The 97,429-nt window shown below is 53.8% G+C and carries 91 protein-coding genes and 2 pseudogenes; 37 read left to right on the top strand and 56 right to left on the bottom strand.

The window, feature by feature from the left end; translation table 11 throughout:
- Nucleotides 1-316: 316 nt before the first annotated feature.
- The 5 genes from AC2TEL_RS19655 (at nt 317) to AC2TEL_RS19635 (ending at nt 4,692) form a co-directional block, all read left to right on the top strand.
- Complete coding sequence (locus AC2TEL_RS19655) at nt 317-613, top strand: hypothetical protein (RefSeq protein ID WP_480906369.1); 297 nt, start codon at nt 317-319, stop codon at nt 611-613.
- Between the two features lie 269 nt (nt 614-882).
- A complete protein-coding gene (locus AC2TEL_RS19650) occupies nt 883-1,923 on the top strand; it encodes a polyamine ABC transporter substrate-binding protein (protein ID WP_480906366.1) in 1,041 nt (346 codons plus the stop codon).
- Nucleotides 1,924-2,024: 101 nt separating this feature from the next.
- The gene (locus AC2TEL_RS19645; protein ID WP_480906364.1) at nt 2,025-2,852 is read left to right on the top strand and encodes an ABC transporter permease; all 828 of its coding nucleotides are present in this window, start codon (nt 2,025-2,027) and stop codon (nt 2,850-2,852) included.
- Complete coding sequence (locus AC2TEL_RS19640; RefSeq protein ID WP_480906361.1) at nt 2,849-3,646, top strand: ABC transporter permease; 798 nt, start codon at nt 2,849-2,851, stop codon at nt 3,644-3,646. The genes AC2TEL_RS19645 and AC2TEL_RS19640 overlap by 4 nt, the downstream gene beginning before the upstream one ends.
- A complete protein-coding gene (locus tag AC2TEL_RS19635) occupies nt 3,643-4,692 on the top strand; it encodes an ABC transporter ATP-binding protein (protein ID WP_480862882.1) in 1,050 nt (349 codons plus the stop codon). Before AC2TEL_RS19640 ends, AC2TEL_RS19635 begins: the two co-directional genes overlap by 4 nt.
- Nucleotides 4,693-5,040: 348 nt before the next feature.
- On the opposite strand, the gene AC2TEL_RS19630 is transcribed toward AC2TEL_RS19635, so the two are convergent.
- The 7 genes from AC2TEL_RS19630 to AC2TEL_RS19600 form a co-directional block, all read right to left on the bottom strand.
- Entirely contained in the window at nt 5,041-6,465 is a 1,425-nt protein-coding gene (locus AC2TEL_RS19630; RefSeq protein WP_480862884.1) for a gamma-aminobutyraldehyde dehydrogenase, read from the bottom strand.
- 13 nt (nt 6,466-6,478) lie between these two features.
- Nucleotides 6,479-7,087, bottom strand: coding sequence for an ABC transporter permease (locus AC2TEL_RS19625; protein ID WP_480906358.1), 609 nt, complete (start codon nt 7,085-7,087; stop codon nt 6,479-6,481).
- A 187-nt stretch (nt 7,088-7,274) separates the two neighbouring features.
- Nucleotides 7,275-8,228 carry an ABC transporter permease gene (locus AC2TEL_RS19620; protein ID WP_480906356.1) on the bottom strand — a complete coding sequence of 318 codons (954 nt, stop codon included), beginning with the start codon at nt 8,226-8,228 and terminating at the stop codon, nt 7,275-7,277.
- Complete coding sequence (locus AC2TEL_RS19615) at nt 8,221-9,210, bottom strand: ABC transporter ATP-binding protein (RefSeq protein ID WP_480862888.1); 990 nt, start codon at nt 9,208-9,210, stop codon at nt 8,221-8,223. Before AC2TEL_RS19615 ends, AC2TEL_RS19620 begins: the two co-directional genes overlap by 8 nt.
- A 57-nt stretch (nt 9,211-9,267) precedes the next feature.
- Nucleotides 9,268-10,431 (bottom strand): ABC transporter substrate-binding protein, encoded by a 1,164-nt coding sequence (locus AC2TEL_RS19610; RefSeq protein ID WP_480862890.1) that lies wholly within the window; start codon nt 10,429-10,431, stop codon nt 9,268-9,270.
- 119 nt (nt 10,432-10,550) lie between these two features.
- Nucleotides 10,551-11,459: a LysR family transcriptional regulator gene (locus AC2TEL_RS19605; protein ID WP_480862892.1), complete on the bottom strand. Its 909-nt coding sequence runs from the start codon at nt 11,457-11,459 to the stop codon at nt 10,551-10,553.
- 277 nt (nt 11,460-11,736) lie between these two features.
- Nucleotides 11,737-12,309 (bottom strand): cupin domain-containing protein, encoded by a 573-nt coding sequence (locus AC2TEL_RS19600; protein ID WP_480862894.1) that lies wholly within the window; start codon nt 12,307-12,309, stop codon nt 11,737-11,739.
- A 131-nt stretch (nt 12,310-12,440) separates the two neighbouring features.
- Between AC2TEL_RS19600 and AC2TEL_RS19595 the strand changes: the two genes are divergently transcribed.
- Both AC2TEL_RS19595 and AC2TEL_RS19590 read left to right on the top strand, forming a co-directional pair.
- The gene (locus tag AC2TEL_RS19595) at nt 12,441-13,724 is read left to right on the top strand and encodes a 4-aminobutyrate--2-oxoglutarate transaminase (protein ID WP_480844606.1); all 1,284 of its coding nucleotides are present in this window, start codon (nt 12,441-12,443) and stop codon (nt 13,722-13,724) included.
- Complete coding sequence (locus AC2TEL_RS19590; RefSeq protein ID WP_480906354.1) at nt 13,725-15,203, top strand: NAD-dependent succinate-semialdehyde dehydrogenase; 1,479 nt, start codon at nt 13,725-13,727, stop codon at nt 15,201-15,203. It begins immediately after the preceding gene.
- Between the two features lie 124 nt (nt 15,204-15,327).
- Here the strand turns inward: AC2TEL_RS19590 and AC2TEL_RS19585 are convergent, their stop codons facing one another.
- From AC2TEL_RS19585 to AC2TEL_RS19575, 3 genes are all read right to left on the bottom strand, one after another.
- Nucleotides 15,328-16,221 carry an MBL fold metallo-hydrolase gene (locus AC2TEL_RS19585; RefSeq protein ID WP_480862898.1) on the bottom strand — a complete coding sequence of 298 codons (894 nt, stop codon included), beginning with the start codon at nt 16,219-16,221 and terminating at the stop codon, nt 15,328-15,330.
- A gap of 492 nt (nt 16,222-16,713) precedes the next feature.
- A complete protein-coding gene (locus tag AC2TEL_RS19580) occupies nt 16,714-18,567 on the bottom strand; it encodes an NAD(P)-binding protein (RefSeq protein WP_480906351.1) in 1,854 nt (617 codons plus the stop codon).
- Nucleotides 18,568-18,829: 262 nt separating this feature from the next.
- The gene (locus AC2TEL_RS19575; RefSeq protein ID WP_480906349.1) at nt 18,830-18,994 is read right to left on the bottom strand and encodes a hypothetical protein; all 165 of its coding nucleotides are present in this window, start codon (nt 18,992-18,994) and stop codon (nt 18,830-18,832) included.
- Between the two features lie 21 nt (nt 18,995-19,015).
- Here AC2TEL_RS19575 and AC2TEL_RS19570 point away from each other — a divergent pair, with 21 nt between their 5' ends.
- Nucleotides 19,016-19,696: an IS6 family transposase gene (locus AC2TEL_RS19570; RefSeq protein ID WP_480906346.1), complete on the top strand. Its 681-nt coding sequence runs from the start codon at nt 19,016-19,018 to the stop codon at nt 19,694-19,696.
- 687 nt (nt 19,697-20,383) lie between these two features.
- Here AC2TEL_RS19570 and AC2TEL_RS19565 read toward each other — a convergent pair.
- Both AC2TEL_RS19565 and AC2TEL_RS19560 read right to left on the bottom strand, forming a co-directional pair.
- A complete protein-coding gene (locus AC2TEL_RS19565) occupies nt 20,384-20,650 on the bottom strand; it encodes a Txe/YoeB family addiction module toxin (protein WP_480906343.1) in 267 nt (88 codons plus the stop codon).
- Nucleotides 20,647-20,898 carry a type II toxin-antitoxin system Phd/YefM family antitoxin gene (locus AC2TEL_RS19560; protein ID WP_480906340.1) on the bottom strand — a complete coding sequence of 84 codons (252 nt, stop codon included), beginning with the start codon at nt 20,896-20,898 and terminating at the stop codon, nt 20,647-20,649. Before AC2TEL_RS19560 ends, AC2TEL_RS19565 begins: the two co-directional genes overlap by 4 nt.
- A gap of 342 nt (nt 20,899-21,240) precedes the next feature.
- Here AC2TEL_RS19560 and AC2TEL_RS19555 point away from each other — a divergent pair, with 342 nt between their 5' ends.
- The 3 genes from AC2TEL_RS19555 to AC2TEL_RS19545 all read left to right on the top strand — a co-directional run bounded on the left by AC2TEL_RS19555 (nt 21,241) and on the right by AC2TEL_RS19545 (nt 23,872).
- Nucleotides 21,241-21,915, top strand: coding sequence for a ParA family protein (locus AC2TEL_RS19555; RefSeq protein WP_170378666.1), 675 nt, complete (start codon nt 21,241-21,243; stop codon nt 21,913-21,915).
- Complete coding sequence (locus AC2TEL_RS19550) at nt 21,912-22,298, top strand: hypothetical protein (protein WP_480906337.1); 387 nt, start codon at nt 21,912-21,914, stop codon at nt 22,296-22,298. Before AC2TEL_RS19555 ends, AC2TEL_RS19550 begins: the two co-directional genes overlap by 4 nt.
- 707 nt (nt 22,299-23,005) lie before the next feature.
- Nucleotides 23,006-23,872, top strand: a complete 867-nt coding sequence (locus AC2TEL_RS19545; RefSeq protein WP_170378670.1) for a replication initiation protein — start codon at nt 23,006-23,008, stop codon at nt 23,870-23,872.
- Nucleotides 23,873-24,283: 411 nt separating this feature from the next.
- Here the strand turns inward: AC2TEL_RS19545 and AC2TEL_RS19540 are convergent, their stop codons facing one another.
- Nucleotides 24,284-24,559: a hypothetical protein gene (locus tag AC2TEL_RS19540; protein WP_480906334.1), complete on the bottom strand. Its 276-nt coding sequence runs from the start codon at nt 24,557-24,559 to the stop codon at nt 24,284-24,286.
- A 71-nt stretch (nt 24,560-24,630) separates the two neighbouring features.
- Between AC2TEL_RS19540 and AC2TEL_RS19535 the strand changes: the two genes are divergently transcribed.
- Nucleotides 24,631-24,861, top strand: a complete 231-nt coding sequence (locus AC2TEL_RS19535) for a hypothetical protein (protein ID WP_480906332.1) — start codon at nt 24,631-24,633, stop codon at nt 24,859-24,861.
- Between the two features lie 169 nt (nt 24,862-25,030).
- On the opposite strand, the gene AC2TEL_RS19530 is transcribed toward AC2TEL_RS19535, so the two are convergent.
- The 3 genes from AC2TEL_RS19530 to AC2TEL_RS19520 all read right to left on the bottom strand — a co-directional run bounded on the left by AC2TEL_RS19530 (nt 25,031) and on the right by AC2TEL_RS19520 (nt 27,998).
- Complete coding sequence (locus AC2TEL_RS19530) at nt 25,031-25,807, bottom strand: hypothetical protein (protein WP_480906329.1); 777 nt, start codon at nt 25,805-25,807, stop codon at nt 25,031-25,033.
- Between the two features lie 172 nt (nt 25,808-25,979).
- A complete protein-coding gene (locus AC2TEL_RS19525) occupies nt 25,980-27,092 on the bottom strand; it encodes a hypothetical protein (RefSeq protein ID WP_480906326.1) in 1,113 nt (370 codons plus the stop codon).
- A gap of 165 nt (nt 27,093-27,257) precedes the next feature.
- Nucleotides 27,258-27,998 carry a hypothetical protein gene (locus AC2TEL_RS19520; protein ID WP_480906324.1) on the bottom strand — a complete coding sequence of 247 codons (741 nt, stop codon included), beginning with the start codon at nt 27,996-27,998 and terminating at the stop codon, nt 27,258-27,260.
- A 6-nt stretch (nt 27,999-28,004) separates the two neighbouring features.
- On the opposite strand from AC2TEL_RS19520, the gene AC2TEL_RS19515 reads away from it, so the two are divergent.
- The gene (locus tag AC2TEL_RS19515; protein WP_480906322.1) at nt 28,005-28,820 is read left to right on the top strand and encodes a hypothetical protein; all 816 of its coding nucleotides are present in this window, start codon (nt 28,005-28,007) and stop codon (nt 28,818-28,820) included.
- 538 nt (nt 28,821-29,358) lie between these two features.
- Here the strand turns inward: AC2TEL_RS19515 and AC2TEL_RS19510 are convergent.
- The 5 genes from AC2TEL_RS19510 to AC2TEL_RS19490 all read right to left on the bottom strand — a co-directional run bounded on the left by AC2TEL_RS19510 (nt 29,359) and on the right by AC2TEL_RS19490 (nt 34,090).
- Nucleotides 29,359-29,682 carry a DUF5983 family protein gene (locus AC2TEL_RS19510; protein ID WP_480906320.1) on the bottom strand — a complete coding sequence of 108 codons (324 nt, stop codon included), beginning with the start codon at nt 29,680-29,682 and terminating at the stop codon, nt 29,359-29,361.
- On the bottom strand, nt 29,669-30,349 hold the full coding sequence (locus AC2TEL_RS19505; RefSeq protein ID WP_480906318.1) for a hypothetical protein: 681 nt from the start codon (nt 30,347-30,349) through the stop codon (nt 29,669-29,671). Before AC2TEL_RS19505 ends, AC2TEL_RS19510 begins: the two co-directional genes overlap by 14 nt.
- Nucleotides 30,350-30,510: 161 nt before the next feature.
- Complete coding sequence (locus AC2TEL_RS19500; RefSeq protein ID WP_480906316.1) at nt 30,511-31,176, bottom strand: hypothetical protein; 666 nt, start codon at nt 31,174-31,176, stop codon at nt 30,511-30,513.
- 515 nt (nt 31,177-31,691) lie between these two features.
- Nucleotides 31,692-32,525 (bottom strand): hypothetical protein, encoded by an 834-nt coding sequence (locus tag AC2TEL_RS19495; RefSeq protein WP_480906314.1) that lies wholly within the window; start codon nt 32,523-32,525, stop codon nt 31,692-31,694.
- Between the two features lie 752 nt (nt 32,526-33,277).
- Nucleotides 33,278-34,090, bottom strand: coding sequence for a TetR family transcriptional regulator C-terminal domain-containing protein (locus AC2TEL_RS19490; protein ID WP_480906311.1), 813 nt, complete (start codon nt 34,088-34,090; stop codon nt 33,278-33,280).
- Here AC2TEL_RS19490 and AC2TEL_RS19485 point away from each other — a divergent pair.
- The 5 genes from AC2TEL_RS19485 to AC2TEL_RS19465 are packed head-to-tail and all read left to right on the top strand — an operon-like array spanning nt 34,089 to nt 40,376.
- A complete protein-coding gene (locus AC2TEL_RS19485) occupies nt 34,089-35,726 on the top strand; it encodes a phytoene desaturase family protein (protein ID WP_480862973.1) in 1,638 nt (545 codons plus the stop codon). The two genes, AC2TEL_RS19490 and AC2TEL_RS19485, sit on opposite strands and share 2 nt — an antisense overlap.
- A 10-nt stretch (nt 35,727-35,736) precedes the next feature.
- Nucleotides 35,737-37,308, top strand: coding sequence for a phytoene desaturase family protein (locus tag AC2TEL_RS19480; RefSeq protein ID WP_480862975.1), 1,572 nt, complete (start codon nt 35,737-35,739; stop codon nt 37,306-37,308).
- On the top strand, nt 37,308-38,486 hold the full coding sequence (locus tag AC2TEL_RS19475) for an aminomethyl transferase family protein (RefSeq protein ID WP_480862976.1): 1,179 nt from the start codon (nt 37,308-37,310) through the stop codon (nt 38,484-38,486). Before AC2TEL_RS19480 ends, AC2TEL_RS19475 begins: the two co-directional genes overlap by 1 nt.
- A 28-nt stretch (nt 38,487-38,514) precedes the next feature.
- The gene (locus tag AC2TEL_RS19470; protein ID WP_480906371.1) at nt 38,515-39,915 is read left to right on the top strand and encodes an aminotransferase; all 1,401 of its coding nucleotides are present in this window, start codon (nt 38,515-38,517) and stop codon (nt 39,913-39,915) included.
- Complete coding sequence (locus tag AC2TEL_RS19465; protein WP_480709931.1) at nt 39,912-40,376, top strand: N-acetyltransferase family protein; 465 nt, start codon at nt 39,912-39,914, stop codon at nt 40,374-40,376. The genes AC2TEL_RS19470 and AC2TEL_RS19465 overlap by 4 nt, the downstream gene beginning before the upstream one ends.
- Nucleotides 40,377-40,423: 47 nt before the next feature.
- Here the strand turns inward: AC2TEL_RS19465 and AC2TEL_RS19460 are convergent, their stop codons facing one another.
- Nucleotides 40,424-42,463, bottom strand: a complete 2,040-nt coding sequence (locus AC2TEL_RS19460; protein ID WP_480906309.1) for an oxidoreductase — start codon at nt 42,461-42,463, stop codon at nt 40,424-40,426.
- Between the two features lie 168 nt (nt 42,464-42,631).
- Between AC2TEL_RS19460 and AC2TEL_RS19455 the strand changes: the two genes are divergently transcribed.
- Complete coding sequence (locus AC2TEL_RS19455) at nt 42,632-43,693, top strand: extracellular solute-binding protein (RefSeq protein WP_480862980.1); 1,062 nt, start codon at nt 42,632-42,634, stop codon at nt 43,691-43,693.
- Nucleotides 43,694-43,800: 107 nt separating this feature from the next.
- On the opposite strand, the gene AC2TEL_RS19450 is transcribed toward AC2TEL_RS19455, so the two are convergent.
- From AC2TEL_RS19450 to AC2TEL_RS19435, 4 genes are read right to left on the bottom strand one after another with little or no spacing between them, the layout of a single operon-like run.
- Complete coding sequence (locus tag AC2TEL_RS19450) at nt 43,801-44,904, bottom strand: ABC transporter ATP-binding protein (RefSeq protein WP_480863070.1); 1,104 nt, start codon at nt 44,902-44,904, stop codon at nt 43,801-43,803.
- 1 nt (nt 44,905) lies between these two features.
- Nucleotides 44,906-45,739, bottom strand: a complete 834-nt coding sequence (locus tag AC2TEL_RS19445) for an ABC transporter permease (RefSeq protein WP_170591680.1) — start codon at nt 45,737-45,739, stop codon at nt 44,906-44,908.
- Complete coding sequence (locus tag AC2TEL_RS19440) at nt 45,736-46,593, bottom strand: ABC transporter permease (protein ID WP_480862983.1); 858 nt, start codon at nt 46,591-46,593, stop codon at nt 45,736-45,738. Before AC2TEL_RS19440 ends, AC2TEL_RS19445 begins: the two co-directional genes overlap by 4 nt.
- Before the next feature lie 58 nt (nt 46,594-46,651).
- On the bottom strand, nt 46,652-47,857 hold the full coding sequence (locus tag AC2TEL_RS19435; RefSeq protein ID WP_480862985.1) for an aromatic ring-hydroxylating oxygenase subunit alpha: 1,206 nt from the start codon (nt 47,855-47,857) through the stop codon (nt 46,652-46,654).
- A gap of 150 nt (nt 47,858-48,007) precedes the next feature.
- On the opposite strand from AC2TEL_RS19435, the gene AC2TEL_RS19430 reads away from it, so the two are divergent.
- From AC2TEL_RS19430 to AC2TEL_RS19420, 3 genes and pseudogenes are all read left to right on the top strand, one after another.
- Nucleotides 48,008-49,510, top strand: a complete 1,503-nt coding sequence (locus AC2TEL_RS19430; protein ID WP_480862987.1) for a trimethylamine methyltransferase family protein — start codon at nt 48,008-48,010, stop codon at nt 49,508-49,510.
- A gap of 1,043 nt (nt 49,511-50,553) precedes the next feature.
- A pseudogene (locus AC2TEL_RS19425) lies at nt 50,554-51,582 on the top strand (IS30 family transposase).
- 111 nt (nt 51,583-51,693) lie between these two features.
- Complete coding sequence (locus AC2TEL_RS19420) at nt 51,694-52,989, top strand: ISNCY family transposase (RefSeq protein ID WP_480906307.1); 1,296 nt, start codon at nt 51,694-51,696, stop codon at nt 52,987-52,989.
- Between the two features lie 200 nt (nt 52,990-53,189).
- Here the strand turns inward: AC2TEL_RS19420 and AC2TEL_RS19415 are convergent, their stop codons facing one another.
- Nucleotides 53,190-53,681: a helix-turn-helix transcriptional regulator gene (locus tag AC2TEL_RS19415; RefSeq protein WP_480862797.1), complete on the bottom strand. Its 492-nt coding sequence runs from the start codon at nt 53,679-53,681 to the stop codon at nt 53,190-53,192.
- Between the two features lie 250 nt (nt 53,682-53,931).
- On the opposite strand from AC2TEL_RS19415, the gene AC2TEL_RS19410 reads away from it, so the two are divergent.
- The gene (locus AC2TEL_RS19410; RefSeq protein ID WP_480862799.1) at nt 53,932-55,149 is read left to right on the top strand and encodes a flavin monoamine oxidase family protein; all 1,218 of its coding nucleotides are present in this window, start codon (nt 53,932-53,934) and stop codon (nt 55,147-55,149) included.
- 765 nt (nt 55,150-55,914) lie between these two features.
- Here the strand turns inward: AC2TEL_RS19410 and AC2TEL_RS19405 are convergent.
- From AC2TEL_RS19405 to AC2TEL_RS19370, 8 genes and pseudogenes are all read right to left on the bottom strand, one after another.
- Nucleotides 55,915-57,388: pseudogene (locus tag AC2TEL_RS19405) on the bottom strand (NAD-dependent succinate-semialdehyde dehydrogenase).
- Between the two features lie 344 nt (nt 57,389-57,732).
- A complete protein-coding gene (locus tag AC2TEL_RS19400) occupies nt 57,733-58,542 on the bottom strand; it encodes an ABC transporter permease subunit (protein WP_480842144.1) in 810 nt (269 codons plus the stop codon).
- 1 nt (nt 58,543) lies between these two features.
- Nucleotides 58,544-59,464 carry an ABC transporter permease subunit gene (locus tag AC2TEL_RS19395; protein WP_480862803.1) on the bottom strand — a complete coding sequence of 307 codons (921 nt, stop codon included), beginning with the start codon at nt 59,462-59,464 and terminating at the stop codon, nt 58,544-58,546.
- Nucleotides 59,461-60,621 (bottom strand): ABC transporter ATP-binding protein, encoded by a 1,161-nt coding sequence (locus tag AC2TEL_RS19390; protein ID WP_480906304.1) that lies wholly within the window; start codon nt 60,619-60,621, stop codon nt 59,461-59,463. Before AC2TEL_RS19390 ends, AC2TEL_RS19395 begins: the two co-directional genes overlap by 4 nt.
- Nucleotides 60,615-62,060, bottom strand: coding sequence for an aldehyde dehydrogenase family protein (locus tag AC2TEL_RS19385; protein ID WP_480862902.1), 1,446 nt, complete (start codon nt 62,058-62,060; stop codon nt 60,615-60,617). The genes AC2TEL_RS19390 and AC2TEL_RS19385 overlap by 7 nt, the downstream gene beginning before the upstream one ends.
- Before the next feature lie 85 nt (nt 62,061-62,145).
- On the bottom strand, nt 62,146-63,240 hold the full coding sequence (locus tag AC2TEL_RS19380; protein ID WP_480842138.1) for a polyamine ABC transporter substrate-binding protein: 1,095 nt from the start codon (nt 63,238-63,240) through the stop codon (nt 62,146-62,148).
- Nucleotides 63,237-64,697 carry an NAD(P)/FAD-dependent oxidoreductase gene (locus AC2TEL_RS19375; RefSeq protein ID WP_480906303.1) on the bottom strand — a complete coding sequence of 487 codons (1,461 nt, stop codon included), beginning with the start codon at nt 64,695-64,697 and terminating at the stop codon, nt 63,237-63,239. Before AC2TEL_RS19375 ends, AC2TEL_RS19380 begins: the two co-directional genes overlap by 4 nt.
- A gap of 8 nt (nt 64,698-64,705) precedes the next feature.
- Entirely contained in the window at nt 64,706-66,073 is a 1,368-nt protein-coding gene (locus AC2TEL_RS19370) for a glutamine synthetase family protein (protein WP_480906300.1), read from the bottom strand.
- Between the two features lie 120 nt (nt 66,074-66,193).
- Here AC2TEL_RS19370 and AC2TEL_RS19365 point away from each other — a divergent pair, with 120 nt between their 5' ends.
- On the top strand, nt 66,194-67,063 hold the full coding sequence (locus AC2TEL_RS19365; RefSeq protein WP_480862811.1) for a LysR substrate-binding domain-containing protein: 870 nt from the start codon (nt 66,194-66,196) through the stop codon (nt 67,061-67,063).
- A 122-nt stretch (nt 67,064-67,185) separates the two neighbouring features.
- Nucleotides 67,186-68,544 carry a flavin monoamine oxidase family protein gene (locus AC2TEL_RS19360; RefSeq protein ID WP_480906297.1) on the top strand — a complete coding sequence of 453 codons (1,359 nt, stop codon included), beginning with the start codon at nt 67,186-67,188 and terminating at the stop codon, nt 68,542-68,544.
- Between the two features lie 113 nt (nt 68,545-68,657).
- Here AC2TEL_RS19360 and AC2TEL_RS19355 read toward each other — a convergent pair whose 3' ends face one another.
- The 9 genes from AC2TEL_RS19355 to AC2TEL_RS19315 are packed head-to-tail and all read right to left on the bottom strand — an operon-like array spanning nt 68,658 to nt 77,393.
- Nucleotides 68,658-69,041, bottom strand: coding sequence for a nuclear transport factor 2 family protein (locus AC2TEL_RS19355; RefSeq protein WP_480862815.1), 384 nt, complete (start codon nt 69,039-69,041; stop codon nt 68,658-68,660).
- A gap of 10 nt (nt 69,042-69,051) precedes the next feature.
- Nucleotides 69,052-70,497 (bottom strand): aldehyde dehydrogenase, encoded by a 1,446-nt coding sequence (locus AC2TEL_RS19350; RefSeq protein ID WP_480906294.1) that lies wholly within the window; start codon nt 70,495-70,497, stop codon nt 69,052-69,054.
- 19 nt (nt 70,498-70,516) lie between these two features.
- Nucleotides 70,517-71,296 carry a coniferyl-alcohol dehydrogenase gene (locus tag AC2TEL_RS19345; protein ID WP_480906292.1) on the bottom strand — a complete coding sequence of 260 codons (780 nt, stop codon included), beginning with the start codon at nt 71,294-71,296 and terminating at the stop codon, nt 70,517-70,519.
- 14 nt (nt 71,297-71,310) lie between these two features.
- Nucleotides 71,311-72,306 (bottom strand): branched-chain amino acid ABC transporter permease, encoded by a 996-nt coding sequence (locus AC2TEL_RS19340; protein ID WP_480842122.1) that lies wholly within the window; start codon nt 72,304-72,306, stop codon nt 71,311-71,313.
- Nucleotides 72,303-73,202: a branched-chain amino acid ABC transporter permease gene (locus AC2TEL_RS19335; protein ID WP_480906289.1), complete on the bottom strand. Its 900-nt coding sequence runs from the start codon at nt 73,200-73,202 to the stop codon at nt 72,303-72,305. Before AC2TEL_RS19335 ends, AC2TEL_RS19340 begins: the two co-directional genes overlap by 4 nt.
- Entirely contained in the window at nt 73,199-73,915 is a 717-nt protein-coding gene (locus tag AC2TEL_RS19330) for an ABC transporter ATP-binding protein (RefSeq protein ID WP_480842118.1), read from the bottom strand. The genes AC2TEL_RS19335 and AC2TEL_RS19330 overlap by 4 nt, the downstream gene beginning before the upstream one ends.
- Nucleotides 73,912-74,643 (bottom strand): ABC transporter ATP-binding protein, encoded by a 732-nt coding sequence (locus tag AC2TEL_RS19325; RefSeq protein WP_480842116.1) that lies wholly within the window; start codon nt 74,641-74,643, stop codon nt 73,912-73,914. Before AC2TEL_RS19325 ends, AC2TEL_RS19330 begins: the two co-directional genes overlap by 4 nt.
- 8 nt (nt 74,644-74,651) lie before the next feature.
- The gene (locus AC2TEL_RS19320; protein ID WP_480906286.1) at nt 74,652-75,938 is read right to left on the bottom strand and encodes an ABC transporter substrate-binding protein; all 1,287 of its coding nucleotides are present in this window, start codon (nt 75,936-75,938) and stop codon (nt 74,652-74,654) included.
- 33 nt (nt 75,939-75,971) lie between these two features.
- Nucleotides 75,972-77,393 (bottom strand): aldehyde dehydrogenase family protein, encoded by a 1,422-nt coding sequence (locus AC2TEL_RS19315; RefSeq protein WP_480906283.1) that lies wholly within the window; start codon nt 77,391-77,393, stop codon nt 75,972-75,974.
- A gap of 111 nt (nt 77,394-77,504) precedes the next feature.
- Here AC2TEL_RS19315 and AC2TEL_RS19310 point away from each other — a divergent pair, with 111 nt between their 5' ends.
- Complete coding sequence (locus AC2TEL_RS19310) at nt 77,505-78,368, top strand: helix-turn-helix transcriptional regulator (RefSeq protein ID WP_480906280.1); 864 nt, start codon at nt 77,505-77,507, stop codon at nt 78,366-78,368.
- Between the two features lie 15 nt (nt 78,369-78,383).
- Here the strand turns inward: AC2TEL_RS19310 and pcaQ are convergent, their stop codons facing one another.
- Nucleotides 78,384-79,304 (bottom strand): pca operon transcription factor PcaQ, encoded by a 921-nt coding sequence (gene pcaQ / locus AC2TEL_RS19305; RefSeq protein ID WP_480906277.1) that lies wholly within the window; start codon nt 79,302-79,304, stop codon nt 78,384-78,386.
- Nucleotides 79,305-79,402: 98 nt separating this feature from the next.
- Between pcaQ and pobA the strand changes: the two genes are divergently transcribed.
- From pobA to AC2TEL_RS19260, 9 genes are all read left to right on the top strand, one after another.
- Entirely contained in the window at nt 79,403-80,572 is a 1,170-nt protein-coding gene (gene pobA, locus AC2TEL_RS19300; RefSeq protein WP_480862832.1) for a 4-hydroxybenzoate 3-monooxygenase, read from the top strand.
- Nucleotides 80,572-81,360, top strand: a complete 789-nt coding sequence (gene pcaD, locus AC2TEL_RS19295) for a 3-oxoadipate enol-lactonase (RefSeq protein WP_480862834.1) — start codon at nt 80,572-80,574, stop codon at nt 81,358-81,360. The genes pobA and pcaD overlap by 1 nt, the downstream gene beginning before the upstream one ends.
- Nucleotides 81,353-81,730 carry a 4-carboxymuconolactone decarboxylase gene (pcaC, locus tag AC2TEL_RS19290; protein WP_480862836.1) on the top strand — a complete coding sequence of 126 codons (378 nt, stop codon included), beginning with the start codon at nt 81,353-81,355 and terminating at the stop codon, nt 81,728-81,730. Before pcaD ends, pcaC begins: the two co-directional genes overlap by 8 nt.
- 47 nt (nt 81,731-81,777) lie before the next feature.
- Nucleotides 81,778-82,506 (top strand): protocatechuate 3,4-dioxygenase subunit beta, encoded by a 729-nt coding sequence (gene pcaH / locus AC2TEL_RS19285; protein ID WP_480906274.1) that lies wholly within the window; start codon nt 81,778-81,780, stop codon nt 82,504-82,506.
- 3 nt (nt 82,507-82,509) lie between these two features.
- On the top strand, nt 82,510-83,130 hold the full coding sequence (gene pcaG, locus AC2TEL_RS19280) for a protocatechuate 3,4-dioxygenase subunit alpha (protein WP_480862840.1): 621 nt from the start codon (nt 82,510-82,512) through the stop codon (nt 83,128-83,130).
- Between the two features lie 64 nt (nt 83,131-83,194).
- Nucleotides 83,195-84,031 carry a 3-oxoadipate:acetyl-CoA acetyltransferase gene (locus AC2TEL_RS19275; RefSeq protein WP_480862842.1) on the top strand — a complete coding sequence of 279 codons (837 nt, stop codon included), beginning with the start codon at nt 83,195-83,197 and terminating at the stop codon, nt 84,029-84,031.
- 4 nt (nt 84,032-84,035) lie between these two features.
- A complete protein-coding gene (locus AC2TEL_RS19270; RefSeq protein WP_480906272.1) occupies nt 84,036-84,854 on the top strand; it encodes a universal stress protein in 819 nt (272 codons plus the stop codon).
- A 6-nt stretch (nt 84,855-84,860) separates the two neighbouring features.
- The gene (locus tag AC2TEL_RS19265) at nt 84,861-85,922 is read left to right on the top strand and encodes a 3-carboxy-cis,cis-muconate cycloisomerase (protein WP_480862846.1); all 1,062 of its coding nucleotides are present in this window, start codon (nt 84,861-84,863) and stop codon (nt 85,920-85,922) included.
- Between the two features lie 168 nt (nt 85,923-86,090).
- Nucleotides 86,091-86,819 (top strand): gamma-glutamylcyclotransferase, encoded by a 729-nt coding sequence (locus tag AC2TEL_RS19260; protein ID WP_480862848.1) that lies wholly within the window; start codon nt 86,091-86,093, stop codon nt 86,817-86,819.
- A 138-nt stretch (nt 86,820-86,957) separates the two neighbouring features.
- Here the strand turns inward: AC2TEL_RS19260 and AC2TEL_RS19255 are convergent, their stop codons facing one another.
- The 6 genes from AC2TEL_RS19255 to AC2TEL_RS19230 form a co-directional block, all read right to left on the bottom strand.
- A complete protein-coding gene (locus tag AC2TEL_RS19255) occupies nt 86,958-88,313 on the bottom strand; it encodes a TRAP transporter large permease (RefSeq protein ID WP_480906269.1) in 1,356 nt (451 codons plus the stop codon).
- Between the two features lie 3 nt (nt 88,314-88,316).
- Nucleotides 88,317-88,799 (bottom strand): TRAP transporter small permease, encoded by a 483-nt coding sequence (locus tag AC2TEL_RS19250; protein ID WP_480906266.1) that lies wholly within the window; start codon nt 88,797-88,799, stop codon nt 88,317-88,319.
- Between the two features lie 39 nt (nt 88,800-88,838).
- Nucleotides 88,839-89,885, bottom strand: a complete 1,047-nt coding sequence (locus AC2TEL_RS19245) for a TRAP transporter substrate-binding protein (protein WP_480906263.1) — start codon at nt 89,883-89,885, stop codon at nt 88,839-88,841.
- Between the two features lie 188 nt (nt 89,886-90,073).
- On the bottom strand, nt 90,074-90,916 hold the full coding sequence (locus AC2TEL_RS19240; protein WP_480906260.1) for an SIR2 family NAD-dependent protein deacylase: 843 nt from the start codon (nt 90,914-90,916) through the stop codon (nt 90,074-90,076).
- Nucleotides 90,901-91,785: a protein-ADP-ribose hydrolase gene (locus AC2TEL_RS19235; RefSeq protein ID WP_480906257.1), complete on the bottom strand. Its 885-nt coding sequence runs from the start codon at nt 91,783-91,785 to the stop codon at nt 90,901-90,903. Before AC2TEL_RS19235 ends, AC2TEL_RS19240 begins: the two co-directional genes overlap by 16 nt.
- Nucleotides 91,786-91,855: 70 nt before the next feature.
- The gene (locus AC2TEL_RS19230; protein WP_480906255.1) at nt 91,856-92,626 is read right to left on the bottom strand and encodes a nuclear transport factor 2 family protein; all 771 of its coding nucleotides are present in this window, start codon (nt 92,624-92,626) and stop codon (nt 91,856-91,858) included.
- Nucleotides 92,627-92,717: 91 nt separating this feature from the next.
- Here AC2TEL_RS19230 and AC2TEL_RS19225 point away from each other — a divergent pair, with 91 nt between their 5' ends.
- Nucleotides 92,718-93,083, top strand: coding sequence for a winged helix-turn-helix transcriptional regulator (locus AC2TEL_RS19225; RefSeq protein WP_480862862.1), 366 nt, complete (start codon nt 92,718-92,720; stop codon nt 93,081-93,083).
- A gap of 11 nt (nt 93,084-93,094) precedes the next feature.
- Here AC2TEL_RS19225 and ygiD read toward each other — a convergent pair whose 3' ends face one another.
- The 4 genes from ygiD to AC2TEL_RS19205 all read right to left on the bottom strand — a co-directional run bounded on the left by ygiD (nt 93,095) and on the right by AC2TEL_RS19205 (nt 95,937).
- The gene (gene ygiD / locus AC2TEL_RS19220) at nt 93,095-93,913 is read right to left on the bottom strand and encodes a 4,5-DOPA-extradiol-dioxygenase (protein WP_480842075.1); all 819 of its coding nucleotides are present in this window, start codon (nt 93,911-93,913) and stop codon (nt 93,095-93,097) included.
- A 78-nt stretch (nt 93,914-93,991) separates the two neighbouring features.
- On the bottom strand, nt 93,992-94,402 hold the full coding sequence (locus tag AC2TEL_RS19215) for an antibiotic biosynthesis monooxygenase family protein (protein WP_480862864.1): 411 nt from the start codon (nt 94,400-94,402) through the stop codon (nt 93,992-93,994).
- Between the two features lie 90 nt (nt 94,403-94,492).
- The gene (locus AC2TEL_RS19210) at nt 94,493-95,470 is read right to left on the bottom strand and encodes a glutathione S-transferase family protein (protein WP_480906252.1); all 978 of its coding nucleotides are present in this window, start codon (nt 95,468-95,470) and stop codon (nt 94,493-94,495) included.
- A 56-nt stretch (nt 95,471-95,526) separates the two neighbouring features.
- A complete protein-coding gene (locus AC2TEL_RS19205) occupies nt 95,527-95,937 on the bottom strand; it encodes a DoxX family protein (RefSeq protein WP_480862868.1) in 411 nt (136 codons plus the stop codon).
- Nucleotides 95,938-96,106: 169 nt separating this feature from the next.
- Here AC2TEL_RS19205 and AC2TEL_RS19200 point away from each other — a divergent pair, with 169 nt between their 5' ends.
- Nucleotides 96,107-97,009, top strand: a complete 903-nt coding sequence (locus AC2TEL_RS19200) for a LysR family transcriptional regulator (RefSeq protein WP_480862870.1) — start codon at nt 96,107-96,109, stop codon at nt 97,007-97,009.
- Between the two features lie 42 nt (nt 97,010-97,051).
- On the opposite strand, the gene AC2TEL_RS19195 is transcribed toward AC2TEL_RS19200, so the two are convergent.
- Nucleotides 97,052-97,303, bottom strand: coding sequence for a helix-turn-helix domain-containing protein (locus AC2TEL_RS19195; protein WP_480906249.1), 252 nt, complete (start codon nt 97,301-97,303; stop codon nt 97,052-97,054).
- Between the last annotated feature and the right edge of the window lie 126 nt (nt 97,304-97,429).

Raw genomic sequence — 97,429 nt, 5'->3', positions numbered from 1 at the left:
CCGGCGCCAGAAGGCCAGATCGCAGGCGGCGCGTGTCATCGCGTGACCCGCGTCCGGCCGCTCATGATGCGCCCGAAACCCCGCGCCAAGCGCGCCCACCGGCCGGCCCGCCTCCGGGTCGGGGTCCTGTGCATCCGCAACCGCGGTCCGCCCCAAGAAGGGGTTGTGAAGGTGTAGACGCCCCAGCTGGCCTCAATGTGGGGAGCTTGATCCTCTCATTGGAGTCAAAAAGTACCCAAATTGGTAGGCTAACTTAAGTTGTTGAAATCGTGTCGGTCAGTACCGTGAGGAATGCGACAACGCCTCGGAGGCGCAAATGTTGAAGAAACCCGAGAACATGAGCGAGTTGGACAGCTTCCTGAATACGCATCCAGATGTGCAGTTTGTGGATGCAATCCTATTCGATATTGCTGGAGAACCCATTGGCAAGCGTCACCCGATTAAAGACCTTCGAAGTCTCGATGAAAACGTCGAACAGTACTGTGCTCGTGCAACTATGCTGGGTGTTTTCGGTGAACACCATGATGTCTTCCGCATAGGTTTTTCCGACGGTGATCCGAGTATCGATCACGCGCTGGGGAGCCATGGTAGTGGGCTTAACAACACCACTTGAATGGGCATCGAACAAGCGCGTACCACGGCGTCGCAATATCCTGCAAAAAGTGCACAGCGCCTCCCAGAGACTGTCCGAAGACTTCCCCCAGTATCTACTGTCCAAGACGCTCCATCATCGACGCGACCTTGCTAACCTAATCAGCCATAGATGCTTGGAGCAACCGTCCGCTCCAAACAAGCCTCAAGGATTCAAGACAACGACAGCGTTCTAAAGCGTTCGTTGCAACCAACTTTAAACAAGTCAACAAACCAAGCAGGGAGTCAAAAATGAAACGACCCGCCTACTACTTAAGCGCCGCCGCTTTTTCTTTATTGGGTGCCGCTGCTCAGGCCAGCGATTTGGTTGTGTCCAATTGGGATGGATACATGCCACCAGACGCGGTTGATGCATTCAATAGCGCCACGGGGAACACCGCCGAACTGGTGCTGCATGCCACGAATGAGGAGATCATCGGCAAATTGATCGCATCTGGTGGCAAGGGCTACGATGTTGTTTTTGTATCATCTCCCTTTGCCGAGGTGCTAAACAACCTTGGGCTGGTAGAAACGCTGGATGCGTCGAAGCTTCCGAACATGGCGAACCTATACCCGGCAGCGTTGGAGCTTCCACATGATCCGGGCAACACGTTCTCGGTCCCTTACGCCTGGGGCACGACGGGCCTGTGCTACCGCGCGGATATGGTATCAGAGGCACCCGACAGTTGGATGGACCTGCTGCAACCCGCCGAAGATGTCAACGGTAAAACCACCATGCTGGCCACCGACCGTTGGCTTTTGGCCGCCGGGCAGTTGGCCAAAGGTTATTCCGTGAACGAAACGGACGAAAGCAAAATGACAGAGGTGCGCGATCTGTTGATCGACGCCAAGGGTACACTTCTGGCCTATGACGACACTACTTTCTTTGCCAAGTTGGTGTCGGGCGAAGCGTCGTTAGTGCATGCCTGGGACGGTTGGTGCAACTACGGCATCGCCGAGAATGCAGAGATAAAATACACTATCCCAACAGAGGGCAGCGACCTTTGGGTCGACACAATGGTGATTATGGCGGCGTCCAAAAATAAGGATGGGGCTTATGAGTTCATCAACTACATCCTTGACGCGGAAACCCATCGCTGGGCCGCTGAAAACATCCTTTACAAGGTGCCCAACCAGGCCGCGATGGAAGGCGTCGACCCCAGCCTTTTCGAGACTTACCCGAACATGGGTATGGCTCCGGAGGACATGTTGAAATTCGAGCAGCTTCGCGATGTAGGCGAAGCACAGCGCGCCTATGCGCGTCTGGTATCGGAAATCCGCGCCGCGAACTGATCCTGCCCTGCGCGATGATCCCGGCGATCATATCGTCGCCGGGACATTGGTGCGCATACTGGACGTAATTCAATATGATTGACCGCAAGTCTACGTATTTCATGGCCCCGGCATTCGCGTGGTTGACTTGTTTCATGGTCGTGCCGTGCCTGCTGATCCTTGCGCTCGCCTTCTTTAGGCGCGGTATCTATGGCGGGGTCGAGTACACATTTACCCTTGAAAACGTGGCCCTTGTTTTCGATCCGCTTTATGCGGGAATTTTCCTGAAATCCGCCTGGATTGCGGGGCTTGCGGCAACAGTAGCTGTCATCATCGGATATGCCGCGGCCTATGCCATCGCCTCGATGCACCGGCGGTATCAGCCGCTCCTTCTGTTCTTTGCCGTTATGCCTTTCTGGTCGAACTACCTTGTGCGCACATATGCCTGGATCGTACTGCTGAACCGCGAAGGGTTGATAACGGGTCTCGCGGGCTGGTTGGGGTACGAGGGCGAGATGCCGCGCTTGCTCTATACCGAAGGGGCCGTGGTGGTCGGGTTAGTCTACAATTACCTGCCCTTTGTCATCCTCGCCTGCTATGCGCCGCTGTCCCGGCTGAACCCTGAAGTCTCCGAAGCCTCTCGTGATCTGGGTGCGACGGGCTGGACGACATTCCGGCGCGTGACGCTGCCCATGACAGCGGCCGGCATCGCAACCGGCTTCGTCTTTGTCTTTGTTTTGTCCATCGGCAATTTTGTGACGCCGGCCCTACTGGGCGGCGGCCAATTCCAGATGATCGGCAATCTTATATACGATCAGTTCTTGAAATCGAATGACTGGCCATTCGGTGCCGCGCTGTCGATGGTTTTAATTGCTATTATGATGGGGCTGTTGACGTTGCAGACTTTTGCGAGCGAGCAAGCGTCGGGCGGTAGGGTTAAGCCGACATGACGGATCAAAGCCACGCCAAAAACCGTCTTATGCTGCTGATCCTCGGGCTGGTCTTTGCCTTTCTCTACATCCCGATATCCGTTCTTTTCGCGCTTTCCTTCAACGAAAAGGGCCTGCCCACAGCCTGGACTGGCTTTTCTACCAAATGGTTTGGCACGCTATTGGAAAACGAGGACATCCTGGGAGCGGCACTTAACACGCTAGTCGTGGCGTTGGTATCAACGGTGATGGCAACGATTTTTGGCACGCTTTTGGCCATCGGCGTCGAAATCCGTCGTCGCAAGGGCCGGGTTTTGGAAACCATTATCTTCGCGCCCATGATCATCCCGGATATCGTGTTGGCCATCGCGCTCTTGTCTTTCTTTTCCATGCTCAATGTTACCATGGGTCTGCATACGATCATCTTCGCCCATGTTGTCTTCAACTTGGCTTTTGTCTGTTCGGTCGTGCGAGCGCGCCTGAAAACCTTCGACTGGTCCATTGTCGAAGCATCGGCGGATTTGGGCGCGCCAGTCGCAACCACGATCTGGCGTGTGGTTTTGCCGGTTTTGACACCAGCGGTTACGGCTGGTGCACTTCTGGCCTTCACCCTGTCGGTTGATGAATTCATCATCGCGTTTTTTACTGCCGGAGCTGGCCGCGACTCCATCACTCTCCCGATGCAGATATTCGCGATGATCCGGTTCGGTGTCACGCCGGAAATCAACGCGCTGTCTACCATCGTCATGTGTGTCTCTGTCCTCGCTTTGACACTCGCGCAGCGCCTTAACCGAGGAGGTGTACCGGGACAATGAATGTTCTTTCCATCCAGCACGTCAATAAATCTTTTGGTACAGTGCCCGCCATCGACGGGGTCTCGCTCGAAATCGCTGAAAACGAGTTCTTCGCCCTGCTCGGCCCCTCGGGCAGCGGCAAGACTACCCTCCTGCGTATGATCGCAGGATTCGAAGACCTTTCGGGTGGGCGAATGCTGCTTGACGGGCAGGATATTTCAACCTTGCCAGCCAATAAGCGCCCCGTGAACCTGATGTTTCAGTCATACGCGCTATTCCCGCATATGAGTGTTGCGCAAAACATCGCCTATGGGCTCGAGATGGAGAAACTGCCTCGCAGCGAGATCGCAGCGCGCGTGGACGACATCCTGCGGGTTATCCAGTTGACTGAATTAGCGCGCCGCAAACCCGATCAACTCTCTGGTGGTCAGCGCCAACGCGTGGCGCTGGCGCGTGCGCTGGTAAAACGCCCGCGCATTCTTCTTTTGGACGAACCCCTGGGTGCACTTGACAAGAAACTGCGCGGTGAGATGCAGTTGGAGCTGAAACGAATTCAGACGGAGTTCGGCATTACCTTCATCATAGTCACGCATGATCAGGAAGAGGCGTTGGTCATGGCCGACCGTATCGCCATCCTGAAAGACGGCGCGCTCGTGCAATGCGGCAGCCCGCGCGCTGTTTATGAACATCCCGCCAACCGTTTTGCAGCCGAATTCATCGGAGTGATGAACTTTTTGCCGGTCCGGGCCGATGACGGCGCGCTGACTGACCGCACCGGCGCCTCGATTACTGCCGAGACTGCCGGGCGCAAGGGGGCGTTGATTGCAGCGTTCCGTCCTGAACGCCTGCGGCTTGACCCCAAGCCCGGTGACAATCAGTTGACCGGCAAGATTTTTGAACTCGCGTATCACGGACTGGATTTGCAGGTCCATCTGATCAGCCCTGCCTGCGAACGGCCGATTATCATACGTTTGACCGCAGATGCAGCCGAAGGCCGCTTGCTCAATCGTGGCGAGACACTCACTCTCGGTTGGGCACCAGAGGACACCCGGGTATTCGACACCTGACACCACCTAGAAGGGTTCTGAAGGTGTAGACGCCCCGAAGTTCAGCCTTAGCGTTGGAGAGTGGCTGTTCCCCGATAGGATGAAAGTGCGGGTTCACGACTGCACACCGGGCCCAAGCATCATAGGAGAACAGCCATGAAAGAGTATATCGGTCTCGATGTGTCGCTGAAAGAGACCGCAGTTTCAATCCGACGCGACGGCGAACGTGTCTGGCGCGGGAAACACGCCGAATAGAGAAGACAACACCTTCAAAGCCTCACGCGGCCCCACCGAGAGGGCAATGGGTAGAAGGGAATTGGGTCTGGCAAGTGGGAGAACATCCTGCCAGACCCCGGCAATCTCGCCAAATCAGTGGGCAACCATGATGTGGCGAACTGCCGTGTAGTCTTCGAGAGCGTACATCGACATATCTTTGCCATAGCCGGATTGCTTGAGTCCGCCGTGAGGCATTTCGTTTGTCAGCATAAAGTGTGTATTGATCCACGTGCAGCCATATTGAAGTTGTGCTGAGGCCTCCATCGCCCTTCCCACGTCTCTTGTCCAAACGGAGGACGCAAGTCCGTATTGGCTGTCATTGGCCCAATCGATAACCGGGTCAGATTCTGTGAATCGTGTCACCGAAACCACGGGACCAAAAACTTCGCGTTGCACGATCTCGTCGGTCTGTACCGCACCTGCAATTACCGTCGGCGCATAGTAGAACCCCGGCCCATTGTGAGCCTCACCTCCCGTGGTGATTTCAATGTGCTTGTTTTCAGAGGCCCGCTGAACAAAGCTGGCAACCCGATCCCGCTGACGAGGAGAAATCAATGGCGGTATTTCATTCAACGTGTCGTCCGCATCGTCATAGACAATGCTGGCTGCCGCATCGGTTAATTCAGTGACAAGCTTTTCGTAGATACCATCGCCAGCATAAACGCGACAGGCCGCAGTGCAATCTTGACCGGCATTGTAAAAACTAAACGCCTTTAGTCCTTCAATCACGCGATTGAGGTCGGCATCGTCGAAGACTATAACAGGAGCCTTGCCGCCAAGTTCCAAATGCGTGCGTTTGACGCTCTTTGCTGCGGCCATCAAAACCTTTTTACCCGTTGCGACGTCGCCTGTGATCGAGATCATATCGACGTCTTCGTGATTGATCAGTGCATTGCCAACTGATCCCCCTTGCCCCACGATCACGTTGACGACACCCTCCGGTAAAATGTTGGACAAAATGCGTGCAAAGGCCAACGCAGTGAGCGGAGTCTGTTCAGATGGCTTGATTACAACGGTGTTTCCACCCGCCAATGCAGGAGCAAGTTTCCAGGCCATCATCATAATTGGATAGTTCCAGGGAGCAATTGAGGCGACCACTCCGATTGGATCGCGACGGATCATGCTGGTATGCCCCTCAATGTAATTTCCGGATATTGGACCATGCATGTTCCGTACCGCGCCCGCGAAATAGCGGAAGCAGTCAGCAACGGCCGGAATCTCCTCATTCCTAACTTCGTTAATGGGTTTGCCGCAGTTTAGCGCCTCCAACTGAGCAAGAGTTTCAAGTTCTTTCTCTACAGCATCGGCAATTGCCAAGAGCTTCGCAGATCGCTCACTCGGGGTTGTGCGCGACCAGGCGGGAAAAGCCCGCCGCGCGGCCTTAACCGCTCTGTCAATCTGGCCTGGATCTGCCTCCGGCAGTTTGACGACAATCTCACCCGTTCGCGGATTTAGGACGCTTTCTTCCGTTTCCGTGCCGGCTTCAAATTCGCCCCCAATCAACATATCTGTGTACATTTTTTGCTCCCTACTATTTGCCTTGTCCAGCAACCGTGTCAGTGCCGCGGGTGAGATAAAACGCGCCGAGGATCGGCAGGAACGTAACCAAGACGACAACCATGGCGACGACATTTGTCACCGGACGCTGTCGAGGGCGTACGAGTTCTTCAAGCATCCAGATTGGTAAAGTCTGCTGTTGCCCGGCAGTGAACGTCGTTACGATCACCTCGTCAAAACTGAGAGCAAATGCCAACATGCCTCCCGCCAAAAGCGCTGTAGAGATATTCGGCAGGATTACAAACCTGAAGGTTTGGAAGGCGTTTGCACCAAGGTCCATGGACGCCTCGACAAGGCTGCCACTGGTACGACGAAAACGGGCCACGGCGTTATTGTATACAACTACTACGCAGAAAGTGGCGTGCCCAAGGACAATAGTCCAGAAACTGAACGGAATGTCCGCAAGGTTGAAGGCAGAACGTAGCGAAATACCAGTGATGATCCCGGGCAGAGCGATGGGCAAAATCACGAGCAAAGATATTGTCTCGCGACCAAAGAACTTTGAACGAGCCACGGCCGCAGCGCACAGGGTTCCAAGGATCAGCGCAATTATCGTCGAGACTGAAGCAACGCGAAGGGACAAGCTCAAGGCCTCCCAAACGTCTGGGCGGTTCCAAGTGACGCCGAACCACTTAAGCGTCAAACCCGGGGGGGGCCATTGGTAGCTCTTGTCTTCCGTCGTGAACGCGTAGACGAATATCAAAACTATCGGAAGATGCATAAATAGGAGCCCGAAAGCTGCGGCGAGCTTCAGCGATAGTGTGGCGCGGTCAGAGTGCATCGAAAGCCCCCATTCTGCGTGCTCCGTAGAGGTAGACACCCATAATCACAATCGGAACGACGGCGAATGCAGCCGCAAGCGGAATGTTTCCAGCCGTTCCTTGGAACTGATAGACAGCTTGTCCAATCATCCGGGCTGAAGTGCCAACAATCTGAGGAATGATGTAGTCACCCAGCGTCAAAGAAAATGTAAAGATCGATCCCGCAATGATGCCTGGCAAAGCCAAAGGCAAAAGCACATTACGGAAAGTCTGTGCTGGGTTTGCTCCAAGATCCCCCGACGCCTCAAGTAGGGAAGCTGGCACGCGCTCAAGCGAAGCCTGTATCGGCAAGATCATGAAAGGCAACCAAACGTAGAGGAACACAAGGAAGGTTCCCGTCCAACTGACGGAAAGAGAGTTGCCCCCTACGACGGGAAGCGAGAGATAGGCTTCCAGCAACCATGTCAGGTGCATACTCTCGAAGATCCAACTTAGGATACCTTCCTTGGCCAGGATCAGTTTCCAAGAATAGACTTTGACCAGATAGCTCGACCAGAGTGGGAGCATAACCCCCAAATAGAAGAACGCTTTCCACCAGCCTTTTGCATAGCGCGCGGCATAATAGGCAACCGGGAAGCCAATGATTGCTGCTGCAAACGTTACACTTGCAGCCATAGCAATTGTGCGCAGTATTATGTCTAAATTCGCTGGCCGGAAAAGCTCGGCATAAGTGCGAAGAGTAAATTCATAGTTGATGAGCCCAGAAAACTCGTCAATCGAAAAGAAGCTCTGCGCCAACAACGCGAAAAGCGATCCTAGATAAATGATGCCCAGCCACAGAGCAGGGGGCAAAATCAGTGCAAGCAGCAGGATATTTGGCTTTCGCCAAAGCAAGTCTGAGACGTGACTTGCGGCGCCAATTTGTGGCCGCTTGCCTGCGGGTTGAACCGACGTTTCAGCCATTTTGGGACTCCATCAAGTGCAGCGCATCAACATTCCAATTGATACGGACTGTTTCGCCAACCTTCGGTGCCGGCACAGTTTTCGGTAAGGCTGCATTGATGATTTGCCCTTGCAAGTTGAGGGACACTCGGGTTGTTGCTCCTAGATATGCATGAGAAATAACCTGAGCCGCGTACCCTTCTTTCCGCAGTTCGACAGCTTCTGGTCGGAGGCTGGCCGGCCGTTTTTCCCCGGTGACGCTCTCGACAAACTCCTCCGATAGCACGTTGGATGAGCCCACAAAATCCGCCACGAATGCGGTACGCGGTGCATCGTAGATTTCTTGAGGTAATCCTATTTGTTGTATCTGACCCTCACTAAATACAGCGACACGATCGGCCATAGACAGGGCCTCGCCTTGATCATGGGTCACAAAAACAAACGTTATTCCGAGCTGACGTTGCAGGCCTTTGAGCTCCTCCTGCATCTGTTCACGCAATTTGAGATCAAGCGCACCGAGGGGCTCGTCCAACAAAAGCACTTTGGGCTTGTTAACCAGTGCTCGTGCCAACGCTACGCGCTGCCGCTGCCCACCTGATAATTCAGACGGCTTTCGCAAGCCGTAGCCAGGCAGCGCCACCATCTCCAGCGCTTCATCAGCAGCACGATGCTGTTGGGCCTTTGAATAACCAGAGATTTTTAGACCATAGGAGACATTGTCGCGCACATTTAAGTGCGGGAAGAGCGCGTAGTCTTGGAAAACGGTATTTACTGGACGGCGATAGGGAGGAGTTGCTCCGGAGTTTTCTCCGAATATCTCGATCTTTCCTGCTGTTGGTTGTTCAAATCCAGCGATTAATCGCAGGCATGTCGTTTTACCGGAGCCGGAAGGACCAAGCATCGCAAAAAACTCCCCTTCTGCGATATCTAGGTCAACGGTATTCACGGCGCGTACAGCACCATAGTGGCGAGAAACCGCGCGGAGGCGAACGGCAGACAGCATGACAGTGTTTCCTTTAGGAGGGCTCACCGCTCAGCTAAGCGGTGAGCCGAAGCTGGTTTATCGACCGCCAATTACACCGATGTAATCAGAGACCCAGCGATAGTACGGCACACATTCGTCATGGCTCTCACATTTGGAAACCGGTGTTTGCCAAAAGCGAATTCGCTCGAAATCATCAAAGCCGTTTTTGGTGCAGCCGTCTGCGGTCTGTTTGCCTCGGCCATCGGTGCAAGCCGCCGGAACGGCGGGATTAGCACCGAACCAAACTGACAGGTCGGACATCAAATTGGAGCTCAGTGTGTGCTCGAACCACATGTAAGCGCAATTTGGGTTTTCCGCATCCACATGCATCATCGTTGTATCAGCCCACCCAGTTGCTCCTTCTTTCGGGATCACACTTGCGATTGGCGCGTCATCACCTTGAAGTAAGTTCACCATAAATGGCCAAGACCCGGATGCCGCCATCCCCTCGTTTTTAAAGTCATCGATTTGGATGAATGCGTCGTGCCAATAGCGACCGACAAGCTTGCGTTGTTGACGCAAGAGCTCAAGAGCGGCGTCGTACTGTTCCTGATTCAGTTCATAGGGCGACGCGATACCCAGCTCAGGCTGATGTGTCATCAGATAAAGTGCTGCATCGGCAATGTGAATTGGCCCATCGTAAGCCTGAACGCGCCCCTCATTCGGTTTACCATCTGGCAAGTCCTGAGGTTCGAACACGATACTCCAAGAGTCGGGTGACTGATCACCGAATACTTCGGTGTTGTACATCAGCACGTTTGGGCCCCACATGTATGGAACTCCGTAGTGCACGCCATCGATAAAGTGCCAAGGAGCTTCCTTGAGGCGCTCGTCAATTGTATTCCAACTTGGGATCAAGTCAGTGTTGACTTCCTGAACACGTTTTCCAGCGATCATGCGTAACGACGCATCGCCAGAGGCGGTCACGAGGTCGAAACCGCCTTCGTTCATTAGCGCAACCATTTCATCTGATGTATTCGCGGTCTTCACATTAACCGCACAACCAGTCGCTTTCTCAAAGCCTGTGACCCAATCGAACTCGGGTGACGTTTCTCCTCTTTCGATGTAACCCGGCCAAGCGACAATATTCAACTGGCCTTCACCGGCCCCCAGTGTTGCCACCTTTGCATTCGCTACTGGTACCGCCGCAGTAAGAGCAGCCAAAGCAATCGCTGTGCAAGGTTTGAGATTGTATCTCATGATTGTCTCCCTGTTTTTTTCAAACACGATTCTTGGGAAGACAATGGAGGGAATTTTTTGATATCTCCAATTCAATTATTAGATGCTGTTGTATCGGAAATTCAGATACCTGGATTTTCTTAACGATTCCGAGCGTTTTTCATTGCTTGAGCGACGGCAATAAACTCGTCTGTGGCATCAGAAGTGGTCAATCCGCGACGCCAAACGAGGCCCACCTGAACGACGGGGAGAGTGCTATCGACATCTCTGCTCTGTATTCGGTCGCCCTCAAGCGACCAGGGCCGATAAACCAGGTCTGGGAGCAACGCAACGCCTGCACCAGTTGCTACAAGGGATCGAACCGCTTCCACGGACCGAGTCCGAAACGCCACCCTTGGGCGTTCGCCAAATGCGGATACGACCGTGACAGCTTCGCGTTCCATTTCGTCAACATCCAAAACGATCAATGGCTCCTTTGCGACATCAGACAGCGCGATGCTGCGCTGTCGTCCTAACTCGTGGTCATTCGGAAGCCAAAGTCTGAACGATGAAACATCGAGGATTTCGGACTGAAGTGCATACCTGTCTCGCAAGTGAGTGGTCACCATCACTGCAATGTCCAACTCACCCCCTATGATCAAGTGTTCTAGGTATTCAGCATTGTCTTCGACTGCGCTCACCTCTACGTCAGGAAAAAGCCGTCGATAGCGCGACAGTACTTCCGACAAAACATAACCTGCAGTGAGAGAGGTTACTCCGAGATTCAGAGTCCCTTTAATCTGACGCGAACCAGTCGTTACGGCACGCGTTGCGCTAGAGACTTCAGCGAGAATTGAAATTGTGTGCCTTAAGAAAACTTGCCCGTCCGGAGTTATGGAGATTCCACGGGGGTGTCGCTCAAAGAGCTTGACACCCAAGTTGGCTTCGAGTTCCTTGATCGCCTCCGTGACCGCACTTTGAGAAATCGACAGGGCGTGAGCGGCCTTACTGACGGATCCCTCCTCAGCTGCTGCCGAAAAGTACCTGAGTTGTTTCAACGTAACTGACATGATCGGGATAACTACCAACGAGTGGGCGATCGGATCAACAGGCCGGCCAAGGGCAAAAGAGGCAATATTGATGCAATGTCACAGAAAAACCAGCACTGATAGGAAGTAATATAGCCTCATACTGGTGTCGTACTTGCCCGGTAGGCATTACCCCACACGATAGAGTGACTACATGACGCAAACGTCCTGAGGCATGATCTGAAACAGTTCGAGATGGTTTGAATCTGCGCAAAGAGCGTGAACGCAGTAGGCCTAAATCTACGTCGACCATCTCACCTTAGAATGTGGGCGGCGTACAAGCACTGAAGACTACCGCCTCTTCCGGACCGACCTGTCGAAATCGATGCGGTAGTCTGCTTTCGAAATAATAGGCATCACCGGAGCCAAGAATCTTGCGATGCTCTCCTACCGTAATCTCGACCCTGCCCGAAATTACGATCCCAGCCTCCTCACCCTCGTGAGAATACATGACACGACCGGTGTCCGCACCCACGCTGTAAGTCTCCTTCAATACCATCAGTGAACGACGGAACAGATTTGCCCCCACTTGCTTGAGCGACAGCTGCCCTTTGCCGATCTCCACTAGGTCTTCTGCCGCGTAAAAGACCGTTCGTTCGGGTTCGGGCTCGAAGGCGAAAAACTCCGACAATCCAATCGGAATCCCATCAAGTATCTTTCTCAAGGCTCCAACGGATGGGTTCATCTGTCCGGATTCTATCAATGAGATAGTACTATTAGGTACGCTGACCTTTTTTGCCAAAGCGCGTTGCGACAGGCCGGCTCTGGTCCGAACTGTCCGCAGGCGCCAGCCCAGCTCAACGTCGCCATTCTTCGTGTTTGTTCTGTTCATTATTACCTAATACCTCTCACCTGAGGTTAATAAATACAACATGTTGCAAGCAGAAAGAAACAGACTTTTTTTGTATAATGAGCCACTCTACGGTGATCGACGAGTTTCAAAATAGACAATGGAAAACGACTATGCTGAACGCTGAGATATCGGAGAGAAAGAGCAACTCAATTGCCCGAGGCGTTGGTATGATGACCCAAGTCTACGCAGAGCGTGCCGAAAACTCTGAAATCTGGGACGTTGAAGGAAACCGATATATTGACTTTGCCGCAGGTATCGCCGTTGTCAATACCGGCCACCGGCATCCGAAGGTCATAGAAGCGGTCAAAGCTCAGCTCGAGAGCTTCACTCACACGTGCCATCAGGTGGTTCCCTACGAAAACTACGTCAGGCTGGCAGAACGTCTGAATGTACTTGTGCCCGGTGATTTTGACAAAAAGACCATCTTTGTCACTACTGGCGCTGAAGCAGCCGAAAACGCGGTCAAGATCGCGCGCGCAGCTACCGGTCGTTCGGCGGTCATCGCGTTCTCCGGTGGGTTTCACGGTCGGACCTTTATGGGTATGGCGTTGACCGGAAAGGTAGTTCCCTACAAGAAGGGTTTTGGCGCGATGCCAGGCGACGTGTTCCATGTTCCCTTCCCAGTCGATCTTCACGGCGTGAGCGTTTCAGACAGCGTTGCTGCACTGGACAAGCTGTTCAAAGCAGATGTCGATCCAGCGCGCGTTGCTGCAATCGCCTTAGAGCCCGTGCAAGGTGAGGGCGGTTTCTATGAAGCCCCGAAAGAGCTGATGCAACATCTACGCAAGGTTTGTGATGAGCACGGCATTCTGCTGATCGCTGATGAGGTGCAAACAGGCTTTGCACGCACGGGCAAACTCTTCGCCATGGAACACCATGGTGTGGTCCCAGATCTGACATGCATGGCCAAAGGTCTTGGCGGCGGATTCCCAATTGCTGCTGTCACTGGCCGCGCCGAAATTATGGACGGAGCGGATCCGGGCGGCCTAGGTGGGACCTACGGCGGCAACCCAATCGGTGTAGCGGCGGCACATGCTGTGCTGGACGTGATCGAAGAAGAGGACCTCTGTGCCCGCGCTGATCAACTTGGCAACCGTTTAAAACAGCGGCTCTCCTCAATGCGCGATACGATTCCTGAAATTGCAGATATTCGCGGTCCCGGTTTTATGAATGCGGTCGAGTTCAATCTAGCAGATGGCTCAGCGCCCAACCCTAACTTTGCAACTGCGGTCAAATCCGAGGCGATGAAGCGTGGCCTTATACTCTTGACGTGTGGTGTCTACGGCAACGTCATTCGTTTCCTCGCTCCCGTCACGATCCAAGACGATGTGTTCAACGAAGCACTTGACACTCTCGAAACATCCGTGAAAGCGGCCAAAGGGGGAAACGTTTAAATGGCACTCTCCAATGTGTTGCAACGGCTCGCGAGGTCGGACTTGCTTATCAACGCCGCCTTCGTCGGAGGTGAGTGGAAGGAAACTGCTTCCGATGGCGCGACATTTGAGGTAAAAAACCCCTCGACCGGAGAGGTCATTGCCACCTTGCCGGATCTCGGTGTTGGTGAAACCAGCATTGCGATTGATGCGGCGTACATCGTGCAAAAGGACTGGGCTGCAAAAACCGGCAAGGAACGCGCGGCCGTCCTTCGCCGTTGGTATGACCTGATGGTCGACAATGCCGACGATCTGGGAATGATCTTGACGGCGGAAATGGGCAAACCTTTTGCAGAGGCGAAAGGTGAAATCCTCTACGGCGCCAGCTTCATCGAATGGTTCGCTGAAGAAGCGAAACGGATCTATGGCGATATCATTCCGGGGCATCAGCCTGACAAGCGTATCATGGTGCTTAAGCAACCCGTGGGCGTTGTCGCATCGATTACGCCGTGGAACTTTCCCAATGCCATGATTGCTCGTAAAGTTGGCCCGGCTCTTGCGGTCGGATGTTCCTTTGTCGCAAAGCCGGCCGCTGAGACGCCGCTCTCGGCCCTCGCCATGGCCAAGCTCGCTGAAGAGGCCGGCCTACCAGCAGGCCTGTTTTCGGTCATCACGTCGAAACGGTCTTCTGACGTCGGCAAGATGTTTTGCGCAAATGAGAAAGTGCGCAAGCTGACCTTCACAGGTTCAACCGAAGTTGGACGTATCTTGATGGAGCAGTCCGCACGCCAGGTCATGAAAACGTCCATGGAACTCGGCGGCAACGCACCGTTCATCGTATTCGACGACGCGGACCTCGATGCTGCGGTCGAAGGAGCTATGATTTCCAAATACCGCAACAACGGCCAAACATGCGTCTGCGCAAATCGCATCTACGTGCAAGCCGGCGTCTATGATGCATTTGCTGAGAAGCTTGTCGCAGCCGTAGAGGCGATAAAGGTTGGCGACGGTTTTTCCGACGACGTTGCGGCTGGCCCGCTGATCAGCGAAGCGGCTGTCGATAAAGTGGAAGAACATATCGCTGATGCGACGAGCAAGGGTGCCACGCTTGTCACAGGCGGAAAGCGCCACGGGCTCGGTGGTACTTTCTTTGAGCCAACGGTCATGACTGGCGTAACGCGCGACATGCTTATTGCGAGCGATGAGACTTTCGGTCCGGTCGCACCGCTCTTCAAGTTCGACACCGTTGAAGATGTCATCGAACAAGCCAATGACACCATCTTTGGCCTTGCGTCTTATTTCTACGCCAAGGATCTCGCCAATGTCTGTCGCGTCGCTGAAGCACTAGAATACGGCATGGTGGGGGTCAATACAGGACTAATCTCAACAGAAGTCGCTCCGTTTGGCGGCGTAAAACAGTCTGGAACGGGACGAGAAGGCTCGAAGTACGGTTGTGATGACTACCTTGAAATCAAGTACGTCTGCGTGGGCGGCGTATGATCAGACCGGGCTTTAGGATCTCAGAAATTCTCCCTGTCACGAGGCTGACTCCTCCCTAGCACTCGCGGCGACCTGGCCGGTGAACACTTTATGGCCTTTTCCCCGTTCACCGGCGTGGTGCTGGTCAATCTGTAAAGAGCACAAGCTTCATTTTCTTGTAAGTGTATGTCAGCGCTGGAAAACCGTAAACATGCCCAGCTTTCACCTGACACTTCTTGGCCAGAACGCAGTCTAGAAGTCCAGGCAGTTTCTGTAAATTGCTGTAGGGGACTTCAGGTCGCCCGTGCCCCCCGAACAAGCGGGCTTCCGTGGGAAAAACCCTTATGGCCCGCTTCGCGCTCTTAGCGTAGGGCTCAATATCGCTTGCCGCCATCACAAAAACCGGCCCGCTATAAAGGAAATCACCTAAAAAAACCAATTTCCTCTCGTCATCAATAATCACGATAGTCTCTTTAGAATGACCAGGAAGGTGAACCAACTTGATTTCGCGTTCGCCCAAATCAATCGATTGGTCAAGTGGGAACCATTCGCCAACTCTCGTTTGTTCAGGTCGCGTACTGTCCAAAAGCTCTTCTTGCGAGAAACGATATGAGCCGTCCTCGGAGATATTGACACGCAGGAACGGCAAATCCGGAAACGCCACGTGTTCAAACTCTTCAATATTAGCGATGTGGTCGAAGTGGAAATGGCTTGGAAGTAACGTGACGGGCAGATCGGTCAGTTGCTCTATGATATGTGTCATCTTACTGCCACCAACAGATCTGTTCTCGCCCGTACCAGTGTCGATCATGATAGCTCTCTTTGTACCAAGTACCAGATAACTAACGTTGCCCTGACTACTCCGACGTTCTTCAATGACATAAGTGTCCGGATCGATCTGCCCGACAGAATACCAATTTGAGGCGACGTCAACTGGTGTAATCGGTTGGGGATTTTCAGCGACAGCCAAGCTCACAGTCATTAATACTACTCCAAAAGTCATAATTAGATGGGTTAACAACACACTAAATCGGCTCATTTGTATCCTCCAAAGTTCAGTCAACTCTTGCTTACGATTTTCGCCGAATATCGAGTCGAAGAAGTCTATCGCTTGCTACTGCTGCAACCGCTTTCACTGCATCAATCTTGGTGTAGCCAAATCCGCGTTAGAAGCGGATACCTACCCTTGGCACACCCTCCACCATTCGATCATGCAGCAGGTTGCAGACGTCACATTCCGGACGTTCAAAACTAGGTGTCGTATGATAGGTGAGCGGGGCACATCCACCTTTTGCTCACGCCGTTTTTGCTGACGCAGAAACCCCTCGCAAATGCGGCATGAGGTTTGTGGTGTTGGAGCGGAACCCACCGAACCAGACATTCATCTGCGTTTTTGTCACTGAACTTCAGGTCGTCCTCCTTAGTTGGCTGTGCGCTGCGTGCTGATAGGTAAGAAATCCTCGGCGCGGGTTATTGAAATTCTTTCTTGGCAACTGGGTGAGCTTGCCAGAGGGCAGCCGGGAAACAGGCGTTACGAAAGTTCATCCACCGCCCGATACGCCATTGATATCGCGGCTTCGGCCATTGCCTGGCCGGAGGCATCAGAGTTTGCAATTGCCACATTGCCGATTGTCTGCCGCGCTACCCCGTGATGTTGTCCGCCTGCATAGCCATGGGGCCAGCGGTTCACCGTGATCGCAGCAATATCGCTGGCCGCATCAAACCCGTAGGGACCAAATATGCGGTTCAATTGCTCGCGAGTGCGTCTTTCGATTTCTTCGAAGGTCAGTTCCAGCAGCTCATAACGACCCATCCGAAACCGATCGACCATATCCAGATCCTCACCGTATAGGGCGGGACAGAACTCCATATGCAGGACTATGGGCTCATCTGGATTGCGTGAAAACTCGTAACCTCCCATCGAGACCGGAAAATCCAGCATGAGCTCAGCATGAAACCCATCCGGACAATAGAGCGCGCTTGCGCCCAGCTTGTGAAAGGCGCGCCAATTGGTCAGGGCAACATTGGTGTAGACCAGCGGCGCTTTGACATAGGAGGCGAGCGCTTCAGCCTGCGCCTCTTCCATTTCTGGGATCAGATAGGGGATTGCCATATTGTAGCAGGCCATAATGCAATGGTGCGCCTCTACCGCATAGGTTTCACCGCCATGCACGTAAGTTACCTTTGCCGGTTTGTCCCCGTCTCCCGGCCGTACATTCACCACAGTGCTATCCAGACGCAGTCGCACATTGTTTTCGGGCAAATCCAACTTGTCATAGTCAAACCGCGCCAACACGATGTCATCCATTGTGTTACCCGAGGCACATCCAGGGATCATCTTGCGCACCAGAAGTCGCGCAATCGATGCATTCCCATCCGGGAAATGGTGGATATATGTCTCGGGTTCATCTTCGGAATCCTCGGGACGGTCGATGAACCAACCGGCCATGCCCAGTTTCAGCCCGGCAAAGCCTGGCAGCCCGCTATAGAGCCAGGCTGCGCCCGCTGGCACCAGATCAGGCGCAACGGCGAACCCTCCGTTGGTGGACTGGCGAAAGAGGCTGATCAGGGTTTCTGACATGCCACAATAGTTGCGCAGGTAATCGGTGTAGGAGGTGCCTTCGAGAATCTCCTGCTTGTCAGAAACACCCTTCAAGTAGTCCGGCGGTGACAGCATGAGTTCTTTGAGTTTCGCCCGATCTTCAGCTGTCAACGGCAGGTCGTCGATTTGCTCGGGGGTTGGTTTCTGGCCACGTCCGCCTCCGTAGGCCACGGTAAAGGGAAAATGAACGTCTTTTTCAGCACCTAACTGTTCGGCGAACATTCGGGTTTGCATACCCAGCCGTTCATAGAACCCCCGATCATAGGCTGTTTCAAACCGGTCAATATCAATTCCTATATCCCTGAGGCAATCCATCACCTCGATGTCAAACTCCTGCGGGTTTTCGAGGGTCTGGCTACCGCCATAGCCAATCAGGAAGTGACCGTTGACTGTAAACTCATTCCGCTTGGCATGACCGCCAAAATCATCGTGGTTATCCAGAATCAGGATGCGCGCCTGTGGATGGTCGCGCTGGTACTTGCGCGCCGCCGCAAGACCGCTCAGACCTGCACCCACCACGACCAGATCATAGCTGCCGCTGATCTTGTCCGATTGTGGTGCATCTTCGCCGTCGCGGCCAATTCGGTGCATAACCTCGAACGAACCCGGATGTGAACCGCGCATCCCTGTTAGCGCGGGCGGATTGGGCGCATTCCCGCTTGCCGCCATACCGGGTTTTGCCAACCATGGCATGCTGGCTGCAGCACCAATAGATACCGCCACTCCATTGATGAATTGGCGGCGGCTGATCGGTGCGGTCATGCCAAGTCTGTCCTGGGTCATCTCAATGCTCCTTCTGCCCGTAAACCACATTTGCGAAGCGCAGAGGAATCCAGTGCACATTCCATACGTTGCTCTGCACCTTGGTACTATTCAAGGTGACGCCTGTGTCAAATCTGGTCTCGATATCGGTCAAAGCCGCACGAAACTCGGGTAATATTTTGATAATTAGTGATATTATTGAATCGAGCTTCGGAGCAGTTCGGTGATATGTGGGCAGACTTCCACTTTGGTTTATACAGAACATGACCTTGGTTTATGTCCCCTATGAAGAAAACCAGCCTTGCAAGTGCGCCACCGCTTCATCCTTGCCGCCACTTATCTCGCGCTTTATGCGCTTCTTGAACTGCTTGGTGAACTTGCCTGGGTTGTGTTGCAAACTTTTGACCATTGACCTTTGTGGCGTCAGCGCCTGTGTGGCGAACGGCATTATCCAATTGAAGGTTGGTCCATGATTTCTTTCAAAGGCGCTCAGTATCCGAAAGACGTGATCTTGTTCGCGGTCTTCTTTTATGTCCGCTACGGTGTTTCCTATCGGGATCTAGAAGAAATCATGGCCGAGCGCGGTGTTTCGGTGGACCACACCACACTGAACCGATGGGTAACACGGTATTCCGGCGCGATCGCTGAAGCAGCGCGTCGCCGAAAAGGGTCATGTGATCGTTCCTGGAGAATGGACGAGACTTATATCAAAGTGAAAGGTGCGTGGGTTTACCTCTACCGGGCCGTCGACAAACACGGCAAAACCCTTGATTTCATGCTTTCTCGACGTCGTAACAAACCTGCAGCCACAAACTTCTTTGCTGGGATGTTGGAGATCAACGGCCTTCCGCGAAAGATTGTCATCGACAAAAGCGGCGCAAACACAGCAGGTATCAAAGCCATCAACAAAATGCTGAAGGGCTTTGGATGTCCGATTCCAATCGAGATGGTGAGGCAGAAGTTCCGAAACAACATCGTCGAACAGGATCATCGGTTCATCAAGAGACGCACTCGACCAATGCTGGGGTTCAAAGCTTTCGATTCTGCTGCAGCAACCCTCGCTGGAATCGAAGTCGCGAACATGATCCGCAAGGGCCAATTCACGCCCGGATTCTGTCCCTTTCAACAATTCGCTGAACTGGCCGCTTAACTTGAAGACACGCCGTAATTTCGTTGGCCAGCAAGATTCTTTGCAACACAACCATGGCGCTTCGCAGCCAAAGGAGGGCACCAACACCTTCCCGGTCCATAATCCTCAAGCATCGCAACTCCCTGCCCTCATTACGCGCAAAAATTGACGATTTTGCTCGTTACTTTTGTCATATCGTCAAATCACTATTACATCCGATAAGTATCCCTTATCAGGTGTAATTTAGACTGGTCAGAAAACGGACGTCAGGCCCCTGCCCCGCGCCCGGATTGTGCCTCTTCCTTCCTGAAACAATGCGCCGGACTTTTCTTACCTTTCAACGGATTTTTCTTACTTCACGGTGCCACAAATTGATTACCTCCCCGAGGAAATTGTTTTCTTTTGGAAGAAGTAATGGGGAGAGGAGAGTTTTTCAGTTTTCTTCCAAATGTTTCCAAATGGGTGCCCGCGCGTTCCAACCTGTCGATCGCTGAAAGCGTGCTACAAAGGCATGCCAGGACTTGGTTTTCCAGTGAAGGAATTGTCCATAGAGCTTCCTTCTGATGGTCATAAATTGGAAACAGCAGCTTTTCACAATCTTGCAGCATCAAGAACAGAAGCGGCGACCTTGCTACGTGCCATGGATAGAGGACATACCCCATCATGTAAGGAATGAGCTTACAAAGGGGGTAATACCCCCCTGCCCTCTCAATAATGGAACCGCAACTGTGCGAGTTCGAGTGCCTGGGCATCTCCCTTGCCGCTTACGCGATAAACCATGCGATCTTCTTTGGTGATCCTGCGTGACCACCAGCCGCTGAGGTCACCCTTTAGCGGCTCAGGCTTACCAACGCCTTGGAATGGCGTTCGCATCGTCTGCTTGATCATGTCGTTAATGCGCTGATGAATCTTAGGATCAGCCACCTGCCAATGCAGATAGTCTTCCCAGGCCTGGTCCGAGAAAATTAACTTCACTCGATGAGATCTCGTTCTTCACCCTTGCCGGCATCCAACTGAGTGATAGATGCACGCAGGCGCGTCGCGTTGTTCGGCGTCGACAGAAGATGCATTGTCTCCTGGATCGAGTTCCAGGTCTCTAAAGATACCATTACGACGGACTCACGGTTTTTGCGTGTCACCACAATTTCTTCAGCGTCATTGATTACGCGATCCATGACACCTTTGAGCTCTTTTCGAGCGTCGGTGTACGTCATGACATCCATGTTTTAAGCTCCTCTTCTGTTGTACAGTATATTGTACGGGTTTCGCTGAATGTCAAGTTTTGTGCTTCTATCAAAAATTCTGGCCTCTTCGCTTTAGTCTAGACCTAGCTAGATGTAGCTAAGGATAACTAGATAAATATTTATGTAGACTTGTTGACATTTGTTTTTTATCGGCAATTTTGTGCTTATGTGGTGAAGTCTAGACCTAGCTAGACTTAGCTAGATGTATGGTTGTCTAGCAACAGAATGGTAGATCATTATTTATCTATCTATCTTCATCTAGCTAGAGCGAGACTTCTCTGCATAGATTGATCCAAAGGCAGGTAAAAGCAGGAGCAAAAAATGTCCGTAATCTCTTTCGCCACTTCAAAAGGTGGTGCTGGCAAGACCACGGCTTGCATCGTTTTGGGGACGACGTTCGCAGACCAACTAAAAGTCAGCATCATCGACGCAGATCCCGCACACAGGGTGAACAGATGGGCCGAAAAGGGTCCGTATCCCAAAAGTATTACAGTGATCAAATGCGCCGACGAAAATAGGATCATGGATGTGATCGAAGCTGAGCAGGAAAAATCGGACGTCGTTCTGGTCGACCTAGAAGGCGTGGCATCTAAACTAAACAGCTACGTGTTTTCTATGTCTGACCTTGTGATAGTACCGACTGGTGACGAGCAGCAGGATGTAGAGGACGCAATCCTAACACTGAAGCAGATCAAACTGGATAGCCGGGCATCGCGTCGCGATATTCCAGCCAAAGTACTGTTCGCACGCACAAAAGCAGCCGTTAAATCGCGGCTGGAGAAGAAGCTGAATAAGCAAATGCGGGACAATGTCGATTGCTTCGAGGCTGAGCTTAAGACACGAACAGCATTTTCCAGCATTCACAATAGCGGCGGCAACCTGGATAGTCTGCCAAGTGATGTGAGTGGCGTAGACAAGGCAAAGGAAAACGCCCGGGAGATCGCCAAAGAAATCATCGCGACCTTCCAGCAGGCGAAGCAGGAGGCCGTGGCATGAACGAGCGCAATGATCTCGATTTCGGAGCTCTGAAGGGCCCTGTCAAACCAAAACCAAAACGAAAACCGGTCGAACCGGAAGGGCAGGAGGGTGCCGTAGTTGAACAATGGCCGTCAAGAAGCCCGGCATCGGCGCCTGTGGCCCCTGTGGAGCGTCAAAGTAAGCCAAAGGTGTCTCTCGAAGCTCAGGTCTCCATTCGCGGCCCTCACGAGATCATTGAGCGGTTCAAAGGCAGCTGTCAGGTGGGTCGCGCTCGACTTTCATACTACGACAAGATCGCGGGCCTTCTAGACCTGGAAGACAAGTTGCTCGAGCTAGAAATCGGTGGGCGCAACGCGGAGCCGATGGATATCCTTCTGGAGCTAATCCAGCGGAGCAGGTGATGTATAAATACTCGGCTCAGTAGGGCAGGGCCTTACATTTTTCACAGTAAGACGCCTAGGTTGAGATTTTCTGGGCGTTTTCATTTTTAAGCCCGTTTATGCCATGAGGGAATTTCAAGTTCTGTTGGCAGCTGTTCAGGCGTTTGGACAGAGCGCTTCTCCAGCCATCCTTTGAATACAGCTCAACGATCTTGGCCAAATTCAGAATAGTGACGTTTTGCGAGCTCTCGAGTTTCATTTTTTGATCGTGAGGGTTTCTGGCTGGCCACTTGGTCATGAGATGATACCCTCTCAATGTTCCAAGCATGTCAATGCAGAATGCAAAAGTGAAGAATTTAGGAGTCTATAGGGCGGCCCCACTGTCGTCTTAGTTCCAAGCTCTCCCTTCTATCTTATTCTAAGATTCAAGATTCAGGAGCGAGTACATAAATATTTTCAAAGGCTTATCGATTTAAATGTGAAGGATTTAGGTGGTTGAGTGAAGGATTTAGGAGAATCCGGCGTTTTCTGTGAGGCTTTTAGGAGCTTTCTGTGAAGTTTTCAGGAGTACCTCCAAGAGTTATCCATAGGCTGTATGCCAACTATGAAGAAATTAGGAGCCACTTTCTGTGAAGGATTTAGGACTCCTAACTATGAGGTTTTTAGGACTACTGTGAAAATGGAATATTGTGTTTTCATTTTTATGCGACTCACTCTAAGCTGCGGGTATGAGCAGTAACGATAAGCAACTTGTCATCAATTTGACGCCAACTCCAGACCAAGCCATGAAGCCGGCGGAGTTGATTAAAATGAAAGCAGATCAACAGCTTAGTCTTGTTGAAAGGCGAGCTGTGACAGTGCTTTGGCACAATGCACATCAGCAGAAGATCAAGAAGGGTAAGGTCTATACGATTCCCGTCAGTGATCTTGCAGCTCAGGGCTATAACGCATCTTCATCTGAAATGAAGCAGGTCCTGGAGCGCCTCCAGAAGACGTTGGTTGTAATGTATAATCCAGCGACCGATACGCGTGTTTCCACACAACTGCTGAGCTCAACGATAGAGAAGGGGGTCTCCAAGCGGAACGGTGTGCTGGAGTACCGGTTCACAGATGAGATGTTTGAGTTCATCAAAGACTCGGAAATCTGGGGCAGCATCGAGATTCCGGTGCTGATGCACCTGTCGTCTAAGTACGCAATCTCACTCTACGAGCAGGCGTCCCAATGGGTGAAACTTCGGTATAAACACAACGAAGAAATGCCCATCGACGAGTTCCGTCGCATCATCGCCATAGAAGAAAAGAAGTATCCGGCTTTTGGATCTCTGAACAAGCACGTCATCAAGAAAGCGGTTAGTGAAATCAACGCTTTGGCGGACTTCAACATTCAGATCATGCCGATCAAAACAGGGAAGAAGGTGACTCATGTCAACATCTTCTGGCACGAGAAATCTATCGATGAAAAGAAGTCTGCTTATCAGGAGTTGAGCCGCCATAAATCAGGTCGGAAGGCTAGGATCGCAGGCGCCGTTGAGACGGTTGAACCTGTTGCCGAGTTGAGCAAATCGCAAATGCCTATCCTTGAGGACTACTCCTAAATTCTTCACAGTTGACTCGAACTATCCTTGCCAACTCGCGGGATTCCAAGAATTAACAAGGATAGTCCTAAATTCTTCACAGTTGACGTAAGTCCTAATTCTTTCACATTTATCAAGAATAGGGCAGGGCGCTACTCGCTTCGCTCAAGGAATAGGCCCATTGCAACTACGCCGCTGAGGAAGGCTATAGCACCCATCGCGTACGCACTAGTTTTCTACACTCAGTTTAGTTGTGGTAAGATGCGCGCATGGATCCTGATCATTTCGTCATAATCTTCACAGTCGTCATTGGTGTCGGTGGATTAGTAGTTTGCTGGTTGACGTGGCGAAATCTGCCCAAGGAACCAACTCCGGCTACAGACGAAGAAATTGAAAGAGTATTCAAAGATGACACTAAGGTCCGAGCAATGCTCATTGATGACTACCAGCATCAGAAAACGGGTCGAAAGGGATCGTCCGAAGAAGACGGCTCATGACATCTTCATCTTGCCTGGAGTGCAGGATCCTCAAGCCATCCAAGCCAGATGAAGCGTGCTCAGCCTCGGGGGCAGGGGGATGAGTTGCCAGTTCAGCCTCAACCCATTGCCTGACCTCAACCCTGGTTAGTTCTGCATTCTCATCGACCGCACTAAGAACGCGTTCTTCAAATGCTTTCCACTTAGTTTTCAGATCGTCCGTGTCATTCAACTTCTGTCAACCACGGCCAGCTCTGGTATTATATGAGTAATATCAGCGCGAGTAACCGTTTGGAGCCTAGAATGAGTGAGAATACGCCGACCTGGGATGAAATGGCAGAGGCGATAAAAACTATGGCAGCAGCGGTTGGTGCTCACGCATCGGTTAAAAACAAGTATGGCGCCCTCCGAGTGGAGTTTCCGATGCTGCCGGACAATCTTGATCACGTGCGAGCTCTGTACACTTTTGCAGAGCTGATCGAAACTGAATCCGAACGCACGCTAAGCGCCTGTAAGAGTTCTCACGAAAAATAAGGCTGCAACAGACCGGTTCTTCGGCGTCGATCTACCTCTGCAAACAGCTCAGCTTCGGTGGCTGTCTCAATGCAGTCTCCTCTTAGCGCCTCCAGTTCCTCTGCTGACCAGCCGTCAAACCTGGTCGAATACAAGCCCAGAGCCAGCGGCTCGTGGTAGTCTTATTCGGTCATGTTTTAGCTCTCGTCGTGCAACATGCACATAGCGTGTCAGATTTATCTCGCCCGCGGACGATATCACCTCGATGGCCGCATCTCGCGCATGTTTGCGTGCTCTCATAAATCAACCGTTGCTCGACGGGCTCAAGACATTCATGAAAACGATGAAAACTGATCGAGATTTTCCCTTCCCTGTCAGTCTTCACATCTGAGATCTGAACCGATCCTGGATCCAGGCCAGCTTCCTCAATAGCGCTCTCCATGTCGTTTAGATGCCGTGAAATCATAACGAGCCAGCCCTGGCCAATAGCTGGCCGGAGCTCTGCTATTTCCGGGCCTACAAGGTCCGGGTATCGATCCGCGATGTCCATTTCTAGGTCATCTGGCCATTTCGCCGCGGAGTCCTCAAATCTTCGCTCAATCACAGCGTTGTAACACCAGCAACATAACGTCGTTGCGTAACCCAGAATGCGCTGGGTCTCGGCAGCATTGCCGCAATACTCACACGTCTGGCTAATCCGATCAGTTGCTAACTGGATATCTTTCCAGATGGCCTTGGGATGGCCGGTCGTGTACACGACCAACGCACCCCATTTCTGCTTCACCTGGACAATTTCCGGCAGACGATTGGGCTCGTCTGAGGAGGGTATATACAAACCCTGCTCATAATCACGTCGGATATCCTCTAACGCAATTGTCAGCTGATCGATCCAACCACGGCGATTGATTCCTAAGGTCCTCTCGATGCCAGGACCTGGGTTATCCCAGTCGACTACTGCTTGAGACATGTGCGGTACAAACCCTTTGTAGCGAAGATCCCTTTTGTCGGCCGGTCGCCGCCCGATCCGCAGCACTTGCAGAATTGGACAGAGCGATCACAGTATCGGTTGATGATCGCCTCGACCTCTGGAGTGCATCAGCTGGTTAGAACATCCAGCAGAACCGTTGAGACTCCGTAGATCAGACGAGTTCAGCCATGCCTGGCAGGACCCAGCCCTGGCGCTCCCCTTCAGTGATTGCAGCGACTTCCTTCATCACCGGCGAGGGCACACGGTCAACGATCCAGGGGGCTTCTTCGTAGATGTATCGCGGCCCTGAATATCTGGAATGAAAAACCGCTTCCCGCAGACGGCAGAAATCCTCTCCGCGGATCGGGATCTGAACAGGATTTCCGTTTTTGTCTTCGCGAAGGGCAGGCGAGGGTGATATGCCTGAGACGATACCGTTCCAGGCTACTAGCGACAGTTTGGCAATCGAAAAGAGACCCCTGTCATTGAGGCTAAGGACATCCACACTGGTCTCGTCATGGCGAAGTGTGGGTTCGGTCAGATAGGCTGCCAAAAACCCTGGGACGCCATCCAGTGGCCCTTGCATGAAGAGGCAGGTTACAGTTTTGCATCTGTCGAGATCTGCACATTGCAGTTCGAGAGCGGCGCGTTCGTCGACCACAAGTGTTTCCGAAATGTCCTTACTGCGTTGTCTCATGTCGCGGGCCAATCCAACCAGGCACGCTGCACGTTCGATGTCACAATCAGATTGAAGCTGTTCTGCCTCAGCTTCGGTCAACACAACATAGCAATCGTCATGGTCTCCAACATGGATGGTGACGGGGTAATCCCCTGGTCCACGCCGCTCGATGGTTGGCAAGATACTCAACGTATCCTGGTTTAGATCCCCGTCATGTTCGGCATCCAAAAAAGGAACTGTTTCGGAGTCAGGTTGGCTCAAGGCCCAGGTGATGACCACTGGCGGTATACAGGTAGCCTGACCACGGTCTATTTGTTGCGGGTTTGAGCGTAGCTCCCGCGCTTCCGTATCCAGTGTCCAACACTCACTCATGAGCAATTCCCAGCAACCATTGGGTTGGACATATGCCACCGGTGCGTCCTTTCCCGCCCCCTCCTTGCGCGTGACGTGGTCGGTCAACAGAATCCTGTCGACCTGTTTGAGCTCCTCGAAAGCGACCTGATCAAGGCATGACTTGATCGGAAGCGAATGTTCCTTGCTCATTTGTTTTGCGGTGCGTTTCAGATCATGAACGCGTTTGGCAGTGGGCGTGAACAAAACTGACATTTTTATGTCTCCTCAGAGGTCCAGGGTCGGGCACCTAACCTCAAAGAAGCAGATGCGGTTACAAAGTTTATCTTTTTACGTTTCAGCCTAGCCTTCGACATGCCCGACAAGGGGTCAGGGCAGAAACGACGCCCCACAATCACGGTACCATATATGGTACTGGAGTCAATCGCGAATCGATATATGGTACCCTTCTGACTCCCGGCAGGACTGTGAGCAGGCTGGCCAATTGTTTGCCATTGGTGGATCCAGCGGTTTTTCCTGATTGATCATAGGAGGCCGCCGATCCCTGTTGATCCTGGGCCGGGTTTGTCTTGGGAGGTGTCGATCTGGCCTATACCGTGACCAATCCTCGGCCACGTCTCGATCCTGAGGGTAGGATGATCTGCGCTTCTTCAGTGTCTGCCTCTTTGTAGGGCCCTGAGGCAGATCCACGGGGGGATACTCTGATACACCATCGTGGCACAGTTCTATTAGGGATGTCGTATCGTCAGTGGGGCAGACCATTGCGGCCAATCTTTCTTTGATATCCCGGGAGACCGTGCCAGCTTTGGACGCAAGCTTGACGCCCTCCTCGACGATCTTGCGATACTTCTGGGCCGTTGTTGCTGACACCTCGGCCGCAGCTGCCAGGACGCGTACGGAGATTTTCTTTCCCTCGGCCAGCAGCGTGTCATAAGCGTCCTTGATTTTCCGGATCACCTTCTGCGCGCGCTTGTCATGGCTGTAAGCGGCACCGATACGTTGCCGATCTTCTAGATCCATCCCGTCGATCAGGAGGTCCGCACAAGCGCCTCGGTCACGCTCACAGTATCCGCTGCCCTCGTATTTCTCCCAGGTCCATTTGGAAATCGACTTCGCGATCTGGGCCAGTTCCTTGGAGCTGAGGCCTGCCGCGTATCCCATGTCGTCATGCGCTTCCCGCACAATCTCGGAAACGATGCTGTGGAACTGCTCGTAACTCGCGCAACGGAATTTGGCGGCGTAGCATTTGTGTCGGGCCATCTCAAAGACGTCCAGGTTTCGCTCACCGGTTATGCCGGCCTTTCTGGCCGCACGGCGGGCGCGCTTCCTGTTGCGCCGCGCGATATTGATTACTTTTTGCTCACTTTTCTCCAGATCGGATATGCCGAACAGTTCCGCCCAATCGCGCAAGCTGTGACGGTTGTCGGCGAAGTGAAACACATCCCATTCACGGGAGGCGGGGTTCTTGAAGGTGACACCCTGGTTCCGATCAACTGGAATCCGATGGCTTTCCAGCACGTCGTAGAAATGCTCGAGCACCGCGTTCATGAAAAACTTCTGACGGACGTCCCCTTCGTTGACCGGGAACTGGAGCGGGAAGACGAAATGCGCCCGGACCCGCCGTGGTTGGTTTTTCTTCGTGGCCCAGCGGAAGCTGGCAAAGGCGGGTTTTGGAATCTCACCCTCTCGTATGAGATCAGTGATCTTCAACCAGGCATCATCTTCCCACCGATCATCGATATCGATCACGATGACGCGCCGTTTGCGGTGTTCTGCAAAATCGAGGTTCAGGCTGATGTATTTCTGGTGTTCACAGCGCCAGTGCGCTTCGCGGCGAACCGAAACGCGCGAAATGGTGTCCTTATTGACACCGATATACATGTTCTTTGGGGTGCCAAAGGCTTCGATGGTCTCAATAGCTTTTTGACGGGCGGGTTTGCCCGCAAACCGATGCGGCGCAGGCAAGGCTTGCGCATCACCTGACTGTTCGACATGGAAAGTGCCTGGAGAAAGGATTTCTGTGCTTAGGGCTGCCACACCTGCCTTGCCATTTCCCGGCCAGCCCAGTCATCAGGATGCCTGACAACAGTGAAGGATTGAGCCGGAACTGGCGCAAAAACGGAGGCGTTTCGGTCGCACGTATCTTGTGTTTGGTTTTGCATTCTACTGCTCGCTCGTTTTTGTTTTCTCCCTGTTCACAGCGCGGCCGAGCGTCTGAGCAGAGAAGAGTGAGCCCCGCAATTGGAGGCCTCTTTAGATTGGAAGTAGATAGGTGAAAACCCCACTTCAAGTTTATAAGAGGTGAACGTTTGTGAGTTTTTAACACTGTTTAACAAGTGGTTAACGTTCCTCTTGTTCGACCGGGCAGGCTATTGAAGAGGGCAGGGGTCCAACCATATTGGAAGGGCATGAACGGTGTTTTCCCAACACTCATAGTCAGGCGCTCATCCGAACTCGCTCGGGCTTGAGCGCCAATGCGCGGCCCTTGATACGCCCCGGATCTTTCGATCCGGGGCTTTTTTCAGCACTCGTATATGGGTAGTTCCTCGACATCATAGTGAGGCTCGGCGTCCTGATCATACATGATGAAACGCAGTTTGAATTTCCACGCGATCTTGAGTGCCGCGCGAAACGCGGGGCAGGGGCATTCCCTGAGTTCTCGTTCCCGATCTTTCGGATCTAAATACTCGGGAATATGAAACACGAACCCGCAGTCGCTGCGCAAATAGACCTGGCGGTAGAACTCACCGCGGTTAATCTGTTCAATGGTTTCGCGCGGCAGATGATCAGTGGAAAGATCCAGCATGAAATACGCCCGGATCATGTTCATATCAAGAATGGCCATAGCTGCCTCCAACTTTGCTGTTGTCCTGCTCAAGGTTGAAGAGCGGAAGGATGGTGTCGGTGCGCGAGCGATACTCGTCGAACAGTGCCGTCTCGGAAATTCGTACCCTGGTATCCGGCAAACCATCCCGCAGCACCTCGGCGACGGAGTTGACACATCCCCAACGACCATCCTCAGTGGCCCAGGCACCGGTGACCTCGATCTCATCTACCATGAGATACTGGCACAGGAACTCCGCGGCTGCTTCCTGGCACGAGAACACACGGGGCAGGCATTCGCTGCCAAAACTCTCCCATTCGTCAAAAGGCTCTTCGCCGGCGTCGCATCCCCACAGGCGCATTGCAGACACAGGTTCCAATTTCCCAGCGCGATGCGCGGCAACGAGTGCATTGTTCAGACCGATTTGAATGGCCTCTTCAAAGTCTTCGTTGATCTCATCGGACAAAAATCCGTCGATTATGATCAATTGCCCTTCATGGGCCAGTAATTGATCACGGATTTGATCCCTGCACCTTCCGGCGGCCATGGGCCCGACATTGAAGTCACCGCTTCCGAACATACTGCCGGGATGCACCAGAACCAGCGTCTTCAGTTGGGGTGTGTTGATCCCGCCTGTTTCCTGCATCGGGTTTTGGATTGTAGGGAGGTTTGGTGATTGAGTCGTCATGATATCTCTTTCATTTTGGCACAGCTGTCCCGTCACCATCCGTTGGGACGATGTGCCTGGTGTGTATTGAGGGTTAGGAAGTCAGGCCCTGTCTGGCTGTGCCCAAGTCGCGCAATCGATCAGTCGGTGGCCTGATTCAGGCGGCAGACAGAGCAGGAGCGTCAGGTTTCAGGCGCGCCGCACAGTACCGTGATGCCGTCCGTTGCGGTTCGAAGAATGTCAGCATGCGCGGCGGGTCGAATGCGGATCTGCCTGAACTCGGGCTGGTTCACGAAACACCGATCCCGGGCCGCTTCAACCAGTCGCCAGCCGTCATTGACCCGGCGCAGTTTCACCCGCGTCGTGATATTTGCACTTGCCATTCTCGCATACCGGTTGGAGGCCTGTTTCCCACCGGGGCGGAATTCAATCTCGGTGCCTGCCCGGTTTTTCTGTTTCACACCTTTTTGGTTGAGAACATCCTCTGCCTCTTCTGCGAGCAGTATTATGTCTACCGCCCTCAGCGTGTAGGTTGCGGCCTTTCCATTAACGCGATCCAGGCATTCGGCCAGTGGCTGAAGGAGTGTGTTTTCCAGACTGGCCTGTTCTGAACGGTATTGTTTTAGGCTGGCTTCGATGTCCAGGAGCTCTGCCCGAACACCGCCAATCTTGTCTTGAATGGCATCTGGTTGATCCGTGTTGCATTGGTCAAAGGTTCGCCGTTGTTCCTCCAAACGGCTGATCTCTGCCATGGTTTTTGACCGTCTCTGCAACAATTGTTCTATGCTTGCCGTCAAGCCTGCCAGCTGCGCGTCTGTTGCTTTCGTTGTTATTTTCAACTGCCTCATGGGCTGCTCCTTTTCTTGGCACCATCGGGTGGCGCGGGTTGGTTTTGAGGGTGCCATTCTTCTCGATGAGCACCGCTCAAGGACCGAATACCCGGGCATGATTCATCGGATCAAGAAAAAAATCGTTCTACAACAATAGGTTGACTAGTGCTTTGTCTGTCTGGGGGTCAAACGTAAATTAATACCCCTGGAAGCCGTTTGTGAGCCTCTGGAGCAGCAATCTCATCCTTCGGGGTGCAATCTGTCATCGGACCCCGGAAATTGGCTCAATTTGCTTCTATGGCCCTTCAGAGGCCTGTCACTTTTTTTGAAAATTTTTACTTAACCAGTCATCCGAAGCGCCCCACTCCATCCAAAACACCCCGTGCCGTGGGAGAGATAGCCCTCTGAGGCACAGAAAATCGAATCGGATCGAAGTATTTTTGCTGGGGTTTAACTCGGGACTACGCAGTCGTCTTTGCTTCGCTTGGGACACCTTGTGCAATACGGTTCGGTCACCGACCTCCGTCGATTGGTTAGAAGGGCAGGGGGCTGGCCATGGCGTCTTCGATAAGCTGTAGGATCTCGCTTTTGGAGACGGATCGGATGCCCGCCGTGTTATCCCCCATCCGCTTGAGCTCTGGGTTGTTTCGCAGAAGCTTCAAAACACTGGCGTGCCGGGTTCGAAAGAAGAGCGTCGTGGAGGGGCTATGGTTCAGGCCATCAAGCAATTGCCCCGCGTTCCGACCAACACGGCGGATCGCATATTCGGCGTCTTCTGGACGCGTGAACTCGATCCATCGGGAAGACTTGACGGTTTGCGATGCGCGCAAAGACATTGATTTTCTCCAGATCTGAAAAACGCACGGCACATCATGTTCATGGCCATTGCTCAGAAAGGCGTTCCTTGGCAGGTCCAGTTCGAGTTCCAGATGAAACCGTCGGTCCAGCCGATCCTGTACGCTGACTTTCCGAAATGTTTTCGGCAAAATGAATGCGATCAGTTCAGCGGCATTGCTGGCCGCATGGTTGAAGAAGCGGACCGCCAGGTGCGATGCGTTGCCGAAGGGAGGATTGCCAACAAAGGCAGCCGGCTCGGAGTTGGCGAATTCGAAGAAGTCGGTTTGATCAACAGCCAGATGTGCAGGCGCGATGTCCAGCGCAATTAACGGCAGCCCGAGCGATCTTAATGGATCGAGGAAGGCACCAGATCCAGCCGACGGCTCAATGACCCGGTCAAAACTGCCCTCCAGGCTCTGCTCTTTGATATATGCGGCCAGCGCACCAACCAGGTCTTCTGCTATCTTGGCTTTGGTATAGTAGCAATCCAGACCACCCCGCCTGAAACGCTCGAAACTCACTGCATTCATTCAAGTCGACTTTCATTAATACAGTAGCCGTTATGCAGGAATGAGGTTTCGGAGAAATTTAGGGGGGGTGAAGAGCTTAACCGTTACGAAACTTTAAGAACCCGGGGGCGCGCACTTGGGCAGGCATATGTTGTGATCTGCGAATGACCGAGGATCCTCACGCAACAACCGCCAGCACTCGATATCCAGATGATTTTGAGCAGCTCCAGCCGAAACCATGTAGGACAGCTTGTTCAGCCTGGAAGGGCAGGGTAGTGGGAGCGCCTTCAGCTTAGTGGCAGATACACCGCAGCTGCCGGACAGGCATCTGATCAACTCGTCTGCTGCAGAGCTGTTGAGAAACGCTACAAGCACGTCCATTGGAACCCTTGGGGCGCCACCCTTTGAACGCAGCATGTTCAGGTGATTTTCAACGGCGACCGCACCACGTTCTTCTAGAAACCACGCCGGCATTTCAGCAGCTTTGGGCATTTCATGTAACTACGATTTCCTACAATGAGGGCGGAAAGCTGTCGTTCGCCGCGGTAGCAGCATGATTTGTCGCAGGTCCGACAAGAGGACATTTAGGATAGAAATTGCAGCTGGCTCGAACCGGCGATAACGCTGTGGCCTTTCATAAGAAAATGCTAATGGTCAAGTTTGAATACACACTCCGAAGAGAGGCTGACCGAATGATCAGATTAAGGTAGAAGTCGCTTATTCTTCGGCTGCCCTTAGAGTGATCTAAGTCGTTTGCAAGGCTGCTGTTTGCTCTACTTCCCAACCTTTGCTTGGAATGCCTCCGCATGGCTGGGGAATAGCGTTTGAAGGAAATTTAGTGTCTGTGTCAGCGCCCCTTCACGTGAGTAGATGTGTGGGAACAGATGCAGTTTCTGCCAATAACCGTCAGTCAGCGTATCGATCCAGCCGCCAGCTAAACTGGCCTTGTCAGGGTCTTCCGGCACCAGCTGATGGCAGATCTCGCTGAGCATCTTGGACCGTTTGTCCTCAAATTCGCGGTTAATTTCGGCATATTGTGGAACAAAATTCTGTTCCCCGAAGAAGGCAAACCAGATGGCGAGCGCATTGGAATTGCAGATCTTGGGGCTAAAATCCGCCTCGATGATTGTGCGCAACCGGGTCGCGGGGTCTTCTGGTGCCTTGCCCAAGGCCGCCACCCAGTGGGCCTCGTAGGTTTGGTACTGATCCCGCAGGGCTTCAGTTAAGATTCCGGTTTTTGACTTGAAATAGAAGACTGCCACACCCTGGGACAGCCCGGCTTCATTGGCGACGGTCGCCAGCGTAGTCTTGGCAAGCCCGTTAGTCACAATCGACTTAAGAGTCGCATCGAGAATCTGACGCCGTCGCATGTCGGCGTTTTCCTTGCGTTCCTTGCGCGGCTTCCTGCCGCTGCCCTTAGATGCCACCATGAGAAATCCAAACCAATCTTCAACTTTTTCCCTTGTTCCACAATTCGCTGTTCCTGTCAGCCCACTTATTTTTATTTGAGCGCTCAAAAAAACTTTACGAAAAATATCTTCTCCTCTACGCTCCGCCTGACAATGGTCGAGCCAGGAGAGATTCATGGGGCAGCACGACAGATATGATGCGATCGTCGCAGGGGCAGGGCACAATGGCCTGACTACAGCCTGCTACTTGGCTAAGGCAGGGCTGAGGGTTCTGGTTGTGGAAAAGAACGATTGGATCGGTGGCGCAGCTGTGAGCCGGTCGCTGCATGAAGGTTGGACCTACTCCAACTGCTCCTATGTCTGTTCGTTGCTTCGTCGCGAAATCGTTCGCGACCTGGAACTCCCAAAATATGGGTTGCAGGTAATCCCCTATGAAGGTGGTGCAAGCTTTAGCAGCGATGGCGGTTATTTCGCCTATATGTCGGACCATGACGCTCTGCGCCGGGAAATAAGTCGCCACAGTGCGCATGATGCAGATGCCTATGACCGGTTCAGCCAGACAGTGATCCGGCAATGCCGCTTCATTCGGCCTTTCCTGTTGCGAAACGCACCGGACCCCACATCGTTAAAGCCGCGCGACATCGGCGAGCTGCTGTTCCTGATCAAACAGGCGCATGGGCTAGGCAAGAAGGAGTTGGGCGAGACCCTGCGCTTTTGGTCGATGTCAATCGGCGACTTCCTAGACGAACATTTCGAGAATGACCTGATCAAGGCGCACATAGCCGGGGCAGGGATCATCGGTACTGGACTGGGCGTCTATTCGCCCGGCACAGCCTATGTTTTGCTACATCACTACATGGGCGACGTGGACGGCGCGATTGGGGCTTGGGGCTTTGCCCGTGGCGGCATGGGTGCAATCTCCAACGCGCTTGGAGCCTGTTTTGAGGAAGCAGGCGGCACTATCGTAACCGGCTCTGGCGTCGACCGCTTTTTGGTTTCCAATGGCAGGGTCACAGGGGTCGCGTTGGAAAACGGCGATGAATATCGCGCGCCCTTAGTAGCCTCCAATATGGATGTGAAGCGTACTTTTCTGGAACATACCGAGCAGCAGCACCTGCCCACCGATTTCCTGAAAGCAGTCAAAAGGTTCAAGATTCGTGGCTCCTCAGGCAAATTGAACATTGCACTGGACGCCTTGCCCGAGTTTCCTGCCGCGCCCAAGCGTGCGCCTTTCTTGCGCGGCGATTTGCATTGCGCCGAAAGTCTGAACGAACTGGAACGTGCCTATGACGATTGGAAAGAGGGGCGCTGGTCGCAAAACCCTTATTTCGACATGCTGATCCCAAGCCAGATCGACCCGACCATGGCCCCACCGGGCAAACACATGATGACCGTCTTTGTGCAATACGCGCCCTATGATCTTGAAGTGGGCGGCGTGCGCGCCGGAACCAACTGGAATGGCCAGACCCGCGGCGCCTTTGCCGATTGTGTCTTCGACAAACTGGAACAGGCCTGCCCCGACATCCGCAGCAAGACTCTACATGCTGAAATCCGCACCCCTTGGGATATCGAGCAAGAAGTCGGCCTTACCGAAGGCAACATTTTTCAGGGCGAGCTCACCTTTGATCAGCTGCTCTTTAACCGTCCGGTCCCCGGCTACGCGCAATACGATACGCCGATTGATGGCATGTATATCGTCGGTTCCTCAGCCCATCCGGGCGGTGGGGTGATGGCGGCGCCGGGTGCGAACGCGGCCAAAGAAATCCTGCGCAACATTGGCAAAAGCAACGCAATGACCGGCTACGCAGCCTGAGGAGTAAATGATGACGACACCTACCTATGATGCGATTGTCATTGGCGCGGGTCATAACGGGCTGGCTGCGGCCACGACGCTGGCCCGTAAGGGTAAATCGGTCTGCGTGATCGAAAAGAACGAGACTGCAGGCGGTATGGCGCGCAACACCACGCTTGCAGGAGGGATTCAGGTGCCGGAGATCGCGCATCTGCTTTACAACCTTCACCCTAAAGTGACTAAAGAGTTGGGCCTTGGGTCAGCACGTGCTCCCTTGGAATTGCGCAAGCTGGCTTCAGTGTCGCTATCAGAAGACGGTAACCATGCGATCATCCGTGATGGTAAGGCAGAAATGGTAGACGGCCGACCTCATCCCGAAGCTGCGCCTTTTGCCGAATTGATGCGCCGTTTGACTCTGTTTGCGGGTTTGCTGGGCCAGCATTCTACGAAATCCCCTCCGTCGTTTGAAGGCGGCTTGACCAGCCTGAATGCGCTCACCGAACTTGGCGGGTTGGCAAAGCTGGGGCTGGATCTAAAGCGGATAGGCAAAAAAGACATGCGCGAGTTTCTCCGCGTGCTCCTGTCCAACGCCTATGACTTGATATTGGACGATCTTGAGGACAGCCCGCTGGCCGGAGCGTTGGCAGCGGATGCGGTGCGCGGCGCTTATGCAGGTCCGCGCTCGCCAGGGACTGTTTTTACCTTGATGTACCGCATGGGGCAGGGCGGCGGTGCGCAGCTGCCAATGGGCGGGATGGGCGCAGTTTCTGCTGCGTTTGAGACTGCGGCTCGCGCCGCCGGGGCTGAAATCCTTACTGGCTACGGCGTGGCCCGGGTGTTGGTTGAAAACGATCATGCAGCAGGCGTGGTGCTCGAGGACGGTACCCGAATCTCTGCCCGGGCAGTATTGAGCAATACAGGCCCGATGCCCGCAATGATGCTGGCAGGCGCAAAACACTACGACGTCGAAGCCGTCCGGCGAATGCGCAACCAGCGCTGCAAAGGCTCGGCTGCAAAGGTCAATCTGGTGCTGAACGGCACGCCAGAGTTCACCGGCCACAATACCGACCTTGCGGCAAGCCGACTATTGATCGCCCCCAGTGCAACTTATGTGGAACGCGCCTTCAACCCGGCAAAATACGGAGAGATGCCGGAAAACCCAGTTATTGAGGCGATCATTCCTAGCCTGACAGACCCAACGCTGGTCAAAGACGGGCGGCATGTGATCTCCGCTGTGGTCACTTCTGTTCCCTACGGGCTGGAGGGCGGCTGGAATGATGCCGCGCGTGAAAGGCTTGCGGCGATCACAATTGCTACGCTGGAAAAGTACGCACCCGGCATTGGGGCATTGGTCATTGAGAAGCAGGTGCTTAGTCCCGCCTGTATCGAGGCGCGAACAGGCGCGCCCGGCGGGCATTGGCATCATGCTGAGATGGGCATCGACCAGATTCTAACGGTGCGGCCCGCCAACGGTATGGCGCATTACCGGTTTGGACCCGAAGGCTACTACCTCTGTGGTGCGGGCGCCCATCCGGGCGGAGACGTGACCGGTTTGGCCGGTCGTAACAGCGCAATGCAGCTATTGAAGGACGGGGTTCTCTGATGACCAAACATGTTCCCATTGGCCTGATTGAAACTCCGTTCCAGCCGCGGCTGGAGGCGCTTAGTACGGCCAAGAGCTGGACCAATTGGGCGGGTTATGTCTCGCCCGCCACATTGGACACGGTGGAATTCGAATATTTCGCCATCCGCAATCAGACAACCCTGTTCGACATTTCACCGATGCACAAATATCGCATTTCCGGGCCGGACGCATTGGAGGTCGTGAACCGGCTGGTGACCCGCGACGCCGCCAAGCTGCGCGACGGACGGGTCGGCTATGTTCTATGGTGCGACGAAGAGGGCATGGTGATCGACGATGGCACCATGTTCCGCTACTCCGAAACCGATTTCCGCCTTTGCTGCCAGGAGCCGATGTATACATGGCTTCTCGACACCGCCTGGGGATTTGACGCCGAAATCGCTGATGAGAGCCAGGACATCGCGGCGCTGTCTTTGCAGGGGCCGACCTCGTTCTCGCTGTTGCAGGATGCAGGGCTGGACGATGTCGCAGAGATGAAGCCCTTCGACTGGCGCGAGATCGAGCCCGATCTCTGGGTATCGCGCACTGGGTTCACTGGTGATCTCGGTTATGAGCTGTGGGTTCCGAACGGCAACGCGTTGGACTTGTGGGACCGGTTGTGGGCGTCAGGTAGTCACTGGGGATTGAAGGCGATCGGCTTCGAGGCGCTCAATATCTGCCGGATCGAAGCGGGGTTCGTCGCGGCTGGTTTCGACTTCCAACCTGTTCACACCGCCATGCGCCTGCGGCGCGGCCGCAGCCCGCTGGAGCTGGGCTTCGCTAAAATGGTGGATTTCACCAAGGGCCATTTCAACGGGCGCCGCGCATTACTGAAGCAACGGCAAACCGGCCTGCGGTATCACCTGCGTAAGATCGATATTGGCGGTTTCAAACCCGCTGATGGCGCTCTGATCTATCACAAGAAGAAGAACGAGGTGGGGCATGTGACCTCTGGCGTATGGTCCCCCACGACCAAGCGCAACATCGCGCTGGCCGAGTTCAAAGCTCCTTTCGGCGAGGGCATCACGGATGATCTCTGGGCAGAAGTTTATGTCAACGAAGAGGGTCAATGGGACAAGCGCCTTGTGCCGGTAACCATCGAAGACAAACCCTTTTTCATCAATAGCCGCGCGCGGGCAACTCCGCCACGCCCGTTCTAAATCGGATCAGGTACTCCTAATGACCAAAATGAAACCGAATACGTTTTCCAACGAACCGAGCCCGGATACCCTGCACGAGTGGGATCGCACCCATCAATTGCACCCCTGGATGGCAATGGACGACTGGCGCGGTTACGACAACATGCTGATGGAAACCGCCGAGGGGATTCACCTTTGGGACGCCTCCGGCAAGCGCTACATCGACGGACCCGGCGGTATGTGGTGCACCCAGATCGGCTATGGGCGTCACGAGATGGCCGATGCTATCGCCGCGCAGGTCATGAAACTGCCCTATACTTCTCCCTTTACCAACACCACTGAACCATCGGCGATGCTCGCCAAGAAGATTGCCGATATGGCACCCGGCGATTTGAACAACGTCTTCTTTACTACCGGTGGCTCGACGGCCGTGGATACGGCGTTGCGTACGATGCAGTACATGAACAACCGTCGTGGCAAACCGCAGAAGAAGAAGATCATCGCCCGAGAAAAGGGCTATCACGGCTCGACCTATCTGGCCCATTCGGTAACCGGCAAAGAGCGCGACCAAAGCCACTTCGACTTTGAGACGCGCCTGGTGCATTTCCTGCCCGACGTGAACCCCTATCACCGTCCTGCGGGCATGAGCGTCGAGGATTGGTGCGATAACAAAGTCGCCGACCTAGCTGCCGCCATTGCAGAGATTGGCGCGGAAAGCATTGGCGCTTTCATTGCCGAGCCGATCCTTTCCTCCGGAGGCGTCATTGTGCCTGCTCCCGGCTACCAGAAACGGACTTGGGAGCTCTGCCGCGCCAACGATATCTTGTACATCTCTGACGAGGTGGTGACCGGTTTCGGTCGGCTGGGTCATTGGTTTGCTTCCGAGGAAGTATTCGGTATTCAGCCCGACATGATCACCTGCGCAAAGGGTCTGACCTCTGGTTATTTGCCTTTGGGCGCATGCATCATTTCAGACCGGGTTATGGAACAGATGAGTCACTTGGGTACACCGTCTTCCTACACAAATGGGTACACCTATTCAGGTCATCCGGTCTCTTGCATCGCAGCGCTGAAGAATATCGAGATCATCGAGCGAGAAGGTATCCTGGAGCATGTCCGCACCGTCACCCCGCATTTTCAAGCACGCCTGTGCGAACTTATGAAGTTTGAAATCGTCGGCGATGCCCGCGGTGAAGGACTTTTGGGATGTATCGAATGCCGGGCGGAGGATCTGGAAGCCGAGCGCAAGCTTGGCGTGATGATCGATGCCGCCTGCGAAGAGATGGGCCTGATCGTGCGGCCGCTGATCAACATGGCTGTGTTCTCGCCGCCGCTGATCATCACTTTGGAGCAGATCGACGAAATGTTCGACATTCTTGAACGCGCCATTCAGCAGGTGGAATCTGCGTTAGCTAAGGGAGAGTGTCGCACTGCGCTCAATCAGAAATGACCTCAATTAAGCGTGACGCCCTCACAATTCGACCACTAACCGCCGCAGATGAAGTCGAATGGCGACGCCTTTGGACTAGCTATCTGGAGTTTTACGAAACAACTTTGCCAGAGGCGGTCTATGAGACAGCCTGGGCGCGGCTTCTGAAAGAGAGTGATCGTGAGTTCCAAGGGGTGGTAGCTGAATTGGATGGCCGTTTGGTCGGGTTGGCGCACTACCTGTTTCACCGAACGCTTTGGTCAACCAAGGACACGTGCTATCTTATGGATCTTTTTGCTGACCCGTTGGTACGGGGGCAAGGGGTGGGCGGCGCCTTGATCGAGGCGGTACGTCAGCGTGCGCTATTGGCTGGCATCCCTAGCCTTTACTGGATGACACAGGAGTTCAACTACACAGGAAGAATCCTCTATGACAAAGTAGCTGAGAAAACCCCCTTTATTGTCTATGAGATCAACAGCTGATCCGCTGATGGCGAGGTAACTCGCCCGATAGAGACCGGTTTGCCGGTTCACACCGTGTGTTCGCGGCGCCCGTATTTTCGGGCAAGATCAACTTCCTCTCCAAGGTCCATCGCGGCGCGGTAGCCGCTTTGCACGGCGGCGGCAATGATATGGGGGGCTTCGGCGTCGCCAATGCGGATTACTGATTTGATGCCGGACTCGTGCAATCCATCTCCCATACCCTTTAGACCATCATAGAGATCCAGCACCGGCAGGCGGCGGGTAAGCGGTATAATTGCATCGCAGGCATGAGTACTGCGGTTCTCTGAGAACATGCAGGATAGGACTGCCTCTCCCTTGTGGGCTGCCACCAACATCCGGTTGGGTACGACTGCAACGCCCGCCTCAATCAAGGCGGCATTGGATTGGTAGACCTCGGTCGTCCATTGGCCCCAATCGCAAGGGCGACCAGCGGGTGTCACCAGCGTGACCCGGTGCCCATCCTTGCGCAGCTTCAGGGCCAGAACTGAGCCGAGGTAGTAGTGATCGTCATCGTAGATCATCACATGATCCGCGTTGAGGGGTTCCCCAGTTAGCACAGTTTCCGCCGACACGACCATGCCGGGCGCTTCCTCCTCCAAGCCGGTATCCGAATGCCGCCCGATGGTATCCGTCGCCCAGACCGCCCCCGTGGCGGCGATCACATGGGAGGCGCCAAGATCCAGCACATCGGATGCTGTCAGAGGGCTTTCTGGGTAGATTTCCACGTTGGGCAGTTTTTCGATCTGCCCAACACGCCAGTCGCGTACGCGGGCCCACTCAATCATCCCTGGCAAACGGGACTCACGGGTGACGCGGCCTCCTAGTACGCGACTTGCTTCGGCCAGCATTACCGAATGGCCGCGCTCGCCCAGAACTCGGGCAGCTTCCAGCCCGGCGGGTCCTGCTCCGACAACCAGCACTTTTTCAGGTTTCTCGCTGCGCCCGGCTTTCTCGGGATGCCAGCCTTGGCGCCATTCCTCGCCCATGGTCGGGTTCTGGGTGCAGCGCAGTGGCACACCAAGCGAGTCATGTGCGTAGCAGATGTTGCAACCGATGCACTCGCGTATGTCTTCGCTGCGGCCTTCTTCAATTTTCTTTGGCAGGAACGGGTCAGCGATTGACGGGCGTGCAGCACCGATTAGATCCTGCCCGCCCTGGCGGATCACCTGCGCCATGGTGTCAGGTGAGGTGTAACGCCCCACCGCCACAACGGGTTTGGTGGTCAGTGATTTTGCCCGCGCGATACAATCCGTAAAAGACGCTTCTTTGACGAAACGGCTCGCCCCCATCTCAACCAGGTAGTCGGGCACCACCAGGTCCCACAAGTCTGGCAGGTCCGCCAGCATGGCGAAGGCATCATAGCTTTCGGCATCGTCCAGCCCAACACTGAAACGGGTGGCCACGGCGCATTTGTGACCAACGGCCTCTTTGGTTTCCTCGATGAGTTCGCGCACCAGCCGAACCCGGTTTCTCAGGCTGCCGCCGTATTCATCGGTGCGTGTGTTGTTCACCGGGTCGAGGAATTCCGAAAGCAGATAGCCGTGGGTGGCATAGACATAAACGATGTCAAATCCAGCTTCGACTGCACGCATGGCGGCGTCGCGATGCCATTTGCGGATGTTGCGGATGTCCTCGCGATCAATTTTGCGCGCCTGTCCCGGATGCAGCACGGTGGAATCTGTTTGAGGACGATTGCGCATTCCCAGTGGGGCAAGCCGGGTGCCGAAATTCGTAACCATACCGCCGCCTATCCACAGCTCCACCCCGGCCAGCGCGCCATGTTCATGTACGGCGTCGGTCATCAACTGGTTGGCCCGAATATCATCCTCGTCCCACAGCGCGGCATAGGGGTAGTAGTCGTTATCCGAAGTTGGGTGAATCGAGCAGAATTCAGTGTTCACAACCCCCCAGCCGCCTTCCGCCTTCATCCCCCGCATTGCCGCGACAGTGCGCGGGCGACGCCACCCCATGCCCGCGCAATGTGGCACTTGGTAAAAACGGTTCTTCGTCTCCACGGGGCCGATTTTCAGTGGCTGGAAGAGGATGTCATGGCGAGAATCGCGCATCAGTAGTTACCCTTCGATAGGCAGGTTTTGCGTCATAATTTGATTGAGCGCTCAAATAATTCTTGTGTCAAGTCAGATTCCCTTTTAACCTTTTTCTTACTACGCCCCTACCTGCGCCGGAGGAGGCAAAAGGCAGGAAATCAGGGCCGCAGCAACAGGGAGACTTTCATGAAAATTCTGAAAACAGCTACTGCGCTTGGCATGGCCTTGTCACTTCAGGCAGGTACTGGATTGGCCGACGATGCGGAACTGACCGTTTTTGACTGGGCCGGTTACGAAGACCCTGAGTTCTTCTCTGCTTACATCGAAAAACATGGGGACGGGCCGACCTTCGCTTTCTTCGGTGACGAGGAGGAAGCGTTCCAGAAATTGCGTTCCGGTTTCCACGCAGACGTCGCCCATCCCTGTTCACAGTCGGTTCCAAAGTGGATTGAGGCCGGGTTGCTTGCCCCACTGGATACTGCGCGCATTGAGCGCTGGGACGAGTTAGAGCCGAGTTTCCGCGACATTGAAGCCTACACCAAGGACGGCCAGAGCTATTTCGTTCCAGCGGATTGGGGTAACACTGCCGTCACCTATCACACTGAACATCTGAACGATGCGGATGTGACAACCCTACAGGCCTTTGCAGATCCCAAGCATCAGGGGCGGATCTCGATAGGCGACAATGTAGATGACGCCTATGCATTGGGTTTCCTCGCCACTGGAGTCACAGACTGGACCAATGCCACGGACGAACAGTTTCAGGCAGCATCTGATTTCCTGCGCGCGGTGCACCAGAATGTTCGCACCTACTGGTCCGATGGCGCATCGCTGGCACAGCTGATGCAAAGCGGTGAGGTCTATCTGGCCTGGGCCTGGAACGAGACTTATTCGACGATGACCTATGAAGGTCACCCAATCGCAATCAAGCGCGACACAGAAGAGGGTGCGTCCAGCTGGGTCTGTGGTTATGCGAAGCTAGCCAATGCGCCCGGCTCTGAAGACAAGTTCTATGACTTCATCAACGCTTGGTTGGAACCTAAAACCGCTAATTATCTTGTGTCCAGCTGGGGCTATGGCCACGGCAACGCAAAGGCCATGGCGGAAATGAACGCGGACGACCTCGCCGCAATGGGGCTGGAAAGCAGTGAAAGTCTGCGGGCCAAGACGTTGTGGCAAGCGCCGGTGCCTTCGGGCCTGCGCGAGAAGATGATCGCTGAATTCGAACTGATTAAAGCTGGTTTCTGAAGCCGCCTTGTATTTACGAAAGAAGAAACGCCCCACAAAATTGGTGGGGCGTTTCTTGTTTTCCACAACTTGATGCTATTCCGGGCGACCAACTAAGGCAGACAGGGTCACTGGAACAATACGATGGAGTCAGCGCCCCAGCCCACCGGAACCTCGCTGCCGGGAGGAACAATGGAACGGCCTGCGGTGTTACGCATAGAGATTGTCACGTCCGCGGTATGGCCGGGCAGGCGCACGCTGTAATAGGTCATGTCGCCATAATAGGCGGTTCCAGTTACCTGCCCCCTGGCCACCTGCTCGGTCGGTTCGCTGCCATCAAAGAGGATAGTCAGCATCTCCGGTCGGATGCCAATCGAATCCAGGTTCTGAGTGTCCATTCCTTCGGGGATCTGCGCCGTTGGTAACTCGATACTGCCAAGCGCCGGAATATCGAGCGCCAGATGGCCGTTCATACGCCCCGAGGCTTTGGCGTCGAGGAAATTCATTACTCCGATAAACGAAGCAACACGCTTGTCCACCGGGCGGCGGTACAACTCTTCCGGGCTGGCGAGCTGTGCAATCCTGCCTTCGAACATAACGGCGATCCGGTCGGACATGGTCAGTGCCTCTTCCTGGTCATGGGTCACCAGAATAAAAGTAATACCAAGCTTTTGCTGGAGTTGGCGCAGTTCCACCTGCATTTGGTCGCGCAGCTTTTTGTCGAGCGCGGACAAAGGCTCGTCCAACAACACAACCTTCGGCTTCATCACCAGTGCCCGGGCCAGAGCAACCCGTTGACGCTGACCGCCGGATAACTCGTGGGCAGCGCGATCGCCCAACCCGCCAAGATCCACCATTTTCAGCGCCTGCTCTACTTCGTGGGCGATTTCAGCCTTGGGCATCTTGCGGGTCTTCAAGCCATAACCGACGTTTTCTGCCACGCTGAGATGTGGGAAGATTGCATAGGATTGGAACACCATATTGGTGGGGCGGCGGTTGGCGGGAACGCCCTCCATATCTTGGCCTGCGATAACGATAGAGCCGCCCGTTGGCGTCTCAAACCCGGCGATCATGCGTAGCAGGGTGGTCTTGCCGCAGCCCGAAGGGCCCAGAAGAGAAAAGAACTCGCCCTCGTAGATGGTCGCATCAATGCCTTTTAGGGCTTGAAAGCTACCAAAATTTTTGGTGACGCCGGTGAGGTCGATGATGGGTTTTGGGGATGGGGTGGCCATATCAGGCAAATCCTCCGGTAGCTGAAGCTTCGATACCTTGTTTCCGGGCTGAACGGCGGCGGAACCACTCGGCAAGGATCAGGAGTAGGACGGACAGAGTCAGCAAGATAGTCCCGAGCGCCATCACAGACGGCAGCTTGGCAGGAAAACGCAGCTGGCTCCAGATATAGACGGGCAGGGTGACTTCTGTGCCGGTCAGGAAAAAGGCGATGATGAATTCATCCAGCGAAATGGTAAAAGTGATCAGCAGGCTGGACACGATGCCAGGCATGACCAATGGCAGAACCACGCGACGGAAGGTGCCCCAGCGGCTTTCACCCAAGTCGTACGAGGCTTCCTCCAAGCTTTGATCCAGCCCTTGAAATGCAGAGTTCAGAATGGCGATGGCGAAGGGCGTGCAGATCAGCACATGGCCCAGTACCACGGTTGCCAGCGACAACGGCATGCCCAGCTGAATCAGAAGAACCAACAGGGCCACTGCAACGATGATCTCCGGCAGCACAAGCGGCAGCATTATGAAGCTCATGATGCCGCGTTTGGCTGGGAACCGGTAGCGAGCTGCCGCCCGCGCTGCGCAGGCGCCGAGGATGGTGCTCAGCACCGCTGACGTGACGCCGACGACCAGCGAATTTCGTACTGCACCGTGCAGGGCATCAGTCTTCCACAGCACGTCGAACCACTGGGTGGTAAAGCCGGTCAGTGGAAATGAAATGATTGTGGCGTCGTTAAAAGCGAACATCGGCAACAGGATGACCGGTGCGTAGAGAAAAACCATGTAGGCAACGGCGTAGAAAACCAGCCATTTGGGGGAAAGCCCTTTACGTACCGAGTTCATTTCACTTTGCCTCCAAAACGTTTGCCAGCAAAGAAGATCACCGCGCTGATGCTAGCCACGATCAGCATCGAAGAGATTGCCAGAGCCGCTCCCAGCGGCGCGTTATTTGCCTTGCCGAATTGAATTTGGATCATGTTCGCGATCATCAACCCGTCGGTACCGCCAACCAATTTCGGAGTGATGAAATCTCCGATGGTTGGGATCAGTACGATTAGGGTAGAGGCTACCACCCCGGGCATTGCCAACGGCAGTGTGATCCGAAAGAACCTGCGCACCGGCCCGTCGCCCAAATCCTCGGCAGCTTCCAGCAGCGAGCGATCGATCTTCTCCAGCGCTACGAATATTGGCAGAATCGCGAAGGGTGCCCAGGCATGAGCCAGGGTCAGCACCACCGCATTGGCGTTGTACAACAGGAAAGTCAGCGGCTGGTCTATGATGCCCATCCCGGTGAGCGCGGTATTTAAAACGCCGTTGTATCCGAGGATCACTTTCCACAGAAACACCCGCAGCAGATAGCTGGTCCAGAAGGGTACGGTGATCAGAAACAACCACAGCGCCTTGCGGTGCTTGACGTGGAAGGACAGGTAGTACGCGATCGGAAACGCAAGGGTCACGGTTACCACTGTGACAATCAGCGAAATCTTTAGTGAGCGGAGCAGCAAGGTGCGGTAGATTGGTTTGCTCCAAGCTTCGCGGTAATTGTCCAGTGTTAAAGTCGTATCGAGCTCGAGGTAATTCTGAGTCCAGAAGCTGAAAGTCACGACCATCACCAGCGGAGCGGCCAGCAACAGTAGTGAATAGAGTATAGTCGGGCTTATCAATGCGAGGCCCTGACGCCTCTCTCCGGTTAACATTCCTGGCTCCTCCCGGCCGGTATTAAGAGCGCCGCCCTGTTCGTGGCGGCGCCCGTACTCATGTCTCGCCCAGCTGTGCAAGAAGCTCTGCATTCCGGGTCTTTAATTGTCCCGAGTCGGGTTCAGCATGTTCCAGAATCGGAAACAGCTTGCGCAACTCATCGTGGTAGCTGCGAACGCCGTGCTCCAGATCTGATAGGATCACGCCGTCATAACCACTGGAGAAGGCCGCCTCCCAGCACCATTCGATAAGCTGCTCATCTTCTTTCGAGGTGATCCTGTCAATTCGCCCACTGAGATAGCGCGCAGCGCGCAGTTTCCGATCCTCTGCCGGTCGTTTGTAACATGCGGCTCGCTGGATGGTGCGCCCGTTCTCCACCGGAAACTCGTGGTAGAAGATTACTGAGTCTGGGTAGATGCCAAACACCAGATTTGGGAAAAGCCCCAGATAGAGCCAAGCCGCCTGGTGTTCGTCATCTAACGCCTCCGCTCTCGGCAGCAACTTCTTGTAATTGCGCACGCTCCACATACGCCCGGAACCGGGGCGGAATCCACCAAAGGACCTGGCAGCGCCATTGCTGAACGGTTGATCTTCGTAGTTGGTCCCAAAGAGATCGTGCAAACCAGGGTGCGCTAGCGGCACATGATAGCCTTCGTTGTCGACATCACGGACGCATTTCCAGTTTGCAGCGATTTCCGTTACGCTGATCCCATTCCCGTCCGGTAGAAGCTCTGCCAGGCTGTAAGGAGCCAACTCTTCTGCAAACTGAGCCATCACCTCTGAAACCTTGGGTTGCGGGCCCGCCTTGAAGCGGACAAAGACAAAGCCGTGCCAAATGTCCATCTCGACCGGCTTCAATCCCCACTCCACCGGATCCAGATTCGGTAGTGTCTCGGGGCGTGCTGCGCCGCGCAGCGTTCCGTCCAGATTGAAGGCCCAGCCATGAAACGGGCAGATGATGGCGTTCTTGCAATGACCCTTGTTTTCAGCCACGACGCGGCTTCCGCGGTGGCGGCAAAGATTATGGAAGGCGCGAACTTCACCGTCCGCCCCCCGGACCACCAAGGCCCTTTCGCCAGTGAAATCCGCGGCCATGAAATCGCCGGGTTCGGGAACGTCATTCACGTGGCAAACAAGCTGCCAGTGTCGTCGGAACAGAAGCTCCTTTTCTTCTTCCAGAAGCTCTGGGTTGGTGTAGCTCCAGGCGGGCAGCCCGGTGCGTCCGGCTCTGGGATCAGAGTAAATCAGCACTTCGTCCTTCATAAGGATCTCCTTTCCTCTGAAGGGAATCACTATCAGTTTTTAATTGAGCGCTCAAATAAAAAAATTACAGCAGATGTGTTTTGATGACTAGACAAGACGATTGCAGTGCGCCAAGTTTGAGCAACTGCTCAAACTTTGAGGACGTGAGAAATGCGCCGAAACAGAAGCCGCAGAAGATCTCCATTGCCCACTGATGTCGTCGCCAACAAAGGTCCGCATTCCCTGACTACTCCAGCCTACACGCCGCTTACACAAGCCCAGGTTGATGAAATCGTTAACACAGCCATCGAGCTGCTTGCCACCTCAGGCGTAGTCTTTGAGGCAGGAGGTGAAGCTGACGGTCTGTTGCGGGGTGCCGGTTGTAATTTCTTAGATAATGGGATCGTGACTATCCCGGAATCCGTGACCCGCAGGGCGCTGGAAACCGCTGCCCGCATGACCACTTTATGGGACCGCAACGGAGAAAATCCCATTTCGATTGATTGCGATCACACTTGGTTCATGCCTGGCATGACCTGTATTGCAGTCTATGATGAGAATACCGGCGAGCCTCGACCTTCGACACGCGAGGACCTTGCCCTCATCACAAGAGTTGCGGACAAGCTTCCGCATGTTGATGCGGTCTGCATCGCTGTGAAGAACGTCGAAGAGTCGAACCAGTTCGGCGAAATCGACGAATTTGCATGCATGATGGAAAACACCATCAAACCGTTGGAATACCTTTGCGAACATCCTTCATCTCTGGAAGCGGTAATCGACATGGCCGCGGCCTTGCGCGGATCGCATGATGCACTTAAAGCCAAGCCGTATTTTTTGCATCTGATCACACCGCTGCCAGTCAATCTCGCGCGGATCCACTCGGACCAGATCATTACCGCTGCTCGGGCAGGTATTCCGGTTGGCGTCGGCACTCTGCCGATTGGCGGTGCCTCTTCACCAATCACCTTGGCCGGATGCATTACCCATGCTCTGATGACCGATTTCGCAGCCATCGTGCTTGGTCAGTTGGCTGCTAAAGGTAGTTTCTGCGTTGGGTGTTCGGATGTGAACTTCATGGAACCTGCTACAGGTGCCATTGGTAGTTTCTCTCAGACCTCGGTTGCCGACATGGCGATGTGCCAAGTGCGCCGCGCGCTGGGGTTCCCCTCGCTGACCGGCATCGGCGGCTGTTCGGTTGCCCGCCGTTTCAATCAGGATGCGGTCTGGGAAATTTCGTCAAACATGACACAGATGTTCTACAACCGTCCCGCTACAATCGACTACATGGGTTCGCTCGATCAGGGGCTGACCTATTCGCTGCACGCGCTTTTGTTGTGCGACGATTTGGCAGGGCTGCTGCGAAAGATGTGGCAGGGGTTGGAAATATCTTCCGACCAGATGGCCGTTGATCTCATTCGAGAAGTTGGCCCCACTGGAAACTTCCTCGCTCATCAGCACACGGTCGACAATTGCCGGACCCAGGTTTGGAATTCCCGGTATTTTGGCCCGAACATTCCGCTCAGCAATTCTGGGTTAGCAGATCAAGACTTGTTTGCGCGACTTGACGACGACCTCCGAGAGAAATTGGCGGAACTGCAGCGGCCTGAATTGCCTCTGGAAACCAAGGCAGCAGTGACCGCAATTTCGGAAAAATATCGCAACCTTTTAGTCTAGTCGGGTCGCAGTGCTGATCGCGTTGTAGCACGGGCGAATTTCCCGGAACACCAGAGGCAGCTGGCACCGGAAAATGCTGCAAGTGCACAAATGGCTGCTATTCGGAACGAAAATGGCATGGCAGGAATGTCTGCAACGGGCCGGCCGCGGCTGCTCACAATTCCAGCACGAATGCGTGCTTTGTCCGCTCTTCGGACCTCCGTCCTTTTTTCGGCTTCGCTCGCGTAGCGAATGTCTCCTTTGACGGGCCGCACCGCAGCGACGGTGATCAAGCTCGAGCGACCGCTATGGGCCGTCAGCGATTGTGTTTGAGAGGCTTCGAAACATGAATGCCGCGCCGCCTCTGAGGTCCGCTGAGAGCCCATATTGCCCAGTGTCTGGCATAAGCTTACATTTGCCCCAGTTCTTTTATTGGTGGCACATCATGTTCGAGCAAGCTCCTGCTTTTCACCTTGAAAGTTCATGGTAGACTGATGGAATTAGAGCAATACACCTATGTAAGGAAGTCTTCTTTGAAACGAATGGTTTCTGTGTTGAAAGAATTCTATGCATTCAACTCAGGCCCCTTGAGAGTGCTGCTCTGCGTGAGTCCAGCAATAGCGTGGAAGTTTATGTATCCAGATGCCTACTATTCGACCGGCTGGTCCGGGTATTCTGACTTCTGTATATTTGTATTAATCCCGGTGGCGCTGGTTTTGATGATCTGGGAGTTCCTCAAGCATAAGCGCAAGCAATCCCAATAGTGTTGAACGGCCTTTGAACCTGTCGTCTGGGCGAAAAACACGAATGACCGCATAGTCCGCTGAGCCGTCATTTATCCCCTCGGAATGCTGCACTTAATATCAACGTCCGCTTCCGGGATGCTGCGCTGCAGCGAGTTTATACCACTTGAACGGCGGCTTTGGGCCGAAATCTAACCCAAAAGAATCCAGTGACCAAATTACGGGGAAATTTGTGCGTCAAACTGAAAGTATTTTTAACATAATTTAGCTTATGGGGTTTGGACTTGAAGCCGGGGCACATTCTAAACTGGCTTGCGACAAATGCCCTATCTTGCTGAAAAGCAAGGAGAACGGAAATTGGCACATACGGAACTGGATCTGCGCGAGCGTCGCGCGATTGAAGACATGTTGAATGCGAAGTTACCTGTCAGCAAGATAGCTTCGAAGATCGGCCGGCATCGCTCAAGCGTGTATCGCGAGATCAAGCGCAACAAGTTTTCTGACCAAGAGCTGCCGCACTTGAACGGATACTATGGTGTGAATGCTCACCGCTGTGCAGTTCTCCGTCGTGCCCGCCGTCGCAAACTGATCCGATTGCCCGAATTGAGAGATGCCGTGATTGACCGGCTCAAGGAAGGCTGGTCCCCGGAACAGATTGCCGGGCGCCTACGCTTCGAAGGCCAATCTGTGACGGTGAGCCACGAGACGATCTATGCATATGTCTACAGCAAAGAAGGTCAATCCGAGGCGCTGGCCCGGCATCTGCCGGATCGGCGGAAGCAGAGAAAACCACGCTATGCCAGACGGCCAAGAGGCCTTGTTTTCCCGCCGGATCGCTCAATTCATGAACGGCCTGACTAAGTGAAAGATCGCGCCACATTCGGCGAATGGGAAGGCGATCTGATGATCTTTCGCAAGGAACACGGCAAGGCCAACGTGGCCTCGCTGATTGAACGCAAGACCCGATACGCCGTTCTGTTCCGCAACAATGACCGCAGTTCTCCGCACCTAATGAACCGTTTGATGAATGTGTTGGAACCCCTGCCCCGGCCAGCGCGCCGCTCAATCACTTTCGATCGTGGCATCGAGTTTTCCGGTTGGCGCAGATTGGAAACAGAGATCGGCACGGCGGCCTGGTTCTGTGATCCGCAAGCGCCCTGGCAGAAAGGATCGGTCGAAAACCTGAACAAACGCGCTCGGAGATACCTGCCACGGGACACGCCCGTGGCGGCGCTCTCAAATCGCAATATGAAAGCGATTTGCGACCGCCTGAACGGAACCCCAAGAAAGTGCCTCGGATGGCGAACTCCAACCGAAGCATTCAGAGAAGAGATAATGAAACTGAGATAGCGGACCCCGTCGCAACGACCCTTGAGATAACACGCAAAGTTAAAATGTCCCACATTATCAAAGTAGAAGTGTCACACTTCCCTGTCGAGCAGGCAGGATTGGAGTGTGACGGTGGGATTGGTTGTCATGAGCGAGCGCGAGCTTAATCGTATAGAAGTGCTGAGCCAGGTTTCCCAAGGCCGCATGACGGTGGTTTCCGCCGCAAATGTTCTGAACTTGAGCCGCAGACAAGTTCACCGTTTGCTCAGGGTTTTCCAGACTGATGGTCCAGCTGCGCTGCGTCACAAGGCGCGCGACCGTAGATCCAACAATCGTATTGATCCGGCCGTTAGAGAATTTGCCCTGGCACTCGTCCAAGAGCGATACGCTGATTTTGGCCCGACACTGGCAGCTGAGATGTTGTTGGAACATCATGATCTGAAAGTTTCGCGCGAGACGCTGCGCAAATGGATGCAGGCAGATGGAATCTGGTTGTCTCGCAAACAACGCAGGACGTTCCACCAGCCGCGCTTGCGCCGGGAATGCTTCGGCGAGCTCATCCAGATCGACGGATCTGACCACCGCTGGTTCGAAGATCGCGGCCCGCCCTGCACGCTGCTGGTCTTCATCGACGATGCGACCAGCACATTGATGCAGCTGCGGTTCGTGAAGTCGGAAAGCACCTTCAGCTATTTCGAAGCGCTTGAAGGCTACCTAGCTGATCACGGTCGCCCTGTTGCCTTCTATTCCGACAAGCACACCGTGTTTCGGGTAGTGCAGCAAGGCGCGAAGTCGGGCCATGGCATGACCCAGTTTGGCCGGGCTTTGAATGAGTTGAACATCGAGATCCTCTGCGCCAACAGCAGCCAGACCAAGGGCCGTGTTGAGCGTGCCAACCGCACGCTACAAGATCGGCTGGTGAAGGAATTGCGGCTCGCCGGGATCTCGGACATGGAAGCCGCAAACGCTTTCCTGCCGGGATTCATGCAACGTTACAACGCCAGGTTTGCCAAATCGCCGCGACGACCGGACAATCTGCACCGGGCCCTGAATGTCGAGCCCGACCGTCTGCGGGACATCCTGTGCTGGCGCGACGAGCGCTACGTCGACCGGAACCTCGTGCTGCGCTACGACCGCAAGCGGATAACGCTTGAAGAGAACGACCTCACCCGTGGCCTCGTTGGCAAATATGTGGACAGCTATGAATACCAGGACGGTACGCTGGAATTCCGGTCAAAGGGCGTTCCACTGCCCTACTCTGCTTACGACAAAGATCAACGTGTGAACCACGCGGCGATCATCGAGAACAACGCACGCATATCCTTGACAGCCAGAGCGTGGCGCACAGGCCCAAGCGCATCAACGAGCGCGCGGAGTTCGGCCATAATCTCTTCCAGACCCCGATACGACACTCTGTACCGCAGGTAGAAGTACACAGCGTACGAAATTGTATCCTTGGGGAAATGGCAGCCTTTCAATGAGATCATGTTGGAACCTATTCGAAAACTATTCGACGGGAACAAACGCCAAACTCCACTCGCCAGTCAATCGGGCTCCTGAGTTTGCGACGCGTCCCTAAAGACCTCGTCGCCACATCGAGCAAAGCAAGTACATTTTGCCAGTGCAAGTCACAACCTGTTCGAGATCGTGTGCCCTCCGGAAAGGTCTTCAATTAAAGCACTCAGAAGTTCGTTTTTGTTCGCAAATCCAGACTTTTGATAGATGCGTGCTGCTTGAGCCTTAACGGTTCCCTCCGCTGTTTCTCTCATACCGGCGATCTGCGCGTGCGTGCACCCCTTGAGGATCAGCATCAGCACATCTTGTTCCGCGGCGGACAGTTTCCAGTTCGTGGCGAAGGAGGCCACAGTAGACTTGAAGGCTGCTTGCGAGGACTCTAACTGCGCACCCATTGTGGAAATGGAATGACGCATCCTCCAGATTTCGCATCCCAGGATAACCGCTACTACAGCATTCAGATAACCCCAGGGAAGATACCAGAAATCCCAGGCAAAACCTTCCCAGATGCCGCCAATTTCGACCATGATCTCCGCCGAAAGCTCCGCCAATACATACAGTGCGAGATAGCTCGCCGAATACACAAAGCGTTTGCTGGTTTGCATCGATGCCAATCCCGTTCATTTTGCTGTCAGCTTACTAGCGACAAGCATAAACCATGGTCATAGGTGGCGTACACTTTGGTCGAATCACTTTCACTAGCGGGGATATAAAAAGCAACGTGAAGGCAATTAAAATACAATGCTTTCAATTTGTTAATTAGATTTGGACGGATTTAGTCACACAGGCATCTCGGTTTTGACAGGCGCTCACCACTTATGTTCTTCAGGTCTCATCATATCAAAGAGGCCTAATATGAATCGCCGTCAGTTTCTGTCCACCTCCGTCGCTGCGCTTGGTTGCGGGTTCAACGTGTCACCGTTGAACGCCAAGAGCTCCCGGGCGCCCGTGGGCTACATCCGGTCCAATTGGAGCCGTGATCCGTTCAGCTACGGGTCCTATTCATTCTTTGCAAAGGGTTCTGCGCGACGAGACGTCCATGCACTCGCGCAACCCATCGACAAACGTGTCTACTTCGCGGGAGAAGCAACACACCCGTTGTACAACAGCACCGTGCACGCGGCATATGAATCTGGCCTACTTGCAGCGGAAGACATCTCTAACACTGATGCCCGGAGCATTGCGGTGATCGGCGCTGGGATGAGTGGCTTGACTGCGGCCCACACGCTGGCTGGCGACGGTCACGATGTCGTTGTTCTGGAGGCTCGCCACCGGATCGGTGGGCGCATTTGGACGGATGATCAGCTTGGGCTACCACTCGATATCGGCGCAAGCTGGATCCATGGGAACGAGGGCAATCCTCTCATTGAAGAAGCCTCTCGTCTCGGTGTTGAAACAAAGCTGACTATCGACACGTACGTAGCCCGGGGAGGTAACGGCCGCGTTCTGGCAGAACACGAAGCCCCTAAGTGGTTGGACGAGGTTCTCAACATCCAGCACAGCGCGGGCGCCGGATCCGACGAGATCAACATGACTGCCTATTGGCGCGACAATGATTACGATGGCGGCGATTTTCTTTTTCCTGCCGGTTATGTTGAACTCTTGGAGGATAAGACCAACGGAATTGATCTGCGCCTGGGATGGCAGGCAACTCGTGCCGAAACTGGAGATCAAGGCGTGGTTATCCAAAGCGCAGCGGGTGAAAGCCTGAATTTTGATGCCGTCTTGATCACGGTTCCCCTTGGAGTCCTCAAAAGCGGACGCCTGATCTTTGATCCTCCGCTACCAGAAAAGAAGCAATCCGCCATCGACCGGCTGGGAATGGGCGTTCTGGACAAAGTCTACCTAAAATACCGAGAAGTTTTTTGGGACTCAGAAGCGACCTGGATCGCGACACCCGAAAACGGACTACCGCAAGGACAGTTCAACCAATGGCTGAACCTCTATCCCTACACTAGGCAACCGGTCATCATGGCATTCAACGGCGGTCAACCCGCCCGTGACCTGGCCGGACTCTCTGACCGCGTTATCATTGAACGCGCGGTTTCCACACTTGATCAAGCCTATCCTTGATACAAAGAGAGTAGACCCAACGTGGGATGCATGCGCAATCGAACTAATGAAGAGCAGGAAGCTCGGAATGAGTTGTCTGATCGCTCGGCCTAGATCCAGTTTTTTTGCACTTTGAAGATCGGTTGCCGATTGCATCGTTGTCTTTGCGGACGACATCGACCGCTGCATGATGGAGATTCGCGCGTGGAGCCTTTTAAGAGTAGAGGACGCTCTCAACTTATTCAGCGGCGCAACACCCTCAACGAGAAGCCTCTGCTCCTGGGTTCTGTTGCAAGATCCTCCGGCGGTACATTGTTACCGCCGGTATCATTTGTTGGACTAAGTCCTACGCGACATGCTGGCTGTCTGGCTGCCATTGCCTTGGAAATGTAGGCAGTACTGACGCGCCGTCAAGGCGGGAGGGGCGGTGATGTGAAGTTTTTAGGTCTCATATCCGAGCTAAGCGGGCCTGCCGACAAGATGCTGCTCAGCATCCAAAACGACTTCGAGCCCAAAGTAACCTACGCTGAGAGCTACGTCAGCAGCTGCTACGCACACTTAAGGGCCGGTTAGTTGGGCGGTCCGAAAGCTCGCAGAGCTCGAGAATTTGCACTCGCGGCGAATGCCTGGATCGACGGGCGCGTTGCAGTATTGCGAACGACTGATGGATGACGGCTTTCGGTCGACAAGAACCATAATGAAGTACCCTCCAATTTAACTGGAATATAAAGTACCCCACACCCGGCATTTGGTGTCTTCAAGAATCGAGCATTCGTTTAACGCAACTTACTTTGCGGTTGTTGCAGAACGATATATCCCGCCAAGACACAGGTATTTTATTTCAAGATAGTCCTCGACACCGTATTTGGACCCTTCGCGTCCTGTACCGGATTGTTTTTTGCCGCCGAACGGGGCGACCTCCGTAGAGATTAGGCCAGTGTTCACTCCGACCATTCCAGTCTCCAATGCCTCGGCAACGCGCCAGACGCGGTTTATGTCATTGGGAAAAAGTATGCGGCCAAACCGAACTCGCTGTCATTGGACATGGCAATGACTTCGGTCTCGGTGTCGAGCCGAAAGAGTGGCGCAACTGGGCCAAAAGTCTCTTCGACTGCGAAATGCATTTCAGATGTCACACCTATCACGACAGTCGGCTCGAAGAACGTGCCGTCTCGCCGATCCGTTGGCCGCCGGTGATGATTTTTGCGCCTCGCGCGCATGCGTCATCAAGATGGCGACGAACCTTAGTCATAGGTTCTGTGTTGATGAGAGGGCCGGTGGTAATGCTATTTCCAAAACCGTCACCCACCCGCAACTGCTTTGTGGCTTCAGCCAGTCTCGCTGCGAAGGCGTCGTAAATCCCGCTTTGCACGTAGATGCGGTTGGCGCAGACGCATGTCTGGCCGTTGTTGCGGAATTTTGCGATCATGGCACCTTCGACAGCGGCGTCGAGGTCTGCATCGTCAAAGACAATAAAAGGCGCATTTCCTCCAAGTTCCAGTGATAATTTTTTGACGGTATCAGCGCCCTGACGCATGAGAATTTTCCCAACGCGGGTTGAGCCCGTGAAGGTGATCTTGGCTACTTTGGGACTGCCACAAAGTGTGCGACCCGTTGAAGCGGCATCTTTAGTTGGGACCACATTGAAAACGCCTGCTGGAATACCAGCGCGTTCGCCCAAGACTGCCATCGCAAGGGCGGAAAGTGGTGTCAACTCTGACGGGTGTGCTAGAAAAGTGCATCCTACGGCCAAAGCAGGCGCGGCCTTTCGCGCGAGCATTGCGCTTGGAAAGTTCCAAGGCGTCATAGCACCGACCACGCCAACCGGCTGCTTTAAAATTAGTATTCGCTTATCGCGCTGATGACCTGGGATGATATCGCCGTAGACCCGTTTGGCTTCCTCGGCAAACCACTCAATAAAGGATGCGGCGTAGAGGATTTCACCTCGCGCCTCGCCCCAAGGTTTACCCATATCAACGGTCAGAATCGTCGCCAAATCGTCTGCGTTTTCGATCATCAAATCGAACCATGCGCGCAAAACCTGGGCGCGCTCCTTTCCAGTTTTGGCAGCCCATTCCGCCTTGGCAGCGTATGCCATGTCAATTGCACGGCATAGATCTTCATCAGTTAGGTTTGTTACATCGGCGATCCGTTCACCCGTCGACGGATTGAAAACAGGAAACGAATGTTTGGATGAAACCCACTCGCCGCCTATGTAGCCCTGTATTTGAAAAAGGCTGGAATCGTTTAACTGCAACATCTGCATGTCCTCTGTAAGCCGCGTTAGCAAGGGCTCCGAAATGATAAAGTGGGCTGGCAAGTACGCTGTTTGGGCGAGTTCAACCCCGGTCAGCATCAACAGTCGAAGTTGATTGCCAAACCTCGCCGACCAAATCTGTCGATCTTAACTCAAGCCGGGTTTTATTCTGTTTGATCAAGAGTTCTTGAGTAACGTGTTCGTCCGCAGCCGAGCCCATTAGCTCTAGTGCTTTGGACAGCTCATTTATTTGAACAGCCCTAGAGTTCTTTGCCATCCAATTAATAACCTTAATGCCCTCAGAAATGCCTGTTCGAAGTTGAAACTGATCGTGCATTGTTTGCGCATCAATGAACGTTGGCTTTGTTTTTTTGAGTGCGCATCATTATCGCGCCAGCGATCGCCACGCCCAAACCTACGATCAAGATCATTATTGTGGCCAGCGCGTTCACGTCGGGGCTGACGCCCAGGCGAACTTTCGAAAAGATGATCATGGGGAGCGTGGAACTGCCCGGACCTGAGACAAAGCTCGCAATTACCAAATCGTCCAACGATAGTGTGAATGCCAGAAGCCAACCCGATAGAATTGCTGGCGCTAGCGAGGGGAGCGTTACATCAAAAAAGACGCGGACAGGACGTGCACCAAGGTCGCGCGCTGCCTCCTCAATGGATTGGTCCATGTCAACCAGTCGCGATTCAACAACGACGGCGACAAAAGCAAGACAGAAGGTGGAGTGCGCAATCACAATAGTTGTTACGCCGCGTTCACCGGGCCAGCCCATTGAAGCTTCCATACTGATAAACAGTAAAAGTAGGGACAAACCGGTGATGACTTCGGGCATAACGAGCGGAGCCAACATCATGCCACTTAACAAGGACCGAAGCCGGAACCTTCCAAAGCGCACCATGACATAGGCGGCCAGCGTACCCAACGTCGTACCAATCAACGCCGAGTAAAGGGCAATCTTTAGGCTGATCCACGCGGCACCCAACACTTGTTTGTCGGACAATAGGACACCGTACCATTTGGTGGACCACCCGCCCCACACAGTGACCAGACGAGATTCATTGAAGCTGTAGATTACGAGTGACACGATCGGCGAGTACAGGAAAACGAAGCCGAAAACCGTGATGCAGATGAATACTGTTCGGACCATGCTACACGCTTTCGTTTTGAACAACTTGTTGACTGCGCAGCCACATGATCGGCGCGACAACAAAGACAAGCATGACGACTGCGACGGCTGACGCGACAGGCCAATCTCTGTTGCTGAAGAATTCGTTCCAGATTACCCGCCCAATCATCAGAGTATCTGATCCGCCGAGAAGAGTTGGGATAACATACTCGCCAACAGCCGGGATAAAGACCAGCATAGAGCCCGCCACAACGCCAGGCACAGACAGCGGAAGGGTGACGTTCACGAAGGTATGAAAGGGCTTAGCACCCAAATCTGCGGATGCTTCCAGCAGATCATTTTCAAGTTTCGTCAGCGTCGCATAAATGGGGAGAATCATGAAAGGAAGGTAGGAATAGACGATACCCACATAGACAGCGGCATCAGTTCGAAAAATCTCCAGTGGCTCGGTGATAATCCCGAGCGACAAAAGCACGTTGTTGATTACGCCATTGGTATTCAAAAAACCGATCCATGCGTACACACGTAATAGAAACGAAGTCCAGAAAGGCAGGATTATCAAGAGAAGCAGAACGTTTCTGCGGGAAGGATGTGCCCGCGCAATTACATAGGCCATCGGGTAGCCCAGAAGCAGTGCCAGACATGTTGAGATGGTTGCTATCTTCAGGGAAGACACAAAGGAATCGAAGTACAGACGGTCTTCCAATATCCACAGGTAGTTTGCGAAGTTCAATTTGGCCAACAAAGAGCCATCTCCAAAACTGAAAATCGGTAGATATGGTGGCTGCGCGATCACGGCTTCCGAGAAAGAAATTTTGAAAACAACTAAGAATGGCACTAGGAAAAACAGAAGCAGCCAAAAAATAGGGATAGCCCCCGCCAACCACCGGCCCAAAAACGAACGGCGTGGTGCGTACTGCATGTGATGTCCAACAATGCTCATTGTTGAAGCACCACGCCAGCGTTGTCGTCCCAACTCACGAAGACTTTGTCGCCGCTTGATAGCCCTTGGTTCACGCTGCGCACTGTATTGACCTGCATGACCTGCACTGTTTTGCCGTGCGAAAGGCTGACAATGATCTTGGATTGTCCGCCTACATATCCAATCTCTTGGACGGTTCCTGCGAACGAGTTGTTTGGTTGATCTGGCCTAGTTTGCGTCAATCGAAGTTTTTCTGGTCTAATGGCAAACCAAAGCCGCTGATTGGGCGTGCAACTGACGCCATGGTGAATGTGAATCGCTTCGTTGATTTCAGGTACATTCAGGGTGATATGATCCGGCCGGTCTTCGACTACGAAGCCTTCGAACAAATTCACTGAGCCAACGAATTCTGCGCTGAAACGGCTATTTGGAAACTCATAAACCTCTTGGGGATCGCCGAGCTGCACTATGTCTCCTTCGCGCATAATCCCGATGCGATCCGACAGTGTCATCGCTTCGTCTTGATCATGGGTCACCACTACGAACGTGATACCCAGTGTTTCCTGAACTTTGATGAGCTCAAATTGTGTTTCTTCGCGCAGTTTCTTGTCTAACGCTGCGAGTGGCTCATCCAAGAGAAGAAGTTTAGGGCGCTTGATCAGTGAGCGTGCCAGCGCGACGCGCTGTCTTTGTCCTCCGGACAATTGATGTGGTTTGCGGTGTCCCAAACCCGCCAGCTGGACAAGGTCAAGCATTTCGTCGACCCGCGAACGGATTTCTGATCGCATTACTCCTTCGCGGTGAAGTCCATAGGCGATGTTCTTGGCGACATTCATATGTGGGAAAAGCGCGTAGGATTGGAACATCATATTGGTAGGACGGGCAAATGTCGGAACATCCGTCATATCGACGCCATCAATTTCGACTGTACCGGATGTTGGAGTTTCTAAACCCGCCAGCATCCTCAAAAGGGTGCTCTTTCCGCTGCCGGACGCGCCCAGAAGGCTGAAGAGCTCGCCTTTATAAATATCCAAAGAGACTCCGTTCACAGCGACCACCGAACCGAATTGCTTTCGTACATCGCGGATGCGCACGTACGGTTCGGATACTACGTTTTGGAGATTGGTCGGTGCGGCAGATAGGATGAGGTTTCCATCATGCTTATTTGTGTTCAACATGACCAACCTTTCGGCGCAGAAATGGCCTTGGTTTCCAAGAAATCCTCGATGCCAAAAAGTCCGCCTTCTCGGCCATTGCCTGAAGTTTTGTATCCGCCGAATGGACTTCCGTAATCCAAATCAGTACCGTTTATATGCACCATGCCCGATTTAAGTTTTTGGGTTACACGGGCTGCGCGGTTCGGGCTGCCTGTTTGAACATAGGCCGCCAGTCCATACGGAGTATCATTCGCAATATCGATAGCGTCTTGCTCGGCGTCAAAGGGCAGTATGCAAAGAACGGGTCCAAAAACCTCTTCACGTGAAATCGCCATTTTGTTGTCGACGTCCGCAAAAACCGTCGGACGAACGAAATGCCCAGCATTCATGTGTTTTGGTCTGCCAACGCCTCCTACCAAAAGCCTTGCGCCTTCGTTGATACCCGTGTCGATTAACCTTTGAACGTGCTCAAATTGAGTTCTAGAGACCAACGGCCCAAGGTGATCTCCTGGTTCCTCTGGATTTCCCACTGAATGCGCTGAAGCGGCTTCCTTGGCGACGGCAATGGCTTGATCGTAGACGCTGCTTTGCACCAACAAGCGCGTCGGGGCGTTGCAGGATTGACCAGAATTCATAAAACACAGGTCTACGCACTCTTTGACCGCTTGGGGGACGTCTGAATCTTCGAAGACTATGTTTGGCGATTTGCCACCTAACTCTAAAGTGACGCGTTTGACGGTTGTAGATGCGCTTTTGGTTACTGCAACACCAGCGCGTGTCGAACCAGTAAATGATATCATCGCGATATCACGATGACGAGACAGAGCTTCCCCTACTTGAGGCCCTTCGCCATTGACCAGATTAAACACACCAGGTGGCACACCGGCCTCGTCAAGAATGTCGGCATAAAGCATTGCGCTAAGCGGTGTGATTTCACTGGGCTTAAGAACCATTGTACATCCCGCAGCTAGCGCTGCGAGAACCTTTAATGCGATCTGGTTGACCGGCCAGTTCCAAGGCGTGATAAGTCCGCACGGACCAATCGGCTCACGCAGTATCTGGTCTCCGTTAGGAAGGTCCTCTTTGAATTTGAGATGTTCCAAAGCTGCCAGAATTCCGTCCAAATGACCTAGCCCGACAGGAACTTGTGCACTCTTAGAAAGATCGATGGGCGCCCCGAGTTCTGCGGTAATCACACGCGCCATGTCTGGAGCACGTTTTTCGAATACGACTCTGATCTTCCTTAGAAGCGAAATCCGTTCCTGCACGGTCCAGTTCGAAAATTCTTCGAAAGCGGTGTTTGCAGATTCCACCGCATTATCAACGTCTTCCTCTGCTCCAAGCGAGATAGAGGTAATAGCGTCTTCGGTAGCAGGGTTTTCGACGACGAGACATTTTTTTCCATGGGGATCTACCCATTCGCCGCCAATGAAAAACTTGAGATCTCTATTTGTACGCATCACGCCATATCTCCGAAGACAAGATTTCTGGTTGTGGACCGATCGACTGACGCCCTTTTTCAAGTGAGCGCCAGCCAGCTTCAGACTACTTATTGGTTTTGATTTCAGTCCAAAGACGTGTCAGCAATCGATCGGTCTTCTTGTCTTTCACTTGGTTCGCCCAAAGCTTGGATTTGGCTTCTACGCTTGGGAAAATCCCGGTGTTTGAGAGGATATCCTTGTCAATAAGTGGGATCGCGGCCTCGTTGGCGTTCGCATACCAGATAGTGTTCGTGAAATCGGCTCCAACTTTCGGCTCTAGAACAAAATTGATGAAGGCATGTGCCGCTTCGGGATTGGGGGCGTCAGCCGGAATGGCCATCATATCCATCCATTGATAGGCACCCTCATTCGGAATAACATAGGAGATGTTCACGTCACTCCCGGCCTCTTCGGCGCGCGCTTGGGCAATGAATACGTCGCCGTTCCACCCGATTGCCGCGCAAATCTCACCAGATGCCAGATCGTTCAAGTACTGCGCGGAGTCGAACGCTCTTACGTGAGGTCGCACAGAACTCAAAAGATCGGCGGCGGCTTCCAAGTCCTCTTTGCTGGTGGAGTTGGGATTTAATCCCAGGTAATTGAGTGCAGTTGGCATCACATTGGTCGGAGAATCCAAGAACATGACGCCGCAATCAGCCAACTTTGCGATGATCTCCGGCTTGAAAACGAGATCCCACGAGTTCACGACATAGTCATCGCCCAGCCGCTCGCGCACCATATCAACATTGTAGCCAATGCCAGTTGTACCCCAAGCCCAAACAATCGCATGAGTGTTGCCTGGGTCATAGACAGCTGCAGAGTTCATAATGGTTTGATCTAGGTTTTCCCAATTTGGGATTTTGCTTTTGTCCAGTGGTTGAAAGATGCCGATAGCTGCCTGCCGCTGCAAGAAATCACCTGATGGAACAACGACGTCATATCCGGAACTTCCCGCCAACAACTTGGCTTCCAAGACCTCGTTGCTTTCATAGAAATCGTAGACTACGTCGATTCCGGTTTGATCAGTGAATTCTTGAACAGTAGTTTCGCCAATGTAATCCGACCAATTATAAACATGTAGCACTTGGCCTTCTGCGCTTGCCGATGCAGTGCTCAGGCAAAATGCGATGGCGCTCAGGTGGTAGACGGTTCGTTTCATTTTTTACTCCCTGCTTGGTTTGTTGACCTGTTTGTATTGGTCGCAACGCAAGCATTCGGTCGCTGTCGTTGCCTTGAATCCTTGCCGCCCGCCCAAAGCGGACGGTTGCTCCAAGCATCTATTGCCGAATAGGCCAGCAAAGCCGCGTTGATGGTGGAACGTCTTGGTCCATAGATACGAGGGGGCAGTTTTCGAACGATTTCTGGCAGGCGTAGTGCATCTTTTTCGGGATCGTCCGATGCCATGATACGGGCTTGTTCGATGCCCATCCAAGTAGCGTTGTTAAGCCCGCTTCCATGGCAACCTAGCGCGTAACCGATGCTTGGATCACTCGGAAGGCAACCCAGCGCCGGAACGCCGCGCCGCGTCACACAAACCAATCCATCCCATTGATATGACACATCGACATGTTTCCAGCAGGGGAACATCTTTCGAAACTGCGTGTTCAGCCAATCCGCCTTGCGCGCCCTTGCTGCCCGGCTACCGATTGTATCGCCACGCCCACCGATCAGAAAACGATTGTCTGGCAACAGTCGGTAGTAAAACAATTTGTTGTTGGACGTATAGACCGGCGTTGTAGATTTGAAACCTGCGCGCTCAAGCTCCGAGTGTTCCAGTGGTCTGGTAACAAGAATGCTTGATATCAACGGCAAGACTCGGCGGTTTAGCTCTGAGTTTAGGTGATCCGAAGTATACGCGTTTGTCGCGACAATTACGCGGTTCGCACTGATCGAACCTTCAGCGGTTCTTAGGACATGCTGTTTCCCAACCTTGCACCAATCCAGCACGCGCGAGTTGCAATACAGCTGTGCGCCATTGCGGGCTGCAGCTCTGGCCAAACCTACGGTGTACTTTAGCGGGTGAATGCCACCACCACCGTGAATATGGAGCCCCCCACAAACGAAATCGCCGCTGTGAATCCGAGATTTGAATTCAGCTTCGCTGAGATACTCGACCTCTTTTCCTGCAATTGCCTCATGGACCTTAGGTTGCATCTGAAGATCCAAAGCGGCGCGTTTGGAGGTCGCAGCAACGACAACGCCTTCACCAGTGGCTTCAATATCGATGCCTTCGTCGCGGGCGAGTTCGTAGATCAGTTCAGTCGCACGATATTGTTGATCAGCAAAATTTCTAGCGGCATCAATCCCATATTTTGTGCACATTCCCTCAAGCGACAGCTTGCTTGCCATGCCGGAATTGAAGCCTCCGGCGCGCCCCGATGCGCCCCATCCAACGCGGCCTGCCTCAAGTACGGCAACTTTCTTGCCATATTGCTTTGCGAGTTTGAGCGCAGAAACCAAGCCGGTTATTCCGCCGCCGATAATGGCTACGTCGGCCTCCAAATCTTCCTGGAGGTTGGGGAAATCTGGGATATGCGCCGTTGACCCCCAATAGCTGTCTGGTAGCTCCCCAAACTGGTAGGTATCTCTGTGATAGACGTCTTTGAGCTTATTCATTTCAAACCTCAAAGATACCAGTCGTATTCGCGTGCCGTAATTTCTGAGAAATAGGAGTCGAGTTCCGCCGATTTGATATCGGCATAAGCAGCCGGATAGTTCGCGCCAAAATACTCTTTCAAGAATTCTGAGCCGCGCATCCTTTCGAGTGCTGTCCACAGTCGTGTGGGCATCTGCGGGTCGACCTCCGCACCAGCATTTCCTGTTTGTTTGTCGGTCACGGACAGCTTCTGAGTGAGTCCTTGGTGAATGCCTGCTAGGATCGCCGCAACAACGAGGTAGGGGTTGGCATCAGCACCAGCGACGCGGTGTTCGATCCGACGCGCTGTATCCATTGAGTGGGGTACGCGGAAGGCAACAGATCTGTTATTGTGGTCCCAAGAATTATTGACGGGTACGAAATTGTCGGGCGTAAAGCGCCGATAGGCATTCACATTCGGAGCAAAAAACGCGAAGCACTCGTACATCGCCTGTTGGAGGCCGGCGATCGCGTGACCAAGGCTGTTTTGCCCTACTTCCTCAACACCGCCAAAAATGTTTCGACCAGACCCGTCCAGCACGCTGAGATGGATATGCATTCCATTGCCGGATTGGCCGATAAATGGGTAAGACATGAATGTCGCATCGTATCCATGTTGCTGTGCAACGCCGCGGACTGCTCTCCGCAGCAGTAGAGCCTGATCACAGGCAGATACAACGTCGTTTGTATGGGCTAAGTTGACTTCATATTGCCCGCGTCCATACTCGCTACTGGCGGCGCCAGCGGGAATGCCCTGAGCCTCGCAAACCGCGTCGACGTCCTGCAAAAAACTGCCAAATTCATCAAGTTTTTCAAAGCTCAGGACCCTGGGTGATTCGTTAACTCGCCCTGTTAATGGAGAACAGGGAGACTGAATTAATCCAGCGTCGTCACGTGAAGGAGCAATGAGATAAAACTCCAATTCACAGGCGATCACTGGCGTCAGATCAAGCTCGGCAAACCGCGCCAAGACCCGCTTGAGAATGGACCTTGGATCGAACCACCATCCCAAAGGATCCGCATCGTTCTTCATTTCGATGAGGCACTGGGCCAGGGCGTTGTCAGACCATGGTACTGGCTTGAGCGACCCAACGATCGGCATACAAACCGCATCTGGATCACCATCGGAAAACCCTATGCCGAAGACATCATGGCATTCACCTACTACATCCAGCATGGTTGCGCCCGCGCAGAACTGTGTGCCGCTTTTATAGAGGCTTTGAAGGTCTTTGATCGGATAGCGCTTGCCAATAGGTTTTCCAGCAAGATCGAACAGAATAGCGTCCACGAACTGCACATCTGGATGCGCGTTCCGGAAGCTGTCTAACTCGCTGTTGTTCTCAGGTTTCGTTAACAATTGCGCCCCCTAGGTTGGCCGTTTTTTTCACGTTACGTGCCAACGTGAATTCAACAACTTGAGTTATTCTTCCGTTTTGGATACTTTTTGACTCCAATGAGAGAACCGAAACTTCCCCCTTTGAACGCCATCAAGGCCTTTGATGCAGCAGCGCGCCATGGTGGTTTTCGTGCAGCAGGAGAGGCGATGAACGTCTCTCATGGCGTTGTTGGACGGCATGTACGGCTACTTGAGCAGCGTATCGGCGTGGAGCTATTCGCAACCAAGAGTAGGGGTGTGGAGTTGACCGAAGAAGGTCGCTACTACCACGCTACGATTTCCAAAGCTCTCCGGATGATTAGCCGTGCTACTGCCGAGCTTGAGGCGGAAGGGCAGGCACGATTCGTCCGAATTGTTGCGGTACCGGGCCTTGCTTCGAAATGGCTAGGACCTCGGCTGCGAGAGCTCACAAGTGATCTGCCCAATGCGCGGATCGTGATTACTGCCGATGACAGTTTTGACGCCGTGTTGTCGGGGGAGGCAGATTTTGGAATAGGATATGGCTCGCGGGCCGAGTTCGCAGGCAGGCTTGAGCCTCTCGCTCATCCAAAGGTCTTTCCGGTCGCGTCACCAAAGTACATTCAAGAACACGGGCCGTTTGATGGTATCGAAGACCTCTATGGCGCGGACTGCTTGGATGAAGATTTTGGTGGCTGGTGGGATATGTTCTTTGAAGATCACGGGTTAGTCAGTCAGCGCGCGACACAGCTCGTTTTTTCGTCAGCGTCTCAGGTCGTGGATGCTGCCCTTGCCGATCAGGGGATAGCTTTGGTGAACCCGTTCCTGGTTGAACCTTATTTGAAGTCCTCTGCTCTTTTGCGCGTGACGGACCTGGAATACGATGGCGGAACCTATTGGATTATTCGCCCAAAAGGTAAGGTCACTAGCCATATCGCCGAAACCTGTATCGAGCGGATTGTGGACCAAGCAAAGAAAACTAACCTGTCGTAAGACATCCAAATTCCCAAAGCCTTCGACGATGTCATTCAACAAAGCGCACAGAACGTATAGGTGCCAAAAAGCTCCCGGTGTGGAGAGGTATTTGACATCGTTCTTTGGCCGAAGTGGCAGTAATGCTCAGAGATAAAGCTTATTGGGAGAGCATCGTGGTTCAGCTAGACCGAAGACAATTTCTTGCGGCTGCATCAGCTTTCGCGGCGACAGGTGCGACTGCAAATGCGGCATCAAACAATCCTGAGGTTGTGGTCATTGGTGCGGGTGCAGCTGGTATCGCAGCAGCACGAAAACTGATCGCAGGCGGGGTCGACGTCGTTGTTTTGGAAGCCAACCGTCGCATCGGAGGCAGGATTTACACCGATACGTCGTCATTCAACACACCTTACGATACCGGCGCACATTGGCTTCATAATGGGGCAAACAACCCATTTGTGCGCTACGGGAAGAAAAATGGCTTCTCGCTCTACAAGGCTCCAGACAATGAGGTCCTGTTTGTTGGAAACAGGCCGGCCAAACCTGAGGAACAGTCAGCATACGAAACAGCGTCAACCGCTCTTGTCTCCGCAATCGAAGCAGCGGGCGAGGCAGGCAAAGATGTCAGCGCAGCATCCGTTGCGCCAAAGACGGGCGAATGGGATCGCACGGCGCAGTTTCAGGCCGGTCCTTATGAGATGGGAAAGGACCTAAGAGAATTCTCGTGCTCGGACTGGTACACCGGTGAGGGCGGCGTCGACTGGTTTTGCAAAGAAGGCTTCGGCAGGCTCTGGCAGCACAGCGCGCGAGGAGTCCCTGTTCAGTTGCAAACGATGGCAAAGACCATTCGATGGGGAGGGAAGGGCGTCACAATCGATACGAACAGGGGTAGTATTCGTGCGAAGGCATGCATTGTAACAGTATCCACCGGCGTATTGGCAGCCAATGGAATCCGTTTCTTGCCCGCGCTCCCGGTGATCAAACAAGAAGCATTCGACGGAATCTCAATGGGTCTCTACAACCATGTAGCACTTGAGTTTAAGTCAAACATCTTTGGCGCCCAACCGGATACCTTTTTGACATATCAGATCGGAGCGGACGACCCTGGCGGGGTCGGTTTTTTGACCAACGTTTCAGGGTCAACGCTGACGCTAGCTGATTTCGGCGGGGACTTTGCTTGGGAAATTGAAAAACAAGGGGACCAAGCAGCCATTGACTTTGCCGTTTCTCGTTTGCGCGCAATGTATGGCTCAAAGGTCGGAAATGCGCTACAAAAGGCCAAGGCGACCAATTGGGGTAAAGACCCACTGACCCGTGGGTCCTACGCCTCTGCCAAGCCGGGCGCGCAGCATCTTCGGCGTGTTCTAAGGCAACCAGTCGGAGGCCGTATTTGGTTTGCTGGTGAGGCCTGCAGTCCAAGCGAATGGGCAACGGTCGCAGGAGCCCACAAAAGCGGTCAGAAAGAGGCTAAGAACGTCATTCACGCTCTTAAGAAGATTTAAAGATAACGGGATGTCCGATCCTTAGCCATCGGCGTCTCGGGTTTTTCGGCGTTTCCGCGGGTCTATCGGTCATGAAACGGCCATTTCAGGGAGTTTTTGAAACCTGCCGGCACTCAGAACATGCCATTGTCATGTTTACTGATCTTGGGAATGACTTGCAGCACATCCCAGTGCTCGACAATCTTGCCATTGTCATCCAACCGGAAAATATCGATCCCGGCATATTCAAGGGCATCAGGCCAGACTTGGTGACAGTGTAGTACTACCTTGTCACCCTCGGCCAGCGCGCATTTGATTTCAACGCGCTTGCCAGGATAATCACGCGCCATTTCCTCGAAATAGGAAATGAACCCCTCTTTCCCCGACACGACTTCTGGATTGTGCTGGATGTAGTCGTCACCCACATAAGTTTCGATTGCTTCACGTGGCTTGCAGTCATTGAACATCATTTCGTAGAATGCGGAGACGTTACGCTTGTTTTCTTCGAGATTTGCCATGGTAACTTCCTCAGAATGGGTAGTGCTGGTGCGGATCCTCAATGGTCACCCAGCGAATTGAGGTAAATGCGTCGATGGCAGCTTTGCCGCCAAACCGACCATAGCCGGAGTCCTTGACGCCCCCAAATGGCATCTGGGCCTCATCGCCCACGGTGGGACCATTGATGTGGCAGATACCACTTTCGATCCGATCCGCCACAGACATCGCGCGCTGGATGTTCGAGCTATATACTGAAGCCGACAAACCATAGGCGGTATCATTTGCCACCCGGATTGCTTCCTCGTCATCCTTCACGCGAATTATCGGCTTGACCGGACCAAAACTCTCTTCTGCATAAATGGTCATCTCGGGCGACACACCATCAATCAGCGTCGCCTCGACAATCGAACCATTCCGGCCGCCACCGGCGATGACTTTCCCGCCCTTGGCGGTTGCATCTGCAATGATCTCTTCCATTTTTTTGGCAGACTCAGGGGTGACAAGAGATCCCAAGACAACCTTTTCGCGCGGATCGCCGGCAGGCAGTGAATTTGCCTTTGCCGCGAACGCCTCAATGAACTTGTCCGCGATACCTTCGTGCACGATAACGCGCTCGGTCGACATGCAGATCTGGCCCTGGTTCATGAAGGCTCCGAAGGCTGCGCCGTTAACCGCACCTTCGATATTCGCGTCGTCCAACACAACCATTGGGGCCTTTCCACCCAGTTCCAGCAAAACCGGTTTCAGATTCTCGGCGGCCTTCTTAGCGATGATGCGGCCGACACCTGTCGATCCGGTGAAGTTGATGTGGCGAACTTCTGGTGTGGCGATCAACGCCGATACGACGTCCGCAGCATCTTCTGGAGCGTTTGTGATGACATTCAGCACACCATCCGGGAAACCCGCCTGCCGAAACACTTCACCGATTGCGAGATGAGTTGCCGGGCACATTTCGGATGCTTTCAAAATCGCCGTGTTGCCACAGGCTATTGCCATCGCGACCGAACGGGTCCCCAGAATAATCGGCGCATTCCAGGGGGCAATACCAAGGCACACACCCAAGGGTTTGCGTTGCGCCATCGAAAGGGTCCCGGGTTTATTGGCCGGAATGATCTCTCCGGTGATCTGTGTCGTCATCGAAGCCGCCTCGCGCAAAATGCTCGCCGCCAGCATGCAGTTGAACCCGGTCCAGGGCGCGGTTGCGCCGGTTTCCTTTGTCGCTGTGGCGACTATTTCAGATGTCAATCCTTCAAGAACATCCGCAGCCTTCAGCAATAATCCGCGACGCTCTGCCGGACTGGTTTTTGACCAGGTGGGAAAGGCTTCGCCTGCGGCCATAGCCGCAGCCTTCGCATCCGCAACTGACGCTGCCGGAGCAGTAGTTGCGATGTCACCTGTTACCGGATCAAGACGCTCGAAGACACGCCCATCCTGCGCGGCGGCGTCAACGCCGCCGATCAACATTGAAATTGCCATTTTGAATACTCCTGAAGTCTTACGAAATTCCGTTTGATGTCGCTTCGATATGGGCTCGCATGCCACCGTCAGATGCAATATTGATACCCCGCAGCCACACCGATCCGTCAGACAGCAAGAATGCGACGACGGGAGCGATGTCCTGAGGTGTCCCCGGGCGATCCATGATCTTCATATCTTCCTCGGCCCGTTCACCCAGAGTTTCGAGAAAGTCGCCAAGAATTGGAGTCTCGACAGGCCCTGGGCTGACCGAGTTCATGCGGATACCACGGTCGCGCCACGTCCAACGATTTTCATGTGTCCAGGCCACCAGAGCCTGTTTGCTGAAAAAATAGCTGTTCTCGGCAGTGATGCCATTGTTAGCGCAGAAATCGGCAACGCCTGCATGATCCAGATTGGCCACCGCCTGAATTTTTGCGATCTCGCCTTCCCAGCCAATTCCCGCCAGCGAGGCAAGATTCACGATCGAGGCGTTGTCAGCAAGGCTGTCAACCAAACCAAGCGTCAACCGTTTCAGAGCCACCAGATTGACGGCAATCACCACTTCAACCGGCGCGGTCGGTGGAACACCTGCGATGTTCGCCAACCCGTCCGCCTTCACACCCTTCAGCTCTTCGATCAGTGCATCGAGTGCTGCCTCATCAGTTAAATCTACCTGTTGAAACACGTCCACCTCAACACTTGGAGTGTTGCGGTCTACACCGATGACCATTGCCCCCTGGGCTTTTAGAACGCGGGCGGTTTCTTCACCAATGCCGGACGATACGCCTGTTACAATGATCTTTTTTCCTGCCAACATCAGGTTTTCTCCCGTTAGAATTTGCGATTGACAATATAGCCGGTGGGGATGGCCTCCCCCGGCAGACGAGGGCCAATCCAGCCCCAAAGTCCTTTGGGCAAGAATAGAGCGAACAACACCGCAATGGCCCCCAATCCGACAAGGTACCAGGCACCATAGGCTCCGAACCAAGTCTCGATCACGAAGAACAACACCGCGCCAATAAGGGCGCCTTCGATCCGACCCAATCCGCCGACGAGCACCATGAAGAGCATGTAAGCAGTCCAGTGCACGCCAAAGAACGCGCGCGGTTGAAAATTCGAGGCAGATGCCAGCCACAGCGCCCCAGCTGCTGCCGTGCCAGTGGCTGCCAGAACAAACACGATCCTTTTGGTACGCATCACGTTCACGCCAATGGAACGTGCGCCAAGCTCGTCATCCCGAATGGCGGTGATTGCAGCCCCCATGCGTGATCTCAGCAGCACTATCAGCGCGACAAATATGGCAATCGTCACGGCCAACGCCAGCCATAGCGTGATCGCTGATCGGGTCTGGATATCATAGACATTCATCTGGATCAGTGAGATCCCGGTTTCGCCCTGAATAAGCGGATCGAGGTTCACGCAAAGATGCGCCAGCGATGACAGAACCCACATACCGATTGCGAACTCGCCATCTTTTAGAGTGAGCATGAACAGCGATGTTACCCAGCCCAACCCAGCGCCAATCGCAATTGATGCCAGAATCGCCAGATACGGGTCCAAGCCTGCGTCCGACAGGCGAATGGTCGTATAAGCGGCAAGGCCGAAAAACAAGGTCTGCCCGATAGACACCAACCCGGCAAAACCAGCGAGCGCATTCCACATGACAGCAAGTAGAATGTAGACCAAAAGTGCCACGGCACGACCTGCGCCTCCGACGCCTAGTACGAAGGGGACGACAGCTATCACAATTGCCACGATAACGAGCAGTGCCATAGTCATGCGCGCCGTTGGGCCGCCGCGCGAAACAGTCAGACGCGCAGAAGTCATACCATTACTCCTTTTCGGTTCAGGCCCAACAGAGTTTTGAGGTTGAATGATCCTCCACGAAGTCGGATAAACACGGCCGCAAGAAACGCGAGGTGTCCGCCGATCAGGAAACCCTGCGGGTGGATCATGGCCGCCAGAGATTGCGCAAAGGCCAGTATCATGGCACCCGCCATGACGCGCCACAGCGACCCCAGGCCACCGATTACAACGGCTTCAAAGGCAAACAGCAATTGAGCTGACCCTCCATAGGGGCCCCAGGCACTGCGCAATCCCATTGCGGCGGCAGCTATCACACCTGTGGCGAGAGCGATGCCAGTCGCGATGGCAGCAGTCCGAGAAGTATCGATGCCCAGCAAGGATGCGGTCGCCCGATCCTGACTGACGGCCTGTATGCGATGGCCAAGCGTGGTGTGGCGCAGCATCCATTCCAGCCCGGCAACGACCACAAAGGCAGTAATCAGGATGTAGACGCTGAGTTTACCGATGAAGATAGAACCGGGAAGTTCAAAAGACGCCCAGCTCAGGTCTCCGACCAGCGGTGCCAGCGAAAGGCTGTCTGCACCGAACGTCTGAAACATCAGGTTTTCGAGAATGATAGACAATCCAAACGTTGCGAGGATCGGTAGAAGTTCGCCACCTCCCGAAGCGCGCGACAGCACACCACGGTGCATGATGATTCCGACACCGAACATGACTACCGCCATGACGACGATTCCGACAGGCAACGGCAGCCCAAAGCTATCGCCAAGAAGCCATAAACCGTAAGCCGCGAGTACGATCAACGCGCCATGGGCAAGGTTGATTATATTCATAACCGAGTACATAAAAGCCAACCCGGTGGCCAGAACGGCATAGTAACCACCCAGCAGGATGGCAGTGATCAATTGCGCAGTCATTGGCGCTCACCTTCTTCATGGCCAAAGCTGGCAGACGCGAGCTGTTCCAGATTGGTGTCCTTGGGTTTTGTTTTTAGGGTGACATGGCCCTCGCACACCACGACCAGTTCGTCGGCCAAAGACAGTGCCCTGTTCAGGTCCTGCTCGACAATCAGCAGGGCCAGCCCCATCTCGCGCAGCCTCAGCAATGTTTCATAGGCGAATTCAACGGCTGCTGGCGAAAGGCCCAACGACACTTCGTCCAGCATGATTGCAACCGGGTCTCCCAAGAGGGCGCGCCCTATGGCCACCGCTTGTTGCTCACCACCCGACAGTTTACCGGCCGGGGATCGGTCGAGCTTGGCAAGGTTGGGGAACGCTTCGTATATGGCCTCGATATTCCACGGCCCTTCCCGCGATGTGGAGGTGCCCAGCATCAGGTTTTCACGGACACTCATTTTCGGGAACAATCTACGTCCCTCGGGCACTAGCGAAAGGCCCGAACGGGCGCGATGATGGGCGGACAGATTCGACACATCCACTCCGGACAGGACCACACGGCCCGACGTTGCCTTGTGATCACCCGCGACCGAACGCAGAAACGTGGTCTTTCCAGCGCCATTGGCGCCAAGCAGGAACATCATTTCGCTGGGGCGCACTGAAAGCGACACGCCATGCACCGCTTTCAACTGTCCATGATGTGCGTGAATATCTTGTATTTCAAGGGTACTCATGCAGCGGCTCCGAAATAAGCAATCTGAACTTCCGGTGCGTTGACCACATCCTGCGGGTTGCCGTCGGCCAGCACCCGGCCTTCGGCCATGCAGACCAGCCGCGTGCAGGTTTCCAGAAGGAGACGCATGATGTGTTCGATCCACACGATGGTAACGCCACGCGCATGAATGGATTTGACCAAAGCGACCAATGCGTCTCCTTCAGTGTCGGTCAAACCCCCACCGATCTCATCCAGCAACAACACTTTGGGATCCGTCGCCAGAGCTCGGCTCAGCTCCAACCTTTTGCGATCCAGTAAACCAAGCGTTTCAGCGGGCCGATTGGCGACGTGAGCCAGCCCAGTTTCCTCAAGAACAGCCCAGGCTTCGTCAATCGGATCTTCGGCATGGGTTGTGCGGCCGTGGTTCACTGCCACCAGCACGTTTTCAAACACCGTCATATGACTGAAGGGCTTTGGAACCTGATGGGTTCGCGCCAGTCCGCGACGACAGCGTTCGGCGGTGTCAAGTTGGGTGACGTCCTCTCCCATCAAGTGCACACAACCACCCGTCGGCAGGAGAGCGCCCGTGAGCAGGTTCATGTACGTTGTCTTGCCCGCACCGTTCGGACCGAGAATTCCAACGATTTCACCTCCCGCCAGATCGAGTGAAATGTCCTGGAGCACTTTGTATTCGCCAAAGGACATAGCGATGCCCTCCGAGCGCAGAATCGAGGAAGAGGACGTCATACTGGGCCTCATGCGTTATAGGGACGCAGTTCGCCCGTTACCGGAACATTGGTGTCGGTGGCATTTTCGGTGATCACATAGTCAAAGCTGTGCTTCCCAATGTCAGAGGCCTGCCATTGTGTTCCGATGATCGGACCATTGGCGACGTTCTTCACCGGGCCAGAGTTGAAATCGACCACGCCACCAATGCTGTCGGCTTTGAGTGTCGGCAGCGCTTCTGCGACCGCCTCTTTGTCTTTAGGATTACCTGCGGCTGTCAGGGCTGCCATGGCCACGTCGATTGCCGACAGTGAGGCACCCAGTTGCTGGGTCCATTGCTTTCCTGTGGCAGCTTCATAGCCATCGCACAAATCCGCACCAGTCAGGCCAGTCGTCGGCGAGGTGTAGGGGAAATCTCGGTGCCAGTAACACGCCGAAGACATGTTGTTGCCCAATCCGCCAAGTGCTTCGATGTCCGAGGGAAACAGACCCGTCTTGGCGAGTTGCACAATCTTGACCTGACGGTGAAGGCCCTGCTGGGCAGCCTGCCTCCAGAATGCGGCAAAGTCCGGTGGGATCGGGAAGGTGTTAAAGATTTCTACGCCTTCTTCACGGAACAAACGGATTTGCTGCGAATAGTCCGTTGTACCCGTTTCATATGCACCCGGATCGATGATGGTGTAGCCCGCTTCGGCCAGTTTCGGGGCTAGAACCGCGCGAATGGCGTTACCGTCGGCATCGTTGGGATACATCACACCGACTTTTTTATTAGTTTCCACCAGATCCCATTGGGAAATATAGGCCTGATAAAACTCATCCACGCCGAAGCCGAAATGGTAGGAATACTTGAATGGCGAAGGCTCTCCTGGCTTCGCGCCGCGACCAAAATACCAGGCCTCCCAGGGCATCACGGTCGAGATGCAAGGCACGCCGGCTGCTTCGCAGGCATCTGAGACAGGGTTGATTGTCTCTGGTGTCGACACGGCGATCATGATGTCGACGCCATCGTTATTGATCAGGTCACGCGCCAGCTGACCGGCGCGGGCAGGGTCTGACTGAGTGTCGCGATCGAGGATTTCGACAGCGTAGCCTTGACCATTGATCGTTACGCCGCTGGTCAGAGCCTCGCGCGCCTGTTGCAAAACGTATCCGTCGGTCTGGCCAAAGCCTGCAAGAGGTCCGGAAATCGGGCTGATAAAGCCGACCTTCAGAGGTGTCGATGATTGCGCCAGTGCCTGGCCCCTGCCCAATGCAAAACTGCCCAAGGCGGCTCCTGCTCCCATAAGCAGGTTGCGACGTGATAGGTCAAAGGTCATTGTGTTATCTCCCGTTTCCATAGAGATTTTGTTTCAAGGTGAACTCTTGCTCGTGATCCAGCGGAGTTCGGTGAATTCATCCAGCGCCCAGCGACCACCAAAGCGGCCATAGCCGCTGGACTTTACGCCACCGAATGGAGCGTGGGGGTTGTCATCGATCGTGGGGCTGTTGATGTGGCAAATACCAGTATGAAGACGCCTGGCGATGCTTTCCGTGCGATTGATGTCGGTGCCAAATACTGCCGAAGACAGGCCATATTCACTGTCATTGGCGACGGTAACCGCCTCCAGATCGTTGCGGACACGCGTCACTGAAAGGATCGGGCCAAAAACCTCTTCCTGATAAAGCCGCATCTCGGGTTCGACATGATCTACAAGCGCAGGTTCGAAAAAGGCGCCACGCGCTTGCCCGCCGCCGATCAATGTTGCGCCTTTTCCGACTGCATCGCCTATCAGCCCCGAAAGCCGCTCGGCCGCTGCGATGCTGATCACCGGACCAACCTGAGTGGTCTCATCTGTCGGATTTCCCAGTTTGAGCGCCCGGCGCCCTTGCTCAATCATCTGAACCAACTCGTCCGCTACAGCCTCGTCAACGACAAGTCGTTCAGTGGACATGCAGACCTGCCCCTGATTGACATATGCACCCCAAAGCGCTGCCTCTGCTGCAGCATCCAGATCGGCATCGTCCAGAACGATCATCGCCGCCTGTCCGCCCAGTTCCAGTAAGGACCGCTTGAGGTGTTTTGCGCAGAGTTCGGCAACCCGCCGTCCAACCCGCGTCGAGCCCGTGAAGTTCACTCGCCGAACTACCGGTGACGCAATCAGTGCCTCGACAATCTCTTCACTGTCATCAGGGTGGGTCAGCACTACGCGCGCAACCTCCTGCGGAATACCGCCGTCCCGCAACGTGTCACCGAGCAGTCGAAACGTTCTTGGCGCAAACTCGCTGCCTTTCAGCAGAACTGTGTTGCCGCACAGCAAAGGAGCTGCGATTGCTCTGACACCAAGGATCAAGGGTGCATTCCAGGGCGCGATCCCCAGACACACGCCGCACGGCACTCTTTCAGCGCGGCTGGAATAACCTCTGTGGTCCGGAATAGGTTCCTGCTGGTTAAACCTGTCCTGATACGATGCAACTTCGCGCAGGATTTCGGCGGCGAATGCCACGTTATGGTGCGCCCATTCCGCCGGCATTCCCAGCTCCTCAGCCATCGCAACGCGAAAGAGCTCAACTTTTTCTTCGATTGCGCCGGCAACTGCTTTCAGCAATTGCGCGCGCGCCTGGATGGGCTGTGCCGACCAGGCCGGAAAGGCAGAGGCAGCCTGCCCTGCAAACCTGCGGCAATCGCTTGCGGTGACAGCCTGCTCGGCACTCAACGTCTGTCCCGTTGCCGGGTTGATGTGTTCAATTACCGGTCCGTCTTCGAGGTTGATTGTGGTTGTGTCTGTGGTCATTCAAGCGTTACCGGGCATGTCCCGGCCTCCCTTGCTATTCATTATGAACGAAGTATAATCTCATTAAATGTAAAATTCTGGGCATTTATTGTCCATTTCTGGCGAAAACTGATGAACGAACGATACGCTACCGTGCAGGAAGAGCCTGAGGCCCTTCATGACCGCATGATTCGCCGCCGATTCCCGGATAGCTGTAGTGCCCTGCTGTTTCTCGAGCGCGGACGGCTGAGTTTTGAAGAGACTGGCACCGAGGTTTCAGCACCCGCTCTTTGTTTCTGGCCGCAAAACGATCACACGGCGATCAATCTCGGCGCGGGTTCCCATGCATGGATTTTCGGGCTGAGTGACACCATCATTCTGGACGCAATCGGGGCAAGGTCGGAATCGGTTCACCTCAGAATGCTGATTGAAAAACCATTTCAGGCGGAACTGTCCGATGCACACATTTTGGGGCAGATTGTGGCGCTTTGCGAGTGGTTGGTGAGCGAAATCAACAACACCAAAAATCAGTCCCCGATGTCCATGGCCGCCTTTCTGAGGTTGATGCTCATCGGAGCCTTGCGGGTCCACAGCCCGCAATCACAAACCAACAAGGCTGAGCAAACCGATCTCTTGCGTCGGTTTCGGCATTTAGTCGAATTGCACTATCGCGATCATTGGCAGGTTGCGACTTATGCCGATGATCTCGGCATCGCATACGACCGGTTGCATCGTATCTGTAAACGCGAGACGGGCCGCAGTCCGGCTGAATTGGTGCATGAACGCCTGACCGCCGAAGCAAAGGCCCGACTGGAAAATTCAGGCTTTCCGCTGAAGAAGATTGCAGAGGATCTGGGTTTCCCGGATGCCAGTCGCTTTAGCCACTTTTTCAAGCGCCGCACGGATATGTCTCCTGGCGCCTACCGTGCGATTGTTTCTCGCCCTGATGGGGAAGATCTGGGTGAACTGCGCAGGGGCTTTGCGGATTGGCCCTGAAAGTGCCATTTCGGTTCAGGTTTCCAGCCCCATTCTGTCCAGGGCGCTATTGACCGCAATTCCGAAAACCTGCGCCTGAGGGGAAAGCACCTCGTCAGGCCGGTGCATCAACCCCACCGGGCCGCGTGTGATGGCCGTGTTAAAGGGCAATGCGACAAGTTTGCCATCGGCGATTTCATTGGCAACAACCCCAGCCGATATGATCCAGATAGCGTCAGAGCGACGGGTATAAACCCGGCCAAAAGCGCCCGACACCGTTTCGATGCGATTGTCGATGTTTCCAACACCGTGCGCTATCAGATACCTCTCTACTAAAGGTCGAATGGCCGATCCTTCGGAGGGGAAAATCACCTGCCATTCGCCAATTCGTTTTATGTCCGGAACGTCAAGCAGGGGATGTCCTGCGCGCACTACAAATTGCACGCGTTCTTCATAGAGTTGTGTAAACGATACGCCTTGCATTGTTTCCGGACGCCCCAATCGCCCAATCACCAAATCCAAGTCTCCAATACGAAGACGCTCCATCAAATACCCGTGCGGGCCATCCATAATACGCAGGGTCGTATTGGACGCCAACTCCGCGAAATCGGCGGCCACTACCGGCATCAGACGAGCGGCGACGGATGGTAAGGCACCCACCGAAAGCCGGGTCTTGCCTTGCACTCCGACCTGCTCAACTCCGGTCAAACCCTGTTGTAGCGCCGCGAGCGACATTTCTGCAAAATGCAGGAACACCTCACCCTGACGCGTCAGTCCGACGCCTGCACGATTGCGCGTTAACAGAGTCGTTCCCATGATGTCTTCAAGCTCCTTTAGCGTCTTGGATATGGCTGGTTGAGTCAGAAATAGCTTCTCAGCCGCAATCTTGAAGCTTCTCTCCCGGCAGATTTCGATGAAACACTGAATGTGACGGAACTTGATACGGCGGTCGATCATTTACTTTCCTTTTTTGGTAATTAAATTCGATTTTTCTTCATTTTACTTTGCAAATTCAATCATTCAATATGTTGCTAAGGAATTTCTCGGGGGAAACAATGCGTACTCAGGTCGCCATTATCGGCGGTGGCCCGTCCGGGCTTCTTCTTAGTCAGCTGCTACATCGCAAGGGTATCGATACGGTCGTTTTGGAGCGAAAAACCAAGGACTACGTTCTGGGTCGTATCCGTGCCGGTATTTTGGAAGTCGGCTTTGTTGATTTGATGCGCGAGGCCGACGTGGCAGAGCGTATGGACAAAGAGTGCTTTGTTCACGACGGCACTGTTATTTCTTATGGCGAGTCTCAGTTCAGCATTAACTTCAAGGAATTGACCGGCAGCCATGTCGTTGTTTATGGCCAAACCGAAGTCACGCGTGATCTGTACGAAGCGCGAGAGGCGATGGATGGAAAGATTGTTTTCGACACTGAGGACGTCCAGATTCATCAAGCCGACAGTGATGCACCCTATGTAACCTATGTGGTGGACGGAACCGAACACCGCGTCGACTGTGACTTTGTTGCCGGGTGCGACGGCTTCCACGGTGTGAGCCGTCAAGCCATTCCTCTGACCGTCCGAAAGGAGTACGAAAAACTCTACCCGTTCGGCTGGCTGGGCGTTCTGTCGGAAACACCTCCGGTTAATCATGAACTGATTTATTCCGGTTCGAACCGTGGCTTCGCACTGTGCTCAATGCGCAACGACAACCTCAGCAGGTATTACATCCAGTGCTCGCTGTCCGACGCGCCCGAGGATTGGACCGACGCCGCCTTTTGGGAGGAGCTCAAACGGCGAATACCAAATGAGTATGCGGAACAGCTCGTCACAGGTCCGTCGATCGAAAAATCCATCGCACCACTGCGCTCATTCGTGACCGAGCCGATGCGGTGGGGACGCCTGTTCCTTTGTGGTGACGCTGCCCATATCGTTCCGCCGACCGGGGCCAAAGGGTTGAATACCGCGGCAAGTGACATCCATTATCTCTACAATGGGCTTCTTCAGCATTACGAGGAAGGCGACAGCGAAGGCATTAATCGCTACTCGGAAAAGGCATTGGCGCGCATCTGGAAAGCCGAGCGTTTCAGTTGGTCGACCACCAACCTGCTGCACCGCTTCCCGAAGCAGAACGATTTTGACTTAAAAATGCAACAGGCTGACATCGACTTCCTGCGAGAAAACCGCGAGGCCCAATCGGTATTTGCCCAGAACTATGTCGGGCTGCCCTACTGATGCAGGTTGCGACGCTGGAAAAGGTGCGTCTGCACTGGCGTGAAGATGGTGATCCAGACGGGTTTCCTGTCGTGTTCGCCAACTCGCTCGGCACGGATCTTCGCCTTTGGGACAAAGTGATCCCGATGTTGCCTGCTGGTCATCGGCTCATAAGGTTTGACAAGCGCGGACACGGGCTCTCGTCATGTCCGCAAGCCCCTTATGCGATAGACAACCTGACCCAGGATTTAGAAGAACTGCTGGACAGCCTAGGCATCACATCCTGCATCTTTGTCGGTGTTTCTATCGGTGGCATGATTGGGCAATCTCTTGCCGCACGTCGACCCGACCTTGTCCGCGCAATGGTTCTGTCAAACACAGCGGTCCGGATGGGTGAGGCTGAGGTGTGGAAGGACCGAATTGCGGCTGTAATATCTGGTGGAGTCGCGTCGACGGCCGAATCCATCTTGGAACGCTGGTTTAGTGGAGCGTTTCGGGAAACTGAGGAGTTGGAGGCCTGGCGGAACATGCTGATCCGAACTCCTCTTGAGGGCTATGTCGGGTGTTGCTCGGCGATTGCGGGCACCGACCTGAGCAAAACATCGGCTGATCTTTCGATGCCAGTTTTGGTGATTGGCGGTTCAGAGGATCTTGCCAGCCCCCCCGCTCTTGTCAGTGAGACTGCCTCGCTCATCCCAGGAGCACGATACGAAGAGATTGTCGGCGCGGGACACCTGCCTTGCGTCGAGGCGCCGGTACAATTCGTCGCTCTGATCGGCAAGTTCATTGAGGAGATACTGAATGGTTGATCGCTTTCAACAAGGAATGAAAGTGCGGCGGTCGGTTCTGGGGGACGCTCACGTGGACCAGGCCGAAACTGCCAAGACCGCATTTGATGAACCCTTTCAAACGCTGATCACTGAAAGCGCTTGGGGAACTGTGTGGGCCTCGGATGGTCTAACAGATCGAGAACGTTCCATGCTGACGCTGGCCTTGCTGGCGGCTTTGGGAAACTTCGAGGAAATCCCCATGCACATCCGAGCCACGGCAAACACCGGTGCAAGCAAACAGGACGTTCTGGAAGCCTTTCAGCATGTGGCTATCTACGCGGGCGTTCCACGCGCCAACCAAGCGCTGAAACTGGCCAAGAAAACTTACGATGAAATGGAACAAGATTAACGAGGAAGCGCGCAGCATCCCAACGACTTAAAAGGAGTGATCCGACTATGTTGAACCCTGGTGAATTCTACCAACGCGACCGCGAGTGGCAGCCGCCCGCTTTGACGCCAGATTACAAAACTTCCGTTGCGCGTTCGCCGCAATATTCGTTGATCAGCCTGCAGAATTCAGCAAGCGAGATTACCGGCCCGGTGTTTGGCCACAATGATGTCGATCCGATCGACAATGATCTTATCCTGAATTACGCCAAGCCCGGTGAAGGCCCGATCGGCGAGCGGATCATCGTGCATGGCCGTGTGCTTGATGAAAACGGCCGCCCCGTCCCGAACACGCTCGTTGAGGCATGGCAAGCAAATGCCGGCGGGAGGTATCGTCACAAGAAAGATACCTACCTTGCTCCGATAGACCCGAATTTCGGAGGCTGCGGACGAACACTGACTGACGAAGACGGGTACTACTTTTTCAGAACAGTCAAACCCGGCGCCTATCCGTGGCGCAATTGGGTCAACAACTGGCGGCCCGCACATATCCACATGTCCATCTTCGGCACCGGATTTGCACAGCGACTGATCACACAATGTTATTTCGAAGGCGATCCGCTGATCGATAAATGCCCCATCGTCAACGTCATTCCGGATAAAGCGGCCCGGGACCAGTTGGTCGCCGCGCTGGATCTGAACGCGACCATTCCGCTGGATACGATCGCCTACAAGTTTGACATCGTATTGCGGGGACGCCGTTCAACACTCTTTGAAAATCGTCTGGAGGGGAACTGATCCATGGTCCAGAAACTTGACTATCTGAAAGAAACTCCGTCGCAGACAGCCGGTCCCTATGTGCATATCGGCCTCGCCCCCGGTGCCGCTGGATTTAAGATCTACGATCAGGAACTCGGCTGGGATATCGCCGGGCCTAACGCCAAAGGTGAACGCATCCGCGTCGAAGGCGTCGTGATCGACGGTACGGGATCACCAATCAAGGACGTGCTGATAGAGGCGTGGCAAGCAAATAGTGAAGGCGTTTTTGCCCACCCCGAGCATCCCGGTGAAACCGAGGAAGGATTTCGTGGGTGGGGACGCATAATCACCGATTTCGAAACCGGTGAATGGGGATTTGATACGATCAAGCCCGGTCAGGTCCCCGGACGATCGGGCACAGTCATGGCCCCGCATATCAATCTGTGGATCGTAGCACGTGGAATAAATGTTGGCCTAAATACGCGCCTCTATTTCAGCGACGAAGAAGAAGCGAACGCCAAAGATCCGGTCATCAACCTGATCGAGTGGGAAAATCGCCGACAAACCCTTGTTGCTCAGCGTAGTGAAAGGAACGGTCATACTGTTTATCGTTTTGATATTCGCCTGCAGGGCGAAAATGAGACGGTCTTTTTTGACGTCTGAGCACCCTGCCTGCCCCACCCTTCTCCTCCCGGGGCAGGCCGCCCAAACAGAATAGGTCAGATCCATGACTAAGCCCTGTATTATTTGCGTCGCAATCACCGGCTCGTTGCCCACCAAGGAAAACAATCCGGCCGTTCCGATTTCAATCTCCGAGCAGATCGAAAGCACGCAGGAGGCATTCGAAGCAGGTGCAAGCATAGTGCACGCTCATGTTCGCAATGATGACCAGACGCCCAGCAGCGACCCGAATAAATTCGCCCAGCTCAAAGAAGGGCTGGAAAAACATTGCCCGGGTATGATCATCCAGTTCTCAACCGGTGGGCGTTCAGGCGCAGGTCGGACACGCGGCGGAATGCTGTCTCTGCGCCCTGACATGGCTTCACTCTCAGTAGGGTCTAATAATTTCCCCACCCGCGTCTATGAGAATCCACCCGATCTGGTTGACTGGCTTGCGGATGAGATGTGTACATACAAGATTACGCCGGAAATCGAAGCGTTTGACCTTTCTCACATCCTCCAGGCCCTAAAAATGCATCAGGACGGCAAACTGTTCGGCAAACTATACGTTCAGTTCGTAATGGGTGTGAAAAACGCAATGCCGGCAGATAAGGCAGTATTCGACTTTTATCTAAAAACCCTGAAGGATCGAGCACCCCAAGCTGAATGGTGTGCCGCTGGAATTGGCCCGAACCAGATAGTTCTGAACGAGTGGGCCATAGCAGCAGGAGGCCATACGCGCACCGGCCTCGAAGACAATGTCCGCATTGACCGCAACACGCTGGCCCACTCCAACGCCGACCTGGTAAGGCGTGTCACCCAGTTGTGTGAAAAATACGAGCGGCCTGTCGCCACATGGCAGCAGGCGAGAGAGATATTGCGACTGTCAACACCCGGAGTGTGATCCGATGCGCACCAAAAACATCCTTTGCGCCTATAACGGAGCGGACACTGCTGTCAGTAGCCTGCGCTATGCGATCAGGATTGCCAAACATCACAATGGCTGGTTGACCGGAATAGTGCGACACGGACGACCCGTGTTGGAAACCCGATTTGGAGGCCAGTTCCCAAAAGAGGTCATCGACATCATGCATGAAAATGACGCCAAGCGGATCCGGCAAGTTGCAAAAAGCTTTGAACGAGAAACATCGGACGGCGGTATTTCAGAACGCTCGGAATTCATTGAAATCGAAGATGAAATGGATCTGGCTCTCGGAGAAGTCTCACGCACCTTTGACCTGATCGTTACAGGCGTCCCGGAACGCGAAATGACGGCGAACCACCTTGCTGCTCATCCCGACATGATTGCCTTGAGAAGTGGCAGACCGGTCCTGGTAGTTCCGGACGCTTATGCTCGAGAAGACCTGGCAGATCATGCATTGGTCGCCTGGGACGGCAAACGCTCGGCCGCTCGGGCGATAGGGGATGCAATGCCAATTCTCGAAGAAAAGGCCAAGGTCAGCATTCTGTGTGTGGGCAAATCAGCACCTGCAAACACCGAACAACTTTTGCGGAACCTCAGTCGCCACGGTATCCAATCGGAGTTACTGACCAGACCCAAAACTCATTCAGTTGGGCAAACCGTGCTGGACACAACACGGGAAGTCGGCGCACAGTTGATCGTGATGGGTGCTTATGAACACAGTAAATTCTCTCATGAACTGTTCGGCGGTGCGACCACGGATGTGTTGGCCAGCACGCACGTGCCAGTTTTCATGTCGCACTAAACAACCATGAGTGATGTGTTTTCGCACCCCTGGCTCGGCGGTTTGTTTGATGACCCGCAAACCCGGAAACTGCTGTCTGCTGAAGTGCAGTTCGGGCACATGCTGGAAACCGAAGCGGCATATACCAGTGCGCTCGGGCATGTCGGGTGGCTATCCCCAGACGTGGCGGAGCAAACGGCCAAACTTATCAGGGTGCAGCAGCCGGATTACTCGGTGCTACGCGATGAAACCGCACAGGACGGTGTTGTTGTACCGTCCCTAGTTCGCATGCTTCGGGCACAACTGCCGAAGGAATGCCAGGACGCCCTTCATCACGGCATGACTTCGCAGGATGTGATCGACACCGCGTTGGTCCTGACGTTCAAAGACATCTTTCCCCTGTTCGCCCGGCGTATTGCAGATCTGATTGAGGGCCTGAAATCACTGGAAGAAACACAAGGCGCAAACAGACTAATGGGCCGCACGAGGATGCAAGCCGCCTTGCCGATATCGGTGGCTGATCGCCTGCGCAGTTGGCGAAAACCTTTTGATGATCACCTGGAGCGGCTGAACCAAATGGAGCCGAGGGTTCTGAAGTTGCAACTGGGTGGGGCCGCAGGAGATCGCACAGCGTTGGGAGACGAGGCAGAGTCGATTTCCGCCCATATGGCTGCATCGCTCGGTCTGCAGAATTCTGGGGCATGCTGGCACAACCGTCGTGACAGTATCGCCGAGTTTGCAGGATGGCTGTCGCTGGTCACGGGAAGCTTTGGCAAGTTCGGTCAGGACGTTGCGCTGATGGCGCAACAGGGCTTGGACGAAGTGACATTGGAAGGCGGCGGCGGGTCATCGGCAATGCCGCACAAGCAGAATCCCGTAACAGCAGAGCTATTGGTTTCTCTTGCACGCTTCAATGCGGTTCAGCTTTCGGGTATCCACCAGGCACTTGTCCACGAGCAGGAGCGGTCAGGTGCGGCCTGGTCTCTCGAGTGGATGATCCTGCCGCAAATGATCATTTCCACTGGTCGCTCCCTAACGGCTGGAACTGCATTGGCTTCCCAGATATCGCGGCTTGGCAGCCAAAGCTGAGAAAATGAGTGCACGTGTGTTTCACCTTTCGCGCTCACATCACCTACACTGCCCGGACTACCCGGCCGGAAACACGCATCGTGTCTTTGCCCAATTATCGGGTAAAGCAACCGGAATTGAGTGGTCAACATTCGGCGACCGAGTTGAGGGAATTGAAGAAGAGGTACTATGACAACTAGCAGGAATCCATTTCACTTTCATCCTGAATTGAGGTCAGCAATAACTGACCCTAAGCAATCGTTTTTTCGATCCTTTTCTACTGAGGTTCTGGCCAAAAAATCTCAAGAGCTCGGACTGACACAATGGTGGTTCTCTGACGAAGTACGCGAAGCGAAACGCCTGGAATCCTTGGCTGGCCGAAGGGATGACGACCTTTGGGTCTTTGCATATGGATCGCTCATGTGGGACCCGGCGTTCGAATTCGCAGAAGTGCGAAGAGCATATTTACCAAACCACGAAAGGAAGTTTATTCTCAAGGACATTTACGGAGCGCGAGGCACAGTCGAGGCGCCTGGTTTGATGGCCGCTCTGGATAAAGGCTCGGGATGCAACGGCCTTTTGTTCCGAATTACCCGAGACAATCTTGATGAAGAAACCGCCGTAATATGGCGCCGCGAACAAGTCGGACCTGCGTATATTCCAACATTTGTCACCGCTCAAGTCGATGACATGGCGATCGAGGCGCTCACGTTTTTGGCAGATCGTGATGCAGAAGTGATAGAACCAAATATTTCCCGCGAAGATCAGGTTCGCTTTATGGCTACGGGAATGGGGTTTGCCGGATCGAGTATCGAATACCTAAGGGGAATTCAGAAGAAATTCGCGCTTCTTGGTATTTGCGACGAAGAAGTCGAATCCCTGCTTCGCGATGCTGAAGCTTATTTGTCTTTCGACTAAGACGGCTTGTCGAATCGAGGCAGGGTCATCACCCGAAACCACATCCTTCTCCACATAGGTTCCTAGGAGTTACTCCCACCCAAGTTCGCCCCTGAGCGTTCAGCACTCTAAAACCACTGGCGCAAAGGTCATGTCAAATCAACCCGAAAGTACACCCGGTAGCCAAAGGGTCAGTGCTGGAAACGCGATTAAAACACCTATTCGAAGAATTTCTGCACCGAAGAAAGGAAGCACACCAACAAAAGTATCACGCATCGGAACATCCGGGGATTGAGCAGAAATAATAAAGACATTCATCCCAACAGGTGGTGTAATTAATCCCAACTCAACCACGATCAGGGCGAGGATTCCGAACCAAATCTTCAAATCCTCGGTGTCCATTCCAAAAGGCGACGTTTCGGCTGTGGCATAGTCGCCGCCGTTGATCTCAACCAGCACCGGCCAGAAAAACGGAATGGCCAGCAGGATCATCGACAAGCTGTCCATCAAGCACCCCAACAGGATAAGAGCCAGCAACAGCAGCAGAAGGGTCAGCATCGGCGTCAGGGTGGAATTGGCCATCATTTCGGCCATGGCCTGCGGCACGCCCCCGCGCGACATGAAAATCTTGAGCAGCTCGGCCCCCAGCAGGATGAGATAGATCATTCCAGCAGTGCGGGCGGTTTCCAACAGCGCCTCCCGCCCGTCGTTGAGTGTAAACTGAGCACGCACCAATCCAAACAGCGTGACCATAACCACACCAACGGCCGCGGCCGGGGTCGGATTGAACAATCCCAGATAAATTCCGCCAATTACGACACCGAACACCAGACCCACCGGCAACACATTCAACGTTGCCGAGATCAATTCCTCGCGTGAGGCGGCATCACCTTTCGGACCTGCTTGGGGTTTGACCAAAACATAAATCAGAATTGTCAGAATGAAGAACGCAACCGCAATCAATCCCGGTATTAACGCCGCCATGAACATCGTGACCACGTTGGCCTCGACAATGATCGCATAGATGATCAACACGACCGAAGGTGGAATCAGGATGCCCAAAACCCCGCCGGCTGCGATGGTCCCGGTGCCCAGCGTCGAGGAATAGTTGTACTTCTTCAGTTCGGGCAGTGCGACGCGACCCATGGTTGATGCAGTGGCCAATGACGAGCCGCAAACCGCCCCGAATCCGGCGCAGGCGGCAATAGCGGACATGGCCACTCCCCCGCGCATCCATCCAAGCCAGGCATTTGCGGCACGAAACAAATCGGCACTCAAGCCCGACCGCGACGCGATTGCGCCCATCAGCACAAACAGAGGTACAACTGACAGGTCATAGATCGAGAATTGTCCGTAAGCGAGGTCCTTAAGCTGACTAAGAACGATCATGGGACCATTCAAAAGGGCAATTCCAACGCCACCAACAATGATCATTGCATAGGCGATTGGCATACGAATGGCTATTAGAAACACAAGCGTTCCGAGGCCCATCAGGCCAATAGTAATGCTGTCCATCGGTCAGACCTCGCTGCGAGTAAGCGTTCTCAGAGCTTCTCCCAGCGTGATCAACGCCGCCAGAAACAAAAGTGCCAAAGATACCAATGCAGGAAGGAACGCCCACCAAATTGGAATTTCCAGGATGCCGGTGAATTCCTCATACTCACGATAGTCCGAAAGCCCTGCGCTCATTCGCCAGATCAAAAGTGCAGCAAACAACAACGCTACGATTGCTGCCGCCGCCGACATCAGTGCAACCGACCGGGGACCTGCGCGCATCGAAAAAATGTCCGCCGACACGTTGGCACCAACCAATTGGCAATAAGGCAAGAAACAAAAGGCCGCTATTGCTGCTCCCATTTCGGTCAGTTCGAAATCCCCAGGGAAGGGCTTGTTGATTATCATCCCGGCAAGGATTGACCATGCGTTGACCAGAACCACCCCAACCAAAACCCCGCCTCCAATCAGCGCCCAGCCAGTGATCAGGTGGCGCGCAAGATCCACAGATCTTGCGACACCAGATGCTTGCGCCCCCGACACTGTTCAGTTCGAGGCCATGTTTTCGGACACAAGTGCAACCGCGCGGTTGTAAAGCGCCTGCCCGTCGATGCCTTTTTCATTCATTTCAGTGATCCAGCGTTCGACCACAGGTTCCATAGCGGTTTCGAACTCGGCCCATTCGGCGTCGCTTAGCTGGATATGTTCGTTGCCGGATTTGGTGGCAATTCCAATCCCGAATTCTTCGGCCCCGTCCCAGATGCGACCCACTTCGGCATGCCATTCCGGGCCTGAGGCATCTGTGAAAATCTGCTGGATATCGTCGGGCAAGCTCTCCCAGCGATCCTTGTTCATCACAACAGAAAAGGACGTCGTGCCCAGACGTTTCCCGTCCGGTCCTTCGATCTGGTACTGAGTTTGTTCCTGTACTTTCAAGGGCGGGATAATTTCAAACGGGATGAGAGCGCCATCAATCACCTTTTTCGACAATGCCACAGGAATTTCCCCAACCGATGTCTTGACCGGGCTCGCCCCCAATGATTCAAGAACCCATGCACCGGTTCTGGAAGGAATGCGGATTTTCTTGCCGGCCACATCCGCAGGCGTTCGCACTGGATCCGTTGCCATGTGCAAAGCGTTACCGCCGTGTACATGCTGGAACAAGGCGTGAAGGCCTTTGAAATCCTTGCTGAGTTCGTCTGTGTACATTACTTGCATTGCCCTGTTAACCGCGGCGCTGTCCCCCTGGTGGACACCCGGCAGTTCAAAGACCTCGGTGCGCGGAAACGAACCGGCGGCGTAGGCGTTGACCATCCAAACCATATCCACAACCCCATCACGCGCTTGACGAGGAAGCTGCGGTGGCTTGCCACCAAGGGTCATTGAGGGGAAAATCTCGATTTTTATGCGCCCGTCGGACGCCTCCATGATGCGTTTGGCCCACGGTTCCAGCATTTGCGAATGCGCTGGAGCTTTTGGGCTCAGAAAATGATGCAATTTGAACTCAAACTCTTCGGCAAAGCTCACTTGTGCTCCGGCGAATGCAACAAACATTCCAGTTGCGGCGCCTTTAACAAACCCTGCGAATCTCATTGGACCTCCTCCGTCAAAACTCCATGAATTGGATCAGCCTGGAACTTGCCGGAGAGTTTAGTTACTGATTGTTTACATTTAAAATGAAATCTACGGCTTTTTAGTTTCCGTAGTTAGCATGTTTGAGCAGTTTCCCTGCAGTCAATCTGGTCCGTCGACAGGGATATTTGGACAAGTGGCAGTGGATATTAAGAAGTTGCAGCCAATATGTCAGACAAGGCGACATCTGCATCAGTTGGCAGCGATAGCGCGCCTGCCGGCACCTCGGGATAATCGAGATTGATGCGAATGAGCCGGGCGTTTTGAAAATGAGTTCCTATCCTCTCCATTGGCCACCGAATAACGCTGGGTGTATTGAAACCTGCACCGATTTCAAGCACCGCCAGCCTCTGGCCATTGACACACTGGAGCCAAGTCGCAAAGGCCTTTGATTGCGAAACGTAAGGGGTCTCTATAAACCATCCACCCCCTCGCACATTCATGAACACTGGCCCGCCGCAATTGGGACATACCGCGAGAGACGATTTGTCCTCAACCTTTTGATTTTGTCGGTTGACGGATGGCAGCATCGCGTCGACCAGAGGGATCCCATCCCAGGTTTGGTCTGTGCACGGCGTCAGACATTGGAACAATTCATAATCGCCCTGGGGTGTATAGATGCGCGTAGGATCAAATCCATTTTTATAGAAATACCGGTCGACATTTGAAGTCACGACAAAATAGTCCTTGTCGCCAACCAGCTTAAGTAAATCCTGATACACTTTTGTCTGGCGCGCCCTGTAAACGTGGTCCAGAGCAACCGACAGGTAACCCCATTTGAGTGCCTCGTCTTTGAAGGGGAAACCCATCATTTGATACTGATTGCGGGCACCGTACTGCAGCATTCCGGGGAACCTGTTAGCAAACGCAACTTCGTCGGCGTAGTCCAGCCCGGCCGCAACAGACATCCCCGCGCCGGCTCCGATCAGTACTGCATCGGAGTCTCTTATCGTTTGCGCGACCATTTCTACGGTATTCAAAGCAGTTCCCATTGCCTCGCTTCCTGCTCATAAATTCTTGTGGCAGCGTCGCCAAAAGTATTGAAAATCACGTGACTTAGACCTTTGGGGTTCCTGCCGAGCCAATCAATCACTGTTGCAAGTGCAATCTTCGCAGCGGCTTGCGCAGGGTATCCGAATACACCAGTCGAAATTCCGCACAGGGCCACCGAACGGGCCCCGGCCTCGTAGGCCAAGGAAAGACTGGACTGATAACAATCCGCCAATTGAGTTTCTTGTCTCGTCGTTGGTCGCGACCCGGATTGGACAATGGGACCCACTGTATGCAGGACGTATCGGGACGGCAGATTGTACGCGCGCGTTATTTTGGCGGCACCGGTCACCTCACCATGCCCCTGCAATTGCATTATCTGATGGCAATCTTCCCTCAGCTGCGGGCCAGCCGCACAATTGATCACATTGTCGATACAGGCATGGAACGGCTGAAAGCATCCAAGCAATTCTGAATTGGCAGCATTGGTGATGGCATCGACACGAAGCGTTGTTGTGTCACCGTCCCAAATGCTGATCCGCCCGCTGACATTGGAACCTCCGTTCAATCGCTGCAACGCTTTTGAGTCTGTTATTGCTTTTTTTGACAGTTCGTGTTGAAGCAACCGGTCGGTCGCATCGAGCAAGTTTGACGGCAAGTTTCCAGGGCTGCGAACAGTCAACGCTGCCTGAACCCACCTTCGCCGTTCCTCAGCGGACTGAGGAACGGCATATCGCTCAATAAATCGCGCGGATTGGCTATCGTAATTAAGGGCATGCACGACATCGTCTAACGCATCAAGAGGATTCCCGGTTGCAGGAACAAACGCTTCGTACAGGCGTATCTCTTGCTCATAAGCTGACAGTTGCACTACAAAACCCCGAGTGATTATTAAGGTGATCTCAGCAGGCCAATCTACCTGCTGAGACTGAGTCAGGCGCTCAGAACTTGCCGTTTTCGTGTGCCATCTCAGACGGAATGTCGGAAATGACATCCCAGTGTTCGACGATTTTGCCGTCTTCAACGCGGAAAAGATCAAAAAAAGCCGTGGGATTTCCGGCTAGGGTGCCTTCGGAGGCGGTAAAGACAAAGTTGCCTTCGGCTACGACCAGATGTGTTTCATTGTATTTCATAGTGACGCCCTTTTCGGCCCAAGCCGTCAGAGCTGCACCCAGACCGTCCAACCCATCGGCAATCTGGCTGTTGTGCTGGATGTAGGTTTCGGTCGAGATGAACTCTGTGATTTGATCACCTTTTCCGTCACGCAGGATCGTATCGACAAACCTGGTTACTAACTCTTTGTTTACTTTTGTCTTATCCAGATCGACGATCTCGACTTCACCATCGGTTTGCGTGCGCCCCGACGGGTTCGGCTCGGCAACCGCTGTTAGATTGTCCCAATGCTCGGCCACTTTCCCGTCCTCAACACGAAACACGTCAAATCCGACCAAAGCATCGGCACCAAAAGCTTGCGCATTGGTATAGGTGTTGTGCAGGACGACCAAATTACCCTCTTCCAAAACGCGATGCGTGGTTACCTCTAAACCGCTTTCCTTTAGACTGGGGATAAAGCCAACAATAGGTGCAGCACCGGTCGGAACAGCTGGATTGTGCTGAATATACCCAGGAGCCAGCAGCTGTTTGGCAGCTTCTGGGTCGAAGTTGGTGAAAATGGCAGTAACGGCGTTCAGGACAATTTCTTTGGGAGTCATTTCCGTTTCCTTTGATTTTGGTTGTGTTGCTGTGCGCAACTGGTATCATAACTATACCAAGTATCAATTACGCACTTTATAGGAACCAGGTATGCTCCAAGTAACCGCGACAACCGATGAAGAAAGCAAACTGTGCCCGGTCCGTAACGTGCTCGCCAATGTAACAAAAAAATGGCAAACGTTGTTGCTTCTGGCGCTTGAAGATGGCCCGATGCGGTTTGGCGCGCTAAAACGGATAATCGGGGACATCACCCAGAGAGTGCTAACCGAAAACCTGCGTTCAATGGAGCGCGACGGATATGTTACACGCACGGTACATTCCGGACCACCACTGGCAGTCACATACGAGCTGACGGAAATGGGCAAAGATCTTGTGGAGGTCATCAAACCCCTCGTGATATGGGCGCAGAATCATTTCGACAAGGTTGAGGAAGCTCGCGCCAGATATGATGGTTGATACTCACGTCGTTAGTAGAAGACGAAACTACGCATAGATATGCTTCCGATATCGATTGTCTCGTTGGTGAACATCAGTTGATCTTTAACATCCGCGGCCCCGGCGATTGTCAGGGCCGGGATGTAATGGTCCAAGGTTGGATGCGCGCGGAACAATTGGGCACCCAGCGCATTTCGGTCTGTCATGGCCCGGAAGTTTCTGTTTTTCAGAAACGTGGCGATACGCGTGTCGAACTCAGTCGCCCACTCATAAGGAGTGGCCCCCAGACGTAAGTTGCGTAGGTTGTGCACGATATTTCCGCTGCCTAAGATTAGCACCCCCCGGTGACGCAACTCCGCAAGCGCCTGCCCAACCGACAAATGCCAATCCAAGTCTTGCGTCATGTCGATCGACAACTGAAAAACAGGCACGTCTGCGCTCGGGTACATCCAGTTCAGAACCGACCAGGCTCCGTGATCCAGACCCCAAGTTGCGTCGGCCTTTGCATGGTGGCTGGCCAGCAAGGAGATTACTTCGGCCGCCATCTTCGGGTTACCACATGCCGGGTAGTCCTGCTCGTACAATTCTTTTGGGAACCCATAAAAGTCATGGATCGTGCGTGGCGTCGTTGACACGTCTACCAGGGTTGAGCCCCGTGTCATCCAGTGCGCCGAGACCACCAGGATCGCTTGAGGCTGTGGCAGGGATTGACCAAGGGCGGCCCATTCGCGTGAATGAGAAGTTTCTACGATTGCATTCATTGGACTTCCGTGCCCCAGAAATACAACCGGCATTCGGTCTGTCGCCGTCAGAGCATCTTTTAGCTTCCTCACGTTCTGATCGACGCTCATGCTGGAATACTCCCAAATACAGTAGGCGTAGCCGAAAAAAATCGGCGAGCCATCAATTGGGACGGCACGCCGATGGGTTTATTCTGCTACTCTATAACGAGTCATGGTCATTGAATCTGCATCCAGCTTAGAGACAAATTTTGCTGCCGCAGCTGCATCCATGAAGGTTGCCATGGACGCGTCGGCCGCATCGGGGCTTTCCCAATAGACGACGACTAGCCACGCACCATTATCGCCTTTTGCGGACTGGCGGGCCACAAAACCAGGCTGTTTCGAAACGTGCTGTTCCTGCACAGCACGGTCAAGTTCGGAAAACTCCTCGTAAGTAACACCTTCCTTGAGATTGAAGTTCACAATCTCAATTACTTTGGCGTCCTCCAGATTCTGCGCGTCGACCCGTGTCACGGTTAGCAGGGGCAAGGCTGAAAGCGCGGCTAAAAAAAATACTTGCCAAAATTTTTTCCCGATTGCTGACTTATTGATGATCATGGCCGTTTCCTTTCATTCTGACCAATTGTTTTCGAGTTGCCGAATTATTGGGTGTGCTCAACCGGCCCTCTCCAGCTTACCTGGCACCAGCTAACTCTGCTTCGCAGACATGACGGATCGCTCCAGATCTTCGGGTCCTTTGGGAACAATTCCGCCTGGGTTGAGCGCAGAGAGCGAATAGTAACCGCTTTTGATATGATCAAGGTGAACTGTCTCAGCCACGCCTTGTACGTTCAAAACCCGTTGCATGTGCCCGTGCAGATTCTGATAATCCACTAATCGCTTCTTGTTGCATTTGAATAGCCCATGATATGCAGCGTCGAACCGGATCGACGTGACAAAAACCCAAATGTCTGTTTCTGTCAGGCGATCGCCAAAAAGAAATCTGCGACCGTCCGACAACAGTTCATCGAGCTTGTCCATTTCGCTGAAGAGCTGGTCATAGGCTTCTTGATAGGCCTTCTGGGACGAGGCGAAGCCACATTGATAGACTCCATTATTGTAGTGCCTGTAGACCCGAGAATTTAGGGCATCAATGTCTACTGCCAGATCTGAAGGGTACAGGTCAGGAGTACCAGGGACAAATTCCGCGAATGCACTGTTGAACATCCGCACGATATCTGCGCTTTCATTGTTCACAGCTTGTCCGGTTTTTGTGTCCCACAACAGTGGAACGGTCGCGCGTCCGGTGAATCCGGCATCAGCGCGCGTATATGTTTCGTGCAGGTACTTTGAGCCAAACAAGTGATCGTCAGTTGCACCAGGGAACGCACTGAACGCCCAGCCTTCGTCAGTCATTTGGGGCGAAACGACGGAAACTGATACCAACGGCTCCAACATTTTCAGTCTTCGCGCGATTAATGCGCGTGATGCCCAAGGGCAGATATAGCCAACGTACAGATGATATCTTCCTGTTTCTGCTTTGAAGCCGGCGTTGCCTGTTGGACCGGCGCTACCATCCGGAGTAATCCAGTTCCTAAATGACGAAGTCTGACGAACAAAGCGCCCGACCTCGTCCGCGTTTTGGACGGGATCCCAAGTTTTTACCCATTTTCCGCTGATCATCATGACTGCACTCCGTGGGTGAGGAAAGCCGATGCAAGCTGTTAACCTAATCAGTGCATCTAGGAGCTTCTTACGAGTCGAGGTGTTAGCACGTACTTCCCTTCATCAAGCAGGGCTACTGCCAGCATGACCACCGCCCAGAAAACGGGAAACTCCCAACCGCCGCCATCATTTGCAAACATCCAACCGTTTGTGCCATGTGCAGTAACAGCAGCACCTAACAACACAGGTATCGTAACCAGCGCAGCGATCCTTGAATAAACGCCCAGTATCAGTGCGGCCGCTGCACCCAGTTCAACCATAATTACCACATACCCAAGACCCCCGGGCAGTCCAAGAGAAGTAAAATAGCCTGCCGTACCCGCTGGTGTGAACACCAATACCTTCAGCAGTCCATGCGCCAAAAAAAGAACACCAGTGCTCAAGCGCAATAGAAGTGCCGCGAGATCGGTTCCGTTTTCGAGTTTCATTTTCGTCTCCTATTCAATCGATCACTTCGCCGGTTCTTGGTTGGCGGTTCACTGGCATGAAGCGGCTGAATCAACCGGCGCCAAATTTAGTCGGCTAAGAACTAGCCCGGCGTTATTCGCCGATAAAGGTTAGTATTGGCGAAAAACTGTCGTCGTAGTATTCACAATCATGGACTTGATTGATGGCATGAGAACTTTTGTTGCGACTGTGGAATGCGGGTCGTTTACAGCGGGCGCAAATCGGGTTGGAATCTCCAAGAAACTGGCAAGCAAATACGTGGCTGAGTTGGAAGAACACATTGGTGTAAGACTGCTGAACAGAACCACCCGAAGTTTGTCGCTAACGGATCTGGGGCAGCAGTACTATTCGGGATGCATCAATCTACTCACGTCTTTGGAGAGCTTGGAGAATGATCTCAAAACCGAAAGTGACGCACTGACGGGCAAATTGCGCATCGCTGTACCTTTGGATTTTGGACGCGCTGTCATAGTTCCGATCGTAAATGAATTCAGCGACCAAAATCCCAACGTCGTCGTCGAGATCAACATGAGTGATCGCTTTGTCGACATCGTTAACGAGGGCTACGATCTCGCTATTCGGGCAGGAATTCACCAAGATTCCTCGCAGGTGTCCCGACTGTTGGGAAAGATGGACATCTGGTTGGTCGGTGCGCCATCCTTGTTTGAAGACAAGCCGGTTCCAGTTGCCCCCACGGACCTAAGTCAGTTCGCTACTTTGCAGGATTTAAACTTTCGATCCGGAGGCTTGTGGCGATTTCGCAAAGGCAAAAATATTACGAAAATTGCGCCTAATCCCAATATCCAGGTCAACAGCGCCCAGTCGATCCGAGACTTGGCATTATCTGGCCGGGGTCTCGCATGTTGTCCGGATATCTTTGTTGCCTGCGACGTAGAAAAGGGGCGGTTGATACGTCTTTTGCCTGACTACAAGCTTCAGACAAGCGAAATCAGAATTATCTTTGCCAGCGCCCAGCAAATTCAAAGAAAAACGCGTGTTTTTGTTGATTTTCTGGTTCAGAAATTTCGAGATGGACAATACGACAATAGTTGATTGAAAGCGCAATTGCTGACGTCTGGCACTCAACCGCACCCCTCACACTGCTGCGGCCCAGAAGCGGTATCTGCCCTGTCCGGTGAATTCGCGGGCCGGGCCGCGTTGAGTGAACAAGTTGAGGTTGCGGCGAGCGTACATCGACGAACAGCGCGCCTGCCGGGTCACAAGTTCGGCAGACACGAGCGGGTAGCGGGTCAGGATGTCGATCAGCAGCGGCGGTGTGCGTCCGGACAAATCCCGGGTCTGCGCTTGCGCGCGATCCAGCCAGGTTGACAGCCGGTCCAGTTCCATCAGCGCCGCCAGGGCCCCCTGCCCCGGCCTTCATCGCCGCCACCACCGGTTCCAATATTTCGCCCCAGGGAGTGAGCCCTTCCCGGCGCCAGAAGGCCAGATCGCAGGCGGCGCGTGTCATCGCGT

The sequence above is a fragment of the Ruegeria sp. HKCCD9138 genome (genome assembly GCF_057220975.1).
Note: the sequence above shows the minus strand (reverse complement) of the source record. Positions and strands in the feature narration are given on the sequence as shown.

What these genes read in the sequence shown, in the direction of transcription:
- AC2TEL_RS19655 (WP_480906369.1), top strand. Translation starts at nt 317, where the DNA reads ATGTTGAAGAAACCCGAGAACATGAGCGAGTTGGACAGCTTCCTGAAT.
- AC2TEL_RS19650 (WP_480906366.1), top strand. Translation starts at nt 883, where the DNA reads ATGAAACGACCCGCCTACTACTTAAGCGCCGCCGCTTTTTCTTTATTG.
- AC2TEL_RS19645 (WP_480906364.1), top strand. Translation starts at nt 2,025, where the DNA reads ATGGCCCCGGCATTCGCGTGGTTGACTTGTTTCATGGTCGTGCCGTGC.
- AC2TEL_RS19640 (WP_480906361.1), top strand. Translation starts at nt 2,849, where the DNA reads ATGACGGATCAAAGCCACGCCAAAAACCGTCTTATGCTGCTGATCCTC.
- AC2TEL_RS19635 (WP_480862882.1), top strand. Translation starts at nt 3,643, where the DNA reads ATGAATGTTCTTTCCATCCAGCACGTCAATAAATCTTTTGGTACAGTG.
- AC2TEL_RS19630 (WP_480862884.1), bottom strand. Translation starts at nt 6,465, where the DNA reads ATGTACACAGATATGTTGATTGGGGGCGAATTTGAAGCCGGCACGGAA.
- AC2TEL_RS19620 (WP_480906356.1), bottom strand. Translation starts at nt 8,228, where the DNA reads ATGGCTGAAACGTCGGTTCAACCCGCAGGCAAGCGGCCACAAATTGGC.
- AC2TEL_RS19615 (WP_480862888.1), bottom strand. Translation starts at nt 9,210, where the DNA reads ATGCTGTCTGCCGTTCGCCTCCGCGCGGTTTCTCGCCACTATGGTGCT.
- AC2TEL_RS19610 (WP_480862890.1), bottom strand. Translation starts at nt 10,431, where the DNA reads ATGAGATACAATCTCAAACCTTGCACAGCGATTGCTTTGGCTGCTCTT.
- AC2TEL_RS19605 (WP_480862892.1), bottom strand. Translation starts at nt 11,459, where the DNA reads ATGTCAGTTACGTTGAAACAACTCAGGTACTTTTCGGCAGCAGCTGAG.
- AC2TEL_RS19600 (WP_480862894.1), bottom strand. Translation starts at nt 12,309, where the DNA reads ATGAACAGAACAAACACGAAGAATGGCGACGTTGAGCTGGGCTGGCGC.
- AC2TEL_RS19595 (WP_480844606.1), top strand. Translation starts at nt 12,441, where the DNA reads ATGCTGAACGCTGAGATATCGGAGAGAAAGAGCAACTCAATTGCCCGA.
- AC2TEL_RS19590 (WP_480906354.1), top strand. Translation starts at nt 13,725, where the DNA reads ATGGCACTCTCCAATGTGTTGCAACGGCTCGCGAGGTCGGACTTGCTT.
- AC2TEL_RS19585 (WP_480862898.1), bottom strand. Translation starts at nt 16,221, where the DNA reads ATGAGCCGATTTAGTGTGTTGTTAACCCATCTAATTATGACTTTTGGA.
- AC2TEL_RS19580 (WP_480906351.1), bottom strand. Translation starts at nt 18,567, where the DNA reads ATGACCCAGGACAGACTTGGCATGACCGCACCGATCAGCCGCCGCCAA.
- AC2TEL_RS19575 (WP_480906349.1), bottom strand. Translation starts at nt 18,994, where the DNA reads ATGCCGTTCGCCACACAGGCGCTGACGCCACAAAGGTCAATGGTCAAA.
- AC2TEL_RS19570 (WP_480906346.1), top strand. Translation starts at nt 19,016, where the DNA reads ATGATTTCTTTCAAAGGCGCTCAGTATCCGAAAGACGTGATCTTGTTC.
- AC2TEL_RS19560 (WP_480906340.1), bottom strand. Translation starts at nt 20,898, where the DNA reads ATGGATGTCATGACGTACACCGACGCTCGAAAAGAGCTCAAAGGTGTC.
- AC2TEL_RS19555 (WP_170378666.1), top strand. Translation starts at nt 21,241, where the DNA reads ATGTCCGTAATCTCTTTCGCCACTTCAAAAGGTGGTGCTGGCAAGACC.
- AC2TEL_RS19550 (WP_480906337.1), top strand. Translation starts at nt 21,912, where the DNA reads ATGAACGAGCGCAATGATCTCGATTTCGGAGCTCTGAAGGGCCCTGTC.
- AC2TEL_RS19545 (WP_170378670.1), top strand. Translation starts at nt 23,006, where the DNA reads ATGAGCAGTAACGATAAGCAACTTGTCATCAATTTGACGCCAACTCCA.
- AC2TEL_RS19535 (WP_480906332.1), top strand. Translation starts at nt 24,631, where the DNA reads ATGAGTGAGAATACGCCGACCTGGGATGAAATGGCAGAGGCGATAAAA.
- AC2TEL_RS19530 (WP_480906329.1), bottom strand. Translation starts at nt 25,807, where the DNA reads ATGTCTCAAGCAGTAGTCGACTGGGATAACCCAGGTCCTGGCATCGAG.
- AC2TEL_RS19525 (WP_480906326.1), bottom strand. Translation starts at nt 27,092, where the DNA reads ATGTCAGTTTTGTTCACGCCCACTGCCAAACGCGTTCATGATCTGAAA.
- AC2TEL_RS19520 (WP_480906324.1), bottom strand. Translation starts at nt 27,998, where the DNA reads ATGGGATACGCGGCAGGCCTCAGCTCCAAGGAACTGGCCCAGATCGCG.
- AC2TEL_RS19515 (WP_480906322.1), top strand. Translation starts at nt 28,005, where the DNA reads ATGCGCTTCCCGCACAATCTCGGAAACGATGCTGTGGAACTGCTCGTA.
- AC2TEL_RS19510 (WP_480906320.1), bottom strand. Translation starts at nt 29,682, where the DNA reads ATGGCCATTCTTGATATGAACATGATCCGGGCGTATTTCATGCTGGAT.
- AC2TEL_RS19505 (WP_480906318.1), bottom strand. Translation starts at nt 30,349, where the DNA reads ATGACGACTCAATCACCAAACCTCCCTACAATCCAAAACCCGATGCAG.
- AC2TEL_RS19500 (WP_480906316.1), bottom strand. Translation starts at nt 31,176, where the DNA reads ATGAGGCAGTTGAAAATAACAACGAAAGCAACAGACGCGCAGCTGGCA.
- AC2TEL_RS19495 (WP_480906314.1), bottom strand. Translation starts at nt 32,525, where the DNA reads ATGAATGCAGTGAGTTTCGAGCGTTTCAGGCGGGGTGGTCTGGATTGC.
- AC2TEL_RS19485 (WP_480862973.1), top strand. Translation starts at nt 34,089, where the DNA reads ATGGGGCAGCACGACAGATATGATGCGATCGTCGCAGGGGCAGGGCAC.
- AC2TEL_RS19490 (WP_480906311.1), bottom strand. Translation starts at nt 34,090, where the DNA reads ATGAATCTCTCCTGGCTCGACCATTGTCAGGCGGAGCGTAGAGGAGAA.
- AC2TEL_RS19480 (WP_480862975.1), top strand. Translation starts at nt 35,737, where the DNA reads ATGACGACACCTACCTATGATGCGATTGTCATTGGCGCGGGTCATAAC.
- AC2TEL_RS19475 (WP_480862976.1), top strand. Translation starts at nt 37,308, where the DNA reads ATGACCAAACATGTTCCCATTGGCCTGATTGAAACTCCGTTCCAGCCG.
- AC2TEL_RS19470 (WP_480906371.1), top strand. Translation starts at nt 38,515, where the DNA reads ATGAAACCGAATACGTTTTCCAACGAACCGAGCCCGGATACCCTGCAC.
- AC2TEL_RS19465 (WP_480709931.1), top strand. Translation starts at nt 39,912, where the DNA reads ATGACCTCAATTAAGCGTGACGCCCTCACAATTCGACCACTAACCGCC.
- AC2TEL_RS19460 (WP_480906309.1), bottom strand. Translation starts at nt 42,463, where the DNA reads ATGCGCGATTCTCGCCATGACATCCTCTTCCAGCCACTGAAAATCGGC.
- AC2TEL_RS19455 (WP_480862980.1), top strand. Translation starts at nt 42,632, where the DNA reads ATGAAAATTCTGAAAACAGCTACTGCGCTTGGCATGGCCTTGTCACTT.
- AC2TEL_RS19450 (WP_480863070.1), bottom strand. Translation starts at nt 44,904, where the DNA reads ATGGCCACCCCATCCCCAAAACCCATCATCGACCTCACCGGCGTCACC.
- AC2TEL_RS19445 (WP_170591680.1), bottom strand. Translation starts at nt 45,739, where the DNA reads ATGAACTCGGTACGTAAAGGGCTTTCCCCCAAATGGCTGGTTTTCTAC.
- AC2TEL_RS19440 (WP_480862983.1), bottom strand. Translation starts at nt 46,593, where the DNA reads ATGTTAACCGGAGAGAGGCGTCAGGGCCTCGCATTGATAAGCCCGACT.
- AC2TEL_RS19435 (WP_480862985.1), bottom strand. Translation starts at nt 47,857, where the DNA reads ATGAAGGACGAAGTGCTGATTTACTCTGATCCCAGAGCCGGACGCACC.
- AC2TEL_RS19430 (WP_480862987.1), top strand. Translation starts at nt 48,008, where the DNA reads ATGCGCCGAAACAGAAGCCGCAGAAGATCTCCATTGCCCACTGATGTC.
- AC2TEL_RS19415 (WP_480862797.1), bottom strand. Translation starts at nt 53,681, where the DNA reads ATGCAAACCAGCAAACGCTTTGTGTATTCGGCGAGCTATCTCGCACTG.
- AC2TEL_RS19410 (WP_480862799.1), top strand. Translation starts at nt 53,932, where the DNA reads ATGAATCGCCGTCAGTTTCTGTCCACCTCCGTCGCTGCGCTTGGTTGC.
- AC2TEL_RS19400 (WP_480842144.1), bottom strand. Translation starts at nt 58,542, where the DNA reads ATGGTCCGAACAGTATTCATCTGCATCACGGTTTTCGGCTTCGTTTTC.
- AC2TEL_RS19395 (WP_480862803.1), bottom strand. Translation starts at nt 59,464, where the DNA reads ATGAGCATTGTTGGACATCACATGCAGTACGCACCACGCCGTTCGTTT.
- AC2TEL_RS19390 (WP_480906304.1), bottom strand. Translation starts at nt 60,621, where the DNA reads ATGTTGAACACAAATAAGCATGATGGAAACCTCATCCTATCTGCCGCA.
- AC2TEL_RS19385 (WP_480862902.1), bottom strand. Translation starts at nt 62,060, where the DNA reads ATGCGTACAAATAGAGATCTCAAGTTTTTCATTGGCGGCGAATGGGTA.
- AC2TEL_RS19380 (WP_480842138.1), bottom strand. Translation starts at nt 63,240, where the DNA reads ATGAAACGAACCGTCTACCACCTGAGCGCCATCGCATTTTGCCTGAGC.
- AC2TEL_RS19375 (WP_480906303.1), bottom strand. Translation starts at nt 64,697, where the DNA reads ATGAATAAGCTCAAAGACGTCTATCACAGAGATACCTACCAGTTTGGG.
- AC2TEL_RS19360 (WP_480906297.1), top strand. Translation starts at nt 67,186, where the DNA reads ATGCTCAGAGATAAAGCTTATTGGGAGAGCATCGTGGTTCAGCTAGAC.
- AC2TEL_RS19355 (WP_480862815.1), bottom strand. Translation starts at nt 69,041, where the DNA reads ATGGCAAATCTCGAAGAAAACAAGCGTAACGTCTCCGCATTCTACGAA.
- AC2TEL_RS19350 (WP_480906294.1), bottom strand. Translation starts at nt 70,497, where the DNA reads ATGGCAATTTCAATGTTGATCGGCGGCGTTGACGCCGCCGCGCAGGAT.
- AC2TEL_RS19345 (WP_480906292.1), bottom strand. Translation starts at nt 71,296, where the DNA reads ATGTTGGCAGGAAAAAAGATCATTGTAACAGGCGTATCGTCCGGCATT.
- AC2TEL_RS19340 (WP_480842122.1), bottom strand. Translation starts at nt 72,306, where the DNA reads ATGACTTCTGCGCGTCTGACTGTTTCGCGCGGCGGCCCAACGGCGCGC.
- AC2TEL_RS19335 (WP_480906289.1), bottom strand. Translation starts at nt 73,202, where the DNA reads ATGACTGCGCAATTGATCACTGCCATCCTGCTGGGTGGTTACTATGCC.
- AC2TEL_RS19330 (WP_480842118.1), bottom strand. Translation starts at nt 73,915, where the DNA reads ATGAGTACCCTTGAAATACAAGATATTCACGCACATCATGGACAGTTG.
- AC2TEL_RS19325 (WP_480842116.1), bottom strand. Translation starts at nt 74,643, where the DNA reads ATGACGTCCTCTTCCTCGATTCTGCGCTCGGAGGGCATCGCTATGTCC.
- AC2TEL_RS19320 (WP_480906286.1), bottom strand. Translation starts at nt 75,938, where the DNA reads ATGACCTTTGACCTATCACGTCGCAACCTGCTTATGGGAGCAGGAGCC.
- AC2TEL_RS19315 (WP_480906283.1), bottom strand. Translation starts at nt 77,393, where the DNA reads ATGACCACAGACACAACCACAATCAACCTCGAAGACGGACCGGTAATT.
- AC2TEL_RS19310 (WP_480906280.1), top strand. Translation starts at nt 77,505, where the DNA reads ATGAACGAACGATACGCTACCGTGCAGGAAGAGCCTGAGGCCCTTCAT.
- pcaQ (WP_480906277.1), bottom strand. Translation starts at nt 79,304, where the DNA reads ATGATCGACCGCCGTATCAAGTTCCGTCACATTCAGTGTTTCATCGAA.
- pobA (WP_480862832.1), top strand. Translation starts at nt 79,403, where the DNA reads ATGCGTACTCAGGTCGCCATTATCGGCGGTGGCCCGTCCGGGCTTCTT.
- pcaD (WP_480862834.1), top strand. Translation starts at nt 80,572, where the DNA reads ATGCAGGTTGCGACGCTGGAAAAGGTGCGTCTGCACTGGCGTGAAGAT.
- pcaC (WP_480862836.1), top strand. Translation starts at nt 81,353, where the DNA reads ATGGTTGATCGCTTTCAACAAGGAATGAAAGTGCGGCGGTCGGTTCTG.
- pcaH (WP_480906274.1), top strand. Translation starts at nt 81,778, where the DNA reads ATGTTGAACCCTGGTGAATTCTACCAACGCGACCGCGAGTGGCAGCCG.
- pcaG (WP_480862840.1), top strand. Translation starts at nt 82,510, where the DNA reads ATGGTCCAGAAACTTGACTATCTGAAAGAAACTCCGTCGCAGACAGCC.
- AC2TEL_RS19275 (WP_480862842.1), top strand. Translation starts at nt 83,195, where the DNA reads ATGACTAAGCCCTGTATTATTTGCGTCGCAATCACCGGCTCGTTGCCC.
- AC2TEL_RS19270 (WP_480906272.1), top strand. Translation starts at nt 84,036, where the DNA reads ATGCGCACCAAAAACATCCTTTGCGCCTATAACGGAGCGGACACTGCT.
- AC2TEL_RS19265 (WP_480862846.1), top strand. Translation starts at nt 84,861, where the DNA reads ATGAGTGATGTGTTTTCGCACCCCTGGCTCGGCGGTTTGTTTGATGAC.
- AC2TEL_RS19260 (WP_480862848.1), top strand. Translation starts at nt 86,091, where the DNA reads ATGACAACTAGCAGGAATCCATTTCACTTTCATCCTGAATTGAGGTCA.
- AC2TEL_RS19255 (WP_480906269.1), bottom strand. Translation starts at nt 88,313, where the DNA reads ATGGACAGCATTACTATTGGCCTGATGGGCCTCGGAACGCTTGTGTTT.
- AC2TEL_RS19245 (WP_480906263.1), bottom strand. Translation starts at nt 89,885, where the DNA reads ATGAGATTCGCAGGGTTTGTTAAAGGCGCCGCAACTGGAATGTTTGTT.
- AC2TEL_RS19240 (WP_480906260.1), bottom strand. Translation starts at nt 90,916, where the DNA reads ATGGGAACTGCTTTGAATACCGTAGAAATGGTCGCGCAAACGATAAGA.
- AC2TEL_RS19230 (WP_480906255.1), bottom strand. Translation starts at nt 92,626, where the DNA reads ATGACTCCCAAAGAAATTGTCCTGAACGCCGTTACTGCCATTTTCACC.
- AC2TEL_RS19225 (WP_480862862.1), top strand. Translation starts at nt 92,718, where the DNA reads ATGCTCCAAGTAACCGCGACAACCGATGAAGAAAGCAAACTGTGCCCG.
- ygiD (WP_480842075.1), bottom strand. Translation starts at nt 93,913, where the DNA reads ATGAGCGTCGATCAGAACGTGAGGAAGCTAAAAGATGCTCTGACGGCG.
- AC2TEL_RS19215 (WP_480862864.1), bottom strand. Translation starts at nt 94,402, where the DNA reads ATGATCATCAATAAGTCAGCAATCGGGAAAAAATTTTGGCAAGTATTT.
- AC2TEL_RS19210 (WP_480906252.1), bottom strand. Translation starts at nt 95,470, where the DNA reads ATGATGATCAGCGGAAAATGGGTAAAAACTTGGGATCCCGTCCAAAAC.
- AC2TEL_RS19205 (WP_480862868.1), bottom strand. Translation starts at nt 95,937, where the DNA reads ATGAAACTCGAAAACGGAACCGATCTCGCGGCACTTCTATTGCGCTTG.
- AC2TEL_RS19200 (WP_480862870.1), top strand. Translation starts at nt 96,107, where the DNA reads ATGGACTTGATTGATGGCATGAGAACTTTTGTTGCGACTGTGGAATGC.
- AC2TEL_RS19195 (WP_480906249.1), bottom strand. Translation starts at nt 97,303, where the DNA reads ATGGAACTGGACCGGCTGTCAACCTGGCTGGATCGCGCGCAAGCGCAG.